The organism is Rhizobium sp. 01N447_2 (assembly GCF_056399245.1).
The window spans coordinates 1-114,238 of the sequence record NZ_JBFTQY010000013.1; the positions used below are offsets into that span (position 1 = coordinate 1).

Sequence of the window (114,238 nt, forward strand, 5' to 3'; positions counted from 1 at the left end):
GCCGCGAGAAACGCCGCGTCATCACCTCCTTCATCATGCCGAAGTCGTCGCCGGGCGTGATGTCGGTCGATTTGATGTTGAACTTGCGGTACTGGTTCTTGACGAAACCTTCCGGCCCCGCGACCACCATGCCGCCGACGGCATTGGTGCCCATGATATGCGAGTTGTCGTAGATCTCGATGCGCTGCGGTGCATAGGCAAGCCCGAACGTTTCCTTGAAACCTTCGAGCAGCCGCGACTGCGACGCCGTCTCGGCAAGCTTTCGCCCATGCGCCTCGCGTGCATTGCCGACGACATGGTCGACCAGATCCCGCTTCTCGCCGCGCTGCGGCACCAGGATGGAGACCTTGTGGCCGGCCTTTTCGCTGAGTGCTGCGGCAAGCAGCTCCAGCTCCTCGACTGTCTGCGACAGCATGATCTGCTTCGGCACGGGCTTGTCGTCGTAGAACTGTGCGAGGAAGGAATTCAGCACTTCGGCGCTCGAAAGCTGCGGATCGGCCTTCGGGAAATAGGCGCGGTTGCCCCAGTTCTGGCCGGTGCGGAAGAAGAACACCTGGATGCAGGAGATGCCACCCTCATGATGGATGGCGAAAACGTCAGCCTCCTCGACACCGGCCGGATTGATGCCCTGGTGGCTCTGCACGTGCGAAAGTGCGGCCAGCCGATCGCGATAGATCGCCGCCCGCTCGAAGTCGAGGTCCTCGGCCGCCTGGTTCATGGCTTCGGCCATATGCGACTTCACCTTCTGGCTCTTGCCGGACAGGAAGTCCTTCGCCTCCTGGACCAGTTCGCCGTAACCCTCGTCGCTGACCTCATGGGTGCACGGCCCGGAACAGCGCTTGATCTGGTAGAGCAGGCAGGGTCGCGTGCGCGTTTCGAAGACGCTGTCGGTGCAAGTGCGGATCAGGAAGGCGCGCTGCAGCGAGTTGATCGTGCGCCCGACCGCGCCGGCCGAAGCGAATGGTCCGAAATAGTCGCCCTTTCGCGCTCTCGCACCGCGATGCTTGAAGATCGCCGGCGCCCGGTGGTCGCCGGTAATGAGGATATAGGGAAACGACTTGTCGTCGCGCAAAAGCACGTTAAAGCGCGGCCGCAAGCGCTTGATCAGATTCGCTTCCAGGAGCAGCGCTTCGGTTTCCGTGCGCGTCGTCACGAATTCCATGTTGGCCGTCTGGCGCACCATCTGGGCGATGCGGTTGGAATGCACGCGGCCGACGGCGTAATTGTTGACGCGCTTCTTCAGGCTGCGCGCCTTGCCGACATAGAGCACGTCACCCTCGGCGTTGAACATGCGGTAGACGCCGGGGCTGTTGGGGAGCCGCTTGACGAATTCGCCGATCAGTTCCGCGCCGAAGAGCCCGGTTTCATTGAGGCTGCCTGCATTCCAGTCGACCGCAGCCGCAAGCGGGGCGGCGGCGGAAACGTCGCCTTCCACTTCGATATCGTCTTCGCTCTCATCCGTCTCGTCGTAGAGAACGCCGCCATCCGGCAGCTTTCGTCCGTTCATTCCGTAATCTCCGCCACATCGGGCGTCTGCCAGGCGAGGTGCTGGCCGCCGTCGAGGGCAATCATCTGGCCGGTGATCGAGGGCGTGTCGTAAAGGAAGCGAATCGTTTGTCCGAATTCCTCCAGCGCCGGCCCTCGCTGCAAGATAAGGGCTGAGACCTGCGCTTGGAAGTCCTCCATCGCCTGCCGCTCGCTCGGCATCGAGGGGCCGGGGCCGATGGCATTGACGCGGATGCGTGGCGCCAATGCCTGTGCAAGCGTCTGTGTCGCCGTCCACAGCGCGGATTTGGAGAGGGTATAGGAATAGAAGCTGGGCCTCAGCGCCCAGACCCGCTGGTCGATGATATTGACGATCAGCCCTGCCGCCTCAACGGGCATCTGCTGCGCGAAGGCCGCCGCAAGAATAGAGGGCGCACGGACATGCAGGTCGAAGTGCAAAGCCCAGGTGGCGGCATTGAAACTGCGCGCGGAATCATGCTGGAAGACCGACGCATTATTGACGAGCAGATCGAGTGGCCCGAGCGCTTCCGACGCCTTCGCGACCAAGGCACCCGTTTCGCCGATATCGGTGAGGTCGGCCTGTAGGGCGATCGCCCGATATCCCTTTCGCCGCAATTCCGCCACCAGCTCTTCGGCCTCACCGATGGAGCCGTTCGCGTGGATCGCAACGGAAAAGCCATTTGCAGCAAGGTCTTCGGCGATTGCCCGGCCTATTCTCTTAGCAGCCCCTGTTATAAGGGCCGAGCGAAGTCTTTTGTGGTTCAAAATCTTGCCTTCTGATCCCGCGAGTCTGTCTGCAGACTATATAGGGGCCGACGGAGATTATATAAATAGGCCGCTGCGGTTGCGTCCGAGAGCCGGATATTCTATGTATTATTTAAGAATGCGATTTCTTAAAATAAGTATTTTCAGTTTAACACTTCAGTATGGTTAATGAATTGTATGTTGCGCCAAAGCAACATCGAATTTCAGCCATGCGGCAGCCACAATGATATCACAATTTGGCTCTTTCAAATCCGCATTTGAGTTCCAATTTCAGTCTCGATCCGGAAGGGACATCTGGCAATATCCCGCCAATGCTTCACTGATAGACAGTTGACAAAGCGGCGCGGGACCGAAAGGAGACTAAGTATGCGTGTACTCATTGCTGGCCTCATGGCCTCCGTTTTTGCAATTGCGGGCGTCTCGGCAGCTCAGGCGGCCGATGCCGTCGACCAGGTTCCGGAAGCAYCGGTCGCCCAGGACGCTCCGGTCAAGCCGGCAGGCAACTGGGAAGGCTTTTATCTCGGCGGCGCCGGCACCTACAACATGGGTGACTTCGGTTCCGACCGCCACACCTACGGTTTCGGCGGCCAGGTCTTCACCGGCTACAACTGGCAGCAGGGCCAGATCGTTTACGGCGTTGAATCCGATCTCGGCTACAGCGGCGACGACGTCTCCTCAGGCGGCGTCAAGAACAAGTATGGCTGGAACGGCTCTGTCCGTGGCCGCGTCGGCTACGACATGAACCCCTTCCTGCTCTACGGCACGGCCGGTCTTGCCATCGGCGACGTCAAGGTTTCCGACGACACCTCGGACGAAAGCAAGACGAACTTCGGCTATACGGTCGGCGCCGGCGTCGAAGCCTTCGTGACCAACAACATCACGACGCGCTTGGAATATCGCTACACCGACTACCAGAGCAAGGACTACGACCTCGACTCCGGCAGCTTCTCGCGCGGTTACGACGAGAACAGCGTCAAGCTCGGTATCGGCGTCAAGTTCTAAGCCGGACCATCCGTTCAAGCATGAAAAAGCCGGGCACGTCGCCCGGCTTTTTGCTGTCTGTTTGCTCTTCCCGCCGTTGAGCCCTGGGCTTTGAGCGCGCTCAGCCTTGGGACTTGAGTTCGCTATGGGCAGGGAATTTCTTGTCGAACTGCCGCAGCCAGTCGGTGAGCGGCGCATGATCGGCTTCCCACTGGTCCTTGAAGCGCAGCTCGAGATAATCGAGCGTCGCGGCCAGCGCGAAATGCCCGCCATTGAGCTTCTTGCCAAGCTTCGGTGGATTGGCGCCGAGATGAGCGAGCCCGCTCGTCGCCTTCTTCCATTGCCTGTCGATCCACGGCTGGTGAATTTTTTCCTCGTCGCGGAAGCGCCGCTCGTAGACGATCGCCAGCAGGCAGTCGCAGATGCCGTCGCAGAGCGCCTCGAGGATTTCCGCATCCGTGCGCTTGCCCTTCTTGGAAGGGTAGAGCCCGCCCTTCGTCAGCCGGTCGAAATAATGCATGATCGCCACGCTGTCGAATATCGAGACTCCGTCATCGGTCAGCAGCGTCGGGATCTTGCCGAGCGGATTGTTGTCCAGCAGGATCGCCGGTCCGGTATTGGTGTCGACCCGGATGGCGTTCAATTTCAGCGCCAGAAAATGCGCGGCCATCCGCACCTTGTTGGAATAGGGCGAGGCGGGCGAACAAAGGAGCTTCATGGGACACCTGATGAGATTGTGGAGTTGCGGCGCGGACTATCCCTGAAGCTAGCGCATAACTCCGAAAATCGGAATCGATTTTCGGAAAGGATTATGCGCAAATTCAAAGTGCTAGAGCGTCCTTAGCTCGTCCTATGGGGCGCGCGGCGCTCTACCCGGTCAATCGTCCTTGACCGCCTTGTTCTCGCCGCGCAGCCAGAAGGCGCGGTGCGAGGCAAAACGGTCTTGCGCCAGATGGTCCTTCAATGCGGGCAGCAATTGGTGCAACTCGTCCTTCAGCGTGAAGGGCGGGTTGACGATGACGAGGCCTGAGCCCGTCAGTCCGGTAATGCCGCGGTCGCTKCGAACCGCGAGTTCGGCGCAGAGCATTTTCGGGATGTCGAGCGCCTGCAGCGCCTCGTGGAATTCCTTGATCGGTGCGCCCTTTTTCAGGGGGTACCACAGGCAATAGGTGCCGCCGGGAAAGCGGCGGTAGGCTTTTTCCAGTCCTTCGGCCAGCCGCCGATATTCGTCCTCTTCCTCGAAGGGCGGATCGACGAGCACGATGCCGCGCTTCTCCTTCGGCGGCAGATGTGCGCCGAGCGCCAGCCAGCCGTCGAGCTCGGTGATGCGGGCGTGGTGATCGCCCTCGAACAGCCGGTGCAGCCTGACGTAGTCCTCGGGATGCAGTTCCATCGCCGACAGCCGGTCCTGCGGGCGGAACAGCATGCGCGCAAGTTTCGGCGAGCCGGGATAGAAGCGGATGCCGCCCTCAGGATTGAGTTCGCGGATTGCCGAGAGGTACGGCTCCAGCAGTTCGGAAACCTGAGGGCCGAGCTCTGCCTCCATCAGCTTGCCGATGCCATCGAGCCATTCGCCGGTTTTCTGTGCTTCTTCGGAGGAGAGGTCGTAGAGCCCGATGCCGGCATGCGTGTCGAGCACGCGGAAGCCGCCATCCTTCTTTTGCATATAGCGGATCAGCCGCGTCAGCACGACATGTTTCAGCACATCGGCAAAGTTGCCCGCGTGATAGATGTGGCGGTAGTTCATTTTTGCTGATGTCCGTATGAATTCGCGTCATGGGGAATTTTTGTGGCTTTTGGCCGTGCAAGCCTTGGAATATACAAATGCCATGAACATTGCGACCCCCATCCACGCCAAATCATCGAAGCCGGAGAATAGGGTAGGCCACACCGCCTGTCCGCATGACTGTCCCTCCACCTGCGCGCTGGAGGTCGATATATCAGAGGATGGCCGCATAGGCCGTGTGCGCGGCGCCAATGACCATTCCTACACGTCGGGTGTCATCTGCGCCAAGGTCGCCCGTTATGCCGAGCGGCTCTACCATCCCGACCGTCTGATGCATCCTCTACGCCGCGCCGGTGCCAAGGGGGCAGGGCAGTGGCAGCAGATTTCCTGGGACGATGCGCTGGATGAGATCGCCGAAGCCTTTGTGAAGTCCGAGGCAAGGGACGGCAGCGAGGCGATCTGGCCCTATTTCTACGCTGGTACCATGGGCTGGGTGCAGCGCGATTCCATCGATCGCCTGCGTCATGCCAAGCGTTACTCCGGCTTCTTCTCCTCGATCTGCACCAACCCCGCCTGGACCGGCTTCACGATGGCGACCGGCACGCTGCGCGGTCCCGATCCACGCGAGATGGGCCGCACCGATTGCGTCGTCATCTGGGGCACCAACGCGGTCTCGACGCAGGTCAACGTGATGACCCACGCCATCAAGTCGCGCAAGGAGCGCGGTGCGAAGATCGTCGTCATCGACATCTACGACAATCCGACGATGAAGCAGGCCGACATGGCGCTGATCGTCAGGCCCGGCACCGACGCCGCACTCGCCTGCGCCGTCATGCACATCGCCTTCCGAGACGGCCATGCCGACCGTGACTATATGGCGAGATATGCCGATGATCCCGCCGGCCTCGAAGCGCATCTGAAAACCAAGACGCCGCAATGGGCCGCTGCCATCACCGGCCTTTCGGTCGAGGAGATCGAAGCCTTCGCCAGCCTTGTCGGCACGACGAAGAAGACCTTTTTCCGCCTGGGCTATGGCTTCACCCGCCAGCGCAACGGCGCGGTCGCCATGCATGCGGCCGCCTCGATCGCCACCGTGCTGGGCTCCTGGCAATATGAGGGCGGCGGCGCCTTCCATTCGAACAGCGATATCTTCCGCATGAACAGCGCCGAACTGACCGGCCGGTCGATGAAGGATGCCGATATTCGCATGCTCGACCAGTCGCAGATCGGCCGCGTGCTGATCGGCGATGCGGTCGCGCTGCGCCATCGAGGCCCGGTGACGGCGATGCTGATCCAGAACACCAATCCTGCAAACATCGCCCCCGAGCAGCGCCTCGTCAGACGCGGCTTTGCCCGCAACGACCTCTTCGTTGCCGTGCACGAGCAGTTCATGACCGAAACGGCCGAGATCGCCGATATCGTCATCCCGGCAACGATGTTCGTCGAACATGACGATATCTATCGGGCCGGCGGCCAGAACCATATCCTGCTGGGGCCGAAGCTGGTCGAGCCGCCGTCAACCGTGCGCACCAATCTCTTCGTCATCGAGGAACTGGCAAAACGCCTCGGCGTCGCCGATCGCTCCGGCTTCGGCTTCACCGCCCGGGAGATGGTCGACCGCATCCTGGAATCGAGCGGCCTGCCGGATTACGACCATTTCCTCGAACACAAATGGTTCGATCGTCAGCCCGCTTTCGAGGAGGCGCATTATCTGAATGGCTTTGCCCATCCGGATGGCAAGTTTCATTTCCGCCCGGACTGGATCGATCAGCCGGCGCCCAACAAGCCCCCGGCTTCTATCGGCGCGCTCGGTCCGCATGCCGCGCTTCCGGCCTTCCCTGATCAGGTCGATGTCATCGAAGTCGCCGATCCCGAGCATCCCTTCCGGCTTGCCACCTCGCCGGCGCGCAACTTCCTGAATTCGAGTTTCTCCGAGACCAAGACCTCTCGCCAGAAGGAAGGCCGCCCTGAAGTGATGGTCAATCCGGCCGACGCCGAAGCCAACGGCATCGCCCATGGCGATCTCGTCCGCATTGGCAACAGCCGCGGCGATCTGCGCCTCCACGCCCGCATCACCACCGAAGTCAAATCCGGCGTGCTGATCGCCGAAGGCCTCTGGCCGAACAAGGCGCATGTCGACGGCGAGGGCATCAACGTCTTGACCGGCGCCGACCCTGTCGCGCCCTATGGCGGGGCAGCCGTACACGACAACAAGGTCTGGCTTCGCAGGGACGCAGCATGATGCAGCTGAAATCACGTGTGAAGATCGTCAGCGAAGACACGCTGTCGAATGGGTGGACGCGGTTGAGCAGCTACCTGCTCGACTATATCGACAGCAAGGGCGCAACCCAGCGGTTGAAACGGGAGGTCTATCACCGAACGCCGGCCGCCTGCATCCTGCTTTACGATCCCAGGCGCGACCTCGTCGTTCTCGTCCGCCAATTCCGCCTCGCCGTTCATCTCAACGGCGATCCCAGCTGGATAATCGAGGTGCCGGCCGGCCTTCTCGACGATGACCATCCCGAAGCGGCGATCCGTCGCGAGGCGATGGAGGAGACCGGCTATCGCCTACGCGATGCGCGCTTCCTCTTCAAATCCTACACCTCACCGGGTGCCGTCACCGAAGTGGTCCACTTCTTCACAGCCGTCGTCGACATCGCCGACCGCGTGGCGGAAGGCGGCGGCCTGGACGAGGAGCACGAGGATATCGAGGTCCTCGAAATCCCGCTCGACGAGGCGGCGGCGATGATCGAAACCGGCGAGATCTTCGACGTCAAAACGATCGTGCTTCTGCAATGGGCCGCGTTGAACAGGGCAAGGCTGACGGCCTGATCGCGATCATTTCGCGGGATCGAGGGACCGGTGAAACTGCGGGGCGAGCGCATCGGATCATTTCCAAAGCGCAAGTTTCCGCTTTAAGATGATAAGGCGCGAAATTTCATACGACTGTCACGAAGCGGTTCTATCCGCTGCGGTTTGTCAATCATCGGATGCGGTCAGGAGAAAGCCCATGTGGCTCAGCAATTTCACCCTCGTTCTCCCAAACGAGGTGGTGAGGGAAGGTTCCGTGCGTGTTGAGGATGGGGTCATCGCCGAGATCGGGCCGGAGCCGGTCGCCGGTGCTGCCATCGATGGCGGCGGGCGGCTGCTGATGCCCGGATTAGTCGATCTCCACGGTGACATGATCGAGCGCGAGATCGCCCCACGGCCGAACGCGACGATGCCGATCGATTTCGGCATCCACGAACTGGACAAGAAGCTTGCCGCCGCCGGTGTCACGACCGCGTTTGCCGCCGTCTCCTTCGCGACCGAAAGCGTCTACAGCCACGTCCGCTCGCTGGAGACGACATCAGCGGTGATCGAGGGCATCAACCGCCTGCGTGACGATCTGTTGATCGACCACCGCGTCCACGCCCGCTAYGAAATCACCAATGTCGCTGCAGCCCCGGCACTCGAGCGCCTGCTGAATGCCGATCAGATCGACATGGTTTCGCTCACCGACCACACGCCGGGCCAGGGCCAATACAACAACTTGCAAAGCTACATCTTGAGCATCTCCGAGCGTCGCGCCGTCTCCGAGGAAATGGCGGCGGAGATCGTTGCCAAGCGCATCGCCATGCGCAGCAATCCTGACATCGAGGCCAAGCTGAAGGAGATCGTCGCGCTGTCGCTGAAGCATAAGCTGTCGCTTGCCTCGCATGACGATGACAGCGTCGAAAAAGTCGCCGAAATGCACGATCTCGGCGTCACCATCAGCGAGTTTCCGGTCACCGCACCTGCGGCGGAGGAGGCGCGCCGTCGTGGCCTCTGGACGCTGATGGGCGCGCCGAACGCACTGCGTGGCCAGTCGATGTCGGGCAATCTCAGCGCGCTCGATGCTGCAAGGGCCGGCCTGCTGAGCGTCATCGCCGCCGATTATCATCCGGCTGCCTTCGTGCCCGGCATCTTCAAGCTTGCCGACATGGTGGAAGGTGGCCTGCCGGCAGCCGTTGCCATGGCGACCGGCAATGCCGCCCGTTCAGCCGGCTTGTCGGATCGCGGCGAGATCGCCATCGGCCAGCGCGCCGATCTTGTCGTGGTCGAGCCGGGCGATATCAATCGCATCCGCGCCACGTTCCGCGCCGGCCGCTTCGTCTACAGCGATGGCACGCTGCATCCTTTGCGGGCTTTGGCGGCTTAGAGCAATTCCAGCAAAAGTGCGAAGCGGTTTTCCCAGGCAAAGCGCGAAGCGCTTTTGCCGGGAATTGCGTAAAACAAGCGGCCTAAGAGCGGTCGCCGATCAGCGAAATGAGTTGAGCCCTGGGTACGGTGGTTGAGGCCTCTGTGCTCATGGCCCTGCCGCCTTCCATCGTCACCCGGCCTTCGGCGAAAAGCCGCAAGGCTTGCGGATAGATCTGGTGTTCGATGGTCAGCACACGTGCAGCAAGGCTTTCGGCCGTGTCGCCGGAAAGAACCGGTACGGCCGCCTGGCCGATCACCGGTCCCTCGTCCATGCCTTCGGTGACGAAATGCACGGTGCAGCCGGCGATCCGCATGCCGGCGTCGAGCGCGCGCTGATGCGTGTGCAGGCCCGGAAACAGCGGCAGCAGGGAAGGGTGGATGTTGAGCATTCGGCCTTCGTAGCGCTGGATGAAGGTCGCCGTCAGCAGCCGCATGTAGCCTGCTAGGCAGAGAATATCGGGTGAAAGCTCATCGAGCGCCGAAAAGATCGCCGCCTCATGCGCGTCCTTGCTGGCATAGTCCTTGCGGGGGAAGGCGAAGGTGGCGATGCCTTCGGCGGCGGCCTTGGCAAGGCCGCCGGCATCCTTCTTGTCGGAGATCACGCCGACGATCTCAGCCGGATAGTCGGATGCCTTTGCCGCCGCAACCAGCGCCATCATGTTGGAGCCGCTGCCTGATATGAAGACGACGGCGCGTTTGCGCGGCGAGCTCATATGGCAAGCGTGCCCTTGTAGACCGTGCCGGCAGCGCCCTCGTCGCGGGCGATCATGCGGCCGAGCGTGATAACAGTCTCGCCCTCGGCTTCGAGTGCAGCGGAAACCGTCGCGACATTCTCGCCGGCAACGACGGCGATCATGCCGACGCCGCAGTTGAAAGTGCGCAGCATTTCCTTGGATTCGACGCCGCCCGTCTTGGCGAGCCATGAAAACACCGGCGGCACCTTGACGGCGGCAAGATCGATCTCGGCCGCCAGGTGCTTCGGCAGGACGCGCGGAATATTTTCCGGGAAGCCGCCGCCGGTGATGTGCGCCAGCGCCTTGATGGCGCCGGTCTCGCGGATCGCCTTCAGAAGCGGCTTCACATAGATACGGGTCGGCTCGAGCAGAGCTTCGCCGAGCAGCCGGCCTTCGGCAAACGGTGCGGCTGCGCTCCAGTCGAGGCCGGACAATTCCACGATCTTGCGCACCAGCGAAAAGCCGTTGGAATGGACGCCGGAGGAGGCAAGGCCGAGGATCACGTCACCTTCGGCAATATCGCCTGATGGCAGGAGCTTGCCGCGCTCGGCAGCACCGACGGCAAAACCCGCGAGATCGTAATCGCCGGAGGAATACATGCCGGGCATTTCGGCAGTCTCGCCGCCGATCAGCGCGCAGCCCGCCTCGCGGCAGCCGGCGGCAATGCCGCCGACGATGGCCGCGCCCTGGTCGGGGTCGAGCTTGCCGGTCGCGAAATAATCGAGGAAGAACAGCGGCTCGGCGCCCTGCACCACGAGATCGTTGACGCACATGGCGACGAGGTCGATGCCGACGGTGTCGTGATAGTCGGCGTCGATCGCAATCTTCAGCTTGGTGCCGACACCATCATTGGCAGCGACGAGAACCGGATCGGAAAAGCCCGCCGCCTTGAGGTCGAACAGCCCGCCGAAGCCGCCGATCTCGCCGTCGGCGCCGGGACGGCGGGTCGAGCGCACCGCCGGCTTGATCTTCTCGACGAGGAGGTTGCCGGCATCGATATCGACGCCCGCATCGCTATATGTCAGGCCGTTTTTCCCAGACTGGCTCATGCTGGTCTCCGATGGCTATTTCAGGCGGCAAACGTGCCGCGTCATCTGCCGGTCGCAATTGCATGACAGGGGCTTTTATGCAAGCGCTGCATAGCAAAAGCCCCCAATTTCCCGCGTCTTCCCTGAGCCTTTCGGGGATTTGGCGCGACAGGGTTGACCATCTTTGCGCCTGCATCCTATGTGCTGAATGGCCGCTCCGGTTCGGATGCGGCGTTTGGCGGCGGCGAGTGATCAGCGGGGAAGCGATGCCACAGCATGTCAGCGGCAACAGTCTCAAGCGTCAGATTTTCTTCTGGCTGGTAGTGCTCGTCTTCTTCATCGTCTTCCTTTATGTCTTCAGCTCGATCCTGCTGCCCTTCATCGCCGGCATGGCGATTGCCTATTTCCTCGATCCGGTGGCTGACCGGCTTGAACGCCTGGGTCTGAGCCGCATGATGGCGACCATCGGCATTCTCGTCGCCTTCGTCATCGTCTTTACGCTGGCGCTGATGATCCTCATTCCGGTGCTCATCAGCCAGTTCAACGATTTCGCTCAGCGTCTGCCGGGCTATATCAGCCAATTACAGCAGTTCATCACGCAGGCGCAGAATTCGCTGCTGCCGGACTGGGTCGAGAACCAGATGGGCACGATCAAGGACAATCTCTCCGGCATCCTGTCGGAGGGCATGGGCTTCCTCACCGGGCTCTTCGCGCAGATCTGGAATTCCGGCAAGGCGATCGTCGACGTCATATCGCTGCTCGTGGTCACCCCCGTCGTCGCCTTCTATATCCTGCTCGATTGGGACCGTATGGTTGCCAAGGTCGACCAGTGGATCCCGCGCGATTATGTCGCCGATGTCCGCCAGATCGCCAAGGAGATCGACCAGGCGATCGCCGGTTTCATTCGCGGCCAGGGCTCGCTCTGCCTCATCCTCGGCATCTATTATGCCGTCGGCCTTTCTCTTGTCGGGCTGAATTTCGGGCTGCTGATCGGCCTCTTCGCCGGCATGATCAGCTTCATTCCCTATGTCGGCTCGATGGTCGGTCTCGTGCTCGCCATCGGTGTGGCGCTCGTGCAATTCTGGCCCGATTATCCCTGGATCGGCCTGGTGCTCGTCGTCTTCTTCAGCGGTCAGTTCCTGGAAGGCAACATTCTGCAGCCGAAGCTCGTCGGCTCCAGCGTCGGCCTGCATCCAGTCTGGCTGATGTTTGCGCTTTTTGCCTTCGGCGCGCTCTTCGGTTTCGTCGGGCTTCTGGTTGCCGTGCCGGCTGCCGCCGCCGTCGGCGTCCTTGTTCGTTTCGCGCTTTCACGCTACCTTCAGAGCGATCTTTATTTTGGCGGGTCGCCCAGTGGCCGCGCCCGGAAGACGAAATCTGTTCCCAATGAATGACGTGAAGAACGCTGATCCGAAGCGCAAGGCCGGAGAGCAGCTGCCGCTGGCCTTTTCGCACGATCCCGCAAGCGGTCGCGACGATCTCCTGATCTCGGAGCGTCTTGCCGCGGCCGTTTCGATTGTCGATGCTTGGCCGGCATGGCCATCGCCGGTCGTCGTGCTCGCCGGCCCCGTCGGCTCGGGAAAATCGCATCTCGCCCGCATCTGGCGGGAATTGAGCGGCGCCGTCGACATCCATCCCGAGCTTGGCTCGGATACAGCGGTTGCCGCCGCCGCCGGCCCGGTGTTGTTCGAGGACGCCGACCGCCTCGGCTTCGACGACAACGCGCTCTTCCACGTCATCAACAGCGTGCGCGAAAACGGCACCAACCTGTTGATGACCAGCCGCCTCTGGCCGATGTCGTGGCCGGTTTTGCTGCCCGATCTGCGCTCGCGCCTGAAAGCGGCAACCGTCGTCGAGATCGGCGAACCCGATGAGGCGCTGTTGTCGCAAGTGATCGTCAAGCTCTTCGCCGACCGGCAGCTTTATATAGATGACAAACTCGTGCTCTATATCGTGAACCGGATGGAGCGGTCGCTGAACGCGGCCCAGACGATCGTCGAAAGGATTGACCGGCTGGCCCTGTCGCGGGGCACGAAAATCACCCGGTCTCTTGCTGCCGAAGTATTGAATGAATTGGGAAATTCGGAACCAGCCGATTGACTGTCACAGTTCCGTCGTCAAACTGATATAATTGCCTTTGGCGATTGAAAACGGGGTAAGCGGACAATGGATAGCGCAGTCGCAGAACATCAGGAACTCACTCCGGAAATCAACGACAACACGCCCCCGCTGGAAGAACTGCTCAAGAGCCCCGAGCGCTTCATCAACCGAGAATTCTCCTGGCTGCAGTTCAATCGCCGTRTCCTGGAAGAAACGTTGAACACCGAGCATCCGCTGCTCGAGCGTGTCCGTTTCCTGTCGATCTCGGCCGCCAACCTCGATGAATTCTTCATGGTGCGCGTCGCCGGCCTCGAGGGCCAGGTGCGCCAAAACATCGCCATCCGCAGCCCCGACGGCAAGACGCCGGCCGAGCAGCTCGACTCGATCCTGCAGGAGATCGACCACCTGCAGATGGAGCAGCAGGCCTCGCTCGCCGTGCTGCAGCAATATCTCGCTAAGGAAGACATCCTGATCGTGCGCCCCGGCGCCTTGAGCGATGCCGACCGCCAGTGGCTGGCCGCCGAATTCGAACAGGCGATCTTCCCTGTTTTGACGCCGTTGTCGATCGATCCTGCCCATCCGTTCCCCTTCATTCCGAATCTCGGCTTCTCGATCGGTTTGCAGCTTGTCAGCAAGAACGGCCGCGAGCCGATGACGGCGCTGCTGCGCCTGCCGGTGGCGCTCGACCGCTTCGTCCGCCTGCCGGATGATGGAAACACGATCCGCTACATCACGCTGGAAGATGTCGCCAATATCTTCATCCATCGGCTCTACCCGGGTTACGAGGTGCAGGGCTCCGGTACGTTCCGCGTCATCCGCGACAGCGATATCGAAGTCGAGGAAGAGGCCGAGGATCTCGTCCGCTTCTTCGAAACGGCGCTGAAGCGCCGCCGTCGCGGTAAGGTCATCCGCATCGAGACCGACTCGGAAATGCCGGCCTCGCTGCGTCAGTTCGTCGTTCAGGCGCTCAATATCCCTGATAATCGCGTTGCCGTTCTGCCGGGCCTTCTGGCGTTGAACACCCTGTCCGAGATCACCAAGGCGCCGCGCGAGGATCTCAGGTTTGCCCCCTACAATGCGCGATTTCCCGAGCGCGTCCGTGAACATGCCGGCGACTGCTTCGCTGCCATCCGCGAAAAGGACATGGTCGTCCATCACCCCTACGAATCTTTCGACGTGGTGGTCCAGTTTCTTCTCCAGGCTGCGCGCGATCCTGACGTTCTGGCGATAAAGCAGACGCTTTACCGCACCTCCAATGACAGCCCGATCGTCCGCGCGCTGATCGACGCCGCCGAAGCCGGCAAGTCGGTCACGGCGCTGGTCGAGCTCAAGGCCCGCTTCGACGAAGAGGCGAACATTCGCTGGGCGCGCGATCTCGAGCGCGCCGGCGTCCAGGTCGTCTTCGGCTTCATCGAGCTCAAGACCCACGCCAAGATGTCGATGGTCGTTCGGCGCGAGGAAGGCAAGCTGCGAACCTATTGCCACCTCGGAACGGGCAACTACCACCCCATCACCGCGAAGATTTATACGGACCTGTCTTATTTCACCTGCAATCCCGTCATCGCCCACGACATGGCGAACATCTTCAATTTCATCACCGGCTATGGCGAGCCGGAACAGGGCATGCAGCTCGCGATCTCCCCCTATACGATGCGTCCGCGCATCCTGCGTCACATCGAAGAAGAGATTCAGCATGCCAGGAACGGTGCGCCGGCCGCGATCTGGATGAAGATGAATTCGCTTGTCGACCCGGACATCATCGACGCGCTCTATCGCGCCAGCCATGCCGGCGTCGAAATCGATCTCGTCGTGCGCGGCATCTGCTGCCTGCGTCCGCAGGTGCCCGGCCTTTCGGAAAAGATCCGCGTCAAGTCGATCGTCGGCCGCTTCCTCGAGCACAGCCGCATCTTCTGCTTCGGCAACGGCCACGGCCTGCCGTCCGACAAGGCGCTGGTTTACATCGGCTCGGCCGACATGATGCCGAGAAACCTCGATCGTCGCGTCGAAACCATGGTTCCGCTGACGAATCCCACCGTTCACGAGCAGGTCTTGTCACAGATTATGCTCGGCAACGTGATTGACAATCAACAAAGCTACGAGATATTGCCCGACGGTACGTCGCGACGCATGGAAGTGCGCAGGGGCGAAGAACCGTTCAATGCGCAGCAGTATTTCATGACCAATCCGAGCCTGTCGGGCCGTGGTGAAGCTCTGAAGTCCAGTGCGCCGAAGCTGATCGCCGGCTTGCTCGAAGGCCGCAACAACAAGTAAAACTGGACCTAAATGGTTGAATCTGAAGCCCAGGGGCGCCTTCCGGGGATCGCCCCGGTCTCCGTCGTCGATATTGGATCGAATTCGATTCGTCTTGTCGTCTACGAAGGCATGTCCCGTTCGCCAACCGTCCTCTTCAACGAAAAGGTCCTCTGCGGCCTCGGCAAAGGCGTAGCCCTTACCGGCAAGATGGATGAAGAGAGCGTCAGCCGGGCCCTGGCGGCGCTGCACCGTTTCAAGGCTCTGTCAGACCAGGCCCGGGCTGCCACCATGTATGTGCTGGCGACGGCGGCTGCGCGCGAGGCGAGCAACGGTCCTGATTTCATCCATCAGGCGGAAACCATCCTTAACCGCAAGGTCCGCGTGCTCTCCGGTGAGGAGGAGGCGAAATTCGCCTCGCTCGGCATCATCAGCGGTTTCTACAATCCTGACGGCATTGCCGGCGATCTCGGCGGCGGCTCGCTGGAACTGATCGATATCAAGGGTAAGGAGTTCGGCAAGGGCATCACGTTGCCGCTCGGCGGCCTGCGCCTGTCGGAATATGCCGGCGGGTCGCTCTCCAAGGCCCAGACCTTTGCCCGCAAGCAGTTGAAGACGGCAAAGCTGCTGTCGAAAGGCGAGGGGCGTACCTTCTACGCTGTCGGCGGCACCTGGCGAAACATCGCCAAGCTGCACATGGAAATCACCCATTATCCGCTGCACATGATGCAGGGTTATGAGGTGTCGTTCGAAGGAATGATGCAGTTCCTCGACCAGGTGGTGACCGCGCGCGACTCCAGGGAGCCGGCACTGCAGGCCGTTTCCAAGCACCGCCGTTCGCTGCTGCCCTTCGGCGCCGTCGCCATGAAGGAAGTGCTGAGTGCGATGAAGCCGTCGCTGATTTCCTTCTCGGCGCAGGGTGTGCGCGAAGGATATCTCTATTCGCTGTTGTCGGAGGCCGAGCGACGCGCCGATCCGCTGCTTGCTGCCGCCGGAGAACTGGCGATCCTGCGTGCCCGTTCGCCGGAGCATGCCCGCGAGCTGGCGGAGTGGACCGGCCGCATGATGCCCCTCTTCGGCATCCAGGAAACCGAAGAGGAAAGCCGCTACCGCCAGGCCGCCTGTCTGCTTGCCGATATCAGCTGGCGCGCCCATCCTGACTATCGCGGCCTGCAGGCGCTGAACGTCATCGCCCACTCTTCCTTCGTCGGCATCAGTCATCCCGGCCGCGCCTTTATCGCGCTTTCCAACTATTACCGATTCGAAGGCCTGCATGACGACGGCGCCACCGGTCCGCTGGCGCAGATTGCCACGCCGCAGCTCATCGAGCGCGCCAAGCTGCTCGGCGGCATGCTGCGCGTCGTCTACCTCTTCTCGGCCTCGATGCCCGGCATCGTCAAGAACCTGACCTTCCGCAAATCGTCGAGCCCGGACCTCGACCTCGAATTCGTCGTGCCTCCCGAATATCGCGACTTCGCCGGCGAACGCCTGGACGGCCGCCTGCAGCAGCTGTCGAAGCTCACGAACAAGCGGTTGGCGTTTCGGTTCGAATAGGTCTGCGCCACGGCACGTCGTTAGACTGCAACCTAGAGCAATTTCAGCAAAAGTGCGCAGCGGTTTTGCGCCCGGAATTGCGTGAAAGCAAAGAGATAGAGCACTTCCGTGATTCGAAGAAAACGGAAATGCTCTAAACAGCCGAAAACAAAGAGCGGCGCCTTCGCGCCGCCCTCTGCATTTCACACCAGAATTCCGAATTACTTCGCGTTCAGGAACTCGCCGACTTCGAGCAGGCTGAACTCGTTATTGTCGGCCTTGTCGACGGCGCGGCCGGCAGAGAAGGGCAGGTTGTTGTCGTTGCCGATGATGATGTGCGTGGCGTCGACGCGGTCGACGTTTTCGATCGTCACGAACGGCATATCGTAGACGCCGTCCTTACTGCCGGCCTTCTTCTTGTTGTCGGGATCCTGAATGTTCAGGAGGTCGATATAGCCGATCTTGCGGACCGCCTTGCCGACATTGGCGTCGTTGAACTCGATCTTGTAGACGCGCTTCAGCACGGCCGGAGCTTCGAAGCAATCCGGCTTCGGCTGCTTCGGGTCGGCGCAGGCCTTGTCCGTCGTGCCGGCGCCGTTGTCGCGCTCGATGACGAGAGCGGTGGTGTCGTCGAGCATGTTGAAGTCGCCGATCGACACGCCCTTGTCCTCGAACGGATAGAGCCAGCTGCGGCCGGTCCACTTCTTGGAAGCGACATCGAACTCGATGACGCGGATGGCGGTGTGGCCGTCGATGGTTTCCACCGTGCCGTCATCCTTGTAGATCGCGCCTTCGAGCAGGCCGTAGAGCTTGGCGCCGTCCTTGGACATGGCGAGGCCCTCGAAGCCGCCGGAGCGCTTCAGATTGAAGACCGGCATCTTGGCGGCCGGGTTTGCCGGAACCGAGAGAAGCGGATTGTCGGGCGAAAGCACCGGCTTGCCGTCGAGCGTCGTCGGGATGACGTGGGTGAGGCGGCCTGACGTGTCGAACTTCAGGATGTAGGGACCGAATTCGTCGCCGAGCCAGAAGCCGTCGACAACCGGCTGGATCGATTCGATGTCAAAGTCGGCGCCGGTGAGATAACGCGTGTCGGTGCCTTCAAGCACGATCGGGAACGGAGCAATCTTGTTGGGGTCGGAAAGGAAGAGGTTCTTGACGACTTCAGCCTTGTTGCCGGCCCAGTCGAACTTCATCTGGTGCAGGAAGAGCATGGAGTCAGACGAGTTGGACTTCGAGCCGAAGCCGTTGTCGGAGAGCGTCCAGAAGGTGCCGTCGGCCATCGTCTTGACCCCCGAGAAACCCTGGATCGGCTGACCGTCGAAGGGAAGCTTCAGATCGGTGATGCGGGCGCCGTCCTTGCCGGGAGCCTTGCCGAGCGCTTCGGTGCGCTTACGGTCCGGCGTCGTAAACTTGCCGGAATGCTTGAGGAATTCGGGGGCATCGGCCGGTGCCGGAACCATGGTGTTGGCGKGCAGGATCGCCTGGCCGGCGAGCTTGGCAGAGAACTGCTGCTGGTCGGCCGAAGCGGAGCCTGCGACCAGGATGAAAAGCGATACGGAAGCAAAAAGGACGTTCTTCATAATATCCCCGTGGAACGGATTGCAAAGGCCTTCCGCTTAGCAGGGCTTCCGTGTCAGCGAATTGACGGTTGGGTGAAGCTTTGGTGACGTACTTACAGCGCCGCGCGTCTTTCTCCGACGCGCAAAGGACGCTGTAACGCTTTGAATTTACGCATCAGCCGTGCAGAATGACCGCCGGCGTGTTCAGCATGGTGACTGCGCGCGAGGTAAGCGCCATGACGCCGAGCGCCTGGCCGCGCCCCTTCACCGCATGGGTGCCGAGATCCTCGCAGGCGATGTCGTCGGGAAAATTCATGCGCCGGGCAAGCTCGGTGGAGATCAGAACCGACCGGTTCAGACTGCGGCAGAGCGTCTCCAGCCGGGCGGTGGTGTTCACCGTATCGCCGAAATAGCTGATCTTATGATGGTCGACGCCGATTTCGGCGGTGATGATCTCGCCGCCGTGAAGGGCGGCGCGAAGCTTCGGCACCTGCCCGTAACTCTTCCGCCAGCCCGCGGCATTGGCTTCGATATCGGCAAGGATATCGAAGATGCAGCGCACACAACGTGCATTCTTGACGCCGCGGGCAAGCGGCCAGGTGATGATCGCCGCATCGCCGACATAGTCGTTGATCATGCCCTTGTGGCGCCTGACGGGCTCGGCGAAGGTCGCAAACAGCGAGCTCAGCAGTTGTTGCGCCCTGAGGTCGCCATGCTTCTCGGCAAAAGCCGTCGAATCGACGAGGTCGATGAACAGGAAGACGCGCTCTTCCTTGACCGGATTGCGGTAGCGGCTGATGAGCATGCTGAGGAAGACTTCACGACCAAGCAGTTCTCGCACACGCAAGACGAAGATCAGCATCGTGCAGACCGCAAGTGCATACAGAAAGACCTCGAACGGCATGATGACGAGGTCGAGGAGCGACGATGGCTTCACCATGCCGAGCGACCAGAGCAGCAGGCCGGCGCAGGCAAAGCCGATGCTCATCAGGATCTCGTAGATCACCAGTTCGGTGATGATGAAGGCGAAGGTCGGCAGCTTCTGGATGCGTCTATAAAGCGTTCGAAACAGCACCTTGCGCTCGAAGGCGAGGATCGGCATGCCGATGAAGAGCGCGAAGATCGCCCCGATAACCGGCGTCTGATTGGAGTAGAACATCATATCATAGATGACGCCGCTGACCGCGAGGACGATCACGATCAGGATCCAATTCTGTGTCGGAGATATTTCCCGCATGCCGCCTCTGCGCCGTGATGTTTCCTCCCGCCATTGTTTCAGGCCGGAAAAAACCGTCAAGCGAATTCGAAACTACTGCGTCCTTGGCGTGTCTTTTCGAGAGCCGCGAAGGACGCCGTAGCACTTTGAATTGCCGCACAATTTTAACCTCAAATCGATTCCGATTTAAGGAATTCTGCAGCAGTCTCAGAGGCTGACGGTCTCGACCTTCCGGTCGACGAAGCGCAGGGCGATCGCGCCCTGGATCAGCTGCAGTGCCGGCTCGCCGAAAAGATCACGCCGCCAGCCGTGCAGGGCAGCGACTTCGGCCTTTTCGCCCTCGGCGGCGATCCTGTCGAGATCCTCGCTGTTGGCGATCACCTTCGGCGCTACGCCGTGTTTTTCCGAAATCAGCTTCAGCAGCACCTTCAACAATTCGACGGCAGCGGCGGCCCCTTCGGGCGCCTGCGCCTGGCGTGGCACATGCGGCATATCGGCCTTCGGAAGAGCAAGAGCGGTGTTGACGGCCTCGATGACTGCAGCGCCGGAAGTCGAGCGCTCCCAACCCTTCGGAATGGTGCGCAGACGGCCGAGCGCCTCGGTATCCTTGGGTTGCTGCTGGGCGATCTCGTAGATCGCATCGTCCTTCAGCACCCGCGAACGCGGCACGTTGCGGGCCCGTGCCTCGCGTTCGCGCCAGGCGGCGACATATTTCAGGATCGCCAGCTCCTGCGGCTTGCGCAGGCGCATCTTCAGCCGCTGCCAGGCATCGTCGGGATGCATGTCGTAGGTTTCGCGCGACTCGAGAATGTCCATTTCCTCGGAGAGCCAGGAGCTGCGACCTTCACGATCGAGTTCCGCCTTCAGCGACAGGTAGACGTCGCGCAAATGGGTGACGTCGGCCAGCGCATAATCCAGCTGCTTGTCCGACAGCGGCCGGCGGCTCCAGTCGGTGAAGCGCGACGACTTGTCGATATGGACGTTTTTGATGCGGCTGACCAACTGGTCATAGGAGACGCTGTCGCCGAAGCCGCAGACCATGGCGGCGACCTGCGTGTCGAAGATCGGATGCGGAATGAGATTGCCGCGATTGAAGATGATTTCGATGTCCTGGCGGGCCGCATGAAAGACCTTCAGCACCTTCGTATCGGCCATCAGCTCGAAGAAGGGGGCGAGATCGATGCCCTTGGCCAGCGGATCGACGAGAACTTCCGTCGTCGGGCTTGCCATCTGGATCAGGCAGAGCTCCGGCCAGAAGGTCGTTTCGCGCAGGAATTCGGTGTCGATGGTAATGAAGTCGGACTTGGCCAGCTCTTTGCAGGCGGCCGCCAAATCGGCGGTTGTTTCGATCATATCATTTCATTCGCAAGGAAAAGGTCGGTTAAACCTTCCTTCTCCTTTCGGTTCGATATGTCAATACAACAGCATACGCTTCGAGCATTGCTGGCCAAGAATCACGTCCAAACTGAGGCAAGGCGCGAAGCACAGCCCAACCGCAGTGAAGGCGCACTGCCTCAGCTTACCCTGAGATAGCTCGTCATCCCCGTCTTCTGATGCTCGATGATATGGCAATGCAGCAGCCAGTCACCGGGATTGTCGGCGACGAAGGCAAGCTGCACCTTCTCGTCCGGCTGGATGAGATAGGTATCGGACACCAGCGGCATCACCTCCCGCGTCGAGGAGGAGATCACCGTGAAGCTCATCCCGTGCAGATGGATCGGATGGGCATGCGGCGTGGTATTCTCGAGGTTGAAGACATAGCTCTTGCCGAGCTTCAATTCCGCAAGCGGTGCCGTCGGATCGGGCGTGTCGCCTGGCCATGGCACCTTGTTGATTGCCCAGAAACTGTAGCCGAGCGTGCCGCAGATGCTTTCGACGGCGGCATTCTCGGCAGTGGCGCTCAGTATCAGCGGGATCTGCTCGGCGATGGAAAGATCGGCCTTCGGGACGGGGTTGTCGACAAGCGGCCCAAGATCGCCGATCGCGCGCTTCAACGATGATCCGACCGCGCGCAGGCCGGCGATCGTCTTCGGCGCCGTGCCGCGGATATCCTCGAGCGTCGCGACTGCGCCTTCACCATCCGGCATGCGCACGGCAAGATCGAGCCGTTGACCCGGTCCGATCTGCAGGAGGTCGAGGGAAAAACGCTTCGGCACCGGATTGCCGTCGATCGCAATCACGGTCGCGTCGGCGCCTTCCATTTTCAGCGAGAAGATCCGCGTCACGTCGGTCACGGCAATGCGCAGCCGAACCAGCCCGCCGGCCGGCGCGTCATATCGCGGCTCCTGATGCCAGTTGGCGGTGCGCACCGTGCCGTAGGTGCCGGTCTTGGCAGCGTCGCGCGGCCGAAAGGGAGCGATGAACTGCCCGTCGCCGCCCAGCCGCCAGTCGCGCAGGTTCAGCACCACCTCGGCATCGAACTCCGGATCGGCCGGATCTTCGACGACGATGATACCGGTCATGCCGTGCCCCATCTGCGTCAGCGTGTTGCAATGCGGATGATACCAGAAGGTGCCGGCATCGGGCGGCGTGAAGGCATAGTCGAAGCTGTCGCCGGTATAGACGTAGGGCTGCGTCATGAAGGGCACGCCGTCCATGCGGTTGTCGATGCGAAGGCCGTGCCAGTGGATTGTCGTCGGCTCGTCGAGCCCGTTTTTCAGCCGCGCCGCATAGGGTTGCCCCTTCCTCATTCTGAGAATCGGCGGCATGCCGTCATGCACCCAGCTCATGATATCCCTGGTCGGTCCCGCCTCGGTCAGCACGGCTTCTGTCTTCACCGCCGTCAGCAGCTGCGGCTCGGGAGCCGCCTCGGCAAACCCGAATTTACTGGCAATGCCGATGCCGACGCCATAGGCGCCCGCGACAGCGGATGCCTTGAGAAGGTTGCGGCGGCTAAGGAGAGGCATGCGGAGGCTCCACGGTGAGAATGCCGATCCTTGTAAAGTTGACCGGCAGCTTCAGCAATACAGGAAGCGCGGCCAAACTGCCGCAGCATACGGGTCGCAGCCTCTCCATAAACGCGTGTCAAACGCCCGGCCGCGTGCGCCAAGCCTTGACAAATCGGAGCGTCCATGCGCTTTTCCGCCCGATTTTCTTGTCGGCGCTTGAGGGTTTTGAAAACCCTTGCTGCCGTCTTAAGCCACATGCCAGGATTTGAGATCATGCATCGCTATCGCAGCCACACATGCGCCGCCCTCCGCAAGACGGATGTCGGCTCGACCGTCCGTATTTCCGGCTGGGTTCACCGCGTTCGCGACCATGGCGGCGTTCTCTTCATCGACCTTCGCGACCATTACGGCATCACCCAGGTCGTCGCCGATCCCGACAGCCCGGCCTTCAAGATGGCGGAAACCGTGCGGGGCGAATGGGTCATCCGCATTGACGGCCTCGTCAAGGCCCGCACCGACGATACTGTCAACAAGACCATGGCGACAGGCGAGATCGAGCTCTACGCGCAGGAGATCGAAGTCCTCTCCGCCGCCAAGGAATTGCCGCTGCCGGTCTTCGGCGAGCCGGACTATCCCGAAGACGTGCGCCTAAAGTACCGCTTCCTCGATCTTCGCCGCGAAACGCTGCACCGGAACATCGTCAAGCGCACCCAGGTCATCTCGGCCATGCGCCGCGAAATGGGCGATGTCGGCTTTACCGAATATACCACGCCGATCCTGACGGCCTCCTCGCCGGAAGGCGCGCGCGACTTCCTGGTGCCGAGCCGCATCCATCCCGGCACCTTCTATGCCTTGCCGCAGGCGCCGCAGCAGTACAAGCAGCTGCTGATGGTGGCGGGCTTCGACCGCTATTTCCAGATTGCGCCGTGCTTCCGCGACGAAGACCCGCGCGCCGACCGCCTGCCGGGCGAATTCTACCAGCTCGACCTCGAAATGAGCTTCGTGACCCAGGAAGACGTCTGGAACACGATGGGTCCGTTGATGACCAACATTTTCGAGGAGTTCGCCGAAGGCAAGCCGGTCACCAAGGAGTGGCCGCGCATCCCCTATGACGAGGCGATCCGTAAGTATGGTTCGGACAAGCCGGACCTGCGCAACCCGATCGTCATGGAAGCGGTTACCGAACATTTCGCCGGCTCCGGCTTCAAGGTTTTCGCCGGCATGATCGCCTCGAACCCGAAGGTTGAGATCTGGGCGATCCCGGCAAAGACCGGCGGTTCCAGAGCGTTCTGCGATCGTATGAATGCTTGGGCGCAGTCGACCGGTCAGCCTGGTCTCGGTTACATCTTCTGGCGCAAGGAAGGTGACAAGCTCGAGGGCGCCGGCCCGCTTGCGAAGAACATCGGCGAGGAGCGCACCGACGCGATCCGTACCCAGCTCGGCCTCGATGACGGTGACGCCTGCTTCTTCGTTGCCGGCGATCCGGCGAAGTTCTACAAGTTTGCCGGTGAAGCCCGCACCAAGGCCGGCGAAGAACTGAACCTTGTCGATCGCGACCGTTTCGAACTCTGCTGGATCGTCGACTTCCCGTTCTTCGAATGGAGCGAGGAAGAAAAGAAGGTCGATTTCGCCCACAACCCGTTCTCGATGCCGCAGGGCGGCCTCGATGCGCTTCAGAACCAGGATCCGCTGACCATCAAGGCGTTCCAGTATGACGCCGTCTGCAACGGCTTCGAAATCGCCTCGGGCTCGATCCGCAACCAGTCGCCGGAAACCATGGTTGCCGCCTTCGAGAAGGTCGGCCTCAGCCAGCAGGATGTCGAGGATCGTTTCGGCGGCCTCTACCGTGCCTTCCAGTACGGCGCGCCCCCGCATGGCGGTGCTGCCTTCGGTATCGACCGTATCATCATGCTGCTCGTCGGCGCGAAGAACCTGCGCGAAATCTCGCTGTTCCCGATGAACCAGCAGGCCCAGGACCTTCTGATGGGCGCGCCGAGCCCGGCAACGCCGACACAGTTGCGCGAGCTCTCGATCCGGCCGATCCCGCCGGTCAAGAAGGATTGAGATCGTCTGATCCCGAATGCAAAAGCCCGGCAAATCGCCGGGCTTTTTGTTTGGTTCGGTCGTCGAGCGCGGCATCCACGAGGGCGACATGAAGTCCRAGACGAACCCCCGCGCGCTGGCACGGTTCCTCCGTGCCATCATCCAGGGCATGTCGGTGCAGGCGAGGGACGGAGCATCGCTAGAGGAATTGCTTGATATCGCAGTCTTCGCCATTGCCGAGGTCGCCCGTCATCGCGCGTGAAAACGAAAAGGCCMGGCAGTACCGAACTGCCGGGCCTTTCGTCGCAAGATCGAAGCGATCAGTCGTTGGCGGTAACCTTGACGCCAAGCACCTGCGGCAGCGTGTTCGGAGCGCCCATGGCGGCACCCACGATCGTCGGGAACGGTACCGGCTTTTCGGGAGCGGCCTTGACGGTCAGGCTTTTCGGATCGTCGAGGAAGGTGTTGACGGCAGCCGAAACGGCGTTCTGCAGTTCCGGGATATTGAGCTGCGCCAGCATGATCGGCGTCATCGCCTTCAGCGAATCCGCCATCTGCTTGCCGGACATATTCTGCTGCGAACCGGCATAATCGAGCGCGCGCTTGGTAATCGAGGCATCTTCGAAGCGCACCTGCGCGGCCTCGAAGGACAGCTGCTGCATCAGGCCGAGCATGGCAAGGCCAAGCGCCTGCTGCGATTCTTCCTTGTTCGCACCGGCTTCGGATTGCTTCATCGCATCCTGCAGCGACTTTACGAAGGCCATCGTGTAGCCCGAGATCTTGAAGCCAAGGTTCAGCTTGCCGATGTTGGTGAAGTCGAAGGCGAATTCCGAAATGTCGATCGTGCCGGGGGCCAGTTCCCAGGCACCCTTCATGGTGATGTCGCCTTGGATGTGCTGCAGGGCAAGCTTCTCGATCGCGTCCTTGCTCTGCGGATCCTCGGCTTTGCTGAGATCGGCCTTCATGCTTTTGAAGGCGCCATCGAAATCGAAGCCGGATTCGTCTTCGCGCAGTGTCAGATTGACGTCGCTTTGCAGCAGCGAGAACATTTCCGCGCCGTCCTTGACCACCTTCAGCGGGCCTGTATGGGCGGTTTCGTAGAGCATCATGGTATCGAGCGTGTCGCCGCCCGCCGTTGCCGGGATCGAGATGCCGCCGAGCGTCAGCTCCTGCGCCGTGACCGTGACGCCGTCTTTCGTGGTGTTGATATCGGGGAAGGCTGCCTCTTCGATGTAATAGCCGCCATCCTCGTCTTCTTCGACGCCGGAAAGGGTGACTTCGCCGACTGCCAGGCTTTCGCCGCCGGCCGATTTGACGCTGACATTCTTCAGCGTCGCGGTCGTGCCGTCGATGTCGACTGCGTCAGCCGAAATCGTTCCGCCCTGTACGGCATAGGCGGCATTGAGCTTCTTCAGCAGATCGGCGCCGTCGAGAGCGAAAGCCGAACCGGCGAGCGAGAAAAAGGCGGCGCCCGACAGCATCAGCCGCGTTGTCCGGGAAAAGTTCATGGGGTGATTCCTCTGGTGGCGTGGTGGCGGTTGGAAATCTGCAGTTACGCTACTACGGATTAGGCCAGCTTTATATTTGCGGACTTCTAAATTTCTGTTGAAAGGAACGGCAAACGAAGTCCAAATTGCGGCGGAGCGTTTGTCTCATCCTTTGATGTCAGTCCCAAGACTTCATCCACAGCTGCAATGGCCCGGATTCCTTGCCCGCCGGCCTCTTCTGGGCTAGTCAGAACCTATGGGACAAGAGATTTTGCCGCCTTCGGGCGGAGACGACGATCACATCCAACCGGTCGACCTCAAGGCGGCGCTCGAGCAGCGCTACCTTGCCTATGCGCTGTCGACCATCATGCACCGCGCCCTGCCTGACGTGCGCGACGGGCTGAAGCCTGTCCATCGCCGCATCGTCTATGCGATGAACGAGATGGGGCTGAGGCCGAACTCGGCCTTCAGAAAATGCGCCAAGATCGTCGGCGAAGTGATGGGTAACTACCATCCGCACGGCGACCAGTCGATCTACGACGCGCTTGCCCGTCTCGCCCAGGATTTCTCGCAGCGCTACACGCTGGTCAACGGCCAGGGCAATTTCGGCAATATCGACGGCGACAGCCCCGCCGCCATGCGTTACACCGAATCGAAGATGACGGCGGTCTCCGAACTGCTGCTCGAAGGCATCGATCAGGATGCCGTCGATTTCCGAGACACTTACGACGAATCGAATTCCGAGCCGGTCGTTCTTCCCGGCGCCTTCCCGAACCTGCTCGCCAACGGATCGTCCGGCATCGCCGTCGGCATGGCGACCTCGATCCCGTCGCACAATGCCCACGAGCTTTGCGACGCAGCCCTGCATCTGATCAAGCATCCGGATGCAACAGTCGAAAAGCTCGTCGAATTCATACCCGGCCCGGATTTCCCCACCGGCGGTATCATCATCGACAACCGCGACAGCATCATCGAGAGCTACCGCACCGGCCGCGGCGGTTTCCGCGTGCGGGCGAAATGGCAGACGGAAGATCTCGGCCGCGGCGGCTACCAGATCGTCATCACCGAAATTCCCTTCCAGGTGCAGAAATCGCGGCTGATCGAGAAGATCGCCGAGCTGCTGATCGCCCGCAAGCTGCCGCTGCTGGAAGATATCCGCGACGAATCGGCCGAAGACATCCGTGTCGTGCTGGTGCCGAAGACCCGCAGCGTCGATCCGACGATCCTGATGGAATCGATGTTCAAGCTGACGGAACTCGAAAGCCGCTTCCCGCTCAACATGAACGTGCTCTCCATGGGCCGCATCCCGCGGGTCATGGCGCTGAACGAGGTGTTGAAGGAGTGGCTGGACCACCGCCGCGAAGTTCTGCAGCGCCGCTCGCGCTTCCGCCTGGCGGCGATCGACAGGCGCCTCGAAATCCTCAGCGGCCTGCTGGTCGCCTACCTCAACATCGATGAGGTCATCCGCATCATCCGCGAGGAGGACGAGCCGAAGCCGGTCATGATGGCGCGCTGGGATCTCACCGACAATCAGGTCGAGGCGATCCTCAATATGCGGCTGCGCGCCTTGCGCAAGCTGGAGGAGTTCGAGATCCGCAAGGAATTCGACGAACTCACCAATGAAAAGGGCGAGATCGAAGCTTTGCTTTCCTCCGACGACAAGCAGTGGCAGACGGTCGCCTGGGAAATCGGCGAAGTGAAGAAGAAATTCGCCAAGGCGACCGAGGTCGGCCGCCGCCGCACCCAGTTTGCCGACGCGCCCGAGACCGACGAGGAAGCAGTCCAGCAGGCAATGATCGAGAAGGAACCGATCACCGTCGTCATTTCCGAAAAGGGCTGGATCCGCGCGTTGAAGGGCCATATCGCCGACACGGCGACACTGACCTTCAAGGAAGGTGACGGCTTGAAGATCGCCTTCCCGGCACAGACCACGGACAAGATTCTGATCGTCACGACAGGCGGCAAGGCCTTCACGCTCGGCGGCGACAAGCTGCCGGGCGGCCGCGGTCACGGCGAACCGCTGCGCATCATGGTCGATATGGATAACGACCAGGCGGTGCTGACCGCATTCTTGCATGATCCCTCGCGCAAGCAGCTGATCGTCTCGACCGCCGGCAACGGCTTCGTCGTTCCGGAGGCTGAACTGGTCGCCAATACGCGCAAGGGCAAGCAGATCATGAACGTCGCGCTGCCCGAGGAAACGCAACTGCTCGTGCCTGTCAGCGGCGACCATGTCGCCGTCGTCGGTGAAAACCGCAAGCTGCTGGTCTTCCCGCTGGCGCAGGTGCCGGAAATGTCGCGCGGCAAGGGCGTGCGCCTGCAGCGTTACAAGGATGGCGGCATTTCCGACGTCCGCTGCTTCGCGATATCAGACGGCCTCATCTGGGAAGACAGCGCCGGCCGCACCTTCACGAAGAACAAGGACGAGCTCGCAGAGTGGCTGGCCGACCGCGCCACCGCCGGTCGCACCGTGCCGAAGGGCTTCCCGCGCAGCGGCAAATTCGCCGGCTAAAGCACGACCGCGTTGTGCGTCTTTTCAGACGCGCAAAGGACGCTGTAACACTTTGAATTGCTGGATATCTATCTCTCAATCGAGTCCGCTTGAAGGAATGATGCAGTAAATTCCGCGCCCGACTCTTGGCGGCCGCGACAATTCCTCTATCTCAATCCTGTTAGCAAAAATATGAGCAGGCCGGCTCCGGAGGCGGACGGAATGGCCGCAGGCCGCGCACGGGAGGAGTGTGCGCGCCGTTACCGGAGGAAAATCGATGCCCGCCAGCACCATCAAATTGCATGTCAGCCACACCTACGGGGTGCCGCCTGCTGTCGTCTACGACGCCTGGCTCAACCCTGAAATCGCCCGCCGTTTCCTGTTTGCGACGGATGACGGTCATGTCATCCGCGCCGATATCGATCCGCATGTCGGCGGCCGTTTCTTCGTCGTCGACCGCCGCCCGACCGGCGACGCCTTTCACCAGGGTGTTTTCCTGGAACTGAAGCGCCCGCAGCGCATGGTCTTCAGCTTTTCCGTCGAGGAGCACGACCACAATTGCGACCGCGTTGAAATAAATATCGAGCCTCTCGGGGGCGGCAGCCGTCTGACGCTGACCCACGAAATGTGCGCCGAATGGGCCGAGCACGAGGAAAAGACCCGGCAAGGCTGGGCGCATGTGGTCGAAGGGCTTGGCAGGGAACTGGAGCAGCAGCAGTTCAAGGCGACGGGTTGAGCGGTATGCTGAAATCTCGAAGGAAGCGGGTCGCACCTTCTTCGTCGATCTCGCCGGCGGCTACCTCTAGTACAAATGCAATGACCTGCGCGTTGTCGGCATTGATGACATAGCGGTTGATGTAGAGAAACGTAAACGCCGCGAGATAGCCGGTACGCTTGTTTCCATCCACGAATGGGTGGTTTCTAACAATGGCATAGAGATAGGCTGCGGCGAGTATGAAGATGTCGGTCTCGCCGTATGCAGCCTTGTTAAGCGGGCGCGCCAAGCTGGTTTCCAATGCATTGGCATCCCGCAGGCCAGGCAAACCGCCATGCTCGGCGATTTGCTCATCGTGCATATTTTCAATCGCTTGGCGGCTCAGCCACTTAAGCTGTATCATTTCGCGAGTTCGCGGAGTGCCACCCGATATTTTTCCATACCGATGCGGGCCGCCCGCATTTGCTCGGCAAGATCCGCCGATTCCGGTACAAGCTGAATATTACCCTCGATCTCTCGCAGTTCGAGGCTGTCGCCGCTGCTCAGGCCCAACCGCTGCAGCACCTCTTTGGGGATGATAACACCCTCGGAATTTCCGATCTTGCGGATTGTGACGTTCATCGTTTTGTCCTCTGTGATAACGGCGTTATAACATGAGGCGGAGCAGGCGACAACGTCCTAGCCTGCCATTTGAACGATGCTTTTCCTCCGCACCATCCAGACGGAATGGGCTGCGATCGCCGCCACCAGGATGCCGCCGCCGACCAGTGTCATCGGCGCCGGCGTTTCCGCAAAGATCAGCCACACCCAGATCGGTGCGAGCACGGTTTCGAGCAGGTAGAACATGCCGACTTCAGGCGCGGAGAGGTAACGCGGCCCGGTCGCCAGGCACCAGAGGGCAAGCGGCATCATCACCGCGCCGTTGAAGAGGATCCAGGCGGGATGCTCGATCGAAAAACCGCCAGCCGGCATGACCGAGATCAGCCCGACCGCCGCCGGCAGCACCGTCGAAAGCAGCGAGACGAAGCCCATCTCCCGGCGGGAGGCGCGGCTGATGGTGATGGCGGCGGCAATCATGAAGGCGGTAAGCAGCGCCATGGCATCGCCGAAGAGATGGCCGCCCGAAAGCCCGTCCCGCACGATCAGGCCGACGCCGAAGGTCATCGCCGCCATGGCGAGCAGCGTTGCTAGGGCCGGCCGCTCCTTGAGGAAAATCCAGGAAAGAAGCGCGGCGAACATCGGATTGAAGGCGACGATGAAAACGACATTGGCGGTCGAGGTGTTGAAAACGGCGAGAAGGAAGACCACCGTCGTCAGGCTGTAGAGCAGGCCGGTGACAAGACCCGGCCAGCCCGGCACGAGCACTGGCCATCGCCCTTTCGCAATCCGCAGCGCTGCCGCGGCCAGAAGCGTCACGCCAAGGGTCGCGATGCTTCTCGCGGCAAGGATCGACCACAGCTCGCCGTCAGCGAGCCGCATGAGCGGGATATCCACGGAAAGCGCCAGCCCGCCGATCGCCGTCAGCAGCAGGCCCTTCCGATGGTCGGAAAGAGCGGTGGGGAACATTCAGTCGTGGGTGCTCTCGGGCATGGACTCGGGATCGAAACGTTCCCAGCCGCGCGGGGTCAGATGCTCCTGCGGCTGGAAGCGCGTCTTGTAGTCCATTTTCCGCGACCCTTGAACCCAGTAGCCGAGGTAGACATGCGGCAGTCCCAGCGCTTTCGTGCGCCTGACATGGTCGAGAATCATGAAAGTGCCGAGCGAACGCTGCTCGAGTGCCGGATTGAAATAGGAATAGACCATCGACAACCCGTCGCTCATCGTGTCGGTCAGCGCAGCGGCAAGCAACTCGCCCTTCGGCCGCTGCTCCAGTCCGGATCCTTCTTCGCGCCGGCGGTATTCGATGATTCTCGTATTCACATGCGTGTCTTCCACCATGATGGCATAGTCGAGCACGGTCATGTCGGACATGCCGCCCTGCTGGTGGCGAAAATCGAGATAGCGTCGGAAGAGTGAATATTGCTCGCTGGAAGGCTGGGCTGCGAATTCGGTGGCGATGACGTCGGAATTGGCGGCAAGCACCCGTTTCATCGATTTGGTCGGCTCGAATTCCTGGGCGAGAATTCGCACGGAAACGCAGGCGCGACAGGATTCGCAGGCCGGGCGATAAGCGATGTTCTGCGAGCGGCGGAAACCGCCCTGCGTCAGGATATCGTTCATCTCGGCGGCGCGCGGGCCGACCAGATGGGTGAACACCTTTCGCTCCATCTCATGCGGCAGGTACGGACACGCAGCCGGAGCCGTCAGATAAAACTGCGGGGATGGCGTCGTCTGCGTATTCATTTGTCGCGGAATTTTCCCTGTCGAGACCGTGCCGTTTCCTGACAGCATGACCTAAGAATAAAAAACGTCAACAGCGGGGCGCGTTTCGCCCTTCATATCAGTCTTCTAAGTTTAGATATGGAGCGCCGGCGCCCGCCGGCAAAGGGAAGGCGGAGACTTTATTTGGTCTCCGCCCCTAGTCTCAGTTTGAGTCTCTCAGCCAAAGTCTCAGGCTGTGCGCACCGTCACCGTGCCCACAAGCAGGTCGTGGATGAGACGGCTGCGTTCGATAAACAGGCCGGCAAGCAGAATGAGCGGCGTCAGCACCGAGTTGAGGATCCAGAACAGTGCCAGATGCACGATCGCTGTCATGAAATCCATCGGCCGTCCGTCGACACGCACGATCGCTATCCCCATCGCGCGCATGCCGAGCGAGGCCTGGCTCGGCCCGCCCACAGTCAGGCCGAAGTAAATGCCGGCGACGATGACGAAGAGGGCAGGGTAGAGAAAGAAGCCGAGCCCGAGCGTGACGATCGACAGGAAGAACAGCACGATCGCCGCGGGAATGCACAGCAGCGCCACGATGACATAGTCGAGAATGAAAGCGAAGACCCGGCGGCTCAACACGCCGCTATAGGCGCGCCAGTCCTCCGGTGCGGCATAAAGCGGATTGGGGTTGTAGCTCATCTCAATCTCCTCAGGAAAAGCGATGCMGCTGATATGGTATCGGCAGGGCAAAATGCAATAATCTGCCCCAGATGCGGATGGTTTTAGGCCGGATCGGCCTAAAACCATCCGCATCTAAATCAAAGAAATGGAGCATGATGTCGTCCGAAAACCGCGGACACTTTTCGGCATCATGCACTACAGCGCCGCGCGTCTTTTGAGATGCGCAAAGGACGCTGTAGCACTTTGAATCGCTGCATAATTTTATCCTTAAATCGATTCCGATTTATGGAATTATGCAGTCACCGCTTTGCGAGAATTTTCGCCACTTCGACTGCAAAATAGGTGAGGACACCGTCGCATCCCGCCCGCTTGAACGACAGCAGCGTTTCGAGCATCGCCCGCTCGCCATCGATCCAGCCATTCMTCGCCGCCGCCTTGATCTGCGTATATTCGCCGGAAACCTGGTAGGCGAAGGTCGGCAGGCCAAAGGCCTCCTTCATCCGCCAGCAGATATCGAGATAGGGCAGGCCGGGCTTGACCATCAGCATGTCGGCGCCTTCCTCGACGTCGAGGGCCGCGTCGCGGATTGCCTCGGTGCCGTTGGCAGGGTCGATATAATAGGTCTTCTTGTCGCCTTTCAGCAGCCCGCCCGTCGAGATCGCCTCGCGATAGGGACCGTAGAAGGCGGAGGCGAATTTGGTCGCATAGCTCATGATGCCGACGCTCTGGTGGCCGGCCGCATCGAGCGCCATGCGGATCGCGCCGATGCGTCCGTCCATCATCTCCGACGGCGCGATGATGTCGGCGCCGGCATCCGCCTGCATCACGGCGGCGCGCGCCACCTGGTCGACCGTCTCGTCGTTGACGATCTCGCTGCCTCTGAGGATGCCGTCATGGCCGTGGCTGGTGAAGGGATCGAGCGCGACGTCGGTGATGACGCCGATATTAGGCACCGCCTTTTTGATCGCCGCCGTCGCCATGTTGATCAGGTTGTTGGCCTCGAGGCTGTTCGAACCGGTCTCGTCGCGCAGTTCCATTTCGATATTTGGAAAGGTGGCAAGCGCCGGAATGCCGAGGCCGGCGGCTTCCCGCGCGGCTTCCACGGCCTTGTCGATGCTCATCCGGTTGACGCCCGGCATGGCCGGGATCGGATCGATGATGCCAGAGCCCGGCACGATGAAGATCGGCCAGATCAGGTCGTCGACGGTCAGCCGGTTCTCCTGCACCAGCCGGCGTGTCCAATCCGCCTTGCGGTTGCGCCGCATGCGGCGATGACCGGTGATGTCGTCGACGAGATGCGTCCTGTCCTGCATGATATCTGTCCTTGGCCCATTCCATTTATCGGAGCGCTCATTATCATGGCGCCTGGAAAATCCAAACCGGACGATTGGCCGCGGCGGAAAAACCTCTGGCGCATAACCCCGAAAATCGGAGTGGATTTTCGGGGTTATGCGCCAACTCAATGCTATAGAGCGTCCTTGGCGCGTCTTGCCAGACGCTCGGGCGCCCTTGTGAAGATGCAACCCCAAACCGATGTCTGCGCTATGGAAACCGATTCCCCGACGATACCGAAACGCACACTGGCGGATATCCTCTTCATTCTCTTCCTGAGACTGGTTGCCGTATCCTGCTTCTGGTTCGGCCTGCAATATTGGGCGATGCTCGTCGGCTATTCGCTGGTCGGCGCCGGTCGCTTCGATCTTTTGAGCCTGCCGTGGAAGGTGGCGAGCACCAGCCTCGCCGTGCTCTTCCCCGTCGCCTCCCTCGGCCTCTGGCTCACCGTCTCCTGGGGACCGGTCATCTGGGTGCTGGCTGCCGGCGGACAAATCCTCATGTATGGCCTGCTGCCGGATATTTTCGGCCCCAACCAGATGATCATCCTGTTGCATGTCATGGTCGCCGTCGTCTACTTGATTTTCCGCCTGCTGCTGTGGCTGGAAAAGCGCCGTCACCGCCGCCAGGTAAGTGTTGATTTACCCTGAGACAACGTGGGGTTACCGGTAAGGCTCCGTTAAGCCTGCGGTTTAAGTCGAATTTTATATGTATTCGATAGGGTCTCACTCAAGGCGGGAAGAAAACACACCGCCAAACAAACAGTGAGGCAGTCAATATGAACACGAAAATCAAGCCGCAGGCGGTATCGACCTTCCGTGACCAGCAGGACCACGACATCCGTGATCTTTACATGGAATCCCTTCATCTCGTTGAACGTCTGCACCGTCGTCTTCTCGACGTCATCAAGGACGAATTCGACCGTCAGGGTCGCAGCGACGTCAACGCCATCCAGGCGCTGCTCCTTTTCAACATCGGCAATTCCGAGCTAACCGCCGGCGAGCTGCGCTCGCGTGGCTACTATCTCGGCTCCAACGTCTCCTACAACGTCAAGAAGCTAGTCGATCTCGGCTTCATCAACCATCAGCGCTCGCGCATCGACCGCCGCTCGGTCCGCATCAGCCTGACCGAAACCGGCCAGGACATCGCCGAAACGGTGGCCAAGCTTTACGAACGCCACATCGCCTCGATCGACAAGGTCGGCGGCATCGGCACCGACGAGTTCACCCAGATGAACAAACTGCTCCAGCGTCTGGACCGTTTCTGGAACGACCAGATCCTCTACCGTCTCTAAGACCCCTGACCTCCTTTCAGGGTCGCAGAAAATCGGACGTGTTCCCTGCACGTCCGATTTGCCGTTTGCATCCGCGTGGCATCTTTGCAACGCATGGCAGGCAAGCACAAAGGCCTGTATTCAAGCCGTTTTTTAGCCGTTATTAACCGGCACGCTTTACCCCATCATATGCTTCGTCGCGTCCTGTTTCCGGCAGTCGGCAGTCTGCCTTCCGGCCCGACAACACGAATTGGCCATATTGGTGTGGCAGCGGAAGGCTTAACAACCGGTGCTTTCAATGTGCCGATCAGGAATGCTCAGGCTGTCGCATCGCAATCTTGTGATGGGGCAAGCGGAATTTTTTGATGCGCCGGACAACGAATGGACTGGGATCTGCGTTAAAGCGCAGTGATATCGCAAAGAACCGCGGCATTTCTTTATCGCCGCAGTCAGTGGTTGGGACTATGTCGAAGAAAAACGGAATTGAAGCTCTCTCGCGCCGCGCCTTCCTTGCGTCTGCGGCAACGGTTGGCGCCAGCGCGCTTGCCGCGCCGGCATTCGCGCAATCGGCGCTCGATACGCTGATCAATGCGCCGCGCCGCGGCAACTGGGACGACCAGTTCGACGCCAAGGCGGCTTCGCGCACGGCAAACGCCATGGTTTCCAACACGCCGATCCTCGGCCCGCAGTCGGTCGCAAGCGCGCAGCAGGCGATCATGCAGTATCAGCAGATTGCCGCAGCCGGTGGCTGGCCTGAGGTCAATCCCGGTGATCAGCGCCTGCAGCTCGGTGTCAGCTCTCCCGCCGTCCAGGCGCTGCGCCAGCGTCTCGCGATCACCGGCGACCTGCCGCGCGAAGCCGGCCTGTCCAACGCCTTCGATTCCTATGTCGACGGCGCCGTCAAGCGCTTCCAGGCGCGTCACGGCCTGCCGGCCGATGGTGTTCTCGGCGAATTCACGCTGAAGGCGATGAACATCCCCGCCGATGTCCGCCTGCAGCAGCTGAACACCAACGTCGTCCGTTTGCAGACCTTCCCTGAAGACATGGGCCGCCGTCACCTGATGGTCAACATCCCGGCCGCCTATGTGGAGGCTGTCGAGGACGGCAGTGTCGCGACGCGCCACACCGCGGTTGTCGGCCGCCTCAGCCGCCCGACGCATCTCGTCAATTCGAAGATTTACGAGGTCATCCTCAATCCTTATTGGACTGCGCCGCGCTCGATCGTTGAGAAAGACATCATGCCGCTGATGCGCAAGGATCCGACCTATCTCGAAAAGAACGCCATCCGCCTGATCGACGGCAAGGGCAATGAAGTCGCCCCCGAGACCATCGACTGGAACGGCGAGGCGCCGAACCTGATGTTCCGTCAGGACCCCGGCAAGACCAACGCCATGGCGTCGACGAAGATCAACTTCTACAACAAAAACGGCGAGTATATGCACGACACGCCGCAGCAGGGCCTGTTCAACAAGCTGATGCGCTTTGAATCGTCGGGCTGTGTCCGCGTCCAGAACGTGCGCGACTTGTCGAACTGGCTCTTGCGCGAGACCCCCGGCTGGAACCGCCAGCAGATGGAGCAGGTGATCGCAACCGGCGTCAACACGCCGGTCAAGCTCGCCACGGAAGTTCCGGTCTATTTCGTCTATATCTCCGCCTGGGGCATGCCCGACGGCATCGTCCAGTTCCGCGACGACATCTATCAGATGGACGGCAATGCCGAGCTGGCGCTCGACACCACGGCTGGCATGGAACAGCCGGTCCAGTAAGCGGCGACCTCTGCATCGCAATTTGAGAACCGCGCTTTCGGGCGCGGTTTTTTTATGTCCGAGGAGACGCTCCTCGATGTGGTCGCCAAGTATCGGCGCGGCGCGACCGCAAAAGAGCGTGAGCGCGCGCTTTGCTCAGCAAATGTCGTTCTTCGTATTGCCCTCGCCACGGCGGAAGGCTAATACCTCAGCGCATTCCAGTTGAGGAGCCCGCCCATGACCAATGCTTCCACCGAATCCTTCTTCAATCGCTCGCTTGCGGACGTCGATCCGGACATTTTCAGCGCGATCGGAAAGGAACTCGGTCGCCAACGGCACGAGATCGAACTGATCGCTTCTGAGAACATCGTCTCCCGCGCCGTGCTGGAAGCCCAGGGCTCCATCATGACCAACAAATATGCCGAGGGTTATCCCGGCAAGCGTTATTACGGCGGCTGCCAGTTCGTCGATATCGCCGAGGAACTGGCGATCGAGCGCGCCAAGAAGCTGTTCGGCGTCAATTTCGCCAACGTCCAGCCGAATTCCGGTTCGCAGATGAACCAAGCCGTGTTTCTGGCACTGCTGCAGCCGGGTGACACCTTCATGGGTCTCGACCTGAATTCGGGCGGCCATCTCACGCATGGTTCGCCGGTCAACATGTCCGGCAAGTGGTTCAACGTCGTCTCCTACGGCGTGCGCGAAGGCGACAACCTGCTCGACATGGATGAAGTCGCCCGCAAGGCCGAGGAAACCAAGCCGAAGCTCATCATCGCCGGCGGCACTGCCTATTCCCGCATCTGGGACTGGAAGCGCTTCCGCGAGATCGCCGACTCGGTCGGCGCTTACCTCATGGTCGACATGGCCCATATTGCCGGCCTCGTTGCCGGTGGTGTTCATCCGTCGCCATTCCCGCATTGCCATGTCGCGACAACGACGACCCACAAGTCGCTGCGCGGCCCGCGCGGCGGCGTCATCCTCACCAATGACGAGGATCTGGCGAAGAAGTTCAATTCGGCTGTCTTCCCGGGTCTGCAGGGTGGTCCGCTGATGCACATCATCGCTGCCAAGGCTGTTGCCTTCGGCGAGGCGTTGCAGCCGGAATTCAAGGACTATGCCGCCCAGGTCGTCAAGAACGCCAAGGCGCTTGCCGAAACGCTGATATCGGGCGGCCTTGACGTCGTCTCCGGCGGCACCGACAACCATCTGATGCTGGTCGACCTGCGCAAGAAGAACGCCACCGGCAAGCGCGCCGAGGCAGCTCTCGGCCGCGCCTACGTCACCTGCAACAAGAACGGCATTCCCTTCGATCCGGAAAAGCCCTTCGTCACCTCGGGCGTGCGCCTCGGCGCACCGGCCGGCACGACCCGCGGCTTCAAGGAAGCCGAATTCCGCGAGATCGGCAATCTGATCGTCGAGGTTCTCGACGGCCTGAAGGTCGCCAATTCCGATGAAGGCAACGCCGCCGTCGAAGCCGCGGTGCGCGGCAAGGTGGTTAGCCTCACCGACCGCTTCCCCATGTATGATTACTTGGGATAAGGAGCAGGGATGCGCTGCCCCTATTGCGGTTCGGAAGATACCCAGGTCAAGGATTCGCGCCCGGCGGAGGACAACACATCCATCCGCCGGCGGCGCATCTGTCCGGATTGCGGCGGCCGCTTCACCACGTTCGAGCGCGTGCAGCTGCGCGAGCTGATGGTCATCAAGAAGACCGGCCGCAAGGTGCCCTTCGACCGCGACAAGCTGGTGCGCTCCTTCGAAGTGGCGCTACGCAAACGCCCCGTCGAGCGGGACCGCATAGAGCGCGCCGTCTCCGGYATCGTCCGGCGGCTTGAAAGCTCCGGCGAGACCGAGATCTCCTCCGAGCAGATCGGCCTTCAGGTGCTGGAAGCCATGAAGAGCCTCGATGATGTCGGCTTCGTGCGCTACGCCTCGGTCTATCGGGATTTCTCGCTTGCCGAGGATTTCGAGAAAGTCATTTCCGAAATCAACGCCAAGATCGCCCGCGACCCGCTGGACAGGTGAGCCATGAGCATCACGCCGCATGACGAACGTTTCATGGCGGCGGCGATCCGTCTGTCGCGCTGGCATCTTGGCCGCACTGCCACCAATCCTTCCGTCGGCTGTCTGATCGTCAAGGACGGCGTCATCGTCGGCCGTGCCGTGACGGCGCTCAGTGGCCGCCCGCATGCCGAGACGCAGGCGCTCGCCGAAGCCGGCGCGCTCGCCCGCGGCGCCACCGCCTATGTGACGCTCGAACCCTGCTCGCATCACGGCAGGACGCCGCCCTGCGCCGAGGCGCTGATCGCCTATGGCGTTGCCCGCGTCGTCATCAGCGTCACCGATCCCGATCCGCGTGTCTCCGGCCGCGGCATCGGCATGCTGCGCGAAGCCGGCATAGAGGTGGATGCCGGCGTGCTGGAGACGGAGGGCCGGCAGTCGCTTGCCGCCTATCTCACCCGCCAGACGAAGAACCGGCCCTATGTGACTCTCAAGCTTGCCGTTTCCGCCGATGGCATGATCGGCCGCCACGGGGCAGGGCAGGTGGCGATAACAGGCCCGGAGGCTCGCGCCCAGGTGCAGGCGCTACGCGCCGAAACCGATGCGATCCTCGTCGGCATCGGTACCGCGATTGCGGATGATCCGCTGCTGACTGTCCGTTCGCCAGGTCTTGAATCGCAATCGCCGATCCGCGTCGTCCTCGATCCTTCCCTGGCATTGCCGCTGACCAGCAAGCTCGTCGGGACGGCGCGGGAGGTGCCGGTCATCGTGGTGGCGAGTGAGGAAGGATCATTGTCGCAGGCAGAGGGGGATATCGCATCCACAGAGATGGAATCTCGCCGCGCAGCCCTCGAAGCCGCCGGCGTCGAGGTCGTCCATTGCAATCCCTATCATCCGGAAGTCCTGCTGCCGGCACTCGCGACTCGCGGTATTTCCTCGCTTCTGGTCGAGGGTGGCGCAAAAACGGCGCGGCTTTTCCTTGAGGCTGGCGTCGTCGACCGCATCCAGCTTTATCAGGCGCCTGTTGTCATCGGCGAGGGCGGTATTGAATCTCCGCTTGATGCAACCGACATACCATCGGGTTTTGCCCATACGGGCACGCTGATGTTCGGCGGCGATCGCCTGGACGAATACGAAAGAGGGCTTTGATGTTCACCGGAATAGTCACCGATATCGGCACGGTCGAATCCGTTTCCCCGCTGAAGGAAGGTATCCGGCTGCGGGTCGCGACCGCCTATGATCCCTCAACCATCGACGTGGGCGCCTCGATCTCTCACGCCGGCATCTGCCTGACTGTCACCGCCCTTCCGACCGAGGGCAGCAACGGCCGCTGGTTCGAGGTCGAGGCCTGGGAAGAGGCGCTGCGGCTGACGACGATCGGCACCTGGCAGGAGGGCAGCCGCGTCAATCTCGAACGGTCGCTGAAGATCGGCGATGAACTCGGCGGCCACATCGTTTCCGGCCATGTCGACGGCAAGGCGGAAATCCTCTCGGTGACTGCAGAGGGCGACGCCACGCGCTACCGTCTGCGCGCGCCTGAACATCTAGCGAAATTCGTCGCCCCCAAGGGTTCGATTGCACTCGACGGCACCTCGCTGACGGTCAATGCGGTCGACGGCACGGATTTCGACGTGCTGCTCATCCGCCACACGCTCGAGGTGACCACCTGGGGCGATCGCAAGGCCGGCGATTTCGTCAATTTCGAAGTCGACACCATGGCGCGTTACGCCGCCCGGCTGGCGGAATTCCCAAGCACCTGAATCAAAAACCTGTAACCGTTTCCAGGGTCACGCCACGACTGGCATGCTGGGCGCGGAACAACATCGGGCGCTCGTCGACGCATCCAACTGCACGTCTGCGACGCGGCGCCGGCCCGATAGCTCACCAATCCGGGGACAGCTTCGTAAGATACTGGCCGTAGGCGCTCTTGCCGAGCTTCTCCGCGAGCTTGGCGAGGTCGTTCTGCGAGATGTAACCCATGCGCCAGGCGACTTCTTCGGGGCAGGCGATCTTGAAGCCCTGGCGTTTCTCCAGCGTGCTGACGAAACCTGCGGCATCGAGCAGGCTGTCCGGCGTGCCGGTATCGAGCCAGGCATAGCCCCGGCCCATCAGCTCCACGAAGAGCTGGCCGCGCTCGAGATAGGTGCGGTTGACGTCGGTGATTTCCAGTTCGCCGCGCGGGGATGGCTTCAGGTTGGCGGCGATATCGACCACGTGCTGGTCGTAGAAATAGAGGCCGGTCACCGCCCAGTTCGATTTTGGCTTCTTCGGCTTCTCTTCGATCGACAGCGCATTCATCTTTTCGTCAAAGCCGACAACGCCATAGCGTTCCGGATCGGTGACGTGATAGGCGAACACCGTCGCGCCTTCCCGCCGACTCGTGCCCGATTTCATGATTTCCGGCAGTCCGTGCCCGTAGAAGATGTTGTCGCCGAGAACCAGTGCCGAGCTGTCGCCGTGCACGAAGTCGGCGCCGATGATGAAGGCCTGGGCGAGGCCGTCCGGGCTCGGCTGCACGGCGTAGGTCAGCGAAATTCCCCATTGCGAGCCGTCGCCGAGAAGGCGCTTAAAGGCTTCGACGTCGTGAGGCGTGGTGATGATCAGCAACTCCCTGATGCCTGCGAGCATGAGTGTCGTCAGCGGATAGTAGATCATCGGTTTGTCGTAGACCGGCATCAACTGTTTCGAGACGGCCTGCGTGATCGGATGCAGACGCGTGCCTGTGCCGCCGGCGAGAATAATTCCCTTCATGCCCATCTCCTTAAAGACCCTTGTTCAAAAGGTCTTGCATGACAATCGCCATGGACGGCTTCCACTCCGGGAGCCGGATTCCATATGTTCTGGCGAGCTTGTCGCCGTTGAGACGTGAATTGGCGGGACGCTTGGCCGGTGTCGGATAGTCCGCCGTCGGGATGCGCTCGACGCCGACGTTTCTACCGCCGGATTTATGAAGCTCCGCGAATATCTCTTCGGCGAAGTCCGCCCAACTTGCTTCGCCGCTGCCGGTCAGGTGAAAGGTGCCGCGGAGCGATGGCTCAGGGTCCGCTACGACACGGGTTGCGATCGCAAGAATCGCGTCGGCGATGTCGAGTGCCGAGGTCGGGCATCCTGTCTGATCGGCGACAACGCGAAGATGATCGCGCGTCTCGGAAAGCCGCAGCATCGTTTTCAGGAAGTTGGCGCCAAAGGGCGAATAGACCCAGGCGGTGCGCAAGATGACGTGGTTCGGGTTCGCCGCCGCGACGGCCTCCTCGCCCGCGAGCTTCGAACGCCCATAGACGGAGATCGGCGCCGTCGCATCCTCTTCGGAATACGCGGAGGCCCTGTCACCGCTGAAGACGTAGTCGGTCGAAATGTGGATGACCGGGGCGCCGATCCGCGCAGCAGCCTCGGCAACCGCCCCGGCGCCTGCCGCGTTGACGGAAAAAGCAAGCTCGGGTTCGCTCTCRGCCTTGTCGACCGCCGTATAGGCGGCGGCGGAGACGATCACATCCGGGCGCAGAGCCGAGAAGGCGGCTGCGATGCTTGCAGGATCCGCGAGGTCCATTTCCGGGCGCCCGACCGCGCTGATTTCGACGCCCATTTCGGCGCCACGTCTGAGCAGCGACTGAACGATCTGGCCCTGTTTGCCGGTGACGGCAATGCGCATCGCTTATCGTCCCTTGAAAACGCCGAGGCGTTCGCCGGAGTAGACGTTTTCGCGCAGCGGCCGCCACCACCATTCGTTTTCCAGGTACCAGTGCACGGTCTTCTCGATGCCGGTTTCGAAGGTCTCTTGCGCCTTCCAGCCGAGTTCGCTTTCGAGTTTGGAGGCATCGATCGCATAGCGTGCGTCGTGTCCGGGGCGGTCCGTGACGTTGGTGATCAGACGTGCATGCGGTCCCCTGTCACTGTAGACGCCGTCGAGAATAGCGCAGATGCGATGAACGACATCGATGTTCCTGCGCTCATTGCGGCCGCCCACATTGTATTTTTCGCCGGGGCGCCCTCTGGATGCGATCGTGAAGAGCGCGCGGGCGTGGTCTTCGACATAGAGCCAGTCGCGGACATTCGCGCCATTRCCGTAAACCGGAAGAGGCTTGCCCTCCAGCGCGTTCAGGATCATCAGCGGAATGAGCTTTTCGGGGAAATGGAACGGGCCGTAGTTGTTGGAGCAATTGGAGACGACGACGGGCAGGCCGTAGGTTCGATGCCAGGCGATCGCCAGATGGTCGCTGGCGGCCTTGGAGGCAGAGTAGGGCGAGGACGGATCGTAAGGCGTCGTCTCCTCGAAGAGGCCCTCGTCGCCGAGCGAGCCGTAGACCTCGTCCGTCGAGACATGCAGAAAGCGGAAGGCGCTCTTGCGGCGAGCGTCAAGCTCATCCCAATAGTGCCGTGCGGCATCCAGCAGGCTGAATGTGCCGACGATGTTGGTCTGGATGAAATCGGCCGCGCCCAAGATCGAGCGGTCGACATGGCTCTCGGCCGCGAGATGCATGACGATATCAGGGCGGAAGGACGCGAATGCTTCCTGCATCCTGGCGCGGTCGCAGATGTCGGCGCGCAGAAATTGATAGTTCGGCGCCGATTCGACGGATTTTAGTGACGCCAGATTGCCGGCATAGGTCAGCGTGTCGACATTCAGGACCTCGGCGCCGATCTCGCCGACGAGATGACGCACCAATGCCGATCCGATGAAGCCCGCTCCGCCCGTGACCAGGATGCGCATCGTCGATCAATCCCTGGGTTGCTGTGTTGAATAGGAAAAATGGCTTGGCAGATCGGTGAGCCGCGGCAGCGTTTTGTCCTTGTCGGACGATACCATGTCTCTCTCATCGAAGGGCCAGCGGATGCCGATCGCCGGATCGTTCCACGCGATGCCCCGATCATGCTGCGGGCTGTAGGGTGCGGTTACCTTGTAGCTGATGACGCTGTTCGGCTCGAGCGTTGCGAATCCGTGTGCGAATCCGGCCGGTACCCAGAGCTGCATGCCGTTTTCCGGCGAAAGCTCCTGAGAGAGCCATTTGCCGAAGCTCGGTGATCCCTCGCGGATATCGACGACGACATCCATGATCCGGCCGGCAAGGCAGCGCACCAGCTTGCCCTGTGCGAAGGGTGGTATCTGGAAATGCAGCCCCCGGACGGTGCCGGTCTGCGCCGAAAGCGATTCATTGTCCTGGATGAACGTGACGTCAGCCACATTTTCCCGGAACCAGGCATCCTTGAATACCTCGGAGAAGTAGCCGCGGTGATCGCCGAAGCGTGGCGGCGTGATCGCAACGATGCCCTCGATGGCCGAAATCTCAATACGCATGACTTACCTTTTTGCGGCCTTCATCAAGCGCCCGCCCTCATGACGCTCATCAGCATGTCCGCCTGCGAGCGGCTCTGCATGGCCGCAAGGCCCTTCGCGGCAATGGCATCGCGCTCGTCGGCATTTGCGATCAGCTTGTAGCAGCGCTCGATCATGTCGTCATAGGGCTCAATTGCCAAGCCGCCGATGAAGGACTGGAGGTCCGGATCGCGGATGTCGCCTTCCGTCAGCACGCAAACGCGATTGGCGAGCAGATAGGAAATGCGCACGATCTCGAAGACGCCGCTCGCATAATGATGGATGTTGATCACGATCTTGGCGCGGGCAATCGCCGCATCGCGTTCCGCGCCATAGATGTTGAAGAGGTGCTCGACCTTGAGCCCGCCGTCCTTCAGCGTCTTCAGGATATGGTGGCGGCGTTCGTTCATCGAGCCGTAGAAGAGCACGTCGATATCTTTGACGGCGGCGTGCTGTATCTGGCTGAGGCAGCGGCTATAGCCGATTTCGAGCACGCCGGCGTGATCAATGCCCTTGGCGGCGAGATTTTCCCGGTTGCGCGGGCTGTAGTCGAGAACCGGAAACGACTTCAGGATCGAGGTGTAGCGCGAATTGATCCAGATGCTTTCTTCGGACACCTGCTCGAGATTGATGATGACGCTGTCCTTCGGCAGATGGCTGACGATTTCGGCGGGGAGAAGATTGCCGCCATAGATGATCGGCGCACGGCCGGCGAATGCGTTCATGTCCCGGGTGATCGGTGCCGAGCCGCCGAGTTCCTCGAAGGCGCCCTGTAGGCCAAGCGCGACTTCGTCGAAGGCGTGGCTGTGATTGTAGTTGTCGGGCGTCACGATCCAGATGCAATGACGGTCCCGGTGTGCCTGCCATCCGCCGGCAAAGGGCTGCAACAGGTTGCGCAGCTGCTGGTCGATCTTCGGCGCGGCTGGTACAGCGGGCCTTTCCGTCCGCACCGGCTGCTGCTGTACCGGGGAAGCGCCTGACGCCTGCTGGGCATAGGCGCGCATCAATTCGCGGCCACCGATAAATTGGCCGCGCGGCATCCAGCCGGGCGGATCATCAGCCCCCCAGATCAGGTGCGGCTGCTTGATGAGCGGCTGGCGACCTTGCTGCCACGAGGTCAGGAGAGCCTCGTCACGGCTCCGCAGAAAAGCTTCCTTGGCGGCGAAGAGGCCATGCAGCATCCGGCCGAGGCGGACGCCGAACTTCCACTCGAAATCGGCAGGCGCCGGCACGAAGGCGGCGATCTTCAATCCTTTGGCAGCAGCTTGCTGGACATAGAGCCCGAGCAGGCGCTCGATCACGAAGGGACGCATCGTCGCGTTGGCGTCGCGTGAATAGTGCGCCGAACCGGCATAGGCAGTGCCCGCCGGCGTGCCGAGGCGCGCTTCATTTTCCAGCGATTCCAGAATGCATTCGCAGAAGGCGAAATATCCGGACCAGAACTTCCTGTTGCCGCAGAAATAGTTGCAGAACGCGAAGGCAGTTTTGTCTTGTGGCGGTGCGATCGGATGGCCTAGCTCCTGGATATGCAGGAAGATCGGGTCCATGCCGGGATRACCGCCAAGCAGCGAATGTTCCCAGACGTTGCTGTAGATCGCCGCGTGGCCGATCAGCGGGTTGTAAAGATAGGCGTCCGCACCTTCTGCCCTGGCCTTTTCCGCCTCCGTGACAAAAGACGGAAAACTCGTCACCGACTTCATCTCGAATTTGCTGGAGAGAAGCCCCCAAAACACGTCGTCACTGAGGCCGATCGCCTCGTGATGCTGATGCAGGGTGAGGAAGAGTTCATATTCGCGGGTCGTAGCCTGCGTATTGAACGAGATGTCGAGCGGCATGGCAGCCGCATCGAGCTGGCTGCGCTGCGAAGGATCGAGATAAGGCTGATAGACAATGACGGATCCCGTGCCGGCAGCCTTCTCCGTGAGAAGCGCCAGATCAGGAAGACCGGCCGGCAAAGAAGAGGTGGGCTGATTGATCGTCAAGGTATGTCCTTCGCGAAGGGCTGCCGTCTGCATGGGAAATCCGCAGAACGGCAATTCGAGCCTGTTTGGTGTCTACTATTTGAGGTGAAGCTTGCGCCACACTGTTCGCAGAACTTTCGCTGGTCAGCCTGGAGGGGGTGTGGGAGCTCGACCATCCGTGGTCAGTCTTCTCTAGCCAGCTTCATTGGCTCAGCCGCTTCTGCTGCCAGTATCCGCAAAGAGTTGCGATGTTACGTTTGGAATTGGGCCGCCTCGGTTCATACGCCGCTTTTATAGACCCCATCATTCGATACGGTAGCTATTTCTCCGAACAAGGACCCAGGTAAGCTATTGCCATAGAGTTCGGCTATTCGTTTGATGAGAAGATAGCTTCCCAGACGCTCCTGGCAGAATGAGATCGCACGTTTCTGCACGGGGTCTTCGGCTTGAAACGGTTGATATCGTTTCGCAAATTCAAAAGACGGCGCCACAAGGCGCACAAAAGTCTCCAGCCACCAGTCCGTCGGATACGTGCCGAGTTCAATGCCTCCAGGAACGAAAGTGCTGGAATTAAAAAAATGCAAAGCTTCGGCTTGGGTTAAAGTGTTTGCTTCGATTGAAAACGCTGTATATCTCAGGAAGTCAACAATATTGTGGAAGCGTGCATAGTGTTGAGATATATTATGGAGATTTAACGGCCGAGGCAGGAAGAAGTTTTCTGTAAAAATCGCCGGATTCTCCGGCTTTGTGACTTCTACTTCTTCTGAAGTCGTTGTATTCATCCCGGGATATTCGGGATTAGGTGTTCCGATTTTTAGTCGTGTTAAAAATTTACGATACTGCCAGATGGTAATGTTACGAGGCTTTGTTGATTCTTCGGAAACGACTTTCGCGATTACGATCGTTCCCAGCGATCCTGACAATTTAGCGTGAAGCTCCTCCGGCTCGCTGAAAAAATCATAGCCGGCAATGACATCCATTCCCTTGTTTTCCAAAGGAGGTTTAGAATTGAGCCATATGATTTTCGCGCCCTCGGGAGGAGGGTAGCTCGGCAAATCCTTGTGGCAAACAATGAAAATGGTCATATTTGTGATCAGCCTCTTATCGATGGGGAGTTTCTGCCGGCTGCAATTACCACACGGCTCGCCCGTCAATGCTTAGTTGTGTCAAGGTGGCGGACGTCAGTATTCCGAGCGTTTCTGCCTCTTGTCAGCGACTCTAAAGCGCGTTCCTTGCGCGTAGCAGGTGCGAAGCCCGGACCCATCCGGGGATGAAGTCGGGTGCCGCAAGCTGAGGTCGTCGATATCCTTTTGCTTAAACTTGCTGTTGCTGCTGGCGATATCGGCAAATGTCAGCAAGCCCGCAATGGCGCGCGCTATGTTTCCCGCTTGGTGGAATTCCCTAACGCGAAAACTGAATGATCTCGCCGTTGTACTGAGTGCGCGCCGTCTCGCCGAAGCCGAGCTTGGCTGCGACCCGCAGCGAGGCCTGGTTCTCGGGACTGATGATGCAGCTCATTCGTTTTTCGGGAAAATGCGTTTCCGCCCAGCCGATCAGGACGGTCAGCGCCTCGGTGGCATAACCGCGGCCGTGCGCCGAAGGCATCAGCGCCCAGCCGACCTCCATCGTCCCTTCGATCGACGGTTCCATCTCGCGCCTGGCTTCCAGGAAGCCCGCTTCGCCGATGAACCGGCCGCTCTCCTTTTCGACGATCGCGAGAAAGCCGAAGCCCATATGATGCCACATGCCGGCAAGGCGCAGCATGCGACTCCAGCTCTGCTCGCGCGTCGACGGCACGCCGGTGATGAAACGCACGACATCCTCGTCCGCCCATAGTGCCGCATGTGCGTCGAAATCGTCGAGGCGGTGAGGGCGAAGCGTCAGACGCGCCGTTTCGAGGGTCGGAATGTCGGTCACGTCGGGTCCTTGTGAAAAAACACATCCTCAGGCGCCGGGCTCGCCGTCCCAATAGTCGAGATCGCCTTCCGGCCGTCCAATGTGGCGGAAGCGCTTGGTTTCTGCATTGTCCCTGTTCGTCTTGGCAAGGAACTTTCCGGAATCGGGATATTCGACGATCTCGGTCTTCGCCATCGTCGAAATGCCGAGATAGACGAGTGTGGCCGTGCCGGTATTGATGATCTGGTGCGCCGTTTCAGGCCCGCCGGCCGGCGCGCCGAGCGTGTCGCCCGCCTTGATCGCATGGCGCGCGTCGCCGAATCGGTATTCGCCGGTACCCGCGATCACGTAGAAAAGCTCGTCTTCGACATGGTGATTGTGGAAGGGACAGCTCGATTTGCCCGATGGTACCTCGTTGTAGCTGATGCCGAGGCCGGCAAGGCCCAGAAGCTTGCCGAACGAGGTGTCGGCGCTTTCGTAGAATTCGCCCTGTTTCCAGTGGTCGAGCTTGAGATCGGCGGTATTGATCACCGCTTTTGCTTCCGTCGTCATGATAGCCTCCTGTTGCAGGAGGAGAAACTATCATCACGCCGGAAAATTCAATGCTTATCTCGGAAATCCCCGGCATGGGCGGAGAGGAGCCCGCCGCCCATGCTTTGAGCGCCGCGCGTTCAATACGCTGAGACGCTCGATCGCTTCCAATCCCACGCATCGCCCAAAAATCGATCCGATTTTCGGGGTATGCGCTGGAGCCGTCAACGAACGTAGAAGGTCAGGCTTCCATCGGCCGCCTGCTCGGCATTGACGACGTTGCGAATATTGACACCCTCATTGTTGAGCCGGTGGGCAAGCGACCTGTTGGCATCGATCGACGCCTGGATGCCGCGGATAGCCTCGCCGGAGCGTTGCGGTGCGGAGTGTGGGCCGCTCGTCTCGTCGTCGAAGTTGCGCCAGTTGTAAACCTCCTGGACATTGAAGTCATTGCCCTGGAAGGTCCGGAGCGTCTGCTCGATGCCCTGGGCGGTATTCATCCCAAKGCTTTCGGCCCGGCTGACGCCGGCAAAGGCGAGGGAGGAGAGGGCTGCAGCGATAGTGATGGTGAGAACGCGGTGCATGATTGTATCCTTTCATCTGCTTAGACGGTCGGCTGTCGTTGCAGGGGATCGTCTGCGTCACGACATGGAATTGGCGTTCTCCCATTCGCGATTCAATGGGTTAAGCCACTGAAAATCCATTAAGAATTGTTCATGAAAACTGCCTTCGAATTGCCGCTTTCCAGGTGTCCGCGAAAGCTGATTTCAGAGGCTTGCCCAGCTGTGCATACAGGGCGCGGTTATCCCCTTGCAGATATTTCCTCTTTCCCATTGCGGCATCGGGCGAAATTGCTTGCCATTCGGACGAAGGCATGTTTTGACCGCGGGCTGCCGAGCGGGTAAATGTCCCGCCAACCGAAGGTGAACCATGTCGAGAGAGACCGCTCCCCATATTTTGATCGTTGAGGCCCGCTTCTACGACGACATGGCCGACGCCCTGCTCGAAGGCGCGACCTCCGCATTGACGGAGGCCGGCGCCACCTTCGAGGTCGTAACCGTTCCCGGCGCACTGGAAATTCCGGCGGCGATTGCCATGTCGCTTGATGGAGACGACAATGGCGGAACGCATTATGACGGATATGTCGCCCTCGGCATGGTCATTCGCGGCGAGACCTATCACTTCGATATCGTGTCGAATGAATCCTCGCGCGCCTTGATGGATCTCGCGGTCAGCGAGTCCCTTGCCATCGGCAATGGTATCCTGACCGTCGAAAACGACGAACAGGCTTGGGCGCGCGTGCGCCGCTCGGAAAAGGACAAGGGCGGATTTGCCGCTCGTGCAGCTCTGACCATGATCGAGCTGAAGCAGAAACTGGGTGCATAACGAATGAACGACGACAAGACGGAACGGCCGGTCAAGACTGCGAACCAGCGGGGCGCTGCCCGTCTTGCTGCCGTTCAGGCACTGTATCAGATGGATGTCGGCGGCACGGGCGTTTTGGAAATCGTCGCTGAATACGAGGCGCACCGTCTTGGTCAGGAAATCGATGGCGCGACTTATCTAAAAGCCGATGCCGCCTGGTTCCGTTCCATCGTCTCCGGTGTCGTGCGCGATCAGGTTCGCCTCGATCCGTTGATTGCCGCAGCCCTGCAGGATGATTGGGCCTTGTCGCGCCTCGACAGCACCGTGCGCGCCATCCTGCGCGCCGGCGTCTTCGAGATCACCGACCGCAAGGACGTTCCGGTGGCGGTCATCGTCACCGAATATGTCGAGATCGCCCAGGCCTTCTTCGATGACGATGAGCCGAAGCTCGTCAACGCCGTGCTGGACCGCATCGCAAAGCAGGTCCGCGGCGAGGCGAAGAAATAAGTCTTTAGCCGCCAAACAATCCCCCTGCGTCTTTCTTCGCACCGCAATGGTTTTCGCCCGTTGCAGTCTTGACGCCACGTGATCGACCACGCAATCTCCGCACCGCTTAGCTGTGGCATTTCTGTGGAGAGGAAGGCGATTCGGCGGCGTATCTGCCGGAGAAGGAGTGAGCTCCGGCCTTTGGGAGGAAAGAGCGAAATGACGATTCTTTTATGCGTAATCGCATGCGGTCTGCTCTCGGTGGTTTATGCCGCCTGGGCAACCCGGTCGGTGCTTGCCGCCGATCAGGGCAATAGCCGCATGCAGGAGATCGCGGGCTATATCCGCGAAGGCGCTCAAGCCTATCTGACGCGCCAGTACAGAACCATTGCCATTGTCGGCGTTGTTGTTTTCATCTTAGCCTGGCTGCTTCTTTCCGCCGAGGCTGCGATCGGTTTCCTGATCGGCGCCGTGCTTTCCGGTGCTGCCGGTTTCATCGGCATGCACGTCTCCGTCCGCGCCAATGTGCGCACCGCTCAAGCGGCTTCCGTCAGCCTTTCCGCCGGCCTCGACATCGCCTTCAAGTCGGGTGCGATCACCGGCATGCTGGTGGCTGGCCTGGCGCTGCTCGGCGTCTCCATCTACTATACGGTATTGACCGTCGGGCTCGGCCATGAGAGCGGCTCGCGCGAAGTCATCGATGCGCTGGTGGCGCTCGGCTTCGGCGCGTCACTGATCTCGATCTTCGCCCGTCTCGGCGGCGGCATCTTCACCAAGGGCGCCGATGTCGGTGGCGATCTCGTCGGCAAGGTGGAAGCCGGCATTCCCGAAGACGATCCGCGCAACCCGGCAACGATCGCCGATAATGTCGGCGACAATGTCGGCGACTGCGCCGGCATGGCTGCCGACCTTTTCGAGACTTATGCGGTTTCGGTCGTCGCCACCATGGTTCTTGCCGCGATCTTCTTTGCCGGCGCGCCGATCCTCCAGTCTGCGATGGTCTATCCGCTGGCGATCTGCGGTGCCTGCATCATCACCTCGATCATCGGCACCTTCTTCGTCAAGCTCGGTTCGAACGGCTCGATCATGGGCGCTCTCTACAAGGGCCTCATCGTCACCGGCCTACTGTCGATCGTCGGCCTTGGTGCTGCCACCTCGCTCACCATCGGCTGGGGATCGATCGGCTCCGTCGGAGGCGCCGACATATCAGGCGCGCACCTCTTCTTCTGCGGCATCATCGGCCTCGTCGTCACCGCGCTGATCGTGGTGATCACTGAATATTATACCGGCACGGGCAAGCGCCCGGTCGTCTCGATCGCCCAGGCCTCGGTCACCGGCCATGGCACCAATGTCATCCAGGGTCTGGCCGTCTCACTGGAATCGACGGCACTGCCGGCGATTGTCATCGTTGGCGGCATTCTCGCCACCTACCAGCTCGGCGGTCTGTTCGGCACCGGCATTGCGGTCACGGCGATGCTCGGCATCGCCGGAATGATCGTCGCGCTCGACGCGTTCGGACCGGTGACGGACAATGCCGGCGGTATCGCCGAAATGGCGCATCTGCCGCCGGAGGTGCGCAAATCCACCGATGCGCTCGATGCCGTCGGCAATACGACCAAAGCCGTCACCAAGGGTTATGCCATCGGCTCCGCCGGTCTCGGCGCCCTGGTTCTCTTCGCCGCCTACTCCTACGACCTCAAATATTTTGCGGCGAATGGCGACAAGTTCCCTTATTTTGCCGGTATCGGCGAAATTTCCTTCGATCTTTCCAACCCTTACGTGGTGGCGGGATTGATTTTCGGAGGTCTCATTCCCTACCTCTTCGGCGGCATCGCCATGACCGCCGTCGGCCGGGCGGCCGGCGCGATCGTCGAGGAAGTGCGTCGTCAGTTCAAGGAAAAGCCCGGCATCATGCAGGGCACGGAAAAGCCGGATTACGGCAGGGCGGTCGACCTTTTGACCAAGGCCGCCATCCGCGAAATGATCGTGCCGTCGCTGCTGCCGGTGCTGGCGCCCATTGTCGTCTATTTCGGCGTGCTGCTCATCTCCGGCTCCAAGGCCTCCGCCTTTGCCGCCCTCGGCGCATCGCTGCTCGGCGTCATCATCAACGGCCTCTTCGTCGCCATCTCGATGACATCGGGCGGCGGTGCTTGGGACAACGCCAAGAAGAGCTTCGAGGACGGTTTCGTCGACAAGGACGGCGTGCGCCACATGAAGGGTTCGGATGCGCACAAGGCTTCCGTCACCGGCGATACCGTCGGCGATCCCTACAAGGATACCGCCGGCCCCGCCGTCAACCCGGCGATCAAGATCACCAACATCGTCGCGCTGCTGTTGCTCGCCGTTCTCGCCGGATAAACAAGACCGCCGGCTTGGCGTGGTACAGTTCACGCAGAAGCAGAGGCCATTAAAAAACCCGCCGGAGCGATCCGGCGGGTTTTTCGTATCAGGCGTGTGTCCGATCAGCGCAGGCTGCTTGGGTTCTGCGGCGTGCCGCCGGCGCCACCGCCGAACAGGCTGCGGGCAGCACTGGCGGCGCTGCCGCCGGAAAGCATCTGTTGCAGGAAGGTGAGTTCCTTGCCGCCGGTCGGCGTGACGCGCCCGATCGTGTCGAACACCTTGCCATCCTGTAGCGCATAGTTGGCGCGGCGGCTGACGACACCGTCCTTGTCGAAATAGATCGCCAGAACGCTCTGATCGACGACCTTCAGCTTCTGAAAGGCGACCGCACGCGTGCGCCGCTGCGAGATGTAATAGAAGACTTCGCCATCGAAGGTCGCCGTCGTTGACGGGGTGCCGAGCGAAAGCAGCACCTGCTCGCGGCTGGAGCCTTCCGGAACGAGGTTCAGCGACTGCTGGTCGGCGACGTAGCCGCCATTGAGCACGGTGCTGGTCTGGCAACCGGAAAGAGCGGTGGTGGAGGCGATTATGAAGGCAATGGCCGCACTGCTGAAGAATTTCACGTCAGACTTGAAATACCGTTTATTCAACGACATCTACTCCCTTGAGTGTCGATAGCAGCCATTTGGGGCCTTGCACGCTTTCCTCCTGCAAAACCATTGTGGCCATTCCGGGTCGAATTTCCCGAATTCGCTTCGCTGACGCATCGAAGGCGTCGTCCCGAAACAGGCCATGATCGGCATTGCAATTCGCGCCTGCTTCGGTAAACCAGCTTTCGAAATCATGCAACAAGGCCAGACGCCAGCCGGCATGAAGAATGAGGCATTTCCGGAAAAAACAATGATCTTCGGGCTCTTCCGCAAGAAAAACAACAATCAGGCGATCGTCGACAGGCAATATGCGGCCCTGACGGCGGCCGCGCGCATGCCGGAGATCTATGAGCGGCTCAATGTGCCGGATACGGTCATGGGTCGTTTCGAGATGCTGTCGATTGCCATGATTCTGTTTTTTCGCCGCACACGTGCTTCAGCCACCAGCGGCCAGGAGATCGCCCAGGAGATCGTCGACGCTTTCTTCCAGGATATCGACTATTCGATCCGCGAACTCGGCATCGGCGACAACAGCGTGCCGAAGCGCATGAAGAAGCTCGCCGGCATGTTCTACGGCCGCCTTGAAGCCTATTCGAAGGCGATGGACACAGGCGATGCCGAAGAGCTCGCTCTCGCCCTTCAGCGCAATATCTACCCCGAAACCTCGACGCCGGCCGATATGTCCGGCCTCGCCGGATGGATGATGACCGCAGAATCGCATCTGTCCGCCGTTGCCGAAGAGGTGATCGCAACCGGTTCGGCGACGCTCCCGCCGGTCATCTGAAGGAGGAAACGATGAAGAACGATCGGGACGATGTTCCCTTCTCCTATCAAGTCAAGGTCGGCCATATCTCGGCCAACCCCGTCGAGGTCCATGTCGAGGCCGACGCCAGCGAACTGAAGGCGCTTGCCGAGACCTGGAACGTCGTCTCCGTCGACGATCTCCGCGCCGATCTACAGATTGCCCGCTGGAAGCGCGACGGCGTACGCATCAAGGGCCGCGTGCAGGCGAAGATCGTCCAGTCCTGCGTCGTGACGTTGGAACCGGTCGAATCCGCCATCGACGAGAATTTCGAGCAGATCTTCGTGCCAGAGGGCTCCAAGCTTGCCCGCCAGCCCGGCAACGACGCCGGCGAGATGCTGCTCGATCCGGACGGTCCCGATCTGCCCGAGACCTTCGTCGGCGATACGATCGATGCCGGCGAAGTGGTTGCCGAATTCGCTGCTCTCGCAATCGATCCCTACCCACGCAAGCAGGGCATCGAATTCGCCGGCCATGTCGAGGACAGCGGCGAGGACGACAAAAAGCCTTCCGCTTTCGCCGTCCTCAAGGACTGGAAAAAGGACTGAAGCCCCTCTGGCATTTGACACAATTCAGTTGTAAGCGACGCCAAAACCGGTATTTTGGCCGAAATTTCGCCGTCGGCGAAAAGAAGGATCAGGGACGCGTGATCAGAATATCTCTCGACCTCATGGGTGGCGACTTTGGTCCCCAGGTTGTCATTCCCGGCGCCGCCAAGGCGTTGGATCGGCATCCGGATATTTCCTTCGTTCTCTATGGTCTCAAGGAACAGTGCGACCCGGTTCTCGCCAAATTTCCGAAACTCAAGGAAAAATCGCTCTTTCACGACTGCGAGCTTGCCGTCGCCATGGATGAAAAGCCGAGCCAGGCGCTGCGCCGTGGCCGTTATATCTCCACCATGTGGCGTTCGATCGAGGCGGTGAAGACGGGTGACGCCGATGTCGCTGTCTCGGCAGGCAATACCGGGGCGCTGATGGCGATGGCGAAGTTCTGTCTGCGCACCATGGCCAATATCGAGCGTCCGGCGATTGCCGCGATCTGGCCGACGCTGAAGGGTGAGAGCATCGTGCTCGATGTCGGTGCGACGATCGGCGCCGATGCTCAGCAGCTGATGGATTTCGCCCTGATGGGCGGCGCCATGGCGCGCGCGCTTTTCGAGGTCGAACGTCCGACGGTCGGTCTTCTCAACGTCGGCGTCGAGGAGATGAAGGGCCAGGAGGAAGTCAAGGAGGCCGGCCGGCTGTTGCGCGAGGCGAACATCGATTCGCTCGAATATTCCGGCTTCGTCGAGGGCAACGACCTTGGCAAGGGCACGGTCGACGTCGTCGTCACCGAAGGATTTTCCGGCAATATCGCCCTCAAGACCGCCGAAGGCACAGCCAAGCAGATCGGCGAATATCTGCGTGCCGCCATGTCGCGCACGCTGCTGGCCCGCATCGGCTACCTCTTCGCCAAAAGCGCCTTCGACATGCTTCGCGAGAAGCTCGATCCKAGCAAGGTCAATGGCGGCGTGTTTCTCGGCCTGAACGGCATCGTTATCAAGAGCCATGGCGGGGCGAATGCCGAAGGCATCGCAGCCGCCATCGAGGTCGGCTACGACATGGCCAAGAACGGCCTCAATCAGAAAATAGAAAACGATCTTAAGAAATATCATGCCAAGCGGCTGCCCCCGATGGGCCCGGAAGCGGCATGAGCGATGGGGTTCAATCAAAGATGATCCGTTCAGTGGTTCGCGGGTTCGGAGCCGCACTCCCGAAGCGCGTGATGACCAATCGTGACATGGAGGCCATCGTCGACACATCAGACGAATGGATCGTCCAGCGCACCGGCATCCGCCAGCGTTATGTCGCCGGCGATGACGAAACGACTGCGTCACTCGGCGAGGCCGCCGCACGCGCAGCCCTTGCCAATGGCGGCCTGACGCCTGCCGATATCGATCTTGTCATCTGTGCCACCTCGACGCCGGATAACACCTTTCCGGCAACGTCGGTCAACATCCAGAACCGCCTCGGCATGAGCCACGGCTTCGCCTTCGACGTCCAGGCCGTCTGCACCGGTTTCGTCTATGCGGTGACGACTGCCGATGCCTATATTCGCGGCGGGCTTGCCAAGCGCGTTCTCGTCATCGGCGCCGAAACTTTTTCGCGCATTCTCGACTGGAACGACCGCACCACCTGCGTGCTTTTCGGCGACGGCGCCGGCGCGATCATACTCGAAGCGACCGAAGGCGAGGGCACCGTTGCCGATCGCGGCGTGCTGACAGCGCATCTGCGTTCCGACGGCTCGCACAAGGACAAGCTCTATGTCGATGGCGGACCGTCGACGACGGGCACTGTCGGCAAGCTGCGCATGGAAGGCCGCGAGGTCTTCAAATACGCCGTGGGCATGATCACCGACGTCATTCAGGCAGCTTTCGATGCGACCGGGACCACCGCCGATGACCTCGACTGGCTGGTACCGCATCAGGCCAATCGTCGCATCATCGACGGTTCGGCGAAAAAGCTGAACATCGATGCGGCGAAGGTCGTCATCACAGTCGACCTTCACGGCAATACGTCGGCCGCCTCGATCCCGCTGGCACTTGCGACCGCTGCCGGCGACGGCCGCATCAAGAAGGGCGACCTAGTGATGCTCGAAGCGATGGGTGGCGGCTTTACCTGGGGTGCGGTTCTGCTGCGCTGGTAGGCACGAATCCTAAAAAACTGGCGGCGAACAAGAGCTTGACCGTAAGGCGCAAGACAAATACTCTTCGTGCGATTTCACAAAATATTTGTATGGGCGGGGAAACCATGACCGGAAAAACAGTGACGCGAGCAGACCTGGCGGAATCCGTTTTCCGAAAGGTTGGGCTTTCCCGGACAGAATCTGCCGAACTTGTGGAAACCGTCATCGACGAGATCTGCAATGCCATCGTGCGTGGTGAAACCGTCAAGCTTTCCTCCTTCGCCACCTTCCAGGTGCGCGACAAGAACGAGCGGATCGGCCGCAACCCGAAGACCGGCGAGGAGGTTCCGATTTCCCCCCGCCGGGTCATGACCTTCAAGGCGTCGAACGTGTTGAAGACACGCATCCTCAAGTCGCATGTCGCTCGCAAGATCAAGCTGAAGCCGCAGAATCCGGCTCCCTGATAATCGGCTTCCCGTTTCGGAAACGGCTTTTTTTCTCCCTCGCACTCTCCATCCTTGTGCGCAACGTCAAGACATGACTTGAATTGTCGGCGCCAAACCGTTGAAATATGATGAGTCGCCGTAGGATCGAGCCGCGAGGTCGCGTAGCAGTATGACGTTGGACAAGAGCCCCGATGCCTTTCGCACCATCAGCGAAGTCGCAGACGATCTTGATCTGCCGCAGCATGTGCTGCGCTTCTGGGAGACGCGTTTTCCCCAGATAAAGCCGATGAAGCGCGGCGGCGGCCGTCGCTACTACCGGCCGGAGGACGTGGATCTTCTCAAGGGCATCCGGCATCTACTGTATGATCACGGCTATACGATCAAGGGTGTGCAGAAGCTTCTGAAAACCAACGGCAACAAGTTCGTCATATCAGTCGGCCACGGCGATCTCGCCAGCGTCGAGGCGCTTGCGTCGGGTGTGCAGGAGGTGGGTGCCGGGGAACCGCGCGTCGGCATGGCCGATGAAGACCAGATTGTCGGCCGCGCCAAGCCGCCGATCACCCGCCGGTTCTTCAATTTCGTCGCCGGAGACGATGAGCAGGAAGTCTCGATCGGGAAGTCGAGCATCGGCAAGGAAGACCGGGCGCTGCTGCAGGAGGCGCTCTACGATCTCCTGGAATGCAAGCGCCTGCTCGATCAGGTGCGCTAAAATCGGAATCGATTTTCGGAAAGCACGATGCGAGGATTGAAAGTGTTACAGCGTCCTTTGCGTGTCTGAAAAGACGCGCGGCGCAGGGAAGTTCAGGCTTCGGTAAGCTGTTTCATGGCCTGTTCGAGTTCGCTGAGCTGGAAGGGTTTTTGCAGCACGGGCAACGTGCTTGGGCTGCTGCCATCAGGTGCGGTGCCATATCCCGTCGCATAGAGATAGGGTTTACCGCGTTCGTCGAGCAGCTTTGCGACCGGCAGCGAACTCTGCCCGGCAAGCGAGACGTCGAGGATTGCAGCGTCGAACTCAGTATCCCTGGCGGTTGCCAACGCCCGCTCCAGATCGGGCGCGCTGGCGCAGACCCGGTAACCCAAATCGGCAAGCATGTCCTCGAGCAGCATGGCAATCAGCGTGTCGTCTTCGACGATGAATATGTCTTTCATGATCCCGTCCACCCATTTCCCCTTGCCGGGCATGGAGATTTATGTGGACTGCTTGCACGGCTCGTCAAGACGTCGTGCCCAGCAGTACGAGAAACAGCATATTGCCCGGTGAAATTTGATGTGCAAAAGCTGGGATGCCGTCTCCGCAACGGCGACTGAATAATTCCTTAAATCGGAATCGATCTATGGATAAAATTATGCAGTAATCCAAAGTGTTACAGCGTCCTTTGCGCGTCTGAAAAGACATCGCGGCGCTGTAAGAAGGGGTGTCGAATGGATTTGCTGAGTGCCACGGATTGGCTGCGTCACAAGCCGGGTTTTACCTATCCGCTGGCCGTTGCCTTCGTTGGCCTGACCTTTCTTCTGAGGCTTGCCGCCAGCGACACTCTCTCCGGCTTTCCCTTCCTGAGCTTCCTTCCGGCGATATTGCTCGCCAGTTTCATAGGCGGGGCCGGGCCGGGCCTGGTCGCGTCCATTCTTGCCGCTTTCATCGTTCAGCAGTTTTTCGTCGAGCCGCACAATATCTTCTGGCCGGTCACTGCCGGCCAATGGGTCGGCCTTTCCACATATCTCATCAATGCCGCAATCATCGTCGGCCTGATGGAGATGATCATTATCGCGCATGAGCGGCAGAGCCGCCTTCGCAGTGAGCTCAACAGCTTCAACACGCGCCTCGAAGAGACAGTGGTCCAGCGCACTGCCGAGCTCAGGCACGAGATGGAAGAGAATGCCGCTGCTCAGGCGCAGGTCCGTCAGTTGCAGAAGATGGAGACGATCGGCCAGCTGACCGGCGGCGTCGCCCATGATTTCAACAACATGTTGGCGATCATCATCGGCAACCTCGATCTCGCCCAGCGGCGCCTGAGCGGCAGCGAGGATCCCCGCCTGCTATACTCCATCCAGAATGCCAAAGATGGCGCGCAAAGGGCGGCGGTACTGACCGCGCGTCTTCTCGCTTTCTCGCGCCAGCAGCCGCTCGCCCCGGAGGTGATCGACGTTAACAAGCTGGTCGGCGGCATGTCTGAGCTGTTGCGGCGCACACTCGGCGAGCAGATCCGGATCGAGACCGTGCTTGCCGGCGGTCTCTGGCCGAGCTTTGCCGATTTGAGCCAGCTCGAAAATGCCATCCTGAACCTTGCCGTCAACGCCCGCGATGCTATGCCGGGCGGCGGAAATCTAACGATCGAGACCGCCAATACCGAACTCGATGAGCGATATTCGCGCATGCATTCGGAAGTCGAGGCAGGCCAATATGTGATGGTCAGCATCACTGACACCGGCACCGGCATGTCGCCTGAGGTGATCGAGCGCGCCTTCGACCCGTTCTATACGACCAAGGGACCCGGCAAAGGCACCGGCCTCGGTCTCAGCCAGGTCTATGGCTACATCAAGCAGAGCGGCGGCCACATCAAGATCTATTCAGAGATCGACAGGGGCACGACGGTGAAGATCTATCTCCCTCGTCGTGTCGGTGTGACGGACGCCCGGTCGGGTGCAGCCGGCGCCCAGCCGATTCCTCACGGCAGCGTCAATGATACAATCCTGGTGGTGGAGGACGATGAGCACGTCCGCACCATGACCGCCGAAAGCCTGCATGAACTCGGTTACACCGTATTGCAGGCGGCAAGCGGCATAGAGGCGCTTCTGTTGCTCGAAGAAAATCCGGCAGTCGACTTGATCTTCACCGATATCGTCATGCCGCAGATGAGCGGACGTCAGCTTGCCGATGTCGTCCAGGAGAAATGGCCGACGATCCGGATCCTTTACACGACGGGTTACACCCGAAATGCCATCGTCCACAATGGTGTGCTCGATCACGGCGTTTCCCTGCTCGCCAAGCCCTTCAGCCTGGAGCAGCTCGCTCATAAGATCCGCGAACTTCTGAATGTACCGGCGAGGGCGGGAGACGAGCGGACGTGAAGCCGGAATACGGCCGCACGTCCACAAATCCCGATCGCGTTATTCCAACACCTGGATAATGCGGTGGGTCTTCGGCTCGACGATCACGCGCCGCTCATTTACGACAGTATAGCCGTATCCGTCCATGTCAGGCACCGTGTGCACTTCGACGGTATCGGGCAGCGTGGTGCCGACCACGATATCGCCGTCATAGACGACGGATGGTGTGTTTTGCTCCATCACATAGGTGCGCACCTCGCCGGGCAATACGACGGAGCCGGTTGGTGCGGGATCGGTGACGATGACGGTGCTCTGGGCGAAGGCGGCAGAGCTGATGGTCAGTATGGCGGCCGCAGCCAGCATGGTCTTGCGCATGGGATGTTCTCCTTTTCCTACCCCAGATCAAGGCAACGTCGGCCATGCGGCATGGTTCCCCGCGAGCTTTTCGCCGCAGCGGAAGACAGGCGCAATGAGAGTAATTAAGTTGTTACTAAATTAATTTATACATCATACGGTTGAGCTGCCTGAACAACGTTCGAAAAAAGCCCATTCGGGGATGTTAGGGCTCGCTTGTTTACTTTTCGCTAACCATGTTGGACGTTTATTCCGAACGGACGACCAACCGGTCGTTGATTCGACGATCCGTCGCGTTTCGGCTTGCGAATGGATCTCTGGAAATACGATTGCGGCGGCTCGAGACATGCGATTGCGGAAGACGATATCGCTGGTGGCAGTGGCGGGCATGATGGCCGGCTGCACATCGACAGGCGGTGTGCGCCAGCCTTCCGCGCCGGAAACCGTGGCGCCTGAAAAGGCGCTGGTCCTGCCGCCGCCGGGCGGCCCGTCGATCGTCAGCGTCGTCGAGCGCAAGCGTGGCAATGGCGTCGAGCAGACGATCTCGCTGTTTACCTCATCGTCCGTGCCCGGTCAGAATTCCCTGAAGGTCCAGTTCTTCGGCGCTTCCGGAGCCAATCCCGGCACCGGAAATGCCGGCTTCAACATGATCAACGAGAGCGGCATTGCCCGCGAGGTGGCCCGTTCGGCCCCTAGCGTGCCGATGGCGACGTCGGCGACCTTTCTGCAGAACGCCTATGGCCCGTTCGGTTATGCCTCCGGCCGCAGCCGTGCCGGCGACACCTGCGTCTATGCCTGGCAGCAGATCCGCTCGAGCACTGCTGCCAATACCCAGGCGCGCAATTTCGGCATGATCCAGCTGCGCCTGCGCCTTTGCGATGCCAGGGCGAGCGAGCGCCAGCTGCTCGGCATCGTCTATGGCTATACCATATCAGGCACCTTCGACGGCGCGGTCTGGGACCCTTACGGCAATCCGCCGCCGGCCGACGCGGCGCTCGGGCGCACCGGCGAACCGATCTATCCCGACGAAGGCGGTTACCGCGCCAGCCCAATGCCGATCGGCTACGAGCCGGCGCCTGCCGTTGTCAGCCGGCCGCGGGCCGCTGCCGTTCGTAGCGCCTCGACCCCGCCACCGGCTCAAGGCGTCGCATCGGTGCCGGCACCCATCGGCCCGCGCGTGCCGCTGCCTGGCGAGACGCCACAGACGAGCGCAAGGCCGGCCGCGGCCGCCGCGCCAATCGAACAATCGGTAAGGGCGATCGGCGTCACCGTGCCTTCGCCGGACTGCATAGGCGACGCGGCCATGACGGCCGCCTGCCGGAGATAGAGCATGATGCCGAAAAGTGTGAGCGGTTTTCGGACGACATCATGCTCTAACTCTTTAATTTAGAACAGGATTCAGATTTTAGGCCGACCCGGCCTAAAATCATCCTGTTCTAGCGAGCATGCCCGCGGGCGCCCGTTGGTGCCTCGGTTGAGCAATTTCGAAGGAACGTCAATGCGCAAAGCCCGCAGTGTCATCATATGGGCCGTGGTTTCGCTCTGCATGATCGTGCTGATCACGCTGCCGGTCAACCTGCAGACCCAGCTCATCACCAGCATCACTGTGGTGACTGTGATGGCGCTGATCAAGGTGCTGAAGGGCGAGGGGACGTGGCGCCTGGTGGCGCTCGCCTTCGGCACGTCGATCGTGCTGCGCTATGTTTACTGGCGCACGACCAATACGCTGCCGCCTCTGAACCAGCCTGAAAATTTCATTCCCGGCCTGCTGCTTTACCTTGCCGAAATGTATAGCGTTGCGATGCTGGCGCTCAGCCTCTTCATCGTCGCGACGCCGCTGCCGTCGCGCCCCTCGCGCGCCGCCAAGAATGAGCGTTTTCCTCATGTCGACGTCTTCGTGCCATCCTACAACGAGGATGCCGGCCTGCTGGGAAACACGCTGGCCGCCGCCAAGGCCATGGATTATCCGGCCGACAAGCTGCATGTCTGGCTGCTCGACGACGGCGGTACCTTGCAGAAGCGCAATTCCGGCAAGCTGCTCGAAGCCCAGGCGGCGGCCGCCCGCCATATCGAGCTGAAGCAGCTCTGCGACGATCTTGACGTCAAATACCTCACGCGCGACCGCAACGAACACGCCAAGGCCGGCAATCTCAACAACGGGATGAAACATTCGACCGGCGAGCTCATCGCCGTCTTCGATGCGGACCACGCGCCGGCCCGCGATTTCCTGCTCGAGACCGTCGGTTACTTCGAAGACGATCCGAAGCTCTTCCTCGTCCAGACCCCGCACTTCTTCATCAATCCCGATCCGCTGGAGCGTAACCTGCGCACCTTCGACAAGATGCCGAGCGAGAACGAGATGTTCTACGGCATCATCCAGCGCGGCCTCGATAAGTGGAACGCCGCCTTCTTCTGCGGCTCGGCCGCAGTTTTGAGCCGCAAGGCGCTCGAATCGCAGAACGGCTTCAGCGGCATCAGCATCACCGAGGATTGCGAGACGGCGCTGGCGCTCCACGGCAGCGGCTGGAACAGTATCTATGTCGACAAGCCGCTGATCGCCGGCCTGCAGCCAGCCACCTTTGCAAGCTTCATCGGTCAGCGCAGCCGCTGGGCGCAGGGCATGATGCAGATCCTGCGCTTCCGCTTCCCGCTTCTGAAGCGTGGCCTGACGATCCCGCAGCGCTTCTGCTACATGTCCTCTACGCTGTTCTGGCTCTTCCCGTTCCCGCGCACGATCTTTCTGTTTGCGCCGCTCTTTTATCTGTTCTTCGATCTGGAAATCTTCACCGCCTCGGGCGGTGAGTTCCTCGCCTATACCCTTGCTTATATGCTCGTGAATCTGATGATGCAGAACTACCTCTACGGGTCGTTCCGCTGGCCCTGGATTTCCGAGCTCTACGAATATGTCCAGACCGTGCATCTGCTGCCGGCTGTCGTCTCCGTCATGCTCAACCCGAGGAAGCCGACCTTCAAGGTCACCGCCAAGGACGAATCGATCGCTGTCAGCCGTCTGTCGGAGATCAGCCGCCCGTTCTTCGTCATCTTTGCGGTGCAGATCGTCGCGCTCGTCATCACTATCTACAAGATCTATGCCGAGCCCTATAAGGCCGACGTCACGCTCGTCGTCGGCGGGTGGAATGTCATCAACCTGATCATGGCCGGCTGCGCACTTGGTGTTGTGTCGGAGCGCGGCGAGCGCGCCTCGTCCCGCCGCGTCCGCGTCAACCGGCGCTGCGAATTCGGCGCCAACGGCAAGTGGTACACGGCCTCGATCGAGGATGTCTCCGTCCACGGCGCAAGGCTGCACATCTTCAACAAGCATCTCGACGAGATGCTGGTCGGCGCCGTCGGCGAGATCCGCTTCCGGCCCTATAGCGGCGCGGATCTGGAAACGCTGCCGCTCATCGTCCGTAACATCGAGCCGTCGGGCGACATCAGCAATGTCGGCTGCCAGTACGTGCCGAAAAGCGCGCTCGACCATCGCCTCATCGCCGATCTGATGTTTGCCAATTCCGACCAGTGGACCCAGTTTCAGGCCTCGCGCCGCCGCAATCCGGGCCTGATCCGCGGCACCATCTGGTTTCTCGGCATGTCGTTCTACCAGACGAGCCGAGGCCTCGTTTACTTCTTCCGCAGCATGCGGCCGGAGCGGGAAGCCCAGCAGCAGGCGGCAAAGGTCAACGCCGGATGAGAAGGATCGTCGCTGCCTCGCTTCTCCTGCTGAATGCCTCCGCCTTCGCCCAGGCGCAGACGGCACCCTTCGACATGTCCGGCGAGCGGCCGCCCGGTGCGTCCGTTGGCCCGAGATTGACGCCGCCCACACAGGCCGCGCCGCCTGCGGTCATTGCGCCCGTTCCCGTCACGCCTCCGGTTTCCGTCATACCCGCACCTGCAACCCCGGCTGCTCCCGCTCCCGTTCCTCCGCCGATCGCTGCCCAGCCGCAGCCGGCGACGCCCGCGCTCCAGCCAGCAGCAGTAGTAAACCCGGCTGCGCCGCCGCGCCCCGGCGATGTTCGTCGCTTTGTCGTGCCCTTTTCGAAACTCGGCCTCGGCGGCGAATACGACCGACGGTCATGGTCCGTCTATCTGACGCCGGAGCAGGCAGCGGCCAAGGCAAGCTTCACCTTCGCCTACCAGAATTCGATCGTCGTTGCGCCTGAGGCCTCGGCGCTGACCGTCTATCTCAACAACCGCCCGATCGGCCAACAGCGCGTCGGCTCGCCGGATGGCCCGTCGACCGTCACGTTCGAGGTTCCGCCCGGTCTGCTGCAGCCCGGCGCCAACCTCGTCACCTTCGAAGCCGATCAGCGCCACCGCACCGATTGCAGCATTCAATCGACTTATGAACTGTGGTCGAACATCGATCCGGCCGGAACCTATCTGAGCTTTGCCGGCAGGGATGCGGCCCCGCTAGCGAGCGCCGACGCAATCCGCGCCATCGGCGTCGACGGTGCTGGCAAGACCGAGTTCGACATCGTTGTCCCGGCGCTGGAGCAGCCGGGAACTACCAAGCCGCTGCTACGGCTGGCGCAGGGCCTGTCGGTGCTGAGCAGTATGCCGAACCAGATTTTTGCCTTCAGCACCGCGTCGCTTCCGGCCGCCGGGCCTGGCAAGCTCAGCGTGCTCGTCGGTACCGCGGCGGAACTGCGGCCGCTCTTTCCCGGCCTGCCGCCCGGCGCCGAAAGTGCAGCACTCGCCGCTTTCGTCACCGACCCGCGCAGCGGCTCGCCGGTCCTTCTGATCAGCGGCCCTTCCTGGCAAGCGGTCTCCTCGGCGATCGATACCATCGTCTCGCCGACGGACAGATCCTCGGATGTCCGCCGCGACGTGCTGACCACCGAACGCTGGAGCGCGCCGAACGCGCCGCTGGTCTTTTCCGACACGAACATCGCCCTGTCTCAGCTCGGCGTGAAGACCACCGAATTCTCCGGCCGGCGGTTGCGGACCAGCTTCAATATCGCCGTGCCGGCCGATTTTTATGCCAATGCCTATGGCGAGGCGAAGGTGCTGCTCGACGCCGCCTATACCGATAACGTGCTGCCCGGCAGCCACATCGATATCTACGTCAATGACAACATCGCCTCCACCGTGCCGATCACCACGACATCAGGCGGCATTCTCCGTCATCTGCCGATCCGCGTGACGATGCGGCACTTCAAGCCCGGTCTCAATTCGGTGGCGATCGAAGCGATCCTGATGACCAAGGACGACGCCGTCTGCGCGCCGGGCGCGACCGCCGGCGCGACCCCGCGCTTTGCTCTGTTCGATACGTCCGAGCTGCAGATACCGGATTTCGCCCGCGTCGGTCAGCGTCCGAATCTGGCGGCAATGGCCGGCACCGCCTATCCCTATGGTCGGGCCACGGAGCCGACGCCGCTTTTCATCGACCGCATCGACGCCGACACGCTTTCGGCCGCCGCCACGCTGCTCGGCCAGATGGCCATCACCGCCGGCCATCCGATCGCCGTCGAAACCGTCGCCTCGCCGAATACGATCGGCGATCGCGATGCCATCTTCATCGGCTCCATCTCGCAGATGCCGACAACCGCACTGTCGCAGACCAATATCTCCACGACGAGCCAGGCCTCGTGGCGTCCGGTGGCGGATACGCAGCCGGACGTCGTCGATACCGGTACGGCTTTCGAGGAGTGGAACTCCAAGGTCAGCGGCGGTGTCTTGCACAACCGGGTCACCGCCTTCCGCGAGTGGCTGTCGCGCAATTTCGATATCTCCCGCAGCTCGCTGCAATTCATCCCCGGCGCCGAGCAGATTTTCACGCCGGCCAACGCCGACACGCTGCTGGTTGCACAGGGCTCCAGCCCCGCGGGAGCCGGCGCATGGACCGTGGTGGCGGCGCCGTCGGCGAAGGATTTGCGCGAAGGGCTCGAGGTTCTGACCGCGCAGCTGAACTGGCCGCAGATATCGGGCCACATCACCACCTATTCGAGCAAGACAGGCAAGATCGAAACCGTGCCCGTCACCCGTTTCGATTTCGTGCCGTCCACCCCCTGGTCGATCGCCAATTACCGGCTGATCGCCGCCAACTGGCTGTCGACGAATATCCTCTCCTACGCCTTCCTGCTGGTCTTCTTCGTGCTGCTGATCGGCGTCACCACCTCCAGCATGCTCAGAAGACTGGGCCGGTCCAAATGAGGCGGTGGCGCGCACTCCTGCTGGCGGCAACGGTCGCGCTTGCCCCTGTAGACCCGCCCGCCGTCGCGCAGCAGGCGATGATCAATGCCGGCGCATGGTCCGCCTACAAGGCGAAATTTCTCGATGCGACCGGCCGCATCATCGATAACGGCAACGGCAATATCAGCCACAGCGAAGGGCAGGGCTATGGCATGCTGCTCGCCTATCTCGCAGCCAGCCCCGCCGACTTCGAACAGATCTGGTATTTTACCCGCACCGAGCTGCTGCTGCGCGACGATGGCCTGGCCGTCTGGAAGTGGGATCCGAACGTCAAGCCGCACGTCACCGACACCAACAACGCCTCGGACGGCGACATGCTGATCGCCTACGCACTGGCGCTTGCCGGCACGGCGTGGAAACGCAACGACTATATCCTCGCCGCCTCCCGCATGGCGCAGGCGCTGCTTGCCGAAACCGTCGTGCACGCGGCCGGGCACACACTCCTGTTGCCGGGGAGTGAGGGTTTTGCCGCTACCGACCGTGAGGACGGTCCCGTCGTCAACCCGTCCTACTGGATTTACGAGGCGATCCCGGTGATGGCGGCGCTCGCTCCGTCGGATGCCTGGCAAAAGCTGTCGGAGGATAGCCTAACGCTATTGAAGACGATGCAGTTCGGCCCGCGCAAGCTTCCAGCCGAATGGGTGAGTCTCAGCGGCCAGCCGCAGCCGGCGCAGGGTTTCGACGCCGAGTTTGCCTATAACGCCATCCGCATCCCGCTCTATCTCGCTCGTGGCGGCGTCACCGACAAGGCGCTGCTGACCCATCTGCGCGAGGGGATGTCGCAAGACGGCGTTCCCGCCACCATCGATCTGACCACCGGCCGGCCGAAGACCGTGTTGCCGGATCCCGGTTATCGAATTGTTAACGATGTTGTGGCCTGTGTAGTCGATGGGGCCAAGCTGCCGGGCTCGGCCCTGCAATTTGCGCCCGCACTCTATTATCCGTCCACGCTTCAGCTGCTGGGCCTGGCCTATATCGGGGAGAAGCATCCGGAGTGTCTGTGAAGTCTTCTCTCGTGGCGATTTCAGCAGCAGTCGTGGTGGCGACCCTCGTCACCGGACTGAAAGATCGTGCCGCTCTGCAGGAAAGATTCGGCCTTGGGTCTGCCGGCAAGCCGGCGCCGGAGCTGATGATGATGGGCCGCATCAAGCCGACCGATGCTTCCGCCGGCAATCCTGAATTCAATGCGCAGCTGGTGGCCGACAAGATCGAGGCGATCACATCCCCGTCGCCGCCGGCGCCGGGCGCGCGCGAGCCGGATGCCGCAGCACCGCAACCGGCGGCACCTCAGACGGTCGCCCAGCCGGCGCCGGTCACGCCCCCCATCGTTTCCGCGCCGCCGGCACCGCAACAGGCGGCCGCGCCTGCGCAGCCTGCCGTCGATGAAAGTGCGCTTCGTTATTTCGCCAGCCGCGGCGACAAGGTGCGCCTGCAAGCCGAAATCTCCCGCCTTCAGGCGCTCTACCCAAACTGGGTTCCGCCGGCCGATCCGCTCGCCGTGCCGCAGAATGGCGACAAACAACTCGAGGCCATGTGGCAGCTCTATTCCGATGGTCGCTATGCGGAGTTACGCAAGGCGGTCGCCGACCGCCAGGCAGCCGATGCCGGATGGCAGCCGCCGGCCGATCTGCTCGACCGACTCGACGTCGCTGAGGCCCGTGCCCGTCTCGTCAATGCGTCGGACCTCAAGCAATATGCGACGGTCGTCGATATCGCTGCCGCAACACCGAGCCTGCTCACCTGCAGCGAGGTCGATGTTCTCTGGCGCGTCGCCGAAGCCTTCATCCAGACGGAGAGGGCGCAGCGCGGCCAGGACGCCTACACTTATATCCTGAAGAACTGCGCCAATCCCGCCGAGCGGCAGGCGACGGTCGAAAAGGCCTCGACGCTGCTTGCCTACCAGCCGATGCAGGCACTGCTCACGCTGGAGAGGCCCGCTGCCGACGGCAGCAAGGAATTCGATGCGATCCGCGACAATCTCACCCGACGCTTCATGGCCGAGGGCAATGACGATCCGAAGCTTGTTATCGCGCCGGACTACATCGCCCGTCTCGAAAAACTCGCCGAGACTGGGGGGCTCGCCTCCGACGCGTTACTGCTCGGCTGGTACCAGCTTCGCCGCAACAACGATGCCGATGCCGAGAAGTGGTTCCGCGCTGCCCGAGCCAAGCAAGATTCGGCGGCCGCTTCGCAGGGACTGGCGCTGGCGCTGATCGCCCGCAAGGCGCCTGAAGAAGCCGAGGACGTGATGTTCCGTTGGCGCGCCGATTCCGAGGATGCAACATCAACCTATCTCGCCGCCACCGCCAACCTGATGGCGTTGCAGCCGCCGGCCGATCTGGCCGAAGACGTGCTGCACCGCATCGCTACCGAGGTTATCGCCCGGAAATACGTGCCGACGGCGCAGCAGTTCGGCTGGTATGCCCGCTCCCTCAACCAGTTCCAGACTGCTGCACGCTGGTTCGAGACGGCGCTTGCCTGGAAACCCGATGACGAACCGTCCGCCTATGGTCTTGTCATCACCCGCGAGCAACTGAGCGACCGCAAGGCCGTGCTCGACCTTCAGCGCGCCTGGGCCGGCCGGTCGAGCCGAATCACCAATCTCGAAGACACCTCCTCCCTGATACCGAATGCCGTTACGCCGCCGCCGGAGAAGGGCACGCTTGCCGCACAGCAACCAGCGGCTCAGCCGACGCAGAATCCCCCGACCGAGCCGCTTCCGGCCGAGCGCCGCATCACCCTGCAGCCGGGGTCGCAAGTGGTCGTTCGCGCGGCAAGGCCGGCGATGGAGACGGTGACCGTTCCGCGTGGTCCGCGCCAGACACGCGGCTGCTCAACGACAATCGATGCGGGGCAGCTTAAGCCGGCGGACGCGCTGTCGCGCGGCTGGTGCCTGATGGATATCAACCGGCCGATGGAGGCAATCTCGGCCTTCGAGGCGGCATTGCAGAGCCCGACCCGCAAGGTCCGCGAAGACGCAGCCTACGGCCAGAGCCTTGCTTATCTCCGCGCCGGCCTCTCGGGCAATGCCGCCGTCGCAGCCACCAAGGCGCCGCAGAACCGCCAGCGTGCCGCCGAGCTTCAGGTGGCGATCCTCGCCGATCGTGCGCTTTCGGCCTTCGACGCCGGGCGTTACCGCGAAACCCTGATCTATCTCGATCAGCGCGCCCAGCTGCAGCAGGAACGCATCGACCTGATGGTTCTGCGCGGCTACTGCTACCTCAATCTCAAAATGTACGGCGATGCGACCCGCATCTTCGAAGCCGCTGCCGCGACCGGCAGCCGCGATGCTGCCCGCGGTCTTGCCGACGTCAGAAACGTCACGCATCCCGACGTCAACGACTGACGTTGACGCCGCCGCAGCTCTCCGCTACTCGCCTGCGCAGGGGCCGCCCCGGCCTCATGCTGGAAGGAAAACACCCGTGCCCGCTCTCCATGACATCCTCGATAGGTCCTACGACGCTTTCCTTTTCGACATGGACGGAACGCTGCTGAATTCCATTGCCGTCGTCGAACGCGTCTGGAGCGAATGGGCAAGACGCCACGGCTTCGAGCCGGAGGTCTTCCTGAAGACGATCCATGGCATCCGCGCCTCAGACGTGATCCGCGGGCTCGGCCTGCCCGGCGTCGATCCGGCCCATGAGGCGGATCTGCTGCTCGCCGAGGAGATGGAGGATGTCTCCGGCATCGTCGAGATCCCCGGCGCCGTCCGCTTCCTCTCCGCCATCGCTGAGGGCAGATGGGCAATCGTCACCTCGGCGCCGATCGAGCTCGCCAGGCGCCGCATGGCCGCCGCCGGCATCCCGATGCCGAAGGTCATCGTCAGCGGCCAAGAGGTCAAATCAGGCAAGCCCAGCCCCGAAGGTTATCTGCTCGGCGCAAGCCGCCTCGGCGTCGATCCGAAAAAATGCCTGGTCTTCGAAGATGCCGTCGCCGGCATTCTCGCCGGCGAAGCTGCCGGCGCCGGCGTCACCGTCATCACCGAAACCCACGCCACACCCTTCGAAACGCCGCATTTTTCGATCGCTAACTACCTGACATGGCAGCCCCGCCAGACCGCCGAAGGCCGGCTGAAGCTCGCGGCGATCTGACCATTCGCGCAAACCGCTCCCTTTTTGTTGGAGGCAAGGTTTTTCCGCTTGCATTGCACGCGCTGAAAAACTAAACGAAGCAAGCCGTTTCGGCAGGTCGGGGCGTAGCGCAGCCCGGTAGCGCACTTGACTGGGGGTCAAGGGGTCGCTGGTTCGAGTCCAGTCGCCCCGACCATTTAAATCCTTGAAAACCCTAGTCTTTCCGGAAAAAGTAAAGCCTCGAAAGAGGCAGGTTGCGAAAATTGGGGCCATTCTGGGGCCATGACAGCCACGGCACCCTAGTGACGATTCGGCCCAGCTATGGCATTCTCCGCGACATGCCCACACCGAAGCTTCGCCCCACCCTCGTTGAGAATCCGTACTTCTCCCGCGCCCATCCGCCAGATGCGACGAACCCGCGCACGATTCCCGCGATGATGGACATCCGCGAAAGCGCGATCACGACATTGGCGGCGAGAGGTGTTCTCGATGCTGCTCTGGTGGCCGCCGACGCACTTCCGGGCGCGGTGGGAATCGATGGGTGGCAAAGGTGCTTCGGCCATCGATTATGGTCGTGAACATGTCGACGGCGGCAAGGCGCGCGATCCCATCACGGAACGGCAAGTGAATGCGGGCAAGGAACTGGCCCGATGTCGGGCTCTCCTCGGCGCCCGAATGTACGGCCTCGTTTCCGCCGTCTGCGGCGAGGGGTTTGCACTGACTGAGATTTTCGCGCGAAAACGGGAACGGCTGACTGCGGCGGATTGCCTGCGCATGAGCCTTGACGATCTCGCCGAACTCTGGCGGATGGCAACGCGGCGCTGATGTCCCGCTTTGCCGCAGAGGAATGCCGACCGCGCCGCGCGGCTCGGCCTTATCGCAGCGCGGCGGCTTTTCATCCTCCTTGCCCCTCGGGCACTGCCGGCTCGATTAGCAGGTCCGCGTCAATCTTTAGCGGATCCAAGTACACTGGATGCTCAAGCAAGCGGTCGATGGCGAATCGCAACATGTCCGCCGCCGCCGCACGCTCAGCAGCAAATGGTCCGCCTCGGGCTCAAGGAGGCGTTTTTTCGGTTTCTTGGTTTTCAGCCCGTGGACTATCGCTGACCGAACTTCATAGATTTTCTTAACGCTCGCAACGACGTCTGCTGGTTTTCGCGTTCCACTGAGCCTTGCTAGCGCTCCCGCACGTAAGCGGAGCTTGTAAGAGAGCGCTTGATTCTCCTGGTCACCGAGGAGCACTTCAAGGCCTATCGTCGCGTCAAGGATCGCGTCCACGGCGTCGTCGCGCGTCATGCAACTGTTCAGTCGCTTGAGCGCTATCGCGACCCTCTCTTCCCGCCGTCCAAGGATGAGATTGTAGAGCCTCCTAACGTCTTCCAATTCTTGCGAGGCGGAGAAGACGCTCGACCAGCGCGGCTTCGAGCTTCGCGGCGCCGATGTCCAACTGCTTGCGATAGCGCTTCCGCAGCGTCTTCGCGAAGATTTCGATCGGTGCCGCTCCGTAGTCTGGGCAATGCCAGAGATTTCTTGCCATCGTGCGGCCGTTGTGCGCGCCGTTTGCAGTGCAGGCAGTGCCATTCGGCCGACAAGCCGCGGCCCAGGGGTGCTGGGCGGCCCGACCCTCTTTGTCCGGTTGATCGCTCGTCGGACGCCACCACTGTTTTTAAGCCTAAGCGAGGCCACGCCAGTTGGCCTTATCAAGTTGGCGGGCGACGATTTCTAAGGCGCCATTCTGCTGGATGCTTTCCAAGGACGCCTCGCCAGGCCTTCCGGGCCGCCAGCGAGGCAGCAGGCACCTCGACGGTCATCGAACTGGAGCGGTCCGTGGGGGGGCAAATTTCGGTTCGCTTGACGCATCTGAAGCCACCGTGACTGGTGGAGGTGTCCTCCGGTTCCGCATGACGGGCGGCGGGACGGTAGCGACGGCAGTAGTTCGGCGCGCAGAGATGTGACCCGCCTTTCAGCACCCGTCTTGGGATTCGAACATTCGGTTCGCGGGGATCGAGGCTTGCTTCTCGGTCACCACCACGAGGGTTTTGACGAATGCAACACGATTTGGTCGCGGGTTGAGGATGGCGGGTTGACCAGTAGTCTGACGTCCAYTCCCAGACGTTGCCGATCATGTCGTRAAGACCGTACCCGTTCGCGGGGAAAGACCCAACCGGTGAAGTCCTGTCGGCGCCGGGCCGCTTCGTGCTCATTGTGGGAAACGTTCCCTGCCACGTATTGGCCATAAGCTTGCCATCTGGGTTGAATTCGTCGCCCCAGGCGAATTCGGCATCGTCGATCCCGCCATGCGCTGCCAGCTCCCACTCAGCTTCAGTTGGTAGATCCTTGCCAGCCCAATGGGCGTAAGCCAGGGCGTCGCGGTAGGCCACATGAACGACGGGATGGTCGAGCTTCCCACGAATGTCACTGCGACCACCGTAGGGGTGTCGCCAGTCTGCGCCGAACTTGAACGACCACCATTGTGTTATGTAGGAGCCGATGACCGCCTTTGGTTGGGTGAACACGAGCGAGCCGGCCCGCAGCATTCCGGGAAGTGCCCCTGGGTAGTCGGCAGCTTGTGGCGTCATTTCCGCGACGGTGACATGTCCGGTGGCTTTGACGAAGGCGGCAAACTGGCGGTTTGTTACCGGCGTCGCGTCGATCCAGAAGCCGTCGACCTTGACCGGATGCGCAGGCGCTTCCTCCGGATAGTGCCTGTTCGATCCCATGGTGAACATCCGTGCAGGCACCCAGGCCAGCCCGTCGAATGCGGGATCGTATGCATCTGCTACGCTCATGGCCATGCCCACCTGAATGTCCCTGTGTATCTTTATGACATGCGGTTTCTGATCGTGCCTATTGTCCTTTAGGGAGGGTGTTCGCGACGGCTCCGATCGGTGGCAATTCGCAATCCCTCACGGGGATTCCCCAAAGGGCAATATCTGCTTGCGCTAATACAATGTAGAAAATGGATGGAAGAGTGGACATGCCCTCTTCGGCAAGTCGAGGGTGACCGCGCGCGCGGGTCGAGAGCTGCGTCTCTACCGAAATGATCGGTCCGATTTGCCAGTCGGCAAATTGGACGTCGCCGACAAACCCTCTTTTGCTTCGACTCGTCTTTCAACCAACCTTGGTCGTCCATGGCCCAATATCGACCGTATCGGCCGGGAAGGGGCGAAGTTCATGACCTACTATGCCGAGCAGAGCTGCACGGCAGGGCGGACCGCGTTCATCACCGGCATGCAGCCGGTGCGCGTCGGCATGGTTCTGCCGGAGATTCCCGGAAGCCCGTCCTACCTGCGGGCCGGCACGCCTCACCTCGCCAAGTTCCTGTATGATCTCGGTTACTCGACAGGTGAGTTCGGCAAGAACCATCTCGGAGATACCACCGAATCCCTGCCGACGGCACACGGGTTCCAGGAATTTTGGGGCTACCTCTATCACCTCGACGCCATGCAGGGGGTGAGCTTCCCCGACATCAACAAGACCTCCACCGAGCAGGGGATCGCGCCACCCTGCAGAAACACGCCGATCCCCGGTTTAACGGAAGACCCGGCGTCCGTCGACCCGAAGACCACGACCTGCCTGACGCCGCCGCGTCCGATGCTTGCGTGCAAATCGTCCGACGGATCCCCGGGGAACCAAAGCTGCAAGGATGAGGGCCTGCTGACGCTTGAACGCTCCAAGACGATTGACGAAGAGATCTCAGGCAAGGTCATCGATTTCCTCGACAGGAATGACCCCGAGAAAACCAAAAAGCCGTTCTTCGTCTGGTACAACCCGGCCCGCATGCACATCACGACGGTGTTGCCCGACAAATATCTGAACATGGTCGGCGAGCCCGGCGGCAAGGACTGGGGCGTCAACGAAGCCGGCATGAAGCAGATGGACGACAACATCGGCTACGTTTTGAAAAGGCTCGAGGAGATGGGAGAACTCGACAACACCATCGTCGTCTTCACGACCGATAACGGCGCCGAGACGATCACCTTCCCAGATGGCGGCACCACCCCGTTCAAGGGCGGAAAGCTCAGCACCTGGGAAGGCGGCATGCGGGCGCCGCTTGTGGTTCGCTGGCCGGGGCACATCGAGCCCGGTACGGTCAAGAACGACATGTTCTCGGCGCTCGACTGGCTGCCGACGTTTGTGAACATCGCAGGCGGTCCGAAGGGCGACGGCCTGAAGAAAGAGATCGAGGCGGGTAAGTATCCGGGGATTGTCAAGACCACGCTCGACGGGATCGACCAGCGTGACTACCTGGAAGGCAAGTCTCCATCCGCGCGCGACAGTTTCTTGTACTATTCTGGCAAGGAGCCGTCGGCTGTCCGCTACAAGAACTGGAAGATGTACTTCGCCATGGTCTCCGACGATCCGGCTGGCTTTATTGCCGGGGTGATGCCGTACGCCTGGACGCAGGTCGTCAACATCAAACGCGACCCGTTCGAGACCTCGGTCGGGCAGCAGATCAAGACACTCTTCGGTATGGGCGGTGCCATCGCTTCGCCGTCCACCGCCTATGTCTATGACTGGAACATCCTGCCCATCGGTCAGCAGTTGTGGCTGAAGCATCTCGAGACCTATATCGACTTCCCGCCGCTTCAGAGCCCTGCAAGCTACAATCTGGAGCAAGTGATGCAGCAGGTCCGGGAAATGAAGACTGGTCACGACTGACGCGCAGGCGAATAACGACATTTGCAGCGGACGCCACGCGGCGTCCGCTACGTCAGTACGTCCAAAGGGCTGCAGAGGGCCGAACGATGAGCGATGTCATCCAAGCAGGTCGTGACGAAGCACGCTGGCCTCCGGTGATGGCGATCATGGCGGTGTTCGCCCTTTTGGAGGTGCTGCCGCACCACGTCTATGCCATGCCGCGATGGGTGTCATACGCGGTCCTAGTAGCAGCTATCGTTCCAATGATCATGGTGACGGTGTCGACCGACAAGGCCATGTGGCTGCGCATCGAGCATGTCGCCATCATGCTGCTTGCCAGTGTCTACGCAGGCAATACGGCGGCGGAACTCGGAGATATGGTCGGAATCATCACCGTGCATCCGCCCGAGACGCGATCAGTGTCGCTGTTGACGTCGTCATTTACCATCTGGATCACCAACGTGCTCACCTTTTCGCTGCTCTATTGGCAGATCGACGCGGGCGGCCCCTCGCGCATCGCGCGTGGCATGGCGGGAAAACCCGATTGGCTGTTTCCCCAGGCGTCGGCTCCCGAACTAGCGTCGCCAGACTGGCGGCCGCTCTACATCGATTATCTTTCCCTCGCATTCAATACGGCGACCGCGTTCAGTCCCACCGACGTGCTGCCACTCGCCCGACGTGCGAAGGGGCTGATGATGCTCGAAAGTGCCATTTCATTGCTGACGCTCGTGCTCGTGGCCGCGCGTGCAGTCAATGTCATTCCGTAGCGCCTCGCCGGCGCCGCGGTCGTCCATTCGTGCCGAAAGGATCGAAGGTGCCCGTATGTCAGTGGAAGCCGATCAGCTTTCAACAATGATCAATCACGCGGTCGCGCCGGCGTTCATGCTCAATGGCGTCGCGGCGATGGTGGCGGTTTTGGTCAATCGGATTTCCGGCGTCACCGAGCGGATCAGAAACCTGCGTGAGATCCACGAGAGTGACGTCGCCCGAGCCCCGCTGAAGAGGGGAATCGGGGAGTTGAGGCGGCGTGAGCGCCTATTGAACAGTGCATTGCACCTGGCTGTCCTGTCAGGGATAGGCGTGACGCTCCTACTCCTATTCGGCTTCGTCGTAGCCTTTTTGGGATACCGTCGCGAACCAGGCGCCGCCGTACTATTTGTTGCGGCACTCTGCTTCCTGGCGGGGTCGCTCGTCCGATTCCTGCAGGACATCCGGCTGTCGCAAGGTGAGCACGACGACCGTCAGTTGCGCTGACCGCCGAATTGCTCAAGGCCCTCTCGCCTTCACTAATCTAAATTAGCGGCGGAAAACGGAACGAGGCATCGGCAGAAATGCTGAAACGGCAGCCGAACGTCCCGAACGAAAATGTCATTTGTTCATGTTGCAGGCGAAGCTATAGCGCCGTCCTTGCAAAGGACGGAGGGCCTTCGACCGCTTTCAGTGCGGTTTCTGAGCGATCGCGATCATCGATTTCGCCAGCAGCGGAATCCTCCCGACATATTCGAAGTCGACGCCTTCGAAGCCTGTTTCGACGAGCAATGTGCTGAGCGTTTCGGGAGACCAGAATTTGATATGGCCATGGTCCTTCAGAGGCATAAAATGGTCGTCCATCTTTCCGCTCACGGCCAGAGCCAGATTTTTCCAGTAGCCGTGGAAAGGCGTCGACATAACCGCGATGCCGCCAGGCTTCACCAGATCATACATGGTGGCCGAGAAAGCCTTGGGATCATAGACATGTTCCACCACTTCAAGACTGATCACCGCGTCGAAGGTCCCATACCGGCTGGAAAGATCTTCGTATCCGGAGCCGATTTCCAGCGGAAGATCGGGGTGGGCCGTTCTCGCCTTCGCGATGCCGTCCTTCGAGGGATCGACGCCGACGACGTCATAGCCTTTTTCCGCGAGCACGGCGGCAGCACCGCCGGTGCCGCAACCGAGGTCGAAGACCGCTGTTTCTCTTGCCTCCTGGAAACTGTTCTCGAGAACATCGACAACGGCCGGCAGAATATAGGAATGGGCGGTCGCCGGTTTGGCGTGTATATAGGTAGTAGCGTCCAGTTCGATAGACATTTTACCTCCTGAAAACCTGAAGAAGTGAGCCGCCAATGGTACGGCGGACTTTGACGGGAGTGTGGTGTCGTTGTGGTATTACGGTGATTAACGCCGAAGGCGTTCGTGGCGACTAAGCGTCACTGCCGATTGCCAGCACCGACAGCGCGAGACATTCTCCAGCACGCCCGACGCTCGCCCGCCGGATCCCGAAGCTGATTGACAGGGTGCCCTGAAGATGCTGAAAACGGCCCGCGATCAGGTTTGCCGCATTCTCGTGGTTCAAAGGCCCGTTGCATCCGGCTCCGCTCGTTTCGACCATTTAAACTAAATAAAGCGATGAAATACCCTTTGAAGGTGCATCGCAAATAAATCCTTTAGTTCTTTTTGGTACTCCATCAGTTGGGATGGACGGTATTTGCTGATTTTTGTTAAGGTTATACCAAGATTAGAAGTGAATAAACCAATTTTGAATTGAAAAAAAATCTGAATCCTCTTCGCATTCTCGCGAACTTGTGTAGATTAACATCATCCCTGTCACAGATAGCCTAGTGCGAGCGCATGGCGGATATGAAGCACAATCTAACTTGCAGGCAGAGCCTCGCCAACGCGTTCCAGGCTCTGTCGGACGAGGCCGTCAAAGCCGGCTGGTCGGAGGGCGATGTCGCCCTCGCGCTCGCCGAACTCGCCGAGGAGCGGGTGATCGAGGTTACCGCCAAGGTGATCATGGAAGGTTCCATCCATCCCCAGCTCATCGCCGCCGGCGGCCGTAGCGGCTAATCGGTCTTAAACCAGCAATCCTGCCGTTTTCGCTGCCGTGACGAAGGAAGCCTGTGCTGCGCGCGGGCTGCGCAGTCCGTCGAGCGCATCCAGGCAGTGCTGGCGCGCAATGCGATAATCGCGCCCACGCTTGCTCGGCCACTTTTTCAGATATTCGACGGCCTCCCAGACAGTCGAAACGATCAGGCTGCTGTTTGGAGAAAGGACCCGGACGGGGGAGGGAAAGCGTTTTTCACTCACGTCTGCACTCACTGATTCCTGCCACAAAACGCGGTCAAAACGCGCGGGAAAAAATTTTGTTCCATAATTTTGTCCCGCTGAAATTTGCGCAGTTGCTAAAGTTCAGGCCCTCGCGCATAATGGCTTTATGCCGGTTGCGGAGGGCGGCCGGCGATGCAAGCGTGGATGCGTTTGCCCTCGGAGGATATGCGGCGTGATGTTACGATCATCAATTCATCCGCATGATTTACCGCTATTTTCGGAAGATCTCGATCTGCTTTCGCAGGTGCTCGACAAGGTCTGCGACGAACGCGGCCTCGTCAAAACGACGCCGGAGGCCGAGCGGATCGGTGCGGTCATCATTCAGCTCTACAGGCAGGGCGTGAAGGATGGCGGCAAACTCGCGGATCTTGCAAAAACCTATCTCTAGTTCTGCTCGATCGAGACACCGTTCTTGCCGATGCTCATCTCGATTCCCTGCGGCTTGCTTTCCTCGTGGAAGATATAGGCGCCGAGGCCGATGACGGCGACGACAAGTACGCCGATGATGACGTAGAGACCATTGCTGCGGTTCAAGAGACTGTCCCCGATATGTTATAGGCCCGATATGTTGTGGGACGGTGAAACGCCCGGGCGGCCGATTGGTTCCGTCAGTCGTCGTTGGCGGCGTTGAGGTTTTCGGGCCGGATGCCGTCATCGCTGGAGGTGCGGGCGCGCAACCGGATGCCGGGGCCGCCTTCATCCTGATTGCCGCTTGACAGGAAAATGATGCCGTTGGCCTCGAGCGTGCTGCGCACATCGAACAGCGCGTGCGGCTCGCCGGCGAATTCGCCGTTTTCCAGCGCTCTCACGGTCTCGACCGGCAGGCCGCTGGCGGCGGCGAGCTCTTCGATGCTCATTCCGATCATGGCGCGCGCGCCGCGTATCTGCGTTGCTGTTATCATGATGGAAAATCTAGCGCATTTCCAGCGCTTCTCAAGTGGCCACGCTCTCACGCTGGGCGGTTTCGGTGCCTAAGGCACGCGCTCTTCAAACTTCCCTCAATTTTACACCGAATAGATCGTCATGCATGCGCTCGACCGCGATCCCCATTCCTCCCATCAGGGCGGCCCGGTTCCCAAAGCGACTGATCTCGATGCGCGGCGGATAAGGTGTACAACGCGGCAGGAAACCGCGGATGGCGTTTACGAGTTCCGGTCTTGCGCCGATGCTGCCACCGGTGATCACCAGTTCAGGATCGAGGGCTGCTCCGATTGCCGCAATGGCGACTGCGACCAGCCTTGCCGTCTCTTCTATTGCAGCCGCCGCGCTTGTTTCTCCTGCATTAAACGCGGCGAAGAGATCGGCCACGGTGGATGCGTTACGCCCGCCGAAACCGACGTAGCGGCGCAACATCGCGACGCTGCCGACCGCACTCTCAAAGGTTCCAAGCGTAAATCCGCCAGGATCAAAAGCATCTCCGCCGATCGGAAGATAGGCGATTTCGCCGGCCGCCCCACGCGCGCCGCGCAACAGAGCTCCGTTGGCGATGATGCCCATGCCGACACCCGTTCCGAGAGCAACGAAAGCAAAATTGCTGGTTTCGACACCATGTCCCCGCCATCTCTCCCCTTGCGCGGCCAGGTTGACATCATTTTCAACGATCACGGGTATACCCATTCTGTCGCTGAAGACTTGCCGCAGATTGATTGTGTCGATGCCGGGGATGCTTGGCGCTACGTTGATATGTCCGGTGGCCGGATCGAGCACACCAGGACTGCCTAGAACGACGAGACGCAGTTTGTCGGCAGTCGTCCCGGCCGCAGACGCGAGCTCCACGATAAGATCGCTGAACTGATTGACGAGATGCATTCCGCCGCGCGGGTCGGTGGATACTTTGGTTTCAGCAACCACATTCCCCAACAGATCGCAAATAGCCGCGGCAATCTTGGTGCTCCCGAGATCGATAGAGATGGCCAGTCCCGCCCTGGCATTGATTTCATAGGTGATCGCATTCCGGCCCGGGCGACCGTCAGTCTGCCCGACTGGCTTCAGCCAGCCGTCATCCTCAAGGTCGCGCACGACATCGGAAATCGTCTGCTTTGATAGGCCGGTTAGCTTGGCAATATCGGCGCGAGAGATCGACCCGTTCGCGAACACGGTTCGGATGACGGCATTGGTTGAAATTTTTCGTGCGATCGGAGTCTGTGCGACAGAAGATGTCATTGCCATCCGGCTAGCTCAGTCCAATTAGTTCGGAGCACATACTTAATGGGGCGATATTGAGTTCACAACTATCGCGACTAATCGGAATTCAATACATCGAAGCAGGCAATTTGTCTATGTCCTTGACAAATGGGAGGCCAGCTGTAGGCTTTGGATTAACGTGCGATGAAAATGCGCGATGAAATAAAGAGGGTCGAGTAGAGTATGCGCCATACGTATCGTCTGGTTAGCCGTGCACCCGTCAAGATCGCTCGAAGAGGAACTGGCCTAGGCTTACCCGGCTATTTCCTTTCTCGCGTTCCGCCGACTCCTTGAACCTGGCTGCCGGGGATCTGCTCATGATGAAGCCCTCGATTGATGGACAGCTTTCCGCCGAGCAACCTGTTTTACTGCCGACAATGGCACCAGGCCTTCAGGCGGACGTTCATCCAGCCGGGTCCGCTGATCTCGCCTTGTGCGGGGCAGGCAGCTTTGGGCGTGTGAGATTTTCGCCAATCAAGGGTTCTCATACTTATGAGATAGGGCCTTTCCGTGCCTCGGAGAAACCAGGAAATGCTTCAACCCAATCCCTGATCAATCCGCATGGCAAAGGCGACGGAGCCATCCCGCTCGAATTCGGAAAAGCCAAGGTGACGGTAGAAACCCTTGGCGCGTTCGTTGTTTGGGTCGACCCCGAGATGCACGGCTCCGACCCCGTGATTCCGAAGCGCTTGAAGCTCCGTGTCGATCATCCTGCGCCCCCAACCGCTTGCCTGAAGTCCGGGAAGGATGTTGATGTGAAGATGCGCCGGATACTCGTCTTGAAGCCACGCCGTTCCGCTGCGCGGATTTTGAATTCGTTCCATCACGTCGGCGTCGCGCAGACGGGTGGGTGCCAGTCCCGCAACCTGCTGGCGGACGAACGGCCACCAGTTTGTTTGCAAGTCTTTGTCGAATCCGCCGGTGTCCGGCGCCCCTACAACGTAGCCGACCGGCCGGCCGTCCTGAACGAGAACAAAGGCAAAGTCTTTGGCGAACTTGAGGTAGGGTACCGACCAGATGTAGCCAGGCAGACGCGGGTCGCTATAAAGCGCGCTGGCATCCTGACCGCCATTCGCGGTTTTCAGGCAGATGTCGAAAAGAGCGTCGATATCCGCTTCAATCGCGGGGCGGATGAAGCAGCTGGTGTCCATCACTTTGCCACCTCCTGCGTGGCGCTTGGTCATTTTAGGTCGCGAGAGGAGCAGATGCATTGACGATTACCTCAGATTCGCCAGCCAGGCAAAGCTCTGGGGGAAGAAAACGTTCGGCCGGTGCTTAGCACAAGGCGTGGGCGGAGAGTGGAGAATAAACCAGATGAGGTGGAGCAGATGAACAGAACCGTGAAATCGATCAGCATACTGCCGGCATACCGATTGAAAGCAGCTGTCGCGCTTGCTGGTGCGGCGCTTTTGAGTTTTGGCCTTTCGGCAGCTGCGCGCGCTGACGACCTGGCTGTGTGGGATGACCAAACCTATGAAGGCCAGAGTGCGGTCATAGAGCAGCTTAACAAGGAGTTCGAAGCTGCCCATCCCGGCGTCACGATCAAACGCACCGCCCGCACCTTTGATGACATGAAGTTGACGTTGAAGCTTGCGGTTTCGGCAGGTGATGGCCCGGTCATCACGAAAGTCAACCAGGGTGCCGGTGACATGGGGGCGATGGTCAAGGAGGGATTGCTCCTGCCGGTCGACGACTACATCAAACAATATGGCTGGGATAAGCTCCAGTCGGATTCCGTGCTTGCTCGAGATCGCTGGGAGGATGGAAAATTTGGGGTCGGTAAGACCTACGGCATATCGGGCCTCGGCGAGATCGTTGGCCTCTACTACAATAAAAAGATCCTCGGCGATGCGGGAGTAGCGCTGCCGCAAACCTTCGAGGAGCTTCTGGCCGATCTCGACAAGCTGAAGGAAAAGGGCATTCCGCCCTTCATGATGGGCTCGGCAAAGCAGCATCTGGCCCTGCACATGATCGGCGCCATCGACCAAGCAAATATTGACGCGAGCAATCGCGCCGAGCTTGACGACCTGATTTACGGCCGGGGCGGCTCCTGGAACACCAAGGGGAACATCGAATCCGCCAAACTCGTGCAGCAGTGGGCACAGGGCGGTTATTTTTTCCCCGGTTTCGAAGGCATCTCGGGTGACGACGCCGTCCAGCTTTTCATTTCCGGGCAGGGCGCGTTCCTTATCTCCGGGACCTGGTATTTCGGTGACATGCAGCACAATCCGGATATCGGCTTTATGGCCATTCCCGCCCCGAAAGGTGTTTCCAAGCCCATGAGTGTCGGGGGCGTGGATCTTGCCTGGGCGATAACGAGCCTTGCCAAAACTAAGCCGACACAGGACGTAGCCGGCGCATATATCGACTATATGGTCTCCGAAAAGGCTGCTGAAACCTGGGCCAATGCTGGCTATCTCCCGGCAACTTCGCTCGCGGCTGACGCAAAGCCAAAGCTCACGCCGCTCCTCAGCTCCGGCATCGAAATGTGGAAGACACTCAACGCAAACGACGCTCTCGGCCATTACCCCGATTGGTCGAGCCCAACGATGCTGAAGACTATAGACGACAACACGCCGCTTCTTCTGTCCGGCAATATCACGCCCGAAGCCTTTGTCGATACTATGGACAAGGATTATCAGGCCTACCTGAAGGACAAGAAATAAAGATTGCGGGCGCAGGTCACGGCCGTCCCCCGCGGTCGTGACCTGCGTCTCGTCGATCCAAACAAATGAACATTGCGATCGGCTTGCTGCGCGATGACCACCGCTTTGGCTTTATGGAGTACTGGATGAAACGCTCCGCACTTGATGGCTCGCAACATACCAATTTTATCTATTTATTGCCTGGATTGCTGTTCTACGCGGCTTTTGTCTTTGGACCGATCCTCGCGGCTTTGGGTTTGAGCCTGACCAGCTGGGACGGCTTGACCATGCCCAAATGGGTTGGTTTGGGCAATTACGCCGATCTCTTTTCTGACAGTCGTTTTTATATTGCCTTGCGTAACAATGCCGAGCTTATGATCTTCTACTGTGTCCTGCCGCTCGTGCTCGGTATCGCTCTTGCTGCTTGCGTCTGGAATCTGAAGCAACGCGAACAACTCGCCCTGCGTACGTTCTTGTTCCTGCCTTATATCATGCCGACTGCCGTGTTGGGCATCATCTGGGCGTGGCTCTACAATCCTGCATTCGGCCCGTTCAATCAGTTTCTCAGAGCAGTAGGGTTAGGCGCCTTCGCACTCCCGTGGCTGGGAGATTTCAATTTTGTCCTTCCCGCCGTCGGGATCGTTGCCACCTGGTATTTCTTTGGTTTTTGTATGGTCATCTTCCTCACAGGAATCCAGCGCATCGACCCGTCTCTTTTCGACGCTGCCAWGGTCGATGGTGCTTCGGCGCGAAAAACCTTTTTCTGGATAACGCTGCCGCTTCTGTTGCCTGAAATAAGGGTGGTTTTGCTTTTGACGGTCATAGCGTCGATCAAAAGCTTCGACCTGATTTTTACAATGACCCGGGGCGGACCCGCCAACGCTACGCTCGTGCCGAATATCTACATGTATCAGCTCGGCTTCGAGCTCAATCGGTTCGGCGCCGCGGCGGCCATCGCCATTGTAGGCGCGATACTCACATTCGTAATCAACTTTGCAATTCACCGATTTGTAGGATCGCAGCATAAAGGATTGGCTTGATGAGCCGTTCATTTAACATTTCCGCCGGTCCGCTATTCCTCCGCATTGTCCTCTGGCTTCTTGCATTCGTCACGATTATCCCCTTCCTGCTCCTGCTTCTAACCTCGATAAAGAGCAAGGCTGATGTTCTGCAGGGTGCATTCGCGTTGCCGGCATACCCACATTTCGAAAATTACGTCGATGCCTGGAATGCCGGACATTTCAACATTTACTTCTGGAATTCCATCATCGTTGTCATACCCGTTGTTGCTGCAAGCGTCTTTTTGGGCCTGCTGACCGGTTTTGCCTTCGCATACCTGTCATTTCCGCTGCGGCGTACGCTGTTCGCTATCCTGACCCTCGGCATGATGGTGCCGGCGGAAGCCTTCATCATCCCGCTTTATTATGAAATGCGGTATCTCGGACTGATCAATACCTATGCGGCTCTGATTGTGCCGCAGATCGCCATGTCGATTCCATTCTCAACGATCTTCCTCGCCAGCGCGATGCAGCAACTGCCGGAAGAAGTTCTCGAAGCGGCGGTTCTCGATGGAGCCGGACGCTTCTATATCCTGCGCAAGATCGTTATCCCGCTCATGGTGCCGGCAATGTCGACACTGGCGCTGTTCTTGTTCATATGGACCTGGAACGAGTTTCTCATTCCGTTCATTCTGGTCAATGACGACGCCTATCGGACGCTGCCCCTCGGCATGCTGTTTTTCCAAGGGCGTTATACCGTCAATACACCGGTTCTGACCGCCGGCGCGGTGATCGTGATTTTCCCGCTCATCGTGACTTATCTGGTTTTCCAGCGACGGTTCATTGCCGGCCTGACGGCAGGAGCGACGAAATAGACAGCCGATGCGGTCGGCGGCAAAGTCTCACACCGCTCCACGTCTTCGCTCGCGCTTGTGGCGCACTTCCAGCGCCGCGCAGCCCCAGACCGTGCCAAGCAGCAGATAGACATGGCGCCAGTGGTCGATGTCGATGACGTTGCCGATCGTCGCATGGCCGAGAACCGAGATCCAGGCGATCATCAGGAAGGGTTGCCACGGCCGGTCGAGCAGCAGGTTTCGGAAGCCGAGAGCCAGCGTCCAGAGAAGCATGCCGACATAGCTAATGAAGCCGAGCCAGCCATAGGAAGTAAGCGATTTCAGCCAGATATTGTGCTCGTCCTCGGGAAACATCGTGCCGAACACCAGCGGGCCGATGCCGAGCGGGCGCTCCATCATCATGGTGAAGCCGATCCGGTGGCGCTCGAAACGGCCGAGATGTTCGCCGTCATATTGCTGCACCAACTGGGCGCGCGCCGAAAACAGTTCGGCGACCTTTGGGATCTGCAGCGCCACCAGCAGCGAGGCGACCAACATGATGATCGCCGCCAGCGACAGGACCAGGACTCGCAGCCGAAAAGCGCCACTGCGCTCCTTCAGCAGCATGATGAAGATCAGCAGCACCAGGCCAAGCGCGAAGAGCCCCCAGGCGGCGCGGGAAAAGGAGAGGAAAATGCCGAGCGCAAGCACGAGCAGGGCGGCAGCCTTCAGCGGCGATTTCTTCAGGTCGCCGACCAGGATACCGTGGACGAGATAAAGCGATGGCGGCACCAGGAAGGGACCGAAGACGTTGGGGTCCTGAAAGGCGCCCTTGGCGCGGTCGTAGAGCGTGAAGATTTCCGCGCCTGGAAAGGCATGGAAATAGCCGAGTATGCCGAGCGCGGAGGTGGCGACAGCGGCGAAGGTCCAAGCGTTGAAGATCAGCGGCAGCCGCTTGTGGCTGTCCTCGATGATTGCCGCGTAGAACACTGCCGTCAGCGCCAGGAAGGTCGACACCGCGATATACATCGGCGCCGTTGCCAGGTCCTTCATCTGCGTCAGCGACAGCATGCCGCCGATATTGAAGGTGAGCAAAAGGGCGAGCAGCGGCGCCACGCCGCGCGAAATCCGGAGGCCCAGGATGAACCAGAGGCCGATCAGCCCGGCCATCCAGAGTTCATAGGGCGCCGGCTCGTCGATCACGAAACCGGAGAGGAACACACCGAAAGCGACAAAAGCCGAGCCGATCAGGCGCAGCGTCATCCGCTGCGGTTGGGCGACACGGGGATATGTCGCCTCGATCGCGCTCAATAGGCGTTTTCCGTGTTGAGCAGCCGGATCGGCGTCAGGAACAGGATCTTGAGATCGAACCAGAGCGACCAGTTCTCGATGTAATAGAGGTCGTAGGCGGTGCGGAACTTGATCTTCTCGTCATTGTCCACTTCGCCGCGCCAGCCGTTGATCTGTGCCCATCCGGTGACGCCGGGCTTGACCCGGTGGCGGGCGAAATACCCCTCGACGACATCGCCGAAGGCGCGGTCGCGCGCCTGGGCGAGAACGGCATGCGGACGCGGGCCGACGAGCGAGAGATCGCCTCTCAGCACGTTGAAAAGCTGCGGTAGTTCATCGATCGAGGTCTTGCGGATGAAGCGGCCGACGCGGGTGACGCGCGGATCGCCCTTGGTGACTGCGGCCTTGCCTGTAGGGTCGGCCATGTTGGTGTACATCGACCGAAACTTGTAGACGTTGATGATTTCGTTGTTGAAGCCGTGGCGCTTCTGCATGAAGAAGACCGGGCCTTCGGAGGTCGCCTTGATGGCGATCGCGGTCGCGACCATGATCGGCCAGAGCAACGCCAGTGCGACGATCGTGAAGAAGATGTCGAAGCCGCGCTTGGCGACGGAATCCCAGTCGCGGATCGGCTTCTTGAAAATGTCGAGCATCGGCACCGAGCCGACATGCGAATAGGCGCGCGGTCGGAAGCGCAGCCGGTTGGCATGCGCGGCAAGGCGGATATCGACCGGCAGAACCCAGAGCTTTTTCAAAAGGTCGYAGATACGGGCCTCGGCCGACAGCGGCAGGGCGATGATCAGCATGTCGATGCGCGTCAGCCGTACGAATTCGACGAGTTCGGCGACAGTGCCGAGTTTCGGATAACCGGCGACCATGATCGGCGAGCGCTTCTCGCCGCGGTCGTCGAAGATGCCGCAGATGCGGATGTCGTTGTCGGCCTGCTGTTCGAGGACGCGGATCAGGTCCTTGGCCGGCTCGCCGCCACCGACGATGACGGCGCGGCGTTCCATGATGCCGTTGCGCGCCCAGTTGCGGATGCCGTAGGCGACGAGGAAGCGCTCGGCAGCGAGGAAGAGAGCGCCCGCAGCGAACCAGACGATATAGGCATCGACCATCGGCGATGTCGTGCCGCGAAGAAGTACGAACAGGCCGGTGGTGAGGACAAACGCGATCGTCCACGCAACGAGGATGCGCGGTATCAGCCGCAGCTTGGAGCGAAGTGCCGGAATTGTGTAGGTATCGGCAAGCTGCAGACTGATGACGGTCAAGGCCGAGGCAATCGCCGCCATGCCCGCCCGCATCAACGGGGAATCGCCGCCGTCGCCGGGGCTGAAACAATAGGTGATCAGAGCTATCGCAAAGAGCGCCAGGAATTCGAGCAGCCGCAATTGCCCGATGATGATCGTTGGCGAACGGGTTCCGTCACGGAACTGTTCGGCGATCTGCCGGGCGTAGGGGTTGATCTCAGTCGGATCAGAAGGCTTCTCCTGACCCGCTTCGCCGCGCACCTCGATGTCGGAAACCTGCTTGCGCAGTGCGTCCACGTCGAATTGATCGCCTTTTTCCAGCTTGTTCATGGGGTTTCATCGCTCGTTGTTACCCAAGCGAAATAGCAGAAAGCCCCTAAGAAATATTTACGAGGCGGCGGGCATTGCTTGGTCGGCAGCGGGATTGACCAACTCGTGGTACAATTTCAGGACATCGCGTGCCATGACGGCGGAAGAAAACACCGCCTTCACCGCTTCGGGCTTCGGCATCGTCCTGGCGTGCCAGTCGGGCGTGCTCAGCGTTTCCGCCATGACGCGGGCGAGATCATCGGAATTGCCAGGCTCCACCAGCGCCGCGCTGTCCGCGCCGAGCACCTCGGGAATGCCGCCGACACGGCTTGCGATGATCGTCTTGCCGGCGCCGAGCCCCTCGAGCACGATGTAGGGCATGGCTTCGGCGCGCGAGGGAACGACGAGGTTCTGCGCCATGGAGAAGGCTTCGTGGACCCGCATTGCCGGCAGCATGCCGATGCGTTTGCCAAGGCCGCGTTCGACCATCATCTCGCGGTAGCGGTCGCGGTCCGGTCCGTCGCCGATCATCAGCGCTGACAGCGGCCTGCCGAGCAGCCGTTCGGTCTTGGCAAAGGCATCGACAAACAGATCGGGACCCTTGAGGTCCCGAAGCATTCCCACATAGATGAAATGCACGGCATCCGAGCGGGTCGGGATCGGCTCGAAATCGCGCTCGCCGATGCCGTTGTAGATTAGTCTTGTCTTCGTCCGCGGTCGGCCGACCTTGCGCGCATAGATGTCACGCTCGTATTCGCAGATGAAGACCAGCGCATCGGTGAAATATTCCTGCAGGCGCTCCATCCTGAGGACGAACTGTCCACTGAACGTGGAGCGCGAATAATGCAGGCTTCCGCCATGCGCGGTATAGAGGCGGGCTACGCGATACCTGTTCACCCGCAACGCTGAGCCGGCAAGTCGCGCGAGCACGCCGCCCTTGGCGCCGTGTCCGTGCAGCACATCCGGCCGCAAACTTTTGATTTTCTTATATGTATCCCACATCGTCGCAATGTCGGACGGGCTGATCGAGCGCCGGATCGGGACGCGTGTCAGGCCGAGCGAGAGATAGGGACGGATATCGTCGAACAGGCTGTCCTCGTACTCGCCGCCGGTCGAGCTGTCGCAGAGGATGCCGATTTCATGACCCGCCTTGCTGTGCTCCTCGACGAGATCGCGAACATGGCGGAAAATTCCACCGACCGGCGACCTGAAGCAATGGAGGATGCGGAGCGGCTGCTGATTTGCCATCGCTCAGAAAAGCCGTTCGCGAACGTAGATCGTGTCACCTGCGATGATCGGCCCCGATATGTTGATGCGGCCGGTCAGCACCTGTCCATTGATCTTGCGGGTGACATCGACCATACGCTGGTTAGCGCGGCTGCTGAAGCCGCCGGCAACGGCGATGGCATTCTGCACCGTCATGCCGGGAACATACGCGTACTGGCCGGGCTGGCCGACTTCACCCATGATGAAGACCGAACGGTAGCGATCGACATCGATGGTGACATCGGGATCGCGAAGATAGCCTTGCTGCAGTTTCTGGGCGATCTGCCCCGAGAGTTGCTGCAGGGTTCGACCGCGGGCAGGGACCTGGCCGATGAGCGGGAAGGCGACATAGCCGGCCTGATCCACCGTATAGGTGTTGGTCAGGCTCTGCTGGTCGAAGACGGTGATGCGCAGTCGATCGCCACTGTCCAGCGCGTAGGGTTGGATGGTGGCTTCGTTGAAGGCCTTCGGCGCCGGCTTGTACGTCGTGCAGCCGCCCAGTGCTGCCGTCATGGCTGCAAGGCTCAGGGCCAAAAGGATCTTGGGCTGGACGAAAGACATCCGTTTGTGCTCACAAAAATGAACTCGGTGAAGTCGTTATCGATCCGTTAGGGTTAATGCCCGGTAAAGGGCGCCTGCAATTTCCCGGTTTCCTTGATCGATCATCGCTCATTTCTTGGCAAGCTTGTCATTAACCGTTGAGTTACCATGGTCGTTTACGCTTACGGCACCTTTGTTGTGGAGTAAGAGCATGTCCGGCGTAGCTCGTGATCAGGATGTGGACATAGACCTTGGCCAGTTGGTCCGTGCGGTCTGGGCGCGCCGTCTGCGGATTTTGACAATCACGCTCGTGGGGGCGGGCGTCGCCTTTGCCGGCGCCAAAATCATGTCGCCGCAATATCGCAGCGAAACACGCATCCTCATCGAACCCCGTGCGCCGGCCTTTGCCAGCACCCAGCAGATCAACGACGCCAGCGCCGGTCCGCTGATGGACGAACTGAACATCGCCAGCCAGGTGCAGCTTCTGCAATCGGCCGATCTCCTCAAGAAGGTCATCAACGACCTGAAGCTTTATAACCTGCCGGAATTCGACGATGCCGCCAGCGGCTCGGCGATGAGCAGTATCCTGGTGAAGCTGCATCTGAAGAAGAACCCGCTGGAGAACCCGCCGGAAGAGCGCGTCATCGACGCCTTCGTCGAACGCCTGCAGGTCTATCAGGTGCCGGGTTCACGCGTGATCGGCATTAATTTCACCTCCAAGGACCCGAAGCTCGCCGCCGCCATCCCGAACGCCATGGCGAATGTCTATCTTTCCACCCAGAGCGGCGCCAAGCTCGATTCCAACTCCGAGGCGACCCGCTGGCTGGAGCCGGAGATCGAGGGCCTGCGCCAGAAGGTCAGCGAAGCCGAAAAGAAGGTCGCCGAATATCGCACGTCGCACGGGCTGTTGCAGACGAACGGCACGACCACTTTTCCGGCCCAGCAATTGAACGATATCTCCGCCGAGCTGACCCGCGTGCGGGGCGACAAGGCCAATGCCGAGGCGCGGGCGCAGGCGGTGCGAAACGCACTGTCCTCGGGCGAGGCCTTCGATACGCTGCCGGACATCATGTCCTCACAGGCGATCCAGCGGCTGAAGGGGACGGAATCCGGCCTGCAGTCGCAGATCTCCGATCTGCAGACCAGCCTTCTCAACAACCATCCGCGGCTGAAAAGCCTGCGCGCTCAGCTCTCCGATATCCGCACCCAGATCCGTCAGGAGACGCAGAAGATCCTGGCGAGCATCGAGAATGAATCCAAGGTTGCGGATCTGAGGGCGAACGAACTGGAACGCCAGTCCGACACTGCGCAAGCCAACAGCGCCCGCGCCGGCGAGGACGAGGTCGGTCTGAATGCGCTGGAGCGCGAGGCGAACGCCCAGCGCCAGTTGCTCGAAACCTATCTGGTGCGCTACCGCGAGGCCGCCTCCCGCGCCGACAGCAATTCGAGCCCAGCGGACGCCCGTATCGTTTCCAGGGCCGTCGAGCCGGTCGATCCCTATTTCCCGAAGGTAGTGCCGATCGTCGTCGTCGCTGCCGTCGCGACGCTGATCATCAGCGCCATCGTCATCATGCTGTCCGAACTCTTCAGCGGCCGGGCGCTCCGCCCGACAGATGCGGCCCTGGAGGCAATCGAGGCAGAAGCGGTCGTCGAGGAGAAGCATGTGCCTAAGGCCGCTCCGACCGCCGCTGCCGCCAGAAAGCCCGTCCAGCCAAGCATGCTTGCCGTTGTCGCGGACGAAGAGGATGTGATCGAGGACGTGAGGGCCGCCGAGGAGGCGCCAAAGGACGAGCCGGAGGACGAGCCAGAGGACGAGAATGAATTCTCCATCGCCTCAGTTGCAGACTATCTCACCGGCAGCCGCGCACCACTTGCTATCGCAATATCTCCGACTGGTGACAATGGCTCGGCGGCGACGGTTTCGCTGACCCGCATGCTCGCCGACGCCGGCCGTCGCGTCATCCTTATCGACATGACCGGTTCCGGCTACCCCACAGAACTGATGGCCGAGGACCAGGCCGCTCTCGGTGTCACCGATCTGCTTTGCGGCGAGGCCGCCTTCGGCGACACGATCCACGGCGATCGCCTTTCCGACGCCCACCTGATCCCCCAGGGCCAGAGCGACGTCCGCCGCGCCATGCGCGGTGTCGACAGGCTGTCGTTGCTGTTCGATGCACTCGCCGCCGCCTACGACCTCGTGGTGGTCGAATGCGGTTCGGCCGACGTCGCCGGCGTCTCGCGGCTGACGCGCAGCCGGGACGTCGAGATCATCCTCTCGCTGCCTGAGGTCGAGGAGACCATCTTCGTTGCGCTGATGACGGAATTCCAGGCTGCAGGCTATGAGCGCGTCGTGCTGATGTCGGGCGGCGAAGGGGTCGAGCAGACACTCGGCCGGGCTGCTTGAACGGTTAGCCGATCCGTGCCCGGATGCCTTGGGCGAATTTATAGAGCTTCGGGCGCGCCTTGATATGCGCCTTGCCGCGGGTGACGATCCGGTGTGCGGCGCCGGCGATCACACCGAACGGCGAAACCGGCAGCACCACGTCGTAGTGTGCGGTCTCGATCGGCGCCCAGGAGCGCTTGTAGGTCTGGTCGCCGAGGCCAAAATCAAAAAGCGCGACTCCCTTGCCATGCAATCCCGAAATGGTCTGCCAATAGAGGAATTCGCCGGGGCTCGTATCCGCCACGAGCTCTTCGTCGATCGCGCCGAACTGGCAGATGATGTGGTCGCCCTTGCGCGAGATGCCTGATATCGCGGCGATCTTACCCTCATGCGCGCCCTTGAGCCGGAGCACATGCATCTGCAGCCCGAAATACTGCTTGCTGTCATCCAGCTTGCCGAGCAGGCCGTGCAGGAAAGCCTGCGTTTCCCTGTCGGCGAAGACGTCGGGTAGGCCGAGGCTGGCGAAGCGGGCGCTCTTCAGGCGGAAGAAGATATCGAGCAGACCGTGTTGTTCTTCCGATGTCTCGGGAACGACATATTCGAAGCCGCCGGCCGCCTCGAGGCGCTTCGACTGAACACGAAATTTCTTGCGCCGGTTCTTGGCATTGAGCTGCTTCAGTGTGTCCTCGAAAGCGGGAAGGAACGGCAGCTGATAGGCGTGATTCTGATTCTGCACCATCGGCAGCCCCTTAAGCGGGCTCTCTCGTCCGCGCCATTCCAGCGGAATGTTCTGCAGCAGTAGCAGATCGGCCCGGGCCTTGAGCGCCTGCTGAAGCTGGCCGGCGAACTTGCCGGTATCGATGGTCCCGCCGCTTTCTGCAAAACCCTCGGAGAAAAGGCCTGTATTGATGTTGCTGTGATCGGCCGCGATGAACTTCGCGATCGCGAGCCCCCGAGACTTGACGATTTCGACCGGCAGAATGAAAGCCGTCTGGCCGGCGTGGATGCCTTTGAGGATCGCAAGCGGCCGTTGGAAAGCGCTCACCCAGGCGGCGCACCAGTCGTAGCTCTGATGGAGTGATTGGAGATTGTCGCGCTCCAGCGCCCGCCACTCATGCTCAAGCGGCTGCATCGTGTCGAAGACTTCGATGTCGATTTCAGCCATGGCGAGTTTCATGCTCAGCTGGCGCAGGCGCGAAATGGCCGTATCGGCCAGCGCGTTGTCGGACGGCTGTTCATGGACATCGAGCTTTTGCGTCTGCACGGTCTTCTCCGGTCAAGAATACTGAACGGGAAGGTAGGTATGCCAGACGTATATTTGGTTTAACCGCATCCGATGGGCGAGGTTTTCCTCAGATCACGGTTATTCGGCCGTTAATGGCCCTAAAGCATGTCGCGCAAAAGTGTGCAGCGGTTTTGCGACAACGACATGCGTAAAAACAAAGACCTAAAGCGCGACAAGCGAATCTGAAAGGTCGCGACGCGCTTTAGCGCTGCGGGGGGGCGGCCATCCATTTGATGATCACCATCGCCGGCAAGACCCATAGCAGGCCGGTGAGCAGGAAGTAGAGCAGATGTCCCCACCAGGGCGCGTTGCCGAGCGTTGCCACCGCGATCGTATTCGCCACCAGCGCATAGACGAGCACGAGCACGATGATGAGGATCGTGCCGATGAATTTGCGGAGGCGGACGGGCATCGGTTATCTCTCGGCATGGACGGGTCGAACCGGCGCGACGGCATGCCGCAAAGGTTCGGGGCTTGTTTTGCATGAGCCGGTGGGGCAAATCAACTGCCGGATAGAAGGAGACATCATGGCCGTCGCAAACCCGACCACGGAACAGGCGATCCTGAGCGAAGTGCGCAAGCAGAACCGCGACCGCCGCGCCTTACGCCTCTGGCTCGGTTTCGTGCTTTTGGCGCTCTTCTGTCTCGTGCTCGTCGGCGGCGCCACGCGGCTGACCAATTCCGGCCTGTCGATCACGGAATGGAAGCCGATCCACGGCGTCATCCCGCCGCTGTCGGCTGCTGAATGGGAGGAGGAATTCCGCCTCTACCAGCGCATTCCCGAATTTCAGCAGCTGAACGACTCCATGACCGTCGATGAGTTCAAAGGCATCTTCTGGTGGGAATGGGCGCACCGGCTGATCGCCCGCGGCATCGGCGTGATCTTCGCGCTGCCGCTCATCTATTTCTGGCTGACGGGGCGGATCGAAAAACGTCTGCGCTGGCCGCTCGTCGGCATCCTGGCGCTCGGCGGCCTGCAGGGTTTTATCGGTTGGTGGATGGTGTCCTCGGGCCTGTCCGTCCGCACCGACGTCAGCCAGTACAGGCTCGCAACGCATCTTGTCATGGCCTGCCTGATCTTTGCCGGTTGCATGTGGATCATGCGCGGTCTCTCCAGACATTCCGACGATCCGGCGCCGGCACGAAGCTCGCGCGGTTTTGCCGCCGCGATCGCCATTTTTGCGCTGTTCCAGATCTATCTTGGCGCGCTGGTGGCAGGCCTCGACGCCGGTTTTTCCTACAATACCTGGCCGCGGATGGATGGCGCCGTCATTCCCTCCGATCTGCTGATCCAGCAGCCCTTCTGGATCAATGCCTTTGAGAACCCGAAGACGGTGCAGTTCATCCATCGCATCGGCGCCTATACGCTGTTCGCACTGACGCTGATCAACATGGCGATCGCCCTTCGCGCAGCACCTTGGACCACCCATGCACGCCGAGCCGTTCTGCTCTTCGCGCTGGTGACGCTGCAGGCAGCGATCGGCATAGCCACGCTGCTGATGCAGGTGCCGCTTCACTGGGGCCTGCTGCACCAGGCCGGTGCGCTTGTGGTTTTCGGCTTCGCCGTCGCCAACTGGCGCGGCTTTTACGGCGAATATCCGCACGGGACGATGATCGCCGAACGCGACTGAAGCGAGCGGCCCTCTCGGGGCGGATCTACCGCAGCACGCTGTCGAGCAGCGGCATGCCGATGATCGCGGCGGCGGCGATCAGGATGTAGCAGGCGATGCGGAAGGTCCGCTCCTCGGCAAGCCCGAACAGTTTCGAGCCGCCGTAAAGCCCGACCGCATAACTCGGCAGGATGACGGCGGTGAGCGCGAAGACGGCAGGCACGAACAGTCCGCCGACATAATAGCTGATGGCGCTGAAAACAGACGAGATCGAGAAATAGAGAACGACATTCGCCCTGACGCGGGTGAAGTCGCTTTTGCCGCCAAGCCAGTAGGCGACGACCGGCGGTCCGCCGAGCTGCGCGGCGCCGCTGAAAAGCCCGGCGATCAGGCCGATGCCGCTGGTGAGCGGTGCGGACGCCTCCCCGTGATAGCGCCATCCCGATACCAGTAGCGCAAGAAGGCAGATGGCGATGATCGTGATACTCCAGCGCAAGAGCATCGGGTCGAGCAGCGCCAGCATCGCCGTGCCGGCCGGCACGCCGAGGGCGGCCCCCGCCGCCATGACGAAGACCTCGGGTCGGTTGGCGCCGCGCCAGGCGGAAGGGATCATCCCAAGCGCCGCAATGCCGTCGATGACGAGCAGGATCGGCGAGATCAGCTTCGGCCCAACGATCGCGCCGCCGAGCGGAATGAAGATCAATGCGGCGCCAAAGCCCGAAAAGCCGCGGGCAAGCCCGGCGATGAAGGCAAACGTCATCAGCGCATAGATGCCATGATCGGGCAGGGCGGCGGCAAACCATGCGCTTACGCCAGCGATAAGCGCATCGAGCGTCATGACGTCAGGCTCCGTGATTCGGGATTGGCAGCGAGGAGGGTCTCGCTCTCATAGCCCAATCATCATCGATGATCGAGCCGAAAGCCATGCAACGGCCGCCGAGGCAAACGGCCGCTAGAAAGATCATGATGAAGACATCGACACAAGCTCAAGCGGCATCCACGCGGCTGCCGGTCGCGCCTCACGACGCGAGCATCAGGTCCATGTTCTGCACAGCAGCGCCCGAGGCACCCTTGCCGAGATTGTCGAGCAGCGCCACGAGGTTCACCTGCGATGCACCTGATGTGCCGAAGACGAAGAGCTTCATCGTGTCCTTGCCTTCGAGCTCGACGGCGTTGACGCGGGACAGGGCCTTGCTTTCGGCCAGCGGCACGACACTGACAATATCCTGGCCGGCATAATGGGCGACGAGTGCGGCATGAATGCTTTCCATCGTCGTGCCCTCGGCGAGAACGTCGAGATGCAGCGGCACCTGCACGATCATGCCCTGCGCGAACTTGCCGACCGACGGCGAGAAGATCGGTGCGCGATCGAGCAAGCCGTGCACGGTCATCTCGGGCACGTGTTTATGGGTGAGCGGCAGGCCGTAGAGGAAATGCGGCGCGGTGATCGCATCCGGGTGATCCGGGTTTTCCATCTGCGCGATCATCTGCTTGCCGCCGCCGGTATAGCCGGAGACCGCGTTGACCGTGATCGGATAGCCGTCCGGCAGAATGCCGGCGGCGCGCAGCGGCCGGATGAGGCCGATCGCTCCCGTGGGATAGCAGCCGGGATTGGCGACGAAACGGGCGGCCCGGATCCTGTCGGCCTGCGCACCGTCCATTTCGGCAAAGCCATAGGCCCAGCCGGGATTGACGCGGAAGGCGGTCGAGGTGTCGATGACGCGCACATTGTTGTTGGCCGAAACCATCTGCACCGCTTCCTTCGATGCATCGTCGGGCAGGCAGAGAATGGCGATATCGGCGCTGTTCAGCATGTCCTCGCGCATGGCGGCATTGCGCCGCTCGGCTTCGGGTATGGACAGAAGCTCGACATCGTGGCGGCCGGCCATGCGCGTGCGGATCTGCAGACCCGTCGTGCCGTGTTCGCCGTCGATGAAGATTTTCGGTGCCATGTTAAACCTGCGCTTTCAATGGGTTCTGAAGGTTTCCGGATTCAGTTTGAGGATAATAGGTCAGCCTTGCGACACGGCGATGGCGCGTCGCTCCGCATGAAGCCCCAGCATATACATTGCGACCGTTGCCCCCGCAATGGCGGTGATATCGGCATGATCGTAGGGCGGCGATACCTCGACGATGTCGGCACCGCGGATATCGAGCTGGTGCAGACGCTGCAGCACCGAGAGGATCTTGGCGCTCGACGGTCCGCCTGAAACCGGCGTGCCGGTGCCCGGCGCAAAGGCAGGATCGAGGCAATCGATATCGAAGGTGAGATAGGCCGGCGCCCCGCGCGTATGGGAGATGATCGCCGAGGCGATATCGCTGGCGCTCATCTCCTCGACTTGGTGACCGTAGAGAATATTGACGCCGCAATCCTCCGGCGCATGGGTGCGGATGCCGATCTGGATCGAGCGGTCGGGATCGATAATGCCTTCGCGGGCGGCCCGCGCCACGAAAGAGCCATGGTCGATGCGACGTTCCTCGTCGAACCAGGTGTCCTGATGGGCGTCGAACTGCACGAGCGCCAGCGGCCCATGTTTTGCCACATGGGCTTTCAGCAGCGGCCAGGTGACGTAATGATCGCCGCCGAGCGTCAGCAGGAAGGCGCCGCTGTCGAGAATGACATTCGCCTGGCGTTCGATAGCGGCTGGAGTGTCCTGATGATTGCCATAATCGAGCAGGCAATCGCCGTAGTCGATCACCGCCATTTCCGCGAAGAGGTCGCGGTTGAAGGGATATTGCGCATCATTGTCGAAGATCGCCGAGGCGCGCCGGATCGCCTGTGGCCCGAAACGTGTGCCCGGCCTGTTCGAGGTCGCGGCATCGAAGGGAATGCCCCAGACGGCGACGTCGACGCCGGTGAGCTCCTTGGTGAAGCGGCGGCGCATGAAGGACAGGGCACCGGCAAAGGTCGGATCGCTGGCGGCGGAGGTGAGGCTGGTTGCCGTGAAGGCGTGGTCAATCGATCTGTTCGCCAAGTCATGCTCCTTTTTCCGGTCGCAAAACCATAGTCGCGTCCGATACGGACACTGCATTGCAGGATCGCCGTTCGACGCCAGAGCGTCGGGCGGCGGGTCTCTCGCGAAGAAATTGGCCGATCTCCCGCGCGCAGAAAGGGGTAGGCGAGGTGGGAACAGATTTCAAGCAATCGTTCGGACGACGGCCGCTCGTTATCATCGAGCGACCGTCATTTGTCCGCTGCCTATCTGGCCGGCCCCCGCAGGCACCACAATCCAGCCAGCGTCGTCAGCGCCGTCGCTGAGACATAGCCCGCGAGCGGCCAGGCGCTGTCACTGCCGAGCAGAATCACGAAGAAGGTTCCGGCAAAGCCGACGATGATGCTCGCGACGCAGGAATAGAGCGCGACCGCCGTCCCGGCCGTGTCGCCAAAGGCGTCGAGCGCGCCGTTGGCAGTGACCGCCGTCGCAACGACGATGCCGATTGCGATGATCCACATCGGCACGACGAAGCTGACGAGGGAAGGCTGCAGAAACAACTCTCCGAAGACAAGCAGCACGGCGCCGAAAAGCAGCACTGCCATGCCTCTGGCAAGGCTGCCTGCAATGCCCCAGCGCATGACGAAGCGTTTGGCGAAACGCGCCGTCACGATCATCGCCAGCGCCACCGTGGCAAAGACGACGCTGAAGCCGATGCCGGAGAAACCGGCTTTGTCGATCAAGATGCCAGGTGCCGTCGAGAAGAAGACGAAGAAGGCGCCCATCGCCGTGCTGAAGCCGCCCGTATAAACCCAGAAGGGAAGGCTTGTAAGGATCGGGCGGAGAGCGATCTTCGCGGTGACGGCAGGGCGGGTTTCGTGCCACCGCATGCCGGCGTTGAAAAGGGCGGCAACCGAAAGGAGGCCGATGACGAGGAAGATGGCGCGCCAGCCGAAGCGATCCGCGATCAAGGCTCCGATGATCGGGCCGAGTGCGGGCACGAAAGAGAGGATGGAGCCGAGAAGGCTATAGATCGTGCTGCTTTCGGGACGCCCGGCGTAGACGTCACGCACTGTTGCGAAAGTTGCGACGAGGGTCGCCGACGCGCCGACTGCCTGCAGCAATCGCAACACCACGAAGATCGGCGCCGACGAGGAGCCGGCAAGCAGGAAGGATGAAGCGGCAAAGAGTGCAGCACCTCCAAGCAGGACAGGCCGTCGTCCGACAATATCGGAAATTGGGCCGAAGACCATCTGGCCGACACCGAGCACGAGCATGTAGAGGCTGAGGGTCAGTTGGATGACGGCCGGCGAAGTGCCGAGCGCGCCCGGCATGACCGGCACGATCGGCAGATAGATATCCATGGCCAGCGAAGCCAGGATGTCGAACGGTGCCATCAGCAGCAAGGCTGCCGGCAGGGAATAGGTCCAGGGCTGGATTTTGGGACAAGACATGGGAAAGAACCCGCTCAAATGATTTCATTCGGCGGCGATCTGTCTCTTCATCAGTATCGGGATTGGCCGGACAGACGCCGCAACAACAGGGCAGAGTTGTTGCGGCCTATTTGTCTGCGGACTTGGTTGTTCCCATGATTCGACCCGTAAATGTGGCTTCGCTCATTCCCGAAGCGCTTGCCAAGTTTCTACCAGCAGAGCCGGAATGCGACAATGGCATGCCGGCACGCTTCCGATTGGTTTAAACAGCGCAAAACAAAAAGGCCGGGTTGCCCCGGCCTTCGTAAATCCCGTCTGTCCGAAGCGATTAACGCTTGGAGAACTGGAACGAGCGGCGGGCCTTTGCCTTGCCGTACTTCTTGCGTTCGACGACGCGGCTGTCGCGGGTCAGGAAGCCACCCTTCTTCAGCACCGCGCGAAGGCCCGGTTCGAAGTAGGTGAGCGCCTTGGACAGACCGTGGCGAACCGCACCGGCCTGGCCGGACAGGCCGCCGCCGGCAACGGTTGCGACGATGTCGAACTGGCCGTCGCGGGCAGCCGCGACGATCGGCTGACGCAGAATCATCTGCAGCACCGGACGGGCGAAATATTCCGCGAATTCCTTGCCGTTGACGATGATCTTGCCGGAGCCCGGCTTGACCCAGACGCGGGCGACGGCGTTCTTGCGCTTGCCGGTCGCGTAGGAGCGGCCGAGCGAGTCGACCTTGCGGACGTGGGCCGGAGCAGCAGCTTCGGAAGCTGTGCCGAGATCCTTCAGGGAGGAGAGGTCAGCCATATCAGGCGCTCCTTACGTTCTTTTTGTTGAGCGCGGCAACGTCGAGGGCGACCGGCTGCTGGGCTTCATGGGGATGGTTGGAGCCGGCGTAAACGCGCAGGTTCTTCATCTGGCGACGGCCGAGCGGGCCACGCGGAACCATACGTTCGACGGCCTTTTCGAGGACGCGCTCCGGGAAGCGGCCTTCGATGATCTGGCGTGCGCTGCGTTCCTTGATGCCGCCGGCATAACCGGTGTGCCAGTAGTAGACCTTGTCGGAATACTTCTTGCCGGTGAAAACGACCTTGTCGGCATTGATGACAATGACGTTGTCGCCGTCGTCAACGTGAGGCGTGAAGGTTGCCTTGTGCTTGCCGCGCAGGCGCATAGCGATGATGGAAGCGAGACGGCCAACGACCAGCCCTTCGGCGTCGATGATCACCCACTTCTTCTCCACCTCTGCAGGCTTCTGGGAGAAGGTTGCCATAGTGAATACTCTCTTTTGGGACCCTTGGCCCGAGGGCTTGAAGGGCGTTTCTTGTTGCTTGGATTGGCAGGCTAAAGGCATGCCAAAAAGAAAGCAGCCCGGATAGGCTGCGTTCTGGTGCGGTGTATAAAGGGAATGGGACATCGGGTCAATATCAACTTCCCGAAGGTTTGGAAAAATTATGAAGTAAAAACAAATACTTAAATATGTGGTATTTTGATACCTCATATTTCCGCGGTCGCGGACTGCTGCGCCTGACGTTTTTCACGTCGTCTCTGCTGGTTTGAAATCGCGTCCCACGGTCGAAAACGGCTCTTAACCTTTGAACGCGCGTAGGCATTTCATCATTTCGCGAAGGCCGCGCGTCAGATGTTTGTCCCGGCGCAGAACCATGCCGAGGCGGCGCGTGAGCCGCGGGTTCAGCGATGATGTCGTGACGAGGCCGGCGCGGTCGCGCTTCAGCGCCAGCCCCGGCAGGATCGACCAGCCGAGCCCCACGGCCACCAGCTCCTTGATCGCCTCGATGCTGCCGAACTCCATCGCAGGTCGGATCCTGGTATCCGGGGCGGCCAGCCACGCGTCGATTGCCCGCCTGGTATTGCCTCCCTCATAAAGCAGCAGTGTCCTGTCGCGCATGAAGGCGGCGTCCGGTCCGCCGTCGGGCATAAGGCTGCCTGCCGGAGCGACGGCCAGCAATTCCTCCTCGTAAAACGGCTCGATCTCGAAGTTGCGTCCCGAGGCGGGCAGGGCGACGACGGCGATATCGACGCTATTGGCCTCCAGATCGCGCAGAATGTCGTCGGCATCGCCGATGCGGACGGTGATTTCGAGGCCGGGCATGGATTTTCTGGCAACGGCGATGGCGCGTGGAAGCAGATGGATCGATGCCGTGCCGCCACTGCCGATGCGCACGCGGCCGCTAGCGCCATCTCTGTACGGCATCATCGCTTCTTCCGCAGCGGCCGATTCCTGGAGCAGCCGCCTTGCATGCACGAGCAGGTCGAGGCCTGCCGCGGTCGGCTGCGCCCGCCGCCCGACGCGTTCGATCAGCCGGACGCCGAGCCGCTGCTCGAGCCCCTTGACCTGCAGGCTGACGGCCGGTTGCGTCAGGCCTTCCTTGTCGGCCGCAGCCGTAAAGCTTCCGAGCTCGGCGACGTTGACGAAGGCGGCAAGCTGATCGAGGTGGAGAGGCATACAAAAGAAATCCTTATGCATAGGATAATATCCATAAGCTTCTTTCGCGGCATCTTCCAGCGCATCTTTCATTCGTTGAAGAAAGGAAGAAAGACATGGCCCTGGAATTAAGCGGCATCCTTGACACACCTCGCGATATCGTTCGGTCGAGACTTCACGGCATGGCGCGCTGGAGCCTGGGGCTGCTGCTGACGATCGAACATCACCTCGAAAAGCGCCGCAGCCGCCGCACATTGTCGGAACTCACCGACGACGAGCTTTGCGATGTCGGTCTGACCCGTGCGCAGGCGAGGGCAGAAACATCGAAGTCGTGGTTTTGGTCCTGACGGCACCGGCCTCTGCGGGGAGTGCCGATCCTGCTCGAAATTTCCGGCGCCTTATGGCAAAACGTCTGCCTGGAATCGAGCGCAGGGAGCAGCATCATGGCCGAAATCGTAACCTTCCCGGACGCAGCCAGAGCGGAGGGGGGCGGATTGCTGACCCGCTCTCTGCGCGACGGCGTGCTGCGGCTCGTGCTCGACAACCCGCCGGCCAATGTGCTTTCGATCGCGCTTCTCGAAGCGCTGATGGAAGAGCTCGAGACGGCCGGAGCGGAGCCGGATGTGCGTGTCGTCGTCATCGCCTCGACCGGCAACGTCTTTTCCGCGGGACATGATCTGAAAGAGCTGACGGCCCATCGCGGCGATGAAGATCATGGCGCCGGTTTCTTCGAAAAGACGTTTCGGCTCTGCGCCGATCTGATGCTGAAGATCGCGCATCTGCCGAAGCCCGTCATTGCCGAGATCGATGGGCTGGCGACGGCTGCAGGCTGCCAGCTCGTTGCCTCCTGCGATCTGGCGATCTGCACGGATAGTTCGACATTCTGCACGCCGGGCGTCAACATCGGCCTGTTCTGTTCGACGCCGATGGTGGCCGTTTCCCGTGCCGCGCACCGTAAGCAGGCGATGGAGATGCTGCTGACCGGCGAGACGATCGACGCCTCCACTGCCAAGGATTTCGGCCTCGTCAACCGTATCGTGCCAAAGCAGTATCTGGCGCAGGTGGTTTCCAAATATGCGGCTGTGATCGCCAGCAAGTCACCGCTGACGCTGAAGATTGGCAAGGAAGCCTTCCACCGGCAGCTCGAACTGCCGGTGGAGGCGGCATATGATTATACCGCCAGGGTGATGGTCGAGAACATGCTGACGCAAGATGCGCAGGAAGGGATCGGCGCCTTCCTCGGCAAGCGTAAGCCGGAATGGACAGGCGAGTAATCACGCAAGCTTCAGAACCAGCCCGCCGATCGCGATGACGACGCCGGCGACGTAGCGCCAAATGCTGGCTTTTTCCTTGAAGACGGTGATCGAGATCACCAGCGCAAAGAGGATCGCGGTCTCACGCAGGGCTGCAACGGTCGCGACCGGGGCTTTCGTCATCGCCCAGAGTGCCAGCCCATAGGAAGCGATCGAGCCGGCGCCGCCGATGAGACCGCGCCACCAGTTGCGGCGAACGTGACGCACGACTGCGAAAGCGCCGCGCTGCGACACCGCCCAGGAAAACAGCAGTACCGGCGGCAGCAGCGACATCCACAAAGTGTAGGAAACCGCATTGCCGGAGATGCGCGCGCCGATGCCGTCGACATAGGTGTAGCTGGCGATGACGCAGGCATTGGCAAGCGAGAGGACGACGGCGCGGCGGCTGCCGCGCCGCGCCTCCAGGGCAAGCGTCAGGACGCCGGCGCAGATCGTCATCGTGCCGGCAAGAGCGCCGCCGGAAAGATTTTCCTTGAGAATGAAACCGCTTGTCGCGGCGATGAGGAGAGGAGCACAGCCACGCATCAGCGGATAGACGAGGCCGATATCGCCGGCCCGATAGGCGGCGGCGACCAGCTGGAAATAAGCGAATTGCAGGATGGCCGAGGCGCCGATGAACGGCCATGCCGAGGCGTGGGGCAGCGGCAGGAACGCCAGGAACGGCAGTGCCGAAACGGCGCCGCCGGCAGAGATCAGCGCCGCATCCAGGGATTTATCGCTCCCCGCCTTGACGATGGCGTTCCATGTCGCGTGCAGCAGTGCGCCGAAGAGAACGAGCAGGATAACGTCGAGAGGCAAGGGAGTAAGTCCGGATAGGATGAGAGGAAGCGGAATACGCCTCGCCTTCGGCGTCTCAAATTCCTGAAAAGACAACTGGGATTTGCACGAAAACGTACGGCTGCGGTCGCTTATGCGTTCATATGTCGAATAGCATCCTTTCAGTATGTGAACAATGGTGGGGCATTGGAGCAATTTTTACGTGCGCGCGACATGCGTTCAATCCACGCGACGCTTTCAACTATGAGATGTTTCTAATGGATGAGGGAACAAAGGGCGAAATTATCGCGAACAAAAAGAGAAAATACCTGCGGGAAATCGGAAGGCGATTATTCTATGCTGCTGAAATATAGATATTATTCTATAGCTTTGACATACGGGAAAATTAAAGCCTTTGGTTGTGCAATCTTCAAGAAATCGCAGCGCGTAATTGAGCTCAAACCTTTCGCAAACGCGAAAGACGTACAGTTTCGGCGGCTGTCACGACGGCGAAAAAGTCAAAGCTGATGATGCGGAATGAAGAGCATCCCGTCAAGGTTGTCTATGGTCTGGCAGTTCAGTACCTGGCAGCGGGGATTGTCTTTCGAGGGGATATGCGTCCACTCCGCATAATCGGTCGCGTCGCAATAATTGCTGTTGCGGACATAGCGATCATAGAGCGGCAAGCCACGCGGAGACTGGTAGCGGAAGATGACGGCGCCTTGATTGTGGATGGCAGCGCGCACGCTGGCACAGCTCATGGCGAGCGGATTGTAACGCGAGATCGCCAGCGCCGGCGATGCGGCGAGCACGAGCATGAGGGCAAGAGCGATTTTTTTCATCGAATCATCCTCAGGGAGTAGCCAATTCATATATACGAAAGAGACACGCCGCCGGTTTCACGAAAACGCAAAAAAACATATCGGCTGTGCCGAAGGGCTTTCGGGAATGGAGAAGCGGACATGAATCACGACGCCTACACGGATGAATACCTCGCCGGAATTCTGCATTCGGTAAAAACCATCGCGCTGACCGGCGCTTCGCCCAATCCGGCCCGGCCGAGCAACGGCGTCATGGGTTATCTGCTGTCGCGTGGCTACGAGGTCATTCCTGTCAATCCGGGGCAGGCGGGCAAGCAGATCCAAGGCCGTACCGTTTATGCCCGGCTCGCCGACATTCCCGTGCCGATCGACATGGTCGACGTATTTCGCGCCTCAGAATATCTGGATGGGGTGGTCGAGGAGGCACTGGCGCTGGGACCGCTGCCGAAGATCATCTGGGCCCAGCTTGGTGTCCGCGACGATTCGGCTGCGGCAAAGGCGGAGGCCGCCGGCATCCAGGTGGTGATGAACCGCTGCCCTGCGATCGAGTATCCTCGTCTTATTGCCTGAGTTGCGGTCCGCTGAGACGGATTTTCCACCTGACGCACTTAGGTTGAAACAGATCGCGGTTAACTTTCGTCCGCGAGCGGCTATGATCCCGCCCGTTCAACAATAACGGGAGGACGGCATGGCCAAGAATGATCCGGGATTCAATACGCTGGCGATCCATGCGGGTGCGCAGCCCGACCCGACGACCGGTGCGCGGGTAACGCCGATCTACCAGACGACGGCTTTCGTCTTCAATGATTCCGATCATGCCGCCGCCCTCTTCGGTCTGCAGGCCTTCGGCAACATCTATACCCGCATCATGAACCCGACGCAGGCCGTGCTTGAGGAGCGCGTCGCAGCGCTCGAGGGCGGCACGGCAGCCCTTGCCGTCGCTTCCGGCCATGCGGCGCAGGTGATCGTCTTCCACAACATCATGCGCCCCGGTGAGAATTTCATCGCTGCCCGCCAGCTCTATGGAGGCTCGGTCAACCAGTTCGGCCATGCCTTCGAGAATTTTGGCTGGCAGGTGCGTTGGGCCGATGCCGCCGATCCGGCAAGCTTCGAAAGCCAGATCGACGACAAGACGCGCGGCATCTTCATCGAAAGCCTGGCCAATCCCGGCGGCACCTTCGTTGATATCGCCGCGATTGCCGACGTCGCACATCGCCACGGCCTGCCGCTGATCGTCGACAATACGATGGCGACACCCTATCTCATCCGCCCGATCGAGCACGGTGCCGACATCGTCGTGCATTCACTGACCAAGTTTCTCGGCGGCCACGGCAATTCCATGGGCGGCCTCATCGTCGACGGCGGCACCTTCGACTGGTCGAAATCCGGAAATTATCCGATGCTGTCGAGCCCGCGGCCGGAATATAACGGCATGGTGCTGCATGCGACTTTCGGCAATTTCGCCTTCGCGATCGCCGCCCGCGTGCTTGGCCTGCGCGACCTCGGGCCGGCGATCTCGCCCTTCAATGCCTTCCTGATCCTGACCGGCATTGAGACGCTGCCGCTCCGGATGCAGCGCCACAGCGACAATGCGATCGCCGTCGCCAAATGGCTGAAGGCGCACAGCAAGATCGCCTGGGTGAATTATGCCGGCCTCGACGACGACCCGAATTACGCCCTGCAGCAGCGCTATTCGCCGAAGGGCGCCGGCTCCGTCTTCACCTTCGGCGTCAAGGGCGGCTACGAGGCGGGCAAGACGCTGGTCGAGGGGCTGGAACTCTTCTCCCATCTTGCCAATATCGGCGACACCCGCTCGCTCGTCATTCATCCGGCCTCGACGACGCACCGGCAGTTGACCGACGAGCAGAGGATCGCCKCCGGCGCCGGGCCTGACGTGGTCCGCCTTTCCGTCGGCATCGAGGACGTCAAGGACATTATCGCCGATCTCGAACAGGCGCTCTCGAAGATCTGAGATCAGAAGGATCTATGGTGACCATGACAAATTTCATCACCTTCGATATCGACGGCGTCGAACCCGAGTTCGGCGCTCCGGAGCCCGGTCGTATCATCGCCGGTGATCCGCATTTCCGCACCTGGAGCCTGGAGGAGGCCGAAGGTGGCCTCTATTCCGGCATCTGGGAGGCGACACCGGGCAAATGGCGGATCGTCTACGAGGAATGGGAATATTTCAGTCTGCTGGCCGGCTATTCGATCGTGACCGAGGACGGCGGCGAGCCAGTTCATCTGAAGATGGGCGACCGGATGATCCTCAGACCCGGCTTCAAGGGAACGTGGGAAGTCGTTGAAACGACTCGCAAGGACTATGTGATCAAGGTTTGAGCGGGCCAACAACCCGACGTTGACGATTCCGGGTTTGTCCCGATTTGCGGCGATGATAGCCCATATGGCTGCGCTTCTTTCCCGGATGGAACGCTTTTAACCATTCCCATTAATCGTGCCTACATCGTCAAATGCTAAACCGTGTCTGCAGCGCATTGCGGACATGAAGTCTCCTGCCGTCACACTGACATGACCTTGCAATCGATCTTTTCGGAATTTGYATGTCGTCGAATCTTGCAGGTAGGCACGTTCGGACCCAAACGTCTTCCATCATTGCGACAACCGTCTGTTTCCTTGTCGTCGCCCTCGTGCTGACCGGCCTTATGGCGCATGTCGTCGTCACGATGACCCGGTCGGCGAACGAGATCGATGATGCCAGGGCCAGTCGCGCCGCTTACGCGGCAATCGGTGCGTTTGTCGCTCGCCTCGGCGCGACAACGACTGATAACGCCGTATGGGACGATGCCTATAGCGCGACCTCATCTCCCACCGCCGCGGATTGGGCCTATGACAATTGGGGAAAAACCAGCGAGGACTACGCGCTCTATGACGGCGCGATCGTGATCGGCCCCGACCGGTCTTCGATTGTCTCCGCATATGCCAAGGGCAAACCCTTCCAGCCGAGCGTGTTTTTCGGAGAAGGCTTTTATCAGCAGATCAATGTGGCTGCCGATCCACGGCGGGCGCCAGTGGTCAATTTCATCAAGACCGAAAGCGGTATCGCGCTGATCGCATCGCAGGCAATCCAGCCTTTCGAGGCGACCACCGAGCTTCCGAAGCTTAGCACGCTGAGTTTCTACAAGGAATTTACATCGGAAGTTCTCGACACGCTCTCGAACGAACATGAACTTGAAGGCTTGCGCCTTGAGACGACGCCGAAGCCGGAGTTCCTGAACACGCCGATCACCGACATGAAGGGGGCCGTCATCGGCTACCTCGTCTGGCCCAGCAAATCGCCCGGAAGCGCCGTGTTTGATCAGGTCTACCCCTATGTCGCGGCCGCTGTCGTCATCCTCGCGCTGTTCCTGGTTGGCGTTCTGCTGGTTGGCGCGTCCGAAGCGCGGCGCCTGCGCCAATTGGCGCAAGCAGCGATTTTCGAAGCCGACCACGATAGCCTGAGCGGCCTGTTGAATAGACATGGGCTTCTCAACCTGCTGGAAGAGCTGGAAAATTCGGCCTCTTCGCCACATCGGCTTTATCTGGTCGACCTTGATGGCTTCAAGGCCGTCAACGATGCCTGGGGGCATGCGGTGGGGGACGATTTGATCCGACTGGTCTCGAACGCGCTGATGGCCTGCCATCCCGAAATTGTTGCTGCGGCCCGGCTTGGGGGTGACGAATTTGCGCTGGTTCACGTTGGATCTGCCACGCGCGAAGAAATGGAAAAGACCATTCTGGCTCTGTTTGCCGAGCCCTTCAAAATCGACGGACGAACGATCGAGGTTGGCGCAAGCATCGGCGCTGCTGCTCGCGATGGAGACATAGCGCCCCTGGAGCTTCTCCGCAGAGCGGACATGGCCCTCTATCGGGCCAAGGCAAATGGCCGGGGCCAAGCGGTCGAATACGACCCCGAATTGGACCGGGAACGTCAACGGGTCGCCGAACTGGAAGGTCTATTGAAGAGCGCCATCAGCAGTGGCGCAATCGAAGCCGTTTTCCAACCTCTTGTCTCCGCTTCGACCGGTGCTGTGACCGGTCTTGAGGCACTGGCGCGCTGGCGCACTCCAACGGGAAACATCAGCCCGGAGATTTTCATCCCCCTTGCCGAGAGGTGCGGCCTCATCGATGCACTCGGCGTTCATATGCTGAGAACATCTATCGAGCATGCCAAGAACTGGCCCGATCTGGCATTGTCGGTGAACGTCTCGCCAATCCAGCTGTGCAATCCGGAATTTGCCGCAGAAGTGATCTCGGTCCTGCAGGAGCTTGATTTCAATCCAAACCGCCTGACATTGGAAATCACCGAAGGCGTTCTGATGACCAATCCGGATCAGGCCCGGCGTTCGATAGACCAGCTCAAACGCGTCGGCATTAAGTTCGCGCTCGACGACTTTGGCTGCGGCTACGCAAGCATTGGCGCATTGCGGCAGTTCGGGTTTGATCGCATGAAGATCGACCGCTCGCTCGTCTGGGCTCTCGACGAAGGTGCAAATGGCGCCGATGTGCTTCGGGCAACCATCTCGCTGGCGACCGCGCTGCGGATCCCGGTTACCGCGGAAGGTATCGAGACTACCCGCCAGGCGGCGATCTTGCGCGACGCCGGGTGTGATCAGCTTCAAGGATATCTGATGGGAAGACCTATGTCGGCACATGACATATCCAGCAAGCTGGAAGAAGAGTCAGCCGCGTGATGCCGTCGTAGCATCTCCAGCCGAGATGGACGTCCGCGTCGAGCAGGCGCTGCGCTCGGCAGCACTTTGGGAAGAGGTCAAGGACAAGCTGAAGGGCAGTGGCCTCGGCCTTTCCGGCGGTCAGCAACAGCGCCTTTGCATCGCGCGTGCCGTGGCGCTTCGCCCCGAGGTGCTTCTCCTCGACGAGCCGACCTCCGCCCTCGACCCGATCTCGACCGCCAAGGTGGAAGAACTGGTCACCCGGCTGAAGGCGGAGTTCACCATCGTCATTGTCACCCACAACATGCAGCAGGCAAGCCGCATCTCTGACAACACCGCCTTCATGTATCTGGGCGAGCTGGTGGAATACGGCCCGACCGCTGAGATCTTCCAATCGCCGAAGGTCAAGCGCACGGAAGACTACATTACCGGCCGTTACGGCTGACGGMGAGGATCACCACTGCAAATCCAACCGGTCCAGCCCGTGGAAATGGTAAACGTCCTTGACCACCGGCGTCTTCGCTAGCCTCAGGCCGGCAAGCCGCTCGAACAGGATCGGCAGCACGACGTTGAGCTCCAGCCGCGCCAGCGGCGCGCCGATGCAGAAATGGATGCCGGCGCCGAAGGAGAGGTTTGCCGCCTCGTTGCGGTCGGGCTTGAAGGTCAGCGGATCGGTGAATTTTGCCGGGTCGAGATTGGCGGCGGCGAGGATGAGGCTCACCTTGTCGCCGCGCTTGAAGGAGACGCCGTCGATTTCGGCAGGCTCCAGCGCCCAGCGCTGGAAGATGTGGACCGGCGCACAGATGCGCAAGGTTTCCTCGACGGTGCGCTCTGTCGTCGCCTCATCCCGGAAGAGTTCCGCCGGATCGCAGCCGCTGTCGAGAATGGTACGCACGGAATTGCCGATCTGGTGCACGGTCGCCTCATGCCCGGCATTGAGCAGCACGATCGTGGTCGAGACGAGCTCCTCCTCGGTCAGATACTGGCCCTTGTGCTCGGTATGGATCATGTGGGTCAGCAGGTCGTCGCGTGGTTCGGCGCGGCGTTCTGTGATGACCGTCTTGACGTAGTCGGAAAATTCCTTCGCCGCCCGTTCGGCCTCTTCCTCCTGCTCGCGCGTGCGGCCAAACATGTACATGCGGACATAGGCGTGCGACCAGGCGAGCAGTTGCGGTCCCATCTCCTCGGGAATGCCGATCATCCGGGCGATCATCGTCACCGGGATGATGTCGGCAAAGGCCGAGAGCAGCTCGACCTCACGCTTCTCCGCGAAGCCGTCGATCAGCCGATTGGCGAGTTCGGCAAGCTCCGGTTTCATCTTCTCGACATGGCGGGAAACGAAGGCGCGGTTGACGAGCGTGCGCAGCCGCGTGTGCTCCGGCGGTTCGAGTTCGAGCAGGGAATAACGTTCCGAGAGATCGAAACTGGCAAGATGCGGCATTGGCTCGGCAAGGCTGAGCTCCTCGCGGCTGGCGATATGCAGGATCTGCCGGCCAAAGCGGCGGTCGCGCAGCAGGCCGTTCACATGGTCGTAACCCGTGAAGAACCACTGCTTCTGCTCACGCCAGTAGAAGGTCGGGCAATGGGCGTGAAGTGCGYCATAGACGGCATTCGGGTTGCTGTAGAAGGCCGGGTTGCGGCCGTCCAGCGAGACATGACGGTTRGCGCGGTCGATCGAAAGAAAGGATGGGATCATCATGTCCCGAGGCTTAGCGGATTTGCCGAGCCGCGGAAAGATGCGGGGTGAGGGATCCCGGACTACCCCGCCCGTGACAGCGTCCCCATGCGTCGCAGCGCCTCGACCTGGTCGTCGACCGTCGGTACGAGTTCGCCGGCGGTGCTGGTCGGCGTGGCCGGTGCAGGGGCTGCGGCCTCCGCTTCGCCGAAGGTGACCGTGCAGTTGCGGCCGGCGGCCTTCGCCGCATAGAGCGCCCGGTCGGCGGCCGAGATCAGTTTGTCGATATTGGCTTCGATCGAGGAGGCAAGCGCGATGCCGATGCTGACCGTGACCGGAACGATCGCTTCGCCGGTGCTGACGGGAAGACGGCAGAATTCGGTGCGGATCGCTTCGGCGATCGCCTCGGCTTCCATCTGGTCCGTGACCGCGGCGAAGGCGGCGAATTCCTCGCCGCCCATGCGGCCGAAGATGTTGTTTGGAATATACTGGCGGGCCATCCGCGCGAATGCGGTCAGCACGGCGTCGCCGGACTGGTGGCCGAAACGGTCGTTGACGCGCTTGAAATGGTCGAGATCGAAAAGCATGACCGCGACCTGGCGCTGGTCGTCATGGGCCTTTTCCTGGGTGGCGTCGAAATAACCGAGCAGGCCGCGGCGGTTGAGCACGCCGGTCAGCGAATCGGTCAGGGTGAGCGCACGCAGGTGGCGTTCGGAGCGCTCCATGATCAGCCGGCAGGTGAACGCGAAGGCGATGGTGAGCAGGAAGGCGCTGGCCATGGCGGAAGCGCCGCCGAGATTGGTCGCCTCGATATCGCTCGGAAGCGTCAGCGCCATCATCAGCGCCGAGCCGAAGCACAGGCAGCCCTGGATGACGAACACGCCCATCAGCTTGACGCGGGTACGCTCGCGGCGCATGTCGCCGGCGGCGACCGCCATGGCTAGTGCCGTCGCACCCGTCGCCGAAGCAAGGTTATAGAGCACCACCCGATTTGAATAATCGCTGTTGACCCAGGGCAGGAAGACCCCGGCGAGCCAGATCACCGGCGGCAGCAGCGCCCACCATTCTATCCGCTTGCGGTCGAGCGCCAGAAAACCCGCCACCCAGGCGCTCTGGCCGAGCAGGGCGATGGCATTGCCCGCTTCTATGGAAAGCACGCTGGGGATTTCGCCGCGCAGCGCGACCATCGCAAAGCCAATGCCGGTCAGGAGGAAGCCCAAGCCCCAATAGAGATAGGCCTCGTTCCTGACGTTATGGCGCCAGGCGACGAACAGCACCAAAGCGAGCGTCATGGCCTCTGAACACCAGATGGCGAGACCTGTAGCAATATTGAACACGGCAGCAACCCCTTGTCTGTCCGTTCGCATCCTTTCCGAGGAAGCTCGCCACTTCCTTAATGTCGCTGCGCTGCGGCATTGTTTCGGGCCGATATCTGCCGGTAGGCTTTCCGTTGGGTAAACGTGTATGAGTATTGTCGAATAGAGTAAGCCTTCCTTCATCCTGTCATGGAGAAAAACGGGGGGAGACCGTACCAAGGGCTCGCCGTTAACAGGCGTTTGGGGGAAAGAGGCCCAATGCATGTCGCCCGGAAGTGTGCAGCGGTTCCGAGATAACGACATGCATGAAAAGAAGGAGCTTAGCCGCCTTGCCCCGCCTTCTTAACGTTATCCTCATGCGTGTCTTGAAGAGGAGGGCCGGGACACTCTATGTAGGGGTAAGATATTTTTCTTTGATTCCCGGCGCCGGCCGGCGAGACGTTGACAAAGGACGCACATGAGAAACCCAGTCGATACCGCAATGGCCCTCGTGCCGATGGTCGTGGAACAGACCAACCGCGGTGAACGCTCCTACGACATCTATTCCCGCCTGTTGAAGGAACGCATCATCTTCCTGACGGGTGCCGTCGAAGACCATATGGCGACGCTCGTCTGCGCCCAGCTGCTCTTCCTCGAGGCCGAAAACCCGAAGAAGGAAATCGCCCTCTACATCAATTCGCCCGGTGGCGTCGTCACCGCCGGCATGGCGATCTACGATACGATGCAGTTCATCAAGCCCGCGGTTTCGACGCTCTGCATCGGCCAGGCCGCATCCATGGGCTCGCTGCTGCTGGCTGCCGGCCACAAGGACATGCGCTTTGCGACGCCGAATTCCCGCATCATGGTGCACCAGCCCTCGGGCGGCTTCCAGGGCCAGGCTTCGGACATCGAGCGCCATGCCCGCGACATCCTCAAGATGAAGCGCCGCCTGAACGAGGTCTATGTCAAGCACACCGGCCGCACCTACGAGGAAGTTGAAAAGACGCTCGATCGTGACCATTTCATGGATGCGGACGAAGCCCAGAGCTGGGGCGTGATCGACAAGGTCCTGACGTCGCGCCTCGAAATGGAAGGCGAACAGGCCTAGTAATTAATAGGGATGGTGTTTTCCTCGCCACAGTTCTATCCCATTTGTGATTGAACAAGGGCTTTCATACGGCGACGAAGACGCTAATAGTAACTATTAATGCTATGTTGAATTTTTATGACATAGCATTCGGCATTCGAAGGGGAGTTCGTTGCCGCCGGGACCAGGACATGATTGGTTGGGCCCGGTTCGTACCCCCTGAAGCCCTTCTCGGCAAAGGCTCCGGAAACGGAGTGCCGCCAGGAGCTGATAGAGTGGACCGCGATTTCGCCTTGAAATGCGGCGTGCTGGAAGGAAAGTGATATGAGCAAGGTCAGCGGCAGCAACGGCGGCGACTCCAAGAACACTCTTTATTGTTCGTTCTGCGGAAAGAGCCAGCACGAAGTCCGGAAACTGATTGCCGGACCGACCGTCTTCATCTGCGATGAATGCGTCGAATTGTGCATGGACATCATCCGTGAGGAAAACAAGTCCTCGATGGTCAAGTCCCGCGACGGCGTTCCGACGCCCCAGGACATCATCAAGGTCCTCGACGAATACGTTATCGGCCAGCGGCAGGCGAAGAAGATCCTGTCGGTTGCCGTTCACAACCATTACAAGCGCCTGGCGCACGCCTCCAAGAACGGCGAAGTCGAGCTGGCGAAGTCGAACATCATGCTCGTCGGCCCGACCGGCTGCGGCAAGACCTATCTTGCCCAGACGCTCGCCCGCATCATCGACGTTCCCTTCACCATGGCCGATGCGACGACGCTGACCGAGGCCGGTTATGTCGGCGAGGAT

Annotated in this window: 106 protein-coding genes, 1 tRNA gene and 4 pseudogenes (1 of these 111 cut by a window edge); 57 read left to right on the plus strand and 54 right to left on the minus strand. The window is 60.8% G+C overall.

What is annotated here, in order from left to right; genetic code table 11:
• Both uvrC and AC1ECN_RS10240 read right to left on the minus strand, forming a co-directional pair.
• Window positions 1–1,507 (minus strand): excinuclease ABC subunit UvrC (gene uvrC / locus AC1ECN_RS10235; RefSeq protein WP_477952909.1); only part of this gene is annotated, 1,507 nt, incomplete at its 3' end.
• A complete protein-coding gene (locus AC1ECN_RS10240; RefSeq protein WP_018070535.1) occupies window positions 1,504–2,271 on the minus strand; it encodes an SDR family oxidoreductase in 768 nt (255 codons plus the stop codon). The genes AC1ECN_RS10240 and uvrC, both read right to left, overlap by 4 nt.
• Before the next feature lie 366 nt (window positions 2,272–2,637).
• Here AC1ECN_RS10240 and AC1ECN_RS10245 point away from each other — a divergent pair, with 366 nt between their 5' ends.
• On the plus strand, window positions 2,638–3,273 hold the full coding sequence (locus tag AC1ECN_RS10245) for an outer membrane protein (protein WP_477952911.1): 636 nt from the start codon (window positions 2,638–2,640) through the stop codon (window positions 3,271–3,273).
• A 100-nt stretch (window positions 3,274–3,373) separates the two neighbouring features.
• Here the strand turns inward: AC1ECN_RS10245 and AC1ECN_RS10250 are convergent, their stop codons facing one another.
• Together AC1ECN_RS10250 and AC1ECN_RS10255 are read right to left on the minus strand one after the other, a co-directional pair.
• Window positions 3,374–3,970, minus strand: coding sequence for a glutathione S-transferase (locus AC1ECN_RS10250; RefSeq protein WP_018070533.1), 597 nt, complete (start codon window positions 3,968–3,970; stop codon window positions 3,374–3,376).
• 159 nt (window positions 3,971–4,129) lie between these two features.
• Window positions 4,130–4,999 (minus strand): 23S rRNA (adenine(2030)-N(6))-methyltransferase RlmJ, encoded by an 870-nt coding sequence (locus AC1ECN_RS10255; protein ID WP_130672327.1) that lies wholly within the window; start codon window positions 4,997–4,999, stop codon window positions 4,130–4,132.
• 16 nt (window positions 5,000–5,015) lie between these two features.
• On the opposite strand from AC1ECN_RS10255, the gene AC1ECN_RS10260 reads away from it, so the two are divergent.
• From AC1ECN_RS10260 to AC1ECN_RS10270, 3 genes are all read left to right on the plus strand, one after another.
• Window positions 5,016–7,220, plus strand: a complete 2,205-nt coding sequence (locus tag AC1ECN_RS10260) for a molybdopterin-containing oxidoreductase family protein (RefSeq protein ID WP_130672328.1) — start codon at window positions 5,016–5,018, stop codon at window positions 7,218–7,220.
• Complete coding sequence (locus AC1ECN_RS10265) at window positions 7,217–7,810, plus strand: NUDIX domain-containing protein (RefSeq protein ID WP_130672329.1); 594 nt, start codon at window positions 7,217–7,219, stop codon at window positions 7,808–7,810. The genes AC1ECN_RS10260 and AC1ECN_RS10265 overlap by 4 nt, the downstream gene beginning before the upstream one ends.
• 178 nt (window positions 7,811–7,988) lie before the next feature.
• A complete protein-coding gene (locus AC1ECN_RS10270; protein ID WP_477952914.1) occupies window positions 7,989–9,158 on the plus strand; it encodes an alpha-D-ribose 1-methylphosphonate 5-triphosphate diphosphatase in 1,170 nt (389 codons plus the stop codon).
• Window positions 9,159–9,240: 82 nt separating this feature from the next.
• On the opposite strand, the gene purN is transcribed toward AC1ECN_RS10270, so the two are convergent.
• Window positions 9,241–9,912, minus strand: coding sequence for a phosphoribosylglycinamide formyltransferase (gene purN, locus AC1ECN_RS10275; protein WP_130672331.1), 672 nt, complete (start codon window positions 9,910–9,912; stop codon window positions 9,241–9,243).
• Window positions 9,909–10,982, minus strand: a complete 1,074-nt coding sequence (gene purM / locus AC1ECN_RS10280) for a phosphoribosylformylglycinamidine cyclo-ligase (RefSeq protein ID WP_130672332.1) — start codon at window positions 10,980–10,982, stop codon at window positions 9,909–9,911. The genes purN and purM overlap by 4 nt, the downstream gene beginning before the upstream one ends.
• Before the next feature lie 245 nt (window positions 10,983–11,227).
• Between purM and AC1ECN_RS10285 the strand changes: the two genes are divergently transcribed.
• From AC1ECN_RS10285 to ppx, 4 genes are all read left to right on the plus strand, one after another.
• Complete coding sequence (locus AC1ECN_RS10285; protein WP_130672333.1) at window positions 11,228–12,352, plus strand: AI-2E family transporter; 1,125 nt, start codon at window positions 11,228–11,230, stop codon at window positions 12,350–12,352.
• Window positions 12,345–13,058, plus strand: a complete 714-nt coding sequence (gene hdaA / locus AC1ECN_RS10290; RefSeq protein ID WP_477952916.1) for a DnaA regulatory inactivator HdaA — start codon at window positions 12,345–12,347, stop codon at window positions 13,056–13,058. Before AC1ECN_RS10285 ends, hdaA begins: the two co-directional genes overlap by 8 nt.
• Window positions 13,059–13,124: 66 nt before the next feature.
• A complete protein-coding gene (locus tag AC1ECN_RS10295; RefSeq protein WP_477952918.1) occupies window positions 13,125–15,329 on the plus strand; it encodes an RNA degradosome polyphosphate kinase in 2,205 nt (734 codons plus the stop codon).
• Between the two features lie 12 nt (window positions 15,330–15,341).
• Window positions 15,342–16,862, plus strand: a complete 1,521-nt coding sequence (gene ppx, locus AC1ECN_RS10300; protein ID WP_130672335.1) for an exopolyphosphatase — start codon at window positions 15,342–15,344, stop codon at window positions 16,860–16,862.
• A 200-nt stretch (window positions 16,863–17,062) separates the two neighbouring features.
• On the opposite strand, the gene AC1ECN_RS10305 is transcribed toward ppx, so the two are convergent.
• The 4 genes from AC1ECN_RS10305 to AC1ECN_RS10320 form a co-directional block, all read right to left on the minus strand.
• Complete coding sequence (locus AC1ECN_RS10305) at window positions 17,063–18,421, minus strand: esterase-like activity of phytase family protein (RefSeq protein WP_477952920.1); 1,359 nt, start codon at window positions 18,419–18,421, stop codon at window positions 17,063–17,065.
• A 154-nt stretch (window positions 18,422–18,575) separates the two neighbouring features.
• Window positions 18,576–19,637, minus strand: coding sequence for an adenylate/guanylate cyclase domain-containing protein (locus tag AC1ECN_RS10310; protein ID WP_018070521.1), 1,062 nt, complete (start codon window positions 19,635–19,637; stop codon window positions 18,576–18,578).
• 186 nt (window positions 19,638–19,823) lie between these two features.
• Window positions 19,824–20,969, minus strand: a complete 1,146-nt coding sequence (gene rnd, locus AC1ECN_RS10315) for a ribonuclease D (protein ID WP_018070520.1) — start codon at window positions 20,967–20,969, stop codon at window positions 19,824–19,826.
• 161 nt (window positions 20,970–21,130) lie between these two features.
• Window positions 21,131–22,522: a multicopper oxidase family protein gene (locus AC1ECN_RS10320; RefSeq protein ID WP_130672337.1), complete on the minus strand. Its 1,392-nt coding sequence runs from the start codon at window positions 22,520–22,522 to the stop codon at window positions 21,131–21,133.
• A gap of 255 nt (window positions 22,523–22,777) precedes the next feature.
• Between AC1ECN_RS10320 and aspS the strand changes: the two genes are divergently transcribed.
• The gene (gene aspS, locus AC1ECN_RS10325; protein ID WP_020397444.1) at window positions 22,778–24,568 is read left to right on the plus strand and encodes an aspartate--tRNA ligase; all 1,791 of its coding nucleotides are present in this window, start codon (window positions 22,778–22,780) and stop codon (window positions 24,566–24,568) included.
• Between the two features lie 49 nt (window positions 24,569–24,617).
• Window positions 24,618–24,809, plus strand: a pseudogene (locus tag AC1ECN_RS10330) (hypothetical protein); the annotation flags it as partial.
• 58 nt (window positions 24,810–24,867) lie between these two features.
• Here the strand turns inward: AC1ECN_RS10330 and AC1ECN_RS10335 are convergent.
• Complete coding sequence (locus tag AC1ECN_RS10335) at window positions 24,868–26,055, minus strand: YdgA family protein (protein WP_018070516.1); 1,188 nt, start codon at window positions 26,053–26,055, stop codon at window positions 24,868–24,870.
• Between the two features lie 235 nt (window positions 26,056–26,290).
• Here AC1ECN_RS10335 and parC point away from each other — a divergent pair, with 235 nt between their 5' ends.
• Entirely contained in the window at window positions 26,291–28,546 is a 2,256-nt protein-coding gene (gene parC, locus AC1ECN_RS10340) for a DNA topoisomerase IV subunit A (RefSeq protein WP_018070515.1), read from the plus strand.
• 256 nt (window positions 28,547–28,802) lie between these two features.
• Entirely contained in the window at window positions 28,803–29,261 is a 459-nt protein-coding gene (locus AC1ECN_RS10345) for an SRPBCC family protein (protein ID WP_018070514.1), read from the plus strand.
• On the opposite strand, the gene AC1ECN_RS10350 is transcribed toward AC1ECN_RS10345, so the two are convergent.
• The 6 genes from AC1ECN_RS10350 to hemB form a co-directional block, all read right to left on the minus strand.
• On the minus strand, window positions 29,245–29,643 hold the full coding sequence (locus AC1ECN_RS10350) for a type II toxin-antitoxin system death-on-curing family toxin (protein ID WP_024321172.1): 399 nt from the start codon (window positions 29,641–29,643) through the stop codon (window positions 29,245–29,247). The two genes, AC1ECN_RS10345 and AC1ECN_RS10350, sit on opposite strands and share 17 nt — an antisense overlap.
• Window positions 29,640–29,861 (minus strand): AbrB/MazE/SpoVT family DNA-binding domain-containing protein, encoded by a 222-nt coding sequence (locus tag AC1ECN_RS10355; RefSeq protein ID WP_018070513.1) that lies wholly within the window; start codon window positions 29,859–29,861, stop codon window positions 29,640–29,642. Before AC1ECN_RS10355 ends, AC1ECN_RS10350 begins: the two co-directional genes overlap by 4 nt.
• Window positions 29,862–29,918: 57 nt before the next feature.
• Entirely contained in the window at window positions 29,919–30,806 is an 888-nt protein-coding gene (locus AC1ECN_RS10360) for a DMT family transporter (RefSeq protein ID WP_130661327.1), read from the minus strand.
• Window positions 30,807–31,583, minus strand: a complete 777-nt coding sequence (locus AC1ECN_RS10365) for an arginyltransferase (RefSeq protein ID WP_024321170.1) — start codon at window positions 31,581–31,583, stop codon at window positions 30,807–30,809. It abuts the gene before it with no gap.
• A gap of 207 nt (window positions 31,584–31,790) precedes the next feature.
• Window positions 31,791–32,249 (minus strand): RDD family protein, encoded by a 459-nt coding sequence (locus AC1ECN_RS10370; RefSeq protein ID WP_011651295.1) that lies wholly within the window; start codon window positions 32,247–32,249, stop codon window positions 31,791–31,793.
• A 281-nt stretch (window positions 32,250–32,530) separates the two neighbouring features.
• The gene (gene hemB / locus AC1ECN_RS10375) at window positions 32,531–33,544 is read right to left on the minus strand and encodes a porphobilinogen synthase (RefSeq protein WP_477952924.1); all 1,014 of its coding nucleotides are present in this window, start codon (window positions 33,542–33,544) and stop codon (window positions 32,531–32,533) included.
• Between the two features lie 231 nt (window positions 33,545–33,775).
• Between hemB and AC1ECN_RS10380 the strand changes: the two genes are divergently transcribed.
• The 8 genes from AC1ECN_RS10380 to AC1ECN_RS10415 all read left to right on the plus strand — a co-directional run bounded on the left by AC1ECN_RS10380 (window position 33,776) and on the right by AC1ECN_RS10415 (window position 40,339).
• A complete protein-coding gene (locus tag AC1ECN_RS10380) occupies window positions 33,776–34,213 on the plus strand; it encodes a DUF6163 family protein (RefSeq protein ID WP_024321169.1) in 438 nt (145 codons plus the stop codon).
• Window positions 34,214–34,341: 128 nt separating this feature from the next.
• A complete protein-coding gene (gene ldtR, locus AC1ECN_RS10385; protein WP_003547156.1) occupies window positions 34,342–34,857 on the plus strand; it encodes a transcriptional regulator LdtR in 516 nt (171 codons plus the stop codon).
• Window positions 34,858–35,300: 443 nt separating this feature from the next.
• Window positions 35,301–36,602, plus strand: a complete 1,302-nt coding sequence (locus tag AC1ECN_RS10390) for a L,D-transpeptidase family protein (protein ID WP_075224211.1) — start codon at window positions 35,301–35,303, stop codon at window positions 36,600–36,602.
• A 54-nt stretch (window positions 36,603–36,656) separates the two neighbouring features.
• Window positions 36,657–36,785, plus strand: a complete 129-nt coding sequence (locus tag AC1ECN_RS10395) for a hypothetical protein (RefSeq protein ID WP_018070507.1) — start codon at window positions 36,657–36,659, stop codon at window positions 36,783–36,785.
• A 33-nt stretch (window positions 36,786–36,818) separates the two neighbouring features.
• Window positions 36,819–38,117, plus strand: coding sequence for a serine hydroxymethyltransferase (gene glyA / locus AC1ECN_RS10400; RefSeq protein WP_018070506.1), 1,299 nt, complete (start codon window positions 36,819–36,821; stop codon window positions 38,115–38,117).
• Between the two features lie 9 nt (window positions 38,118–38,126).
• Window positions 38,127–38,603, plus strand: coding sequence for a transcriptional regulator NrdR (gene nrdR, locus AC1ECN_RS10405; RefSeq protein ID WP_003547190.1), 477 nt, complete (start codon window positions 38,127–38,129; stop codon window positions 38,601–38,603).
• 3 nt (window positions 38,604–38,606) lie between these two features.
• Window positions 38,607–39,728 carry a bifunctional diaminohydroxyphosphoribosylaminopyrimidine deaminase/5-amino-6-(5-phosphoribosylamino)uracil reductase RibD gene (gene ribD, locus AC1ECN_RS10410; RefSeq protein WP_130661329.1) on the plus strand — a complete coding sequence of 374 codons (1,122 nt, stop codon included), beginning with the start codon at window positions 38,607–38,609 and terminating at the stop codon, window positions 39,726–39,728.
• On the plus strand, window positions 39,728–40,339 hold the full coding sequence (locus tag AC1ECN_RS10415; protein ID WP_130661330.1) for a riboflavin synthase: 612 nt from the start codon (window positions 39,728–39,730) through the stop codon (window positions 40,337–40,339). Before ribD ends, AC1ECN_RS10415 begins: the two co-directional genes overlap by 1 nt.
• A 121-nt stretch (window positions 40,340–40,460) precedes the next feature.
• Here the strand turns inward: AC1ECN_RS10415 and rfbA are convergent, their stop codons facing one another.
• From rfbA to AC1ECN_RS10460, 9 genes are all read right to left on the minus strand, one after another.
• Window positions 40,461–41,330, minus strand: coding sequence for a glucose-1-phosphate thymidylyltransferase RfbA (gene rfbA, locus AC1ECN_RS10420; protein ID WP_130661331.1), 870 nt, complete (start codon window positions 41,328–41,330; stop codon window positions 40,461–40,463).
• A 10-nt stretch (window positions 41,331–41,340) separates the two neighbouring features.
• Window positions 41,341–42,228: a dTDP-4-dehydrorhamnose reductase gene (rfbD, locus tag AC1ECN_RS10425; RefSeq protein WP_130672340.1), complete on the minus strand. Its 888-nt coding sequence runs from the start codon at window positions 42,226–42,228 to the stop codon at window positions 41,341–41,343.
• A gap of 3 nt (window positions 42,229–42,231) precedes the next feature.
• Window positions 42,232–43,287 carry a dTDP-glucose 4,6-dehydratase gene (rfbB, locus tag AC1ECN_RS10430; protein ID WP_130661333.1) on the minus strand — a complete coding sequence of 352 codons (1,056 nt, stop codon included), beginning with the start codon at window positions 43,285–43,287 and terminating at the stop codon, window positions 42,232–42,234.
• A 6-nt stretch (window positions 43,288–43,293) separates the two neighbouring features.
• On the minus strand, window positions 43,294–43,872 hold the full coding sequence (rfbC, locus tag AC1ECN_RS10435) for a dTDP-4-dehydrorhamnose 3,5-epimerase (protein ID WP_477952929.1): 579 nt from the start codon (window positions 43,870–43,872) through the stop codon (window positions 43,294–43,296).
• A 23-nt stretch (window positions 43,873–43,895) separates the two neighbouring features.
• Complete coding sequence (locus AC1ECN_RS10440; RefSeq protein ID WP_477952979.1) at window positions 43,896–45,872, minus strand: CgeB family protein; 1,977 nt, start codon at window positions 45,870–45,872, stop codon at window positions 43,896–43,898.
• A 257-nt stretch (window positions 45,873–46,129) separates the two neighbouring features.
• Window positions 46,130–46,936, minus strand: a complete 807-nt coding sequence (locus AC1ECN_RS10445) for a hypothetical protein (protein WP_020397443.1) — start codon at window positions 46,934–46,936, stop codon at window positions 46,130–46,132.
• A gap of 316 nt (window positions 46,937–47,252) precedes the next feature.
• Entirely contained in the window at window positions 47,253–47,768 is a 516-nt protein-coding gene (locus AC1ECN_RS10450) for a GNAT family N-acetyltransferase (protein ID WP_018070498.1), read from the minus strand.
• A 27-nt stretch (window positions 47,769–47,795) separates the two neighbouring features.
• On the minus strand, window positions 47,796–48,299 hold the full coding sequence (locus AC1ECN_RS10455) for a cupin domain-containing protein (protein ID WP_024321161.1): 504 nt from the start codon (window positions 48,297–48,299) through the stop codon (window positions 47,796–47,798).
• 203 nt (window positions 48,300–48,502) lie between these two features.
• Window positions 48,503–48,862, minus strand: coding sequence for a hypothetical protein (locus tag AC1ECN_RS10460; protein WP_477952932.1), 360 nt, complete (start codon window positions 48,860–48,862; stop codon window positions 48,503–48,505).
• Between the two features lie 346 nt (window positions 48,863–49,208).
• On the opposite strand from AC1ECN_RS10460, the gene ribH reads away from it, so the two are divergent.
• From ribH to AC1ECN_RS10475, 3 genes are all read left to right on the plus strand, one after another.
• Entirely contained in the window at window positions 49,209–49,664 is a 456-nt protein-coding gene (ribH, locus tag AC1ECN_RS10465; protein ID WP_018070495.1) for a 6,7-dimethyl-8-ribityllumazine synthase, read from the plus strand.
• A gap of 3 nt (window positions 49,665–49,667) precedes the next feature.
• A complete protein-coding gene (gene nusB / locus AC1ECN_RS10470) occupies window positions 49,668–50,150 on the plus strand; it encodes a transcription antitermination factor NusB (protein WP_017959878.1) in 483 nt (160 codons plus the stop codon).
• Between the two features lie 198 nt (window positions 50,151–50,348).
• Complete coding sequence (locus AC1ECN_RS10475; protein WP_026170779.1) at window positions 50,349–52,487, plus strand: sodium-translocating pyrophosphatase; 2,139 nt, start codon at window positions 50,349–50,351, stop codon at window positions 52,485–52,487.
• A 104-nt stretch (window positions 52,488–52,591) separates the two neighbouring features.
• Here the strand turns inward: AC1ECN_RS10475 and AC1ECN_RS10480 are convergent, their stop codons facing one another.
• On the minus strand, window positions 52,592–53,125 hold the full coding sequence (locus tag AC1ECN_RS10480; RefSeq protein ID WP_003547220.1) for an outer membrane protein assembly factor BamE: 534 nt from the start codon (window positions 53,123–53,125) through the stop codon (window positions 52,592–52,594).
• A gap of 136 nt (window positions 53,126–53,261) precedes the next feature.
• Here AC1ECN_RS10480 and AC1ECN_RS10485 point away from each other — a divergent pair, with 136 nt between their 5' ends.
• The 6 genes from AC1ECN_RS10485 to AC1ECN_RS10510 all read left to right on the plus strand — a co-directional run bounded on the left by AC1ECN_RS10485 (window position 53,262) and on the right by AC1ECN_RS10510 (window position 57,740).
• On the plus strand, window positions 53,262–53,903 hold the full coding sequence (locus AC1ECN_RS10485; RefSeq protein ID WP_018070493.1) for a ubiquinol-cytochrome C chaperone family protein: 642 nt from the start codon (window positions 53,262–53,264) through the stop codon (window positions 53,901–53,903).
• An 11-nt stretch (window positions 53,904–53,914) separates the two neighbouring features.
• Window positions 53,915–54,469, plus strand: a complete 555-nt coding sequence (locus AC1ECN_RS10490; protein WP_018070492.1) for a YceD family protein — start codon at window positions 53,915–53,917, stop codon at window positions 54,467–54,469.
• A gap of 98 nt (window positions 54,470–54,567) precedes the next feature.
• On the plus strand, window positions 54,568–55,614 hold the full coding sequence (gene plsX / locus AC1ECN_RS10495) for a phosphate acyltransferase PlsX (RefSeq protein WP_020397442.1): 1,047 nt from the start codon (window positions 54,568–54,570) through the stop codon (window positions 55,612–55,614).
• A 20-nt stretch (window positions 55,615–55,634) separates the two neighbouring features.
• Entirely contained in the window at window positions 55,635–56,606 is a 972-nt protein-coding gene (locus tag AC1ECN_RS10500) for a beta-ketoacyl-ACP synthase III (protein ID WP_024321157.1), read from the plus strand.
• 104 nt (window positions 56,607–56,710) lie between these two features.
• Entirely contained in the window at window positions 56,711–57,049 is a 339-nt protein-coding gene (locus AC1ECN_RS10505) for an integration host factor subunit alpha (RefSeq protein WP_003558352.1), read from the plus strand.
• Between the two features lie 151 nt (window positions 57,050–57,200).
• The gene (locus AC1ECN_RS10510; protein WP_018070488.1) at window positions 57,201–57,740 is read left to right on the plus strand and encodes a MerR family transcriptional regulator; all 540 of its coding nucleotides are present in this window, start codon (window positions 57,201–57,203) and stop codon (window positions 57,738–57,740) included.
• 92 nt (window positions 57,741–57,832) lie between these two features.
• On the opposite strand, the gene AC1ECN_RS10515 is transcribed toward AC1ECN_RS10510, so the two are convergent.
• Entirely contained in the window at window positions 57,833–58,180 is a 348-nt protein-coding gene (locus tag AC1ECN_RS10515) for a response regulator (RefSeq protein WP_024321156.1), read from the minus strand.
• Between the two features lie 273 nt (window positions 58,181–58,453).
• On the opposite strand from AC1ECN_RS10515, the gene AC1ECN_RS10520 reads away from it, so the two are divergent.
• A complete protein-coding gene (locus AC1ECN_RS10520; RefSeq protein ID WP_130672341.1) occupies window positions 58,454–60,100 on the plus strand; it encodes an ATP-binding protein in 1,647 nt (548 codons plus the stop codon).
• Between the two features lie 39 nt (window positions 60,101–60,139).
• Here AC1ECN_RS10520 and AC1ECN_RS10525 read toward each other — a convergent pair whose 3' ends face one another.
• Entirely contained in the window at window positions 60,140–60,454 is a 315-nt protein-coding gene (locus AC1ECN_RS10525) for a DUF1236 domain-containing protein (protein ID WP_018070485.1), read from the minus strand.
• Between the two features lie 325 nt (window positions 60,455–60,779).
• Here AC1ECN_RS10525 and bcsN point away from each other — a divergent pair, with 325 nt between their 5' ends.
• From bcsN to AC1ECN_RS10565, 8 genes and pseudogenes are all read left to right on the plus strand, one after another.
• Window positions 60,780–61,760: a cellulose biosynthesis protein BcsN gene (bcsN, locus tag AC1ECN_RS10530; protein WP_130661335.1), complete on the plus strand. Its 981-nt coding sequence runs from the start codon at window positions 60,780–60,782 to the stop codon at window positions 61,758–61,760.
• 171 nt (window positions 61,761–61,931) lie between these two features.
• The gene (gene bcsA / locus AC1ECN_RS10535) at window positions 61,932–64,124 is read left to right on the plus strand and encodes a UDP-forming cellulose synthase catalytic subunit (RefSeq protein WP_130661336.1); all 2,193 of its coding nucleotides are present in this window, start codon (window positions 61,932–61,934) and stop codon (window positions 64,122–64,124) included.
• A complete protein-coding gene (locus AC1ECN_RS10540; protein WP_130672342.1) occupies window positions 64,121–66,586 on the plus strand; it encodes a cellulose biosynthesis cyclic di-GMP-binding regulatory protein BcsB in 2,466 nt (821 codons plus the stop codon). Before bcsA ends, AC1ECN_RS10540 begins: the two co-directional genes overlap by 4 nt.
• On the plus strand, window positions 66,583–67,629 hold the full coding sequence (locus tag AC1ECN_RS10545) for a family 8 glycosyl hydrolase (RefSeq protein ID WP_024321152.1): 1,047 nt from the start codon (window positions 66,583–66,585) through the stop codon (window positions 67,627–67,629). The genes AC1ECN_RS10540 and AC1ECN_RS10545 overlap by 4 nt, the downstream gene beginning before the upstream one ends.
• Window positions 67,626–69,971 (plus strand): cellulose synthase, encoded by a 2,346-nt coding sequence (locus tag AC1ECN_RS10550; RefSeq protein WP_130656893.1) that lies wholly within the window; start codon window positions 67,626–67,628, stop codon window positions 69,969–69,971. The genes AC1ECN_RS10545 and AC1ECN_RS10550 overlap by 4 nt, the downstream gene beginning before the upstream one ends.
• A gap of 76 nt (window positions 69,972–70,047) precedes the next feature.
• Complete coding sequence (locus tag AC1ECN_RS10555; protein WP_018070479.1) at window positions 70,048–70,716, plus strand: HAD family hydrolase; 669 nt, start codon at window positions 70,048–70,050, stop codon at window positions 70,714–70,716.
• A gap of 98 nt (window positions 70,717–70,814) precedes the next feature.
• Window positions 70,815–70,891: transfer RNA gene (locus AC1ECN_RS10560), tRNA-Pro, on the plus strand.
• A 142-nt stretch (window positions 70,892–71,033) separates the two neighbouring features.
• A pseudogene (locus tag AC1ECN_RS10565) lies at window positions 71,034–71,520 on the plus strand (hypothetical protein).
• A 544-nt stretch (window positions 71,521–72,064) separates the two neighbouring features.
• Here AC1ECN_RS10565 and AC1ECN_RS10570 read toward each other — a convergent pair.
• Together AC1ECN_RS10570 and AC1ECN_RS10575 are read right to left on the minus strand one after the other, a co-directional pair.
• Window positions 72,065–72,232 carry a hypothetical protein gene (locus tag AC1ECN_RS10570; RefSeq protein ID WP_155249522.1) on the minus strand — a complete coding sequence of 56 codons (168 nt, stop codon included), beginning with the start codon at window positions 72,230–72,232 and terminating at the stop codon, window positions 72,065–72,067.
• A 163-nt stretch (window positions 72,233–72,395) separates the two neighbouring features.
• Window positions 72,396–73,490: a formylglycine-generating enzyme family protein gene (locus AC1ECN_RS10575; RefSeq protein WP_477952940.1), complete on the minus strand. Its 1,095-nt coding sequence runs from the start codon at window positions 73,488–73,490 to the stop codon at window positions 72,396–72,398.
• A 340-nt stretch (window positions 73,491–73,830) separates the two neighbouring features.
• On the opposite strand from AC1ECN_RS10575, the pseudogene AC1ECN_RS10580 reads away from it, so the two are divergent.
• The 3 genes and pseudogenes from AC1ECN_RS10580 to AC1ECN_RS10590 all read left to right on the plus strand — a co-directional run.
• Window positions 73,831–75,357 (plus strand): annotated as a pseudogene (locus tag AC1ECN_RS10580) (arylsulfatase); the annotation flags it as partial.
• 86 nt (window positions 75,358–75,443) lie between these two features.
• Window positions 75,444–76,103 carry a hypothetical protein gene (locus AC1ECN_RS10585; RefSeq protein WP_024321146.1) on the plus strand — a complete coding sequence of 220 codons (660 nt, stop codon included), beginning with the start codon at window positions 75,444–75,446 and terminating at the stop codon, window positions 76,101–76,103.
• A 55-nt stretch (window positions 76,104–76,158) separates the two neighbouring features.
• A complete protein-coding gene (locus AC1ECN_RS10590) occupies window positions 76,159–76,590 on the plus strand; it encodes a DUF2721 domain-containing protein (protein ID WP_130655160.1) in 432 nt (143 codons plus the stop codon).
• Between the two features lie 183 nt (window positions 76,591–76,773).
• Here AC1ECN_RS10590 and AC1ECN_RS10595 read toward each other — a convergent pair whose 3' ends face one another.
• Entirely contained in the window at window positions 76,774–77,406 is a 633-nt protein-coding gene (locus AC1ECN_RS10595; RefSeq protein ID WP_024321144.1) for a class I SAM-dependent methyltransferase, read from the minus strand.
• Between the two features lie 540 nt (window positions 77,407–77,946).
• On the opposite strand from AC1ECN_RS10595, the gene AC1ECN_RS10600 reads away from it, so the two are divergent.
• On the plus strand, window positions 77,947–78,165 hold the full coding sequence (locus AC1ECN_RS10600) for a hypothetical protein (protein WP_018069421.1): 219 nt from the start codon (window positions 77,947–77,949) through the stop codon (window positions 78,163–78,165).
• 6 nt (window positions 78,166–78,171) lie between these two features.
• Here the strand turns inward: AC1ECN_RS10600 and AC1ECN_RS10605 are convergent, their stop codons facing one another.
• The gene (locus AC1ECN_RS10605; protein ID WP_075224197.1) at window positions 78,172–78,405 is read right to left on the minus strand and encodes a DUF982 domain-containing protein; all 234 of its coding nucleotides are present in this window, start codon (window positions 78,403–78,405) and stop codon (window positions 78,172–78,174) included.
• A 196-nt stretch (window positions 78,406–78,601) separates the two neighbouring features.
• On the opposite strand from AC1ECN_RS10605, the gene AC1ECN_RS10610 reads away from it, so the two are divergent.
• Window positions 78,602–78,814 (plus strand): hypothetical protein, encoded by a 213-nt coding sequence (locus AC1ECN_RS10610; protein WP_003558379.1) that lies wholly within the window; start codon window positions 78,602–78,604, stop codon window positions 78,812–78,814.
• On the opposite strand, the gene AC1ECN_RS10615 is transcribed toward AC1ECN_RS10610, so the two are convergent.
• The 4 genes from AC1ECN_RS10615 to AC1ECN_RS10630 form a co-directional block, all read right to left on the minus strand.
• On the minus strand, window positions 78,811–78,960 hold the full coding sequence (locus tag AC1ECN_RS10615; protein WP_012756918.1) for a hypothetical protein: 150 nt from the start codon (window positions 78,958–78,960) through the stop codon (window positions 78,811–78,813). The genes AC1ECN_RS10610 and AC1ECN_RS10615 overlap by 4 nt on opposite strands.
• 74 nt (window positions 78,961–79,034) lie before the next feature.
• Entirely contained in the window at window positions 79,035–79,328 is a 294-nt protein-coding gene (locus tag AC1ECN_RS10620) for a helix-turn-helix domain-containing protein (protein WP_018483592.1), read from the minus strand.
• Window positions 79,329–79,413: 85 nt separating this feature from the next.
• The gene (locus tag AC1ECN_RS10625; protein ID WP_130655161.1) at window positions 79,414–80,595 is read right to left on the minus strand and encodes an ROK family transcriptional regulator; all 1,182 of its coding nucleotides are present in this window, start codon (window positions 80,593–80,595) and stop codon (window positions 79,414–79,416) included.
• Between the two features lie 551 nt (window positions 80,596–81,146).
• The gene (locus tag AC1ECN_RS10630) at window positions 81,147–81,761 is read right to left on the minus strand and encodes a GNAT family N-acetyltransferase (protein ID WP_130673504.1); all 615 of its coding nucleotides are present in this window, start codon (window positions 81,759–81,761) and stop codon (window positions 81,147–81,149) included.
• Between the two features lie 177 nt (window positions 81,762–81,938).
• Between AC1ECN_RS10630 and AC1ECN_RS10635 the strand changes: the two genes are divergently transcribed.
• The 3 genes from AC1ECN_RS10635 (at window position 81,939) to AC1ECN_RS10645 (ending at window position 85,128) form a co-directional block, all read left to right on the plus strand.
• A complete protein-coding gene (locus AC1ECN_RS10635; RefSeq protein WP_130672344.1) occupies window positions 81,939–83,276 on the plus strand; it encodes an extracellular solute-binding protein in 1,338 nt (445 codons plus the stop codon).
• A 125-nt stretch (window positions 83,277–83,401) separates the two neighbouring features.
• The gene (locus tag AC1ECN_RS10640) at window positions 83,402–84,295 is read left to right on the plus strand and encodes a carbohydrate ABC transporter permease (RefSeq protein WP_477952980.1); all 894 of its coding nucleotides are present in this window, start codon (window positions 83,402–83,404) and stop codon (window positions 84,293–84,295) included.
• Complete coding sequence (locus AC1ECN_RS10645; RefSeq protein ID WP_020572058.1) at window positions 84,295–85,128, plus strand: carbohydrate ABC transporter permease; 834 nt, start codon at window positions 84,295–84,297, stop codon at window positions 85,126–85,128. Before AC1ECN_RS10640 ends, AC1ECN_RS10645 begins: the two co-directional genes overlap by 1 nt.
• 27 nt (window positions 85,129–85,155) lie before the next feature.
• Here AC1ECN_RS10645 and AC1ECN_RS10650 read toward each other — a convergent pair whose 3' ends face one another.
• Genes AC1ECN_RS10650 through AC1ECN_RS10665 form a run of 4 tightly spaced genes read right to left on the minus strand, consistent with a single transcriptional unit; the run spans window position 85,156 to window position 89,762 of the window.
• Entirely contained in the window at window positions 85,156–86,397 is a 1,242-nt protein-coding gene (locus AC1ECN_RS10650) for an O-antigen ligase family protein (protein ID WP_130672345.1), read from the minus strand.
• A complete protein-coding gene (locus tag AC1ECN_RS10655) occupies window positions 86,394–87,956 on the minus strand; it encodes an undecaprenyl-phosphate glucose phosphotransferase (protein WP_477952944.1) in 1,563 nt (520 codons plus the stop codon). The genes AC1ECN_RS10650 and AC1ECN_RS10655 overlap by 4 nt, the downstream gene beginning before the upstream one ends.
• Window positions 87,957–88,013: 57 nt before the next feature.
• On the minus strand, window positions 88,014–89,183 hold the full coding sequence (locus AC1ECN_RS10660) for a glycosyltransferase family 4 protein (RefSeq protein WP_024321140.1): 1,170 nt from the start codon (window positions 89,181–89,183) through the stop codon (window positions 88,014–88,016).
• A 3-nt stretch (window positions 89,184–89,186) separates the two neighbouring features.
• Window positions 89,187–89,762 (minus strand): polysaccharide biosynthesis/export family protein, encoded by a 576-nt coding sequence (locus AC1ECN_RS10665; protein ID WP_018069433.1) that lies wholly within the window; start codon window positions 89,760–89,762, stop codon window positions 89,187–89,189.
• A 190-nt stretch (window positions 89,763–89,952) separates the two neighbouring features.
• On the opposite strand from AC1ECN_RS10665, the gene AC1ECN_RS10670 reads away from it, so the two are divergent.
• A complete protein-coding gene (locus AC1ECN_RS10670; protein WP_477952946.1) occupies window positions 89,953–92,145 on the plus strand; it encodes a GumC family protein in 2,193 nt (730 codons plus the stop codon).
• 4 nt (window positions 92,146–92,149) lie between these two features.
• On the opposite strand, the gene AC1ECN_RS10675 is transcribed toward AC1ECN_RS10670, so the two are convergent.
• Together AC1ECN_RS10675 and AC1ECN_RS10680 are read right to left on the minus strand one after the other, a co-directional pair.
• Window positions 92,150–93,388 (minus strand): GNAT family N-acetyltransferase, encoded by a 1,239-nt coding sequence (locus AC1ECN_RS10675; RefSeq protein WP_130661341.1) that lies wholly within the window; start codon window positions 93,386–93,388, stop codon window positions 92,150–92,152.
• 223 nt (window positions 93,389–93,611) lie between these two features.
• The gene (locus tag AC1ECN_RS10680) at window positions 93,612–93,821 is read right to left on the minus strand and encodes a DUF2842 domain-containing protein (RefSeq protein WP_130672346.1); all 210 of its coding nucleotides are present in this window, start codon (window positions 93,819–93,821) and stop codon (window positions 93,612–93,614) included.
• Between the two features lie 115 nt (window positions 93,822–93,936).
• Between AC1ECN_RS10680 and AC1ECN_RS10685 the strand changes: the two genes are divergently transcribed.
• Window positions 93,937–95,040 (plus strand): COX15/CtaA family protein, encoded by a 1,104-nt coding sequence (locus AC1ECN_RS10685; protein WP_477952948.1) that lies wholly within the window; start codon window positions 93,937–93,939, stop codon window positions 95,038–95,040.
• 25 nt (window positions 95,041–95,065) lie between these two features.
• Here the strand turns inward: AC1ECN_RS10685 and AC1ECN_RS10690 are convergent, their stop codons facing one another.
• From AC1ECN_RS10690 to AC1ECN_RS10720, 7 genes are all read right to left on the minus strand, one after another.
• Complete coding sequence (locus AC1ECN_RS10690) at window positions 95,066–95,857, minus strand: sulfite exporter TauE/SafE family protein (protein ID WP_018069438.1); 792 nt, start codon at window positions 95,855–95,857, stop codon at window positions 95,066–95,068.
• A gap of 181 nt (window positions 95,858–96,038) precedes the next feature.
• The gene (gene argC / locus AC1ECN_RS10695; protein WP_018069439.1) at window positions 96,039–96,971 is read right to left on the minus strand and encodes an N-acetyl-gamma-glutamyl-phosphate reductase; all 933 of its coding nucleotides are present in this window, start codon (window positions 96,969–96,971) and stop codon (window positions 96,039–96,041) included.
• A 60-nt stretch (window positions 96,972–97,031) separates the two neighbouring features.
• On the minus strand, window positions 97,032–97,994 hold the full coding sequence (gene speB / locus AC1ECN_RS10700; RefSeq protein ID WP_018069440.1) for an agmatinase: 963 nt from the start codon (window positions 97,992–97,994) through the stop codon (window positions 97,032–97,034).
• Window positions 97,995–98,218: 224 nt separating this feature from the next.
• Window positions 98,219–99,406: a CmlA/FloR family chloramphenicol efflux MFS transporter gene (gene cml / locus AC1ECN_RS10705; protein WP_018069441.1), complete on the minus strand. Its 1,188-nt coding sequence runs from the start codon at window positions 99,404–99,406 to the stop codon at window positions 98,219–98,221.
• A gap of 307 nt (window positions 99,407–99,713) precedes the next feature.
• A complete protein-coding gene (gene rpsI, locus AC1ECN_RS10710) occupies window positions 99,714–100,181 on the minus strand; it encodes a 30S ribosomal protein S9 (RefSeq protein ID WP_018069442.1) in 468 nt (155 codons plus the stop codon).
• A gap of 1 nt (window position 100,182) precedes the next feature.
• Entirely contained in the window at window positions 100,183–100,647 is a 465-nt protein-coding gene (gene rplM, locus AC1ECN_RS10715; protein ID WP_018069443.1) for a 50S ribosomal protein L13, read from the minus strand.
• Window positions 100,648–100,962: 315 nt separating this feature from the next.
• Entirely contained in the window at window positions 100,963–101,862 is a 900-nt protein-coding gene (locus AC1ECN_RS10720) for a LysR family transcriptional regulator (protein WP_197727396.1), read from the minus strand.
• A gap of 74 nt (window positions 101,863–101,936) precedes the next feature.
• On the opposite strand from AC1ECN_RS10720, the gene AC1ECN_RS10725 reads away from it, so the two are divergent.
• Window positions 101,937–102,167, plus strand: coding sequence for a DUF1127 domain-containing protein (locus AC1ECN_RS10725; protein WP_130655173.1), 231 nt, complete (start codon window positions 101,937–101,939; stop codon window positions 102,165–102,167).
• Window positions 102,168–102,263: 96 nt separating this feature from the next.
• Window positions 102,264–103,094, plus strand: coding sequence for an enoyl-CoA hydratase (locus AC1ECN_RS10730; protein ID WP_130655174.1), 831 nt, complete (start codon window positions 102,264–102,266; stop codon window positions 103,092–103,094).
• Here the strand turns inward: AC1ECN_RS10730 and AC1ECN_RS10735 are convergent, their stop codons facing one another.
• Together AC1ECN_RS10735 and AC1ECN_RS10740 are read right to left on the minus strand one after the other, a co-directional pair.
• Window positions 103,095–103,931: an EamA family transporter gene (locus tag AC1ECN_RS10735; protein ID WP_075224188.1), complete on the minus strand. Its 837-nt coding sequence runs from the start codon at window positions 103,929–103,931 to the stop codon at window positions 103,095–103,097.
• A 476-nt stretch (window positions 103,932–104,407) separates the two neighbouring features.
• Complete coding sequence (locus tag AC1ECN_RS10740) at window positions 104,408–104,731, minus strand: hypothetical protein (protein ID WP_130672347.1); 324 nt, start codon at window positions 104,729–104,731, stop codon at window positions 104,408–104,410.
• 120 nt (window positions 104,732–104,851) lie between these two features.
• Here AC1ECN_RS10740 and AC1ECN_RS10745 point away from each other — a divergent pair, with 120 nt between their 5' ends.
• The 5 genes and pseudogenes from AC1ECN_RS10745 to AC1ECN_RS10765 form a co-directional block, all read left to right on the plus strand.
• Window positions 104,852–105,280 (plus strand): CoA-binding protein, encoded by a 429-nt coding sequence (locus tag AC1ECN_RS10745; protein WP_477952952.1) that lies wholly within the window; start codon window positions 104,852–104,854, stop codon window positions 105,278–105,280.
• A gap of 118 nt (window positions 105,281–105,398) precedes the next feature.
• Window positions 105,399–106,682, plus strand: coding sequence for an O-acetylhomoserine aminocarboxypropyltransferase (locus tag AC1ECN_RS10750; RefSeq protein ID WP_477952954.1), 1,284 nt, complete (start codon window positions 105,399–105,401; stop codon window positions 106,680–106,682).
• A 23-nt stretch (window positions 106,683–106,705) separates the two neighbouring features.
• Window positions 106,706–107,050, plus strand: coding sequence for a cupin domain-containing protein (locus AC1ECN_RS10755; protein WP_130662770.1), 345 nt, complete (start codon window positions 106,706–106,708; stop codon window positions 107,048–107,050).
• A gap of 221 nt (window positions 107,051–107,271) precedes the next feature.
• Window positions 107,272–109,401 (plus strand): bifunctional diguanylate cyclase/phosphodiesterase, encoded by a 2,130-nt coding sequence (locus AC1ECN_RS10760; RefSeq protein WP_130661347.1) that lies wholly within the window; start codon window positions 107,272–107,274, stop codon window positions 109,399–109,401.
• Window positions 109,402–109,414: 13 nt separating this feature from the next.
• A pseudogene (locus tag AC1ECN_RS10765) lies at window positions 109,415–109,825 on the plus strand (phosphate ABC transporter ATP-binding protein); the annotation flags it as partial.
• A gap of 9 nt (window positions 109,826–109,834) precedes the next feature.
• Here the strand turns inward: AC1ECN_RS10765 and AC1ECN_RS10770 are convergent.
• Window positions 109,835–111,079, minus strand: a complete 1,245-nt coding sequence (locus AC1ECN_RS10770; protein ID WP_477952956.1) for a cytochrome P450 — start codon at window positions 111,077–111,079, stop codon at window positions 109,835–109,837.
• A 59-nt stretch (window positions 111,080–111,138) separates the two neighbouring features.
• Window positions 111,139–112,554, minus strand: coding sequence for a sensor domain-containing diguanylate cyclase (locus AC1ECN_RS10775; protein WP_197727397.1), 1,416 nt, complete (start codon window positions 112,552–112,554; stop codon window positions 111,139–111,141).
• Window positions 112,555–112,828: 274 nt separating this feature from the next.
• On the opposite strand from AC1ECN_RS10775, the gene clpP reads away from it, so the two are divergent.
• On the plus strand, window positions 112,829–113,458 hold the full coding sequence (clpP, locus tag AC1ECN_RS10780; protein ID WP_003547334.1) for an ATP-dependent Clp endopeptidase proteolytic subunit ClpP: 630 nt from the start codon (window positions 112,829–112,831) through the stop codon (window positions 113,456–113,458).
• Between the two features lie 303 nt (window positions 113,459–113,761).
• Window positions 113,762–114,238 carry the 5' portion of an ATP-dependent Clp protease ATP-binding subunit ClpX gene (gene clpX / locus AC1ECN_RS10785; RefSeq protein WP_003547337.1) on the plus strand. Its footprint extends 801 nt past the window's final position, so only the first 477 of its 1,278 coding nucleotides appear in the window; its start codon is at window positions 113,762–113,764; its stop codon lies beyond the right edge, outside the window.

What these genes read in the sequence shown, in the direction of transcription:
- AC1ECN_RS10250 (WP_018070533.1), bottom strand. Translation starts at nt 3,970, where the DNA reads ATGAAGCTCCTTTGTTCGCCCGCCTCGCCCTATTCCAACAAGGTGCGG.
- AC1ECN_RS10260 (WP_130672328.1), top strand. Translation starts at nt 5,016, where the DNA reads ATGAATTCGCGTCATGGGGAATTTTTGTGGCTTTTGGCCGTGCAAGCC.
- AC1ECN_RS10265 (WP_130672329.1), top strand. Translation starts at nt 7,217, where the DNA reads ATGATGCAGCTGAAATCACGTGTGAAGATCGTCAGCGAAGACACGCTG.
- purN (WP_130672331.1), bottom strand. Translation starts at nt 9,912, where the DNA reads ATGAGCTCGCCGCGCAAACGCGCCGTCGTCTTCATATCAGGCAGCGGC.
- purM (WP_130672332.1), bottom strand. Translation starts at nt 10,982, where the DNA reads ATGAGCCAGTCTGGGAAAAACGGCCTGACATATAGCGATGCGGGCGTC.
- AC1ECN_RS10285 (WP_130672333.1), top strand. Translation starts at nt 11,228, where the DNA reads ATGCCACAGCATGTCAGCGGCAACAGTCTCAAGCGTCAGATTTTCTTC.
- hdaA (WP_477952916.1), top strand. Translation starts at nt 12,345, where the DNA reads ATGAATGACGTGAAGAACGCTGATCCGAAGCGCAAGGCCGGAGAGCAG.
- ppx (WP_130672335.1), top strand. Translation starts at nt 15,342, where the DNA reads ATGGTTGAATCTGAAGCCCAGGGGCGCCTTCCGGGGATCGCCCCGGTC.
- AC1ECN_RS10310 (WP_018070521.1), bottom strand. Translation starts at nt 19,637, where the DNA reads ATGCGGGAAATATCTCCGACACAGAATTGGATCCTGATCGTGATCGTC.
- rnd (WP_018070520.1), bottom strand. Translation starts at nt 20,969, where the DNA reads ATGATCGAAACAACCGCCGATTTGGCGGCCGCCTGCAAAGAGCTGGCC.
- AC1ECN_RS10320 (WP_130672337.1), bottom strand. Translation starts at nt 22,522, where the DNA reads ATGCCTCTCCTTAGCCGCCGCAACCTTCTCAAGGCATCCGCTGTCGCG.
- aspS (WP_020397444.1), top strand. Translation starts at nt 22,778, where the DNA reads ATGCATCGCTATCGCAGCCACACATGCGCCGCCCTCCGCAAGACGGAT.
- AC1ECN_RS10335 (WP_018070516.1), bottom strand. Translation starts at nt 26,055, where the DNA reads ATGAACTTTTCCCGGACAACGCGGCTGATGCTGTCGGGCGCCGCCTTT.
- parC (WP_018070515.1), top strand. Translation starts at nt 26,291, where the DNA reads ATGGGACAAGAGATTTTGCCGCCTTCGGGCGGAGACGACGATCACATC.
- AC1ECN_RS10345 (WP_018070514.1), top strand. Translation starts at nt 28,803, where the DNA reads ATGCCCGCCAGCACCATCAAATTGCATGTCAGCCACACCTACGGGGTG.
- AC1ECN_RS10350 (WP_024321172.1), bottom strand. Translation starts at nt 29,643, where the DNA reads ATGATACAGCTTAAGTGGCTGAGCCGCCAAGCGATTGAAAATATGCAC.
- AC1ECN_RS10355 (WP_018070513.1), bottom strand. Translation starts at nt 29,861, where the DNA reads ATGAACGTCACAATCCGCAAGATCGGAAATTCCGAGGGTGTTATCATC.
- AC1ECN_RS10360 (WP_130661327.1), bottom strand. Translation starts at nt 30,806, where the DNA reads ATGTTCCCCACCGCTCTTTCCGACCATCGGAAGGGCCTGCTGCTGACG.
- AC1ECN_RS10365 (WP_024321170.1), bottom strand. Translation starts at nt 31,583, where the DNA reads ATGAATACGCAGACGACGCCATCCCCGCAGTTTTATCTGACGGCTCCG.
- AC1ECN_RS10370 (WP_011651295.1), bottom strand. Translation starts at nt 32,249, where the DNA reads ATGAGCTACAACCCCAATCCGCTTTATGCCGCACCGGAGGACTGGCGC.
- AC1ECN_RS10380 (WP_024321169.1), top strand. Translation starts at nt 33,776, where the DNA reads ATGGAAACCGATTCCCCGACGATACCGAAACGCACACTGGCGGATATC.
- ldtR (WP_003547156.1), top strand. Translation starts at nt 34,342, where the DNA reads ATGAACACGAAAATCAAGCCGCAGGCGGTATCGACCTTCCGTGACCAG.
- AC1ECN_RS10390 (WP_075224211.1), top strand. Translation starts at nt 35,301, where the DNA reads ATGTCGAAGAAAAACGGAATTGAAGCTCTCTCGCGCCGCGCCTTCCTT.
- AC1ECN_RS10395 (WP_018070507.1), top strand. Translation starts at nt 36,657, where the DNA reads ATGTCCGAGGAGACGCTCCTCGATGTGGTCGCCAAGTATCGGCGCGGC.
- glyA (WP_018070506.1), top strand. Translation starts at nt 36,819, where the DNA reads ATGACCAATGCTTCCACCGAATCCTTCTTCAATCGCTCGCTTGCGGAC.
- ribD (WP_130661329.1), top strand. Translation starts at nt 38,607, where the DNA reads ATGAGCATCACGCCGCATGACGAACGTTTCATGGCGGCGGCGATCCGT.
- AC1ECN_RS10415 (WP_130661330.1), top strand. Translation starts at nt 39,728, where the DNA reads ATGTTCACCGGAATAGTCACCGATATCGGCACGGTCGAATCCGTTTCC.
- rfbA (WP_130661331.1), bottom strand. Translation starts at nt 41,330, where the DNA reads ATGAAGGGAATTATTCTCGCCGGCGGCACAGGCACGCGTCTGCATCCG.
- rfbC (WP_477952929.1), bottom strand. Translation starts at nt 43,872, where the DNA reads ATGCGTATTGAGATTTCGGCCATCGAGGGCATCGTTGCGATCACGCCG.
- AC1ECN_RS10445 (WP_020397443.1), bottom strand. Translation starts at nt 46,936, where the DNA reads ATGACCATTTTCATTGTTTGCCACAAGGATTTGCCGAGCTACCCTCCT.
- AC1ECN_RS10455 (WP_024321161.1), bottom strand. Translation starts at nt 48,299, where the DNA reads ATGACGACGGAAGCAAAAGCGGTGATCAATACCGCCGATCTCAAGCTC.
- ribH (WP_018070495.1), top strand. Translation starts at nt 49,209, where the DNA reads ATGTCGAGAGAGACCGCTCCCCATATTTTGATCGTTGAGGCCCGCTTC.
- nusB (WP_017959878.1), top strand. Translation starts at nt 49,668, where the DNA reads ATGAACGACGACAAGACGGAACGGCCGGTCAAGACTGCGAACCAGCGG.
- AC1ECN_RS10475 (WP_026170779.1), top strand. Translation starts at nt 50,349, where the DNA reads ATGACGATTCTTTTATGCGTAATCGCATGCGGTCTGCTCTCGGTGGTT.
- AC1ECN_RS10480 (WP_003547220.1), bottom strand. Translation starts at nt 53,125, where the DNA reads ATGTCGTTGAATAAACGGTATTTCAAGTCTGACGTGAAATTCTTCAGC.
- AC1ECN_RS10485 (WP_018070493.1), top strand. Translation starts at nt 53,262, where the DNA reads ATGATCGGCATTGCAATTCGCGCCTGCTTCGGTAAACCAGCTTTCGAA.
- AC1ECN_RS10490 (WP_018070492.1), top strand. Translation starts at nt 53,915, where the DNA reads ATGAAGAACGATCGGGACGATGTTCCCTTCTCCTATCAAGTCAAGGTC.
- AC1ECN_RS10500 (WP_024321157.1), top strand. Translation starts at nt 55,635, where the DNA reads ATGATCCGTTCAGTGGTTCGCGGGTTCGGAGCCGCACTCCCGAAGCGC.
- AC1ECN_RS10505 (WP_003558352.1), top strand. Translation starts at nt 56,711, where the DNA reads ATGACCGGAAAAACAGTGACGCGAGCAGACCTGGCGGAATCCGTTTTC.
- AC1ECN_RS10510 (WP_018070488.1), top strand. Translation starts at nt 57,201, where the DNA reads ATGACGTTGGACAAGAGCCCCGATGCCTTTCGCACCATCAGCGAAGTC.
- AC1ECN_RS10515 (WP_024321156.1), bottom strand. Translation starts at nt 58,180, where the DNA reads ATGAAAGACATATTCATCGTCGAAGACGACACGCTGATTGCCATGCTG.
- AC1ECN_RS10520 (WP_130672341.1), top strand. Translation starts at nt 58,454, where the DNA reads ATGGATTTGCTGAGTGCCACGGATTGGCTGCGTCACAAGCCGGGTTTT.
- AC1ECN_RS10525 (WP_018070485.1), bottom strand. Translation starts at nt 60,454, where the DNA reads ATGCGCAAGACCATGCTGGCTGCGGCCGCCATACTGACCATCAGCTCT.
- bcsN (WP_130661335.1), top strand. Translation starts at nt 60,780, where the DNA reads ATGCGATTGCGGAAGACGATATCGCTGGTGGCAGTGGCGGGCATGATG.
- bcsA (WP_130661336.1), top strand. Translation starts at nt 61,932, where the DNA reads ATGCGCAAAGCCCGCAGTGTCATCATATGGGCCGTGGTTTCGCTCTGC.
- AC1ECN_RS10540 (WP_130672342.1), top strand. Translation starts at nt 64,121, where the DNA reads ATGAGAAGGATCGTCGCTGCCTCGCTTCTCCTGCTGAATGCCTCCGCC.
- AC1ECN_RS10545 (WP_024321152.1), top strand. Translation starts at nt 66,583, where the DNA reads ATGAGGCGGTGGCGCGCACTCCTGCTGGCGGCAACGGTCGCGCTTGCC.
- AC1ECN_RS10570 (WP_155249522.1), bottom strand. Translation starts at nt 72,232, where the DNA reads ATGGCAAGAAATCTCTGGCATTGCCCAGACTACGGAGCGGCACCGATC.
- AC1ECN_RS10585 (WP_024321146.1), top strand. Translation starts at nt 75,444, where the DNA reads ATGAGCGATGTCATCCAAGCAGGTCGTGACGAAGCACGCTGGCCTCCG.
- AC1ECN_RS10590 (WP_130655160.1), top strand. Translation starts at nt 76,159, where the DNA reads ATGTCAGTGGAAGCCGATCAGCTTTCAACAATGATCAATCACGCGGTC.
- AC1ECN_RS10595 (WP_024321144.1), bottom strand. Translation starts at nt 77,406, where the DNA reads ATGTCTATCGAACTGGACGCTACTACCTATATACACGCCAAACCGGCG.
- AC1ECN_RS10600 (WP_018069421.1), top strand. Translation starts at nt 77,947, where the DNA reads ATGGCGGATATGAAGCACAATCTAACTTGCAGGCAGAGCCTCGCCAAC.
- AC1ECN_RS10610 (WP_003558379.1), top strand. Translation starts at nt 78,602, where the DNA reads ATGTTACGATCATCAATTCATCCGCATGATTTACCGCTATTTTCGGAA.
- AC1ECN_RS10620 (WP_018483592.1), bottom strand. Translation starts at nt 79,328, where the DNA reads ATGATAACAGCAACGCAGATACGCGGCGCGCGCGCCATGATCGGAATG.
- AC1ECN_RS10625 (WP_130655161.1), bottom strand. Translation starts at nt 80,595, where the DNA reads ATGGCAATGACATCTTCTGTCGCACAGACTCCGATCGCACGAAAAATT.
- AC1ECN_RS10630 (WP_130673504.1), bottom strand. Translation starts at nt 81,761, where the DNA reads ATGGACACCAGCTGCTTCATCCGCCCCGCGATTGAAGCGGATATCGAC.
- AC1ECN_RS10635 (WP_130672344.1), top strand. Translation starts at nt 81,939, where the DNA reads ATGAACAGAACCGTGAAATCGATCAGCATACTGCCGGCATACCGATTG.
- AC1ECN_RS10645 (WP_020572058.1), top strand. Translation starts at nt 84,295, where the DNA reads ATGAGCCGTTCATTTAACATTTCCGCCGGTCCGCTATTCCTCCGCATT.
- AC1ECN_RS10660 (WP_024321140.1), bottom strand. Translation starts at nt 89,183, where the DNA reads ATGGCAAATCAGCAGCCGCTCCGCATCCTCCATTGCTTCAGGTCGCCG.
- AC1ECN_RS10665 (WP_018069433.1), bottom strand. Translation starts at nt 89,762, where the DNA reads ATGTCTTTCGTCCAGCCCAAGATCCTTTTGGCCCTGAGCCTTGCAGCC.
- AC1ECN_RS10670 (WP_477952946.1), top strand. Translation starts at nt 89,953, where the DNA reads ATGTCCGGCGTAGCTCGTGATCAGGATGTGGACATAGACCTTGGCCAG.
- AC1ECN_RS10680 (WP_130672346.1), bottom strand. Translation starts at nt 93,821, where the DNA reads ATGCCCGTCCGCCTCCGCAAATTCATCGGCACGATCCTCATCATCGTG.
- AC1ECN_RS10685 (WP_477952948.1), top strand. Translation starts at nt 93,937, where the DNA reads ATGGCCGTCGCAAACCCGACCACGGAACAGGCGATCCTGAGCGAAGTG.
- AC1ECN_RS10690 (WP_018069438.1), bottom strand. Translation starts at nt 95,857, where the DNA reads ATGACGCTCGATGCGCTTATCGCTGGCGTAAGCGCATGGTTTGCCGCC.
- argC (WP_018069439.1), bottom strand. Translation starts at nt 96,971, where the DNA reads ATGGCACCGAAAATCTTCATCGACGGCGAACACGGCACGACGGGTCTG.
- cml (WP_018069441.1), bottom strand. Translation starts at nt 99,406, where the DNA reads ATGTCTTGTCCCAAAATCCAGCCCTGGACCTATTCCCTGCCGGCAGCC.
- rpsI (WP_018069442.1), bottom strand. Translation starts at nt 100,181, where the DNA reads ATGGCTGACCTCTCCTCCCTGAAGGATCTCGGCACAGCTTCCGAAGCT.
- rplM (WP_018069443.1), bottom strand. Translation starts at nt 100,647, where the DNA reads ATGGCAACCTTCTCCCAGAAGCCTGCAGAGGTGGAGAAGAAGTGGGTG.
- AC1ECN_RS10720 (WP_197727396.1), bottom strand. Translation starts at nt 101,862, where the DNA reads ATGCATAAGGATTTCTTTTGTATGCCTCTCCACCTCGATCAGCTTGCC.
- AC1ECN_RS10725 (WP_130655173.1), top strand. Translation starts at nt 101,937, where the DNA reads ATGGCCCTGGAATTAAGCGGCATCCTTGACACACCTCGCGATATCGTT.
- AC1ECN_RS10730 (WP_130655174.1), top strand. Translation starts at nt 102,264, where the DNA reads ATGGCCGAAATCGTAACCTTCCCGGACGCAGCCAGAGCGGAGGGGGGC.
- AC1ECN_RS10740 (WP_130672347.1), bottom strand. Translation starts at nt 104,731, where the DNA reads ATGAAAAAAATCGCTCTTGCCCTCATGCTCGTGCTCGCCGCATCGCCG.
- AC1ECN_RS10745 (WP_477952952.1), top strand. Translation starts at nt 104,852, where the DNA reads ATGAATCACGACGCCTACACGGATGAATACCTCGCCGGAATTCTGCAT.
- AC1ECN_RS10755 (WP_130662770.1), top strand. Translation starts at nt 106,706, where the DNA reads ATGACAAATTTCATCACCTTCGATATCGACGGCGTCGAACCCGAGTTC.
- AC1ECN_RS10760 (WP_130661347.1), top strand. Translation starts at nt 107,272, where the DNA reads ATGTCGTCGAATCTTGCAGGTAGGCACGTTCGGACCCAAACGTCTTCC.
- AC1ECN_RS10775 (WP_197727397.1), bottom strand. Translation starts at nt 112,554, where the DNA reads ATGAAGGAAGGCTTACTCTATTCGACAATACTCATACACGTTTACCCA.
- clpP (WP_003547334.1), top strand. Translation starts at nt 112,829, where the DNA reads ATGAGAAACCCAGTCGATACCGCAATGGCCCTCGTGCCGATGGTCGTG.